This is a genomic window from Pedobacter sp. UBA4863 (genome assembly GCF_002399615.1).
Classification (GTDB): domain Bacteria; phylum Bacteroidota; class Bacteroidia; order Sphingobacteriales; family Sphingobacteriaceae; genus Pedobacter.
On record NZ_DHDZ01000040.1, the window covers coordinates 78,690 to 176,348 of the forward strand.

The following is a 97,659-nucleotide window of genomic DNA, read 5'->3' on the forward strand; positions in this document are numbered from 1 at the left end:
TTATTGGAGTTCTGTATCCGTGAAGATTTGAACAAAAAAGCAACTAGAGCAATGGCGGTGCTAGATCCAATTAAATTGGTAATTACCAATTACCAAGGCGATGGCGAGATTTTAATTGGAGAAAATAATCCAGAAGCAGCAGATAAAGGCGGCACAAGAGAAATTCCTTTTAGTAAAGAACTTTGGATAGAACGCGAAGACTTTATGGAGGAGCCTGCTAAAAAGTGGTTCCGTTTGGCACCAGGTGCAATGGTTCGTTTAAAGTTTGCTTACATTGTGAAGTGCGAAAGTTTTGTTAAAGATGCAGATGGAAATGTAACGGAGGTTCATTGTACTTATATTCCAGAATCTAAGAGCGGAAACGATACTAGCGGAATTCATGTAAAAGGAACCATTCATTGGGTAAGCACTAAACATGCTAAAACTGCAGAGGTAAGATTGTACGATCGTTTATTTAGCGTAGTTTCTCCTGATGCAGAAGAGGGCGACTTTAAGGAGTATTTAAACCCTAACAGTAAGGAAGTGTTGAGCAATGTTTATATCGAACCTGCTCTTGCCGAAGCTACTTTGGGCACAGGCTATCAGTTTATCCGTAAAGGATATTTCTGTTTAGATAAAGATTCTACAACAGATCATTTGGTGTTTAACCGAGTGGTTTCTTTAAAAGATGGCTGGAAAGGATAATAACCCCAGCCCCTAAAGGGGAGCAATATACTAAAGTCTCCCTTTAGGGAGATTTAGAGGGTTTTATAAAGACTTTTCTTATCCATAAAATCTATTACAGCATCCGGCACTAAAAACTGGATGCTTTTTTCTTGATTAATCGCATGGCGGATAAATGTAGAAGAAATATCCATTTGAGGGGTTTCGGTAATCACTACCGATGGATGGTTAGCCCATTCCCTTAAATCAACTCCCGGTCTTGGGTAAACGAAAAGCTGGTGGTTTTGCAGCAATACCTCATAGTTCTTCCACTTTTTAAAGGAAGCCAAATTGTCTGCCCCCATAATTAAGGCAAATTCTTTTTCAGGATATTTTTCTTTTAGATGGGTTAACGTATCAATGGTATAAGACGGTTGCGGCAACTTAAACTCAATGTCGCTCACTTTTAAATGAGGCGCATTCTCGGTAGCCAAACGAGCCATTTCTAGGCGGTCGTACATATCTGCCAAGCCAGCTTTTTGTTTTAAGGGGTTATGTGGCGAAACTACAAACCAAACTTCTTTTAAATTGGTATAATTGGCCATGTAGTTGGCAATTACCAAGTGCCCAATATGGATGGGGTTGAAAGAACCGAAAAATAAGCCAATCATTTTTTCTTTATTTATGCCGTCATTTCGATGAGGAAGTACGACGAAGAAAAATCAGTATTCGTTAGATTTCTCCTCATACTTCGTAGAACTGACGAATCATTAAAGTTACTGCTTCAAAAAATCACCTACCAGCTGTTCCGCTTCAGCGCAAGCTTTTTCCAATTCAAAATTCTTAAGAATTACGTCAAATTTATCAGCGTAAGCTAATTCTTTTTCGGCTTTGGCATAACGTTCTTGCAATTTTTCTTCGCTGTCGGTACCCCTGCCTGCCAAACGTTCTTTCAATACTTCCAAAGAAGGCGGTTGAACGAAAATAGCCAAGGCATCGTCTTCAAACTTACGCTTTAAGCGAAGGCCTCCTTCTACATCTATATCAAAAATTACATGTTTACCAGTGTTCCAAATTCGTTCAATTTCAGAGCGCAAAGTGCCATAAAATGTACCGCTATAAACCTCTTCAAACTCAACAAATTCTTGATGGGCAACCTTGTGAAGAAACTCTTCCTTACTAATAAAGTAGTAGTCTTTTTCGTTCGTTTCGTCGCCACGCAGTTCTCTTGTAGTTGCCGAAATAGAAAAACTAAGATTGTCGAATTTGCTCAACAAATGTTTTACGATAGTGGTTTTTCCTGCGCCAGATGGAGCCGAAAATATAATGAGTTTGCCTTGTTTCATTTTGTGAAGCTTAAAGCGAAAAGCTGAATGCTCAAAGCTTTAGGCTTTAAGCTTTGGGCTTTGGGCTTATAATACGTTTAGTAACTGTTCTTTAATTTTTTCTAATTCTTCTTTCATGCCCACCACCAATTGCTGTATCTGTGCATCGTTGGCCTTAGCGCCCATGGTATTAATCTCTCTGCCAATTTCTTGAGAAATAAAGCCTAGTTTTTTTCCGTTAGCGTCTTTATCTTTTAAAGTGGCCATAAAATAATCGCAATGGCTTTTTAAACGGGTTTGCTCTTCGGTGATGTCTAATTTATCAATGTAATAAATTAGCTCTTGCTCCAAACGGTTCTGGTCGTAGTTGGCTTTGCCAATAGTGTCTTCTAAAAACTGCGTTAGGCGGACTTTAATAGTTGGTGTTCTTAAAGGGGCCAGTACTTCTACTTCGGCAAAAAAGCCCAGTATGTTTTTTATACGAAGCTCTAAATCAGCCTTCAATACTTTGCCTTCATCTACCCTAAACTGATTAAAGTGCTTCAGCGCCTTTTCAAAAGTTGCTTCCAGCACTTTCCATTCACTTTCGCTTGCTTCTTCTTCGGTATAGGTAATCACCTCTGGTAAATTAAGTACCGCAGGCAATAAATTAGTAATATCAGCACCTAAGGCTTTGTTGGCTTCAACCAATTGGGTGTAGTATTTTTTTAATAAGGTTTCGTTAATAGCAGCTCCTTTTTGTACTTCTTCGCTACGTTCTAAGGTAACTGCAATACTAACCTTTCCCCGTTCAATTTCCTTGTTGCAAATGTTGCGCAGGTAAAGTTCTTTGTCAGAAAATGCTCTTGGAATTTTTAACCCTAATTCAAGAAACTTAGAGTTTAAAGATTTGATCTCCACAGAAAACTTAACGCTTTCGGAATTTGTTGAGGCCAAGCCGAACCCGGTCATTGATTTTATCATGTGCAAAGATAGTAAAAAGGATTTGAGGTGAAAGGAGTAAGGCTTAAGGTTTTAATGATGACGTATAATTATTTTTTGCAAAAACAATGCTGCTGGCTCTTCGGCAACCTCAGCCCTGCTGTCCATTATAGCCCTCATACTTCGGGGCTGTCATTTCCATCAGGTTTAATTAACATAGTACTGTGCTAAGGTTTTCAAGTTAAATTAACGGTCGGCTCATTGTATAAAATTGCCAATCATAATAAGCATGTCGGTCATAAATAAACAATTTACCCCGCATTTATAATTGCTTCCTCCATTACATCGTAAACTTTCTTTTTTAAGGCCGGTACATCTTCCATCGTTAATTCAATTACCGAAATTTCGGACAAAAAAACAGTAGTAATTAAGCCCGGTCTAGCTTTTAAAGGATTTTTTCTTGGCAGTAACTTTCGGTTGTTGAGCATTACAAATGGAATAATTGGCGTTTGCGTTTCAATGGCAATACGAAATGCGCCGTCATAAAAGTCGGCTAGCGGTTTTTCTGTTTGGTTCATCGTACCTTCCGCAAAAATCAAGATAGATTGTCCGTTGGAGATATCCTTTTTCAGTGTTTCTACAGATTGTTCCCGGCTTTCTTTGCTGTTGCGGTCTATCATTACTACAATTCGCTTGTAGATTAATCCAAATACGGGCACTTTGGTCATTTCTATTTTTCCCAAAGCACTAAAATATTGAGGAATACTTAAGCATACGGCTATGGCATCTAAATAAGAACCGTGGTTACCTACATAAATATGAGATTTAGATTGGTTAATTGATTTTTTGTGCTGTGTTTTTATCCAAAAGCAACTCAATACACTAAAGAGTGCCGCCCATGTTCGTAAGACCACCAAAATGGCCTTTTTCCCTGTATTAACAGGCAATATGGTCGAAAATATTAAAACAAAAGGTAAGGCTGCGAACATCAGTAGAATAAAGATGATGGCTGCGTATAGCAAAAAAACGGCAGATAGAACCTTTCGCATAAATTAACTTCTTTTAACTTAATCAAAGTATAAACATTTGTTAAGTTTACAAAATAATATTAAGGCTACAATGTGGTGTAAAGCAAAGCTGATATTTTCTCTTTTTTCTGCCATTATGTTCATTGGTAAAGCTTCTTTTGCTCAAAGAGAATTTAACATCAATGGTGTAATTTTCGAAAATCAGACAAAAATTAGGGTGGCATTGGTAGAGATCAAAAACAAACGATCTGGATTTTCTACAGGCAGCAATGATTTAGGCATTTTTTCTATCAAAGCAATTCTTGGCGATACCTTGCTCGTTACCAAAAGAAATTTCAACGATTTGGAAGTAATTGTTAAAAACGATCGCGATTTGGTGCTGTACATTAACAAGGGCGCAACACTAAACGAAGTTGTAATAACTGGAAAAACAAAGAAACAAGCTTTAGACGAGCTTAAAGAAGCTTATCGGAATAAAGGCTCTTACTATGGCGGAAAGCCTCCTTTGTCGCTCTTAAATCCTTTTGGAGGCAGTCCGTTAACTTTTTTATACGAGCTTTTTGGTAAAACGCCCAAGCAGGCTAAAAGGTTTAATCGTATGTATCAAAACGAAATGCAAGATGGCCAGGTTGACCAATTTTTTAATAAGGCGGTTATAAATAAACAGACAGGCCTAACGGGCGTGAAGCTCGAAGATTTTTTAGTGCAATATCGGCCTACTTATGAACAGGCGAAGAACTGGAATGTGTACGACGGCATTAAATGGATTAATGATTCGTACAAGAAATACAGTGATACTGCGGGCAAAATTAAAAGTAACTAGTTGTTTTGGGGTTTAGTTTTTTAGTTGTTTGGGCAATTAGCTCATCATCAAATTAACCAATTATCATATCGACAAAGCTTCGCAAGCTTTTTCTGCAGCTAGTTTTTCTGCATTTTTTTTGTTGTAGTCTCTGCCAATACCAAAGTTTTCATTATCAATCATCACTTTAACGGTAAATAGCTTAGCACTTTCGCCTTCGCCATTTTCTACCACATCAAAAGCAACTTCTTTACCTTGGCGTTGGCACCATTCAATTAAGCGGCTTTTAAAATTAGTTTCGGTAATTTCTAAATGATGTATATCTACGTAAGGCTTAATAATGCGCTTTAAAATCAGGTTTTTAGTGAAATCATAACCCTTATCCAAATAGATGGCACCAATTAAAGCTTCAAAAGCATCGCCATACATCGAGTGATGTTTCGACTGGAAGTTTACGGTCTTTTGGTCAAAGATAATGAGTTCGTCAAAACCCATTTTGCGGGAAAGCTGGTTAAGGTTTGCTCTATTTACAATCTTAGAACGCATTTCTGTTAAAAAACCTTCCTCTTTGTAAGGATAATTCTTAAAAAGCAATTCGGCAACTACTGCACCTAAAATGGCGTCGCCTAAAAATTCTAATCTTTCGTTACTGCTTCGGCTGCCATTTTTTAAAACTTTAGCTGCCGAACGATGCCTAAAAGCCATTTTGTACAGCGTAACATTACCTGGTACAAAACCAAGTACATTTTTTAGTTTTTTTACAAACTGCTTATTAGGCGAAAGATATAGTTTATAAATGCTGAACAATGACATCAACTAGCTTCACAAATTAATACACCAAAGCAGTTGCCTATAAAATACAGTTGCTGCTCATCCTAAAATTATAGGTTATTCTTCGTATTTCTTGAAAATAACAGAAGCATTATGCCCGCCAAAACCAAAAGTATTACTAATAGCTGCTCTTACTGTACGTTTTTGCGCTTTGTTAAAAGTAAAGTTCAGTTTCGGGTCAATTTCAGGATCGTCTGTAAAATGGTTAATTGTTGGCGGCACAGTATCATTGTTAATTGCAAGAATAGCTGCCAAGGCTTCTACCGCACCAGCGGCACCCAGTAAATGGCCTGTCATAGATTTGGTAGAGCTGATGTTTAGCTGATAAGCATGTTCTCCAAACAAATCTACAATGGCTTTTGCTTCTTGTATGTCTCCAAGCGGAGTAGAAGTACCGTGTACGTTGATGTAGTCGATGTCGTTGGTTGTTAAGCCTGCATCTTGTAAGGCTTTAGTCATTACCATTTTAGCGCCCAATCCTTCTGGGTGGGGAGCTGTAATGTGATGTGCATCTGCACTCATACCGCCACCTACAATTTCAGCATAGATTTTAGCGCCACGAGCTTTTGCGTGTTCTAATTCTTCTAGAATAATAGTGCCTGCACCCTCTCCGGCCACAAAACCATCACGATCTTTGTCAAACGGGCGAGAAGCCGTTGCAGGATCATCGTTACGAGTAGATAAAGCATGCATTGCGTTAAAACCACCCATGCCTGCTTCGTTTATAATCGCTTCAGAGCCACCGCTAATAATAATATCGGCAGTGCCTAAACGAATATAGTTAAAGGCATCAATCATCGCATTGGTTGACGATGCACAGGCAGAAACAGTAGCGAAGTTTGGTCCACGCAATCCATACTTCATTGAGATATGCCCTGGAGCAATATCAATAATCATTTTCGGGATAAAGAAAGGGTTGTATCTAGGTGTACCATCTCCTTTGGCGAAATTTGTAACTTCGTCTAAGAAAGTTTTTAAACCTCCAATTCCAGCGCCCCAAATTACACCAATTCGGTTGGTGTCAAGCTTAGAGAAATCATATCCTCCATCTTTAACGGCCTCTTCGGTAGCAACTAGTGCATATTGAACAAACGGATCTAGCTTACGGGCTTCTTTTCTATCCAAATAATCTTCTGGATTGAAATTCTTAACCTCGCAGGCGAACTTTGTTTTGAATTTTTCAGTATCGAAACTCTTGATAGGCGCAGCGCCGCTCACACCATTTGTCAATGCTTCCCAAAATTCGGGAACACTATTTCCAATTGGAGTGAGCGCACCCAACCCAGTAACTACTACTCTTTTTAATCCCATTTATAAGTATTGTACAGAAAAAGTATTTCTACTTAACGTTTTTTTCTAAATAAGCAATTGCTTGACCCACAGTTCCGATAGTCTCAGCTTGATCATCAGGAATAGCTACGTTAAATTCTTTTTCAAATTCCATGATTAGCTCTACAGTGTCTAATGAATCAGCACCTAAGTCGTTTGTGAAAGACGCTTCTGGCGTAACTTCACTTTCATCAACACCTAGTTTTTCTACGATAATAGCCTTTACTCTTGAAGCAATATCAGACATAATTTTATAATTTAATGGTTAAATAATTCAGTGCAAAGAAAAATAAATTCTAACACTTTTCAAATGTTTTTATTTATATGTCAATTTTGTGCGTTTAAAACCTAAAGTAAAATTAGTTTTATAATTTCGTAATCCTAATAAAAAAGTACATTTTGAACAAAACTTATTTAAAACTATCGCTAGATTTAGATTTTGTGCTAATTGCCATAACAGCATCGCTAAAAGATTATGTTTTGTGCCACAAGATAAACACTAATTTAAACTTTGAGTTTGCTAAAATAGATGATCATGAAGTTTATTTTAATACAGACGAAGAGCCTTTGGCATTTTCTAAGTATTATTTTTTTGTTGAAGAAGGTGAAGTAGAATACTATTTGGTAAGCAACAGAAACAGCGAAGGCTTCTTGGTGCCAGAAATGAACAAAGTAGATTTCTTTATGATAATACATCAGTTTATTGGCAAAGAAGATCTTAATTTAGTGTTAACTAGGCTTAATAAAATACCTGATATACAGGTTGCTGCGCAAATAGATGTGTATAAATTAAAGTCGAAAGAAAATTTGGTAATGTAAATTTTATATTGATAGTGTAGTAAATACACTATATTTGAATCTCAAATTAAATTGAAATAATATAATCGATACTTAAAACCTAAAGGCAATCAGTCTTTTTTTGTTTAAGTTTAACCATAAAATAATTTAATGAAACCTTTTCATTCCAGAACCAAAATAGTAGCCACTTTGGGGCCAGCATCTGCAAAAACAGATGTTTTATATAGCATGTTTAATGCCGGTTTAGATGTTTGTAGATTAAACTTTTCTCATGGCTCTCAGGCCGATCATCAGGCGGTAATAGATACCATTAGGGATATCAATAAAAAGCACAAATACAACGTAGGTATTTTGGCAGATTTACAAGGGCCCAAAATTAGGATTGGAATGGTTAAAGATGGTGGGATTAACCTAGTTAACGGTAGTAAAACCACCATTACCACGCAAGAATGTGTAGGTAACGAAGAGCGCATCTACATCACTTACGAAAGCTTTCCGAAAGATGTAAAAGCTGGCGAAATTATTTTGTTAGATGATGGAAAGCTGCAAATGCGTGTGCTGGAAACTAACTACAAAGACGAAGTAATTTGCGAGATCGTACATGGAGGTATTTTAACTTCTAGAAAAGGAGTTAACTTGCCAAACACCAAAGTTTCTATCCCTTCGTTAACTGTAGAGGATAGAAAAAACTTAGATTTTGTATTAGAAAGTGACGTAGAATGGATTGGTCTTTCTTTTGTTCGTAACGCAGCAGATATCGTTGAGCTAAAAGACATCATTAAAGAGCGTGGAAAAACAGCTAGGGTAATAGCTAAAATTGAAAAACCCGAAGCAATTGCAAATATAGACGAGATTATTGCCGTAACAGATGCGGTAATGGTAGCCCGTGGAGATTTAGGGGTAGAGATGCCAATGGAAGAAGTGCCTTTGTTGCAAAAAATGATTGTACAGAAATGTAGGGCGGCCTCTAAACCGGTAATTATTGCAACCCAGATGCTAGAAAGTATGATTACCACTCCTCGCCCAACACGTGCAGAGGTAAATGATGTAGCTAACTCAGTATTGGATGGTGCTGATGCGGTAATGCTAAGTGGTGAAACTTCGGTAGGTGAGTTCCCTTTAATTGTGATCGAAACTATGCAGAAAATTATCAGTAATATAGAAGAGAATAACTATCCGTACTATGCCGAAAAGTTTTTAAAGCCAAAATCAGATAGTTTCTTGGGCGATGCAGTTTGCGATTCGTCTTGTTTCTTGGCTAAGCAAACTGATGCTGTAGGTATTGTAACGATGACATCAAGTGGATATACTGCTTTTGAAATAGCAAGCCACCGTCCGCTGGCACCTATTTTTACTTTTACCAGTAACGAAAGTTTGTTAAATACATTAAGCTTGGTTTGGGGCGTAAGAGGATTTTTTTACGATAAGTTTGAAAGTACAGATAGGACCATTGAAGAAGTAAACGACGTGTTGAAGAAGAAAAAATTGGTGAAAAAAGGCGATGTAGTGATTAATACGGCTGCTGTTCCGTTAGAGAAAAGAAGTAGGACCAATATGGTTAAAGTTTCCATAATAGAGTAATCGCTATTAAAATGCAATACCATGCCCTTTTCATTTTGATAGGGGCATTTTTATTGAATAAAATTCTATTTTTGCGATAGCTAAAAAAGGAGAAGTGTCCGAGTGGTCGAAGGAGCACGCCTGGAAAGTGTGTATCCCGATTGCATCGGGATCGAGGGTTCGAATCCGTCCTTCTCCGCCAATAAGCCGTTTCAATACTTGAAGCGGCTTATTTAATTTTAACAGCTGTATTTGGTGAAATCCCAAACCTCATTCGCTATTACGGTGCTTTTTCAATTAAAATTTAGGCAGCTTAGTTATAATTTTACCTGTCTAATAATGTTTTTGAGGTTAAGTTCAATAATGTCCGTCATGTTTTGACATTGCGTATAGGAAGTATCGTTATAATAGGCAGCCATACTTTCTTTTAATTTGATAATGTTTTTGGGCGTAGTTAGTGCTTCCTTTCTCGAAACATCTCTTAAATCGGTTAAACGGTGGCGTTCACTCCGTACCCGATGCACAATAGAAGAAAGCTCTTCTTGTTTGTACTGTTGTACCGTCTTTTCGGTTAAATGCTCCATGCAAAGCTGTACCAAAGGGAAGTTTTCTTTAAAAAACTGGGGCATATAAACTTTAATGTTTCCTTCGTAAAACTGTTGGTCAAAGTCTATGGCCCTTATACGAAATTGGATATCATCAAAATCTGGGGTAATTTGTACTACAAAATTGTAAGAGCGCATATCGCCAAGTAAGGTAACCAAACAACGCTCATTAAACTTTACAAACTCTTTAGCTATACGTGTTGGGTTAAAATCATCTTGCTTAATTTTTCCTTTGTTAAACACATCTCCGGGCAAGCCTACAATATGTTCTTCAATCATGGTATCTTCATCTACCAAATAATTAACTTGGTTGGGCGATAAAATTTCTTCCAGTTCTAACCCGTAAATTCTAGAGGAATCAGCTTTTTTCACATAAAAGTAATCGTAAACATCATTTAATCGATTTACAATCCTGATACGAAACGGGTGGGTGTTGCCAAAAGTACAATAGTCAATCCTGTCAATGTACTTGTGCTCTACAATACGTAAATTGCCCGAGGCCTTTAGCTTGGCATATATAATTTTTAGCCCATTATGTAGCTCCTCAATTTGGCTTTGTGCATAAATGGGGCTTTCCCAAAGCGTATCTTTGCCATCTTTATCCATAATAGGATAACTTTCTGTAAAGTTTTTTAAGTCATCGTATTTAATGGGTAAACGAGCGTCGCGTTGGTAGGTGCGTAAATATTTATGTAAATTTTCGCTTACCGGAAATATGGGCTTTTTACGAGAAATCTTAACGTCTGTAGGTTCCATGAGGTGCTATTTGCTCTTGCAATTTACCCATTATTTTGGCATAAAACTTAAACTCGCACTCAAATTCGAACTCAAAAAACAAATCTTTAAAACAATCCACGCTCCTTGTCGTTTTTTATTAAAAGAGTTTCAATTATGACAAAGCAAACAAAAATATTAGGCGGTGTTTTAGCAGGGGTAGCTTTAGGTGCCGCGGTTGCAATGATTTTATCATCAGATAAAAATAGCGATATGAAAAACAAAATAAACGATTGGTTTTGCGACCTTTTCGATAAATCGAAAGATAAGTTAGCTAGCGTTGCGGATATGGTAAAAGAACGTTCCAGTCAAATGAAAGCGTAATAGCATTACGGTTTAAAATTTTTTGAAAAGGGCATTTCCGTATATTTGACACATGGATATATACGGAAATGCCCTTTTAGATTTTCATAGGTTTGGCAAGGCCGATGTTTTATGGCTACATAATACCTACGGCGATCCTGAAGAAATGCCTATTGATATTTTCTTTAGAGATGAGGAAGAGATGCCCGAAATAGAGCTTAAAGCGCTCAACCTGTGTAAAGGTAAAGTTTTAGATGTAGGTGCAGGCGTTGGTAGCCACGCACTATTGCTCGATAAAAAAGGGGTGGAGGTATCTGCCATTGATATATCTCCAGTTGCGGTGCAAATTATGCAAGAGCGTGGCGTAAAAAAGCCTCAATTGCAAGATTTTTTTACCCTTACTGAGAAATACGATACGCTATTGTTTATGATGAACGGCATTGGGCTTACGGGAACCTTACAAGGCTTCGAAAATTTCTTGGAAAGTGCAAAAAAAGTCTTAAATCCAAATGGACAATTACTGTTTGATAGCTCTGATATTTCTTATTTATACGAGGATATGCCCATGCCCACCGACCACTATTTTGGCGAAATTAGCTATTGCTATGAATACAAAAAGCAGAAGGGAAATTGGTTTAACTGGCTTTACCTAGATCCAGCCACGCTGCAACGTTTAAGTAAGCAACATGGCTGGAGTTGTAAGATTGTTGAGGTGGATGAACAAGACCAATATTTGGCACAGCTTACTGGCCCCTAAATCCCCTAAAGGGGAAGTGCCTAGTTAATGAACCATATTAAAGTCCCCTTTAGGGGATTTAAGGGGTTTCTTCCCAAACTTGCGCTAAGTGCACTATGGTTTCTACGGCTTTCACCATGTCTTGTACGGCTACCCATTCTTGTTTGCTATGAAAAGCATGCCCACCGGTAAATATATTAGGACAAGGCAAGCCCATAAAAGATAGGCGAGAACCATCGGTGCCGCCCCTAATGCTACGCGTTATTGCGTTAAGTCCTGCTCTTTTTAAAGCCTCGATACCATTAGCCATAATTTGAGGATATTTATCTAACACCTCTTTCATGTTACGGTATTGCTCTTTAATGGTTAACGTATAGCTCGATTTTGGATAAGCCTTCATTACTTCTTTCACTATTTTTTCTAGCGTTTTACCGTGGGCTTTTAACAGGCCATTATCAAAATCGCGAAGTATAAAACTAGCTTCGGCTTGCTCGGCAGTTCCACTCATGCCAACTGGGTGAATAAAACCTTCTTTTTGGGAAGTACTTTCTGCACTCAATTTATCTTTCGGTAGCGAACTGATAATATCTGCCAAAATCTTAATAGCACTTTCCATCTTTCCTTTGGCAAAACCCGGGTGCGCACTTACACCATTAATCACCAACTTAGCACCATCGGCAGAGAAAGTTTCATCCTCAATGGAACCTAAAGTTTCCCCATCAATGGTGTAAGCAAAATCCGCACCTAATTTCTTTAAATCAGCTTTATCTACTCCTCTTCCAATCTCTTCGTCTGGCGTAAACAAAATTTTAATTGTACCGTGCTTAATTTGAGGGTTTTGCATTAGGTATGTGGCAGCTTCCATAATTTCGGCTACACCTGCTTTATTATCTGCACCCAATAAAGTGGTTCCACTAGCAGTAATGATATCGTTGCCTAGTTGGTTTTTTAGGTCCCGATGTTCAGAAAGTCGTAAGATTACACTGTTGTCATCAGGTAAAACTAAATCTTCACCTTGGTAGTTTTTATGGATAATAGGTTTAACATTTTCTCCACTACTATCAGGCGAGGTATCCATGTGCGAGCAAAAGCAAATTACGGGTACGTTTTTAGTTGAAGTGGCCGGAACGGTGGCATATACGTAACCATGTTCGTCTATATGGGCATCAGTAACCCCGATGGCTAAAAGCTCTTCAACCAATACTTTTCCTAAGTTTTTTTGTTTGGCTGTAGAAGGAGTAGTTAGCGAAGATGCATCAGATTGGGTATCGATTTTTACGTATTTCATGAACCTTTCGGTTACAGAAACAGCATTTATTTTAATATCTTGCATAAATTCAAAGATATTATTTATTTTTCTGAATAAAGATTATACTTTTGTATAGCAAGCACTTAATTCATAACAATTTGAAAAAACATTACTTAGCTTTATTCCTAATAGTTATAACGGTAACGGCATTTGGTCAGTCAAATTTTTACAAGCTTAGTTTAGGTGGCGGCGTTGGCGGTACATATAGTTTTACCGATGTTCAGAAAGGTGGCTTTGCATTAGGGTATGTAGGCAATCTAGATTATCATTTTTCGCCGTTTATTACCGCAGGTATCGAATTACAAAAAGGAACGCTAAAAGGCGGTGGCAACGGTGGCAATACTCCAGACGAACATGGCAGAGTTTTTACCAACTCTTACATGGCTTACAATGTGAATTTTAAATTTAGAGCCGGCGAAATAACAGACTTTTATTATAGCGATTTTTTAAACTATACCAAAGGTTTTTACCTAGGAACAGGTGTAGGTATGATTAATAACTCGGTAAAAAACATAGCCAGCAAGGCTGCAATTGATGGAAATGGAAACCCCTATACCTACAATTTCCCATTGGCAGATAAAAAATCGAATATGGTGGTGCCTATAAACATAGGGATAGATTTCTATTTTCCAGATGGTTGGGGAGATGTTAGGTATGTTTTTAATGTTAACTACCAAGCAAATTGGACTTTTGGCGAAGGGCTTGATGGTTATGACGATACAAAAACCATCCGTAGAAATGTAGGCAGTGCTCCAGACATCTATAACTTTCTTTCGGTTGGCTTTAAATACACCTTTGGCCCTAAAGGCTTAACAGGGAAATCAATTCGATAATCGCTCATTATCCAAAATTTTGGATACAGTTATTTTCTTCTAAAAACAAAAGCTACATTTATATCCAAATCATTAAAAATGAGGATATACTTTTCTTTACTTTTTGTTTTTACAAGCATGACCACCTTTGCACAACTTACCCCCTACGAAAAGAGCAAAAATAAGTCAACAACGACTTACAACGAAGCCATTTCGTGTTACGAAGGGTTGGTTAAAGCCTATCCTAAACAAGCTAAACTGCTCAGTTATGGACAAACAGATTTTGGCAAACCACTACATTTGTTGGTGCTTAATAGGGATGGCGTGTTCGAGCCTTCAAAAATTAAAAAGGCCGATAAAAGAGTGTTGCTAATTAATAATGGCATTCATCCGGGCGAACCCGAAGGAATTGATGCCAGTATGATGTTGGCCAGAGATTTGCTCAAAAGCCAAAAGCTCCCTAAAAATATAGTGATCTGTATTATTCCGGTGTATAATATTGATGGTAGTTTTAATCGTACCGGTACCTCTAGGGCCAATCAAAATGGGCCATTAGCTTATGGTTTTAGGGGAAACAGCAAAAACTACGATCTTAACCGCGATTTTATTAAAACAGATTCTAAAAACTCGGAAAGTTTTCAGCAAATTTTTAATACTTGGCAGCCCGAAATTTTTGTAGATACGCATACCAGCAATGGAGCAGACTATCAATACACAATGACTTTAATTCCTACGCAAAAGGACAAGTTAAATCCATTGTTAGCCAATTATCTGAGCAAGCAAATGCTTCCATACCTCTATGCAGAAATGAAAGCCAAAGGTTTTGAACTTATTCCCTACGTAAACTCGGTTAAAGAAACACCAGACAGCGGTATTAGTGGTTTTATGGAAAGCCCTCGCTATAGCACGGGCTATGCAGCTTTGCACAATACCATTGGCTTTATGCCCGAAACGCACATGCTTAAACCTTACGATAAACGGGTAGAATCTACTTATAAACTGTTGCAAACTTATATTGCTATTGTAGAAAGAGATGCCAGAATTATTGGAGAAAATAAGGCAAAGGCCGATGAAATTATCGCTAACCAAAAAACGTTTACACTAGATTGGAAGTTAAATAGAGAAAAATTTGAGGAAATTGAGTTTAAAGGCTACGCTGCTAAATATAAAACTAGCGAAGTTAGTGGTTTGGATAGGCTCTACTACGATCGAAACGAACCTTATACCAAGACCATTAAACAGTGGAACAACTTTGAACCAGCGTTAACCGTTGAAAAACCTATTGCTTACCTTATTCCGAAGGCTTGGGATAAAGTGATTAAACTGTTGGTGCTTAACAATGTAAAGGTGCATCAATTAAAGAGCGATTTAAAGCTAGAAGTAGAAGCCTATTACATTGCTGATATGAAAACGGCTCAAAAACCTTTCGAAGGGCATTATTTACATTCGGCGGTTAAGGTAGAAACGAAGGCCCAAACCATTAATTATTACGAGGGAGATTACGTGGTTTACGTTAATCAAAAAGCCAACAGGTATATTGTAGAAACCTTAGAGCCACAAGCTCCGGATTCTTTCTTTAACTGGAATTTCTTTGATTCTATTTTAGGGCAGAAAGAGCATTTTTCTTCGTACATTTTTGAAGATACTGCTGCTGAATTAATTAGGAAAAATCCATCCTTAAAACAAAAACTAGAGCAGGAAAAAGCTAAAAATCCCGAGTTTGCAAAAAGTGCTTATGCACAATTGGAGTTCGTTTACAAAAATTCTGATTATTTTGAGCCAACTTTTATGCGCTATCCTATTGGTAGGCTAATAAAAAACACAAAACTAGATATTAAATAACTATGCTATTAGAATATTGGAACGCTGCGCCTGTAGCCTCAATCATTTTTGTTTTTACCTTAATTACCAGCATTTATGCTTTTAACAACACCGATTTGTTTGGCAAATTTATGTTACATCCTTATAGCGTTGCAAAAGGTAATAAGCTATATACTTTTATTACCAGTGGCCTAATTCATGCAGACTGGATGCACTTGTTCTTTAACATGTTTACGTTCTTCTTCTTCGCTTTTCAACTCGAAGTATTAATTGGGCATTGGCAGTTTGCGCTACTTTATATCGTGTCGTTAATTCTTAGTGATATTCCTACCGCAATTAGACATAAAAACGACTATAGATACAGCAGTTTGGGTGCGTCTGGAGCAATTAGTGCAGTACTCTTTAGCTATATTTTATTTAAGCCTTTAAGTATAATTGGTGTAATGTTTATCCCTATGCCGGCCATCGTTTTTGGAGTGCTTTACCTCATTTACTGTATGTACATGTCTAAAAACTCTAGAGATAGCATTAACCACGATGCCCACTTTTTTGGGGCATTAACAGGTTTGATATTGACAGTAATTCTTGTTCAGGGAGTAATTCCTCATTTTATTGCCGAACTATCCAGCATCTGGCAATAAAGGCTGCTCAAAGAAACTTAATGGAGCTTTAGGATCTTTAATGATTTCGAATAAGGTTAAGCCGTAAGGTTTCCAGAAATTTTCTAATACCTGTCCGTAGGTTTTGTGCTGCCACTCGTCAAAAATAGGCTTGTGCTGTATTCCTCGTAAAGGCATAGGGTCTATGTAAGCAACACCATTGGCCTCAATTACATTGTACTCTGGTAAGCGGTTAAACAGATAGGCAGAATAAAAGAAACGAGCGGCCAGTTCCTCAAATTGCTGGTCGGTTAGTGGTCTATCTTTAATAAAATCCAAGAGTTGTTGATGGTACCTTTTGTTGGTTCCGTTGTCTTGTAGGCAAGCTACAATGCCAAAATCTTTAAACTTTAGGGAAAAGATTAACGTATTGATCTCATCTCTAAAGCTAAATCCGGTTGTCGCATTTTCTAACGGTACTACTACAATAGACCATGGCGTAAAGCCTTCAAATTCCACTTTCGTAAAGATGCTTTGCAGCATTAGGTGTAAGTTGCCAAATTTGTGCATCAACCCTTGCGACATGTTCATGCCATCGCCACTGAGTTGTTTTAGGCGAATGGCGCCCTGCATCTCGATATACAAAAAGCTGTACATTAACTTTCCAATCCATTGAAAAAGCTCAATTTCTGGCACAGCCGATACCCCTTTATATCCTTGTTCAAATGCAGTTGCTATTTTTTGCTCTAATGGCAAAATGGCTTCGTTATAAACGGTAGCACTTACCGGCACTACCAAACTTTTATAGTTTCTAATACTTTCGTCTAATAGCTTAATTTGTTCATCGCCCGTAAGGTTGGCCATATTGAGCAACCAATCTGGCAGTACACGAACGGCCAAAGGCGATGTGTCATCTCCACTAAGAAAACATTTGTCGTTCCTGAAATCGAAACTTTTAAAAGGATTATAAAGACTATGGTTCATTGCTGCAATATTAGTAATTATTGCATTTAGGGAGGTGGTTTTATTGTCATTTGTTGGAGGGCGAAACATCTTTCGCCCTTATACAGCCTTGCCGATGAAAGTGATTTGATAGGTGTACAAGCTTTAGTTATTTAAACCTGATTGACGCGGATATACTTTTTGTTACGTAATTTCGACGAGGTACGAGGAGAAATCTGTTAGTTTGATGCGTCTCTTTTTAGATTTCTCACATACGTTAGAAATGACGACGAACGGTACGCAAAAAGATAGCAGCAAAAAGCAGGGCTACCGTTAATCGTAGCTACTAACCCTGCTTTTCAAAAAATCTCCTATAGTGGGCGAAAAATGTTTCGCCTTTACTAATACCTACTGTAAAACGAAGTGATATGATCTACCAATTGTGCATAAATTGGTTTGGTAAACTCTACGAACAGATTTGCAGGAGGCGGAGGCATAACTTCTCTTTTCCTGGTTACGGCCAGTTGTTGCCTGTCCAAAGCTCTTTCATCGCCTTTAAAAGAAGCCCAATTATCTACCCAAACGTAAGTGCCGGCCAGCTTTTTGTTGCGTAGTAGTTTGTTGGTGCTTAAATCTACTATTGCAAAATTTAATAAGCCCGATGAAGAAACCTGCTTTTCGAAAACGCTATACGTGGCACGCACAGTTCCATAAATCTTACCCTGTCTGTTTTCGCCTATTACCACACTATCTCTTTTCAGCTTTTCTACTCTTTCTTTCACATAGGTTTGTCCCACTACAAAATCGTCGAAATGAAGTTCTACCAATTGGTCGGCCCTTACCCTTTGTTTATTGGCCTCTGCTTCGGTGTAGAAACGAACAAAGGTATTTCCCTTATAAGTAGCCAAGTAATTGGTAATTTGTTGTTGAAAATAATCGTTACTTAACCTGTACATATTACTGTTGATGATAGCAGGCTGAACCACCACTTTTAATACCGCAGCCCAATAGGCATCTTCAATTTTATCTTTAACACCTTTTAAAGACGGATACAAACTTTCTGCTTTTAAAAAATGGTTGTAGGCCGTTTTTGCACTCTGACGATTGTTCTCTCTTAACAACCTTTCGCCCAAAAGGTAGCGTGCTTCTGCCGCTTGATATTTAGAGTGCTCATATTCTTTCACATATTTAGGCGGATTGGGCACTAAATTTAAACAGCTTGGACAGCTATTTATTTCATCGCTCAACTGGTTAATTTGTTGGTAGCGATATAAGATGCTTTCCCATTTCAACGCATCAGCCGAAACCTTTGCTTCATCAATCTTTCTCAGGTGTGTTTTCACAGCCAAGTCGAAAGCTACCGGCAAAACCTCTAAGGCTTCTTTATTTTGTGGCGAACTCTTTAAACGACCTACCGCTTTAGAAACCGCAGCATCATAATCGCCTTTTTGCAGTGCATTTTTCCCTGTGGTACATCCAACAAATAATACGCACAAATAAAGAAAATAACGTAATCTTAAACTAGTTTTCATTTGGCTTATTTATTTTCATTCATGGTAATGATACTATTTCGATTTAACTTTTTAATTCTATTTTTGATAAATCAAGATAGGTTCATGGCCACCTTTCTTTTAAAAAACTTCACAAATATACTATTGGCCATACTTGCTTTTACGATATAGACGATTAAAGATGAAAATTAGTTGCAAAGCTTTTGAATTGGAATTGAAACACCCTTTTTCTATTGCCAAATTTACCCGAACCAGCACACCTTTGTTTTTGTTGAAAATTGAACACGAGGGCATGGTGGGCTACGGTGAGGCGAGCATGGTGCCTTACATGGGCGAAAGCTACGAAACAGCAAATGCTTTTCTTAAAAAAGTAGATTGGAACCGCTTTCGGTTTCCTTTAGACTTTGCTACGGTGATGGCATATTTGGATGATTTAGCCCCAGGAAATCCAGCCATTAAGGCCGCCATTGATATTGCACTTAACGATTTAAACGGCAAACTGTTAAATAAGCCTTGCTACGAGGTATATGGCGCAGATCCCGCTAAGATGCCGGTAACATCGTTTACTGTTGGCATAGATACACCAGCAGTTTTGCGCAAAAAATTGGAAGATGCCAAAGGCTTTAAAGTGATAAAGGTAAAATTGGGAAGAGAGAATGATCAAGAAATTATAGAGACCATTCGAAGTGTTACTGATGTGCCTTTGTATGTAGATGCCAACCAAGGTTGGAGCGATAGGATAAAAGCCATTGACTTGATTTATTGGTTGCATAACCAGGGCGTGGTGTTAATTGAACAACCAATGGACAAAAATGATTTGGAAGGAAATGCTTGGTTAACCGAGCGAAGCCCTATTCCTTTACTGGCCGATGAAGCCATGCAACGGCTAAAGGATTTGGATGGGTTAAGAGGAGCTTATCACGGTATAAACATTAAGCTAATGAAAAGTACTGGAATGTACGAAGGGCATCAAACTATTCTAAGGGCACAAAAGTTGGGCATGAAGGTTTTAATTGGCTGCATGAGCGAAACGTCTATTGCTACTTTAGCTGGTGCACACTTGGCGCCATTGTGCAACTGGGCCGATTTAGATGGTCCTTTCTTAACGGTAAACAATCCGTTTGAGCAACCAGAATTTAAAGACGGAAAGTATATTTTAAACGACTTGCCGGGTTTGGGGCTTAAGGGTATGAAGGAAAATTTATTCGACTAAAACTATAAAGCCACCAAAGTTTTGGTGGCTTTATAGTTTATTTTTTTGGAGGTCCTTGTTTAAGTTCTTTGTTCAATTCTTTAATTAATTTTACTTTAAAGAACAGAAAAGCGGCCAAAACAGCAACTAAGAAAATAGAAATTAAGGGACTTTTATTCTCATACGCCCAAAATGCACCCATAATACAAAGTATCATGGCTAAATTATAAAAGGCGTTTAAAAAAATCTTTTTCTTCATACTATTTGAATAATTAAATGAGAAGAAAACTAAATGACCAAGTACATTATTTAATCATTTAGTATTTTTTCATTCAAAACTAATAAACTGGCATGTTAGGGTCAAAAGCTTCTTGCCAAGCTAAAATACCACCTTTTAGGTTGTGTAAATTATCAAAACCGTGTACTTGTTCTAATTGCATAATAGCAGCGGCACTACGTTTGCCGCTACGGCATTGTACAATTACGGGTTTATCCCTGTCAATTTTATCAGCTTCAATTAAAATGCCACCCAAAGGGATGTTTAAACCGTTAAGGTTAGACGTTTCATATTCGAAAGTCTCCCTAACATCAATTAATTGAAAAGGTTCATTATTATCTATTTTTTGTTTTAAGTCTTGAACTGTAACTTCTTTCATGATTTTGAATTTTTAGCAAAGATACGAATTACGGTATTAATTAGCGGAGCTCCAAGTATGCTATGGTATTTTTACTTTTCTTGTACTCGAATTGGATAGGCCGAAGTCATATAAACAAAATCGGCTGCAGGATTTTCCTACAGCCGATCGTGTTTAATGCCTTTCATGTTTATTAGTAAAGGTATTGCTTTTTGAAGCTACAATCGGTTAAAAAAAGTACTACTATGGTGGTCTAGCATTTTTTTACAGGCTTCGTAAGCACCTTTTGCATATTTTTTACCATCAACCTGTATTACTTTTGCTTCGTTAGACGCTACATTTTCCGGATTGTAGATGGTATAAAGCCCAGCACTTGTGCCAGTAAAATCGGTTCTGTTGTTGGCATAACTTTGCACTTTTGTAGCTTCCACAACATCGCCAATAGGTAAGGCATCTTTTAAAACACCTACATACATTGTTTCTGGCCCTAAGCCCATTTTACCTCTATAAAATGCAACTGTGCTTGTAATGCCCTCCACCGTATTTTGACCTTTAAGCTTAATTTTTGCAGTACTGGTACTTATGATGGCTTCGGTAGCTGCCAAGCGCATATTTGTTTTAATCTTAATGTTTGCTCCAGCACCTCCCCAAGCATTTTTATCTTCAACAAACATTACAAAAAGATCTACGTTTGCTATAATCGCATCGTTTAAATCTTTAGAAAGTTTGGCATATACAAAATGCGGCTGACCTAAAAAGCCTCCTTTTTTTACTTTTCCATCTTCGGTAACCTTTTTAGCATAATAGCTATAATTGCTTGGGGTTGCAGTCATTAACCCTGCGTACTGAGATACGCTTACCTTTCCGCCCTCCAATTTTACATAGTCGGCATAGGTTTCTGCTTTACCAGCTTCGTCGGCCGTAATTATATTCATGCCTTTTGCCTTAACCTGGTCTAAGAAATCTTGATAAAGCTTGTCGGTAGCTTCCTGTACGTCTTTCTCTGAAACTCCGGTTAGCCCTACTGATAAAGAAGCTTTGGCATCGCCTTTATATGCGCCCCCACCAAATGCCCTGCCGCCCTGTTTAAAATCTTCTTTTTCATTATAAACTTGAAAGTTTACGTTAAAGTTGGCAATATAGAGGTTCTTTTCGCCTTTTATTTTACCCAATGCCTGCGAGAAATTAGTTTTTGGATCAAACTCGCCTAGTGTTTGGGCCTGCACGTATAGACCTATGGCGATACAGCAGGATGTTATTGCTAAAAATTTTTTCATTGTTTAGGTTGTTTATTTTGAAGATGAAATTATAATTCTCGTTACAGAAGTTTATGCGTGCTAATACGGATTTAGCCTAAGCAAAAACACGTATTTTAAGATGTTTTAGGCTGTCTGTAACATTCTTTACGCTGAAGTATCTAACAGCTACTTAATATTTTGGAAATGAACCGTATTTCTCGCTTCCTTTGGTTTTGCTCTGGTGCTCACATCGCTACCTTAGAAAAACATCCTACAGACCACAATAAATACCTAGGCATTGGTGCCACCATTTTCTTTACTGGGCTTTTTGCTGCGCTTTCGGGCGGTTACGCCATGTATTTTGTGTTTAAGGGGGCAGATTTTGCCTGGCTATTCGCTATATTCTTTGGGCTAATTTGGGGCTTGGCCATATTCAATATGGATCGCTACATTGTGAGTAGCTTAGATAAAAACACAAGTGCTAAGAAACAGCTTTTGCAGGCAACTCCTCGTATTATATTGGCCATTATGATTGGTATAGTAATTTCTCGCCCTTTAGAATTAAAGATTTTCGACAAAGAAATTAAGGAAAAGCTGAAGGTGAGCTATCTCAACGGACAACGTTCTAAAATTGACACGCTAAACAAGGCTTTTGATAAAAAATATACCATTGAAATAGGTAAATTAAATGAATTAAAAGCGCAAAGAGATTCGTTGGCGGCCACAATAAAATCTGATAGACAAAAATTGAATTACGAAATTTTTGGCAATAAAACTACCGAAACATCTGGCGTGATGGGCTATGGCCCTTATGCTAAACGCAAAGAAGCAGAACTGAAACAGCGAGGACAAAATTTGGATACCTTAACTGCCGATATTAGGCAGATGGAGAAGTTTGTAGATGGCAGAAAACAGTTTGATGGTTTGATGAACGAAAAACTGCTTACCTCAAAACAGTTAGATAGCTTAGCCAGCATTGCTGGCTTTGCCGATAGAAATTGGGCTTTGGGACAATTGAGCTTTACGCCAGATGGTAAAAGAGATGTAACCACGGCAATAGCGGTAACTTTTATTGGGCTATTGTTTATCTTTTTTGAGTGTTTGCCTGTCTTTGTAAAACTGATGAGTAGCAGGGGTTCATACGACCACGCTATTGAGAACGAGGAGAAAGTGCAAATACACTTATCTGATAAAGACCGTGATGCAGAAATTACCGTTGCAGACCAAATACAGGATACTAAAATTGGCATTAGGGCACAGCAGAGGATTGACGAGTTGAGGAACAAATAGGTTTTTGAGCTCGCAAATTGTGACCTCAAAGATTGGTAGAGGAGGAAGAACCTACTTGCCCAATGTGTTTAAAGAACCGGCGTCTTAATGTTATCTATTGTTTTAAACAGCACACCGGCGGTACAGGTAAACATACAAATTGTAAGAATTTTTACAAGACTAAGAAAACTACTTAGCGAACACACCGAACTGAAACTGGAAATTGCCGACATTAAAAAGCACTTGCAAAACCACGACAAAAACATTGAGCTTGTTTTTACCTATTTGGACGAACTTATCGAAAAACAGACACAGTCCAGAAAACGGATTGGGTTTAAGTCTGATGAGTTGTAAAGTTTGTTTTAATCTTAAAAACTATTAGAAAAATGGGAGTATTCGATAAAATTAAAGGGACACGCATAACGGATACAAACCTTATAAACGAAATTATGGGGACAAACCCAACAAGCCCACATTCATTAAAGGATAAAAAATATTATCATTTCTACGGAGAACTAATAGAGGGCGTACACCCACAAAAAGGAACAGTTTAATTATAGGTCAAAAGCATGTACTATAACGCTTAAGAACGAAATTCCTATTAGAGGCAATATTGATATATTATATAACATTAGCTCCTTACTTTCCGGTTATTCTTTCTTTGGAACGAAAAATGCCAAAGAAAATTTTGAAGTTGATGATGAAAATAAAAAAGATAAAATTAAGGTATTGTTAATGAATAAACCGATTGAGGTTTATGAAGAAATGGCTCCAAACAAAGTTCGTTGGAAGTATCTTGAGACAGATAATTTTATCAATGCAGTAAAAGCACTTGATGAGAAAGACTGCTCGGAAGAATTTTTAGAATATAGAAAACATGCACTTTATAATAACTTATCTTAATAAATAGGTGCTTCAGTCTTCCAAGTAGGTATTTAATCTATGCTTTTACGTTCAATAACAAACCCGATAGAAGTGGAAATACTTTTTGTTGCGTCATTTCGAACGTAGAGAGAAATCTCAGAGTTAAGTGCCGCTATCAAACAGATTTCTCACAATCGTTCGAAATGACGGTAAGCGGAACACAAAAAAGATTGCAACGAAAAGCGGGGCATTAGGTACTGAAGAACTACTGCATTTGCTTTTCAAAAACCTTAAGCCTTATACCTTGCGCCTCTACAAAACTTTTTACTTCAACTATTTGGTAATTAAACAAATCTCCGTATCTTTGCAGTCCCTAAAAAACTGGGGGATAATAAATTTTTTAACAAATTAAATAAAAGCAAGTGAATACGTTAAGTTACAAAACTGTCTCTGCGAATGCTAAAACCGTTAATAAGCAATGGGTTGTAGTAGATGCTGAAGGAGAGATTTTGGGGCGCTTGTCTTCTAAAATCGCTATGATTATTAGAGGAAAAAACAAGCCTGAGTACACCCCACACGTAGACTGCGGTGATAACGTAATTGTTATTAATGCAGACAAAATTAAGTTGACAGGTAGCAAAATGGTTGATAAAACCTATGTACGCTATACTGGTTACCCAGGTGGTCAGCGTTTTATTTCTCCGAAAGAGTTATTGGAAAAACACCCACAACGTGTTGTAGAAAAAGCAGTACGTGGTATGTTGCCAAAAACTAAGTTAGGCAAAAAATTATACACTAATTTATTTGTGTATGCTGGTGCAGAGCATCCTCATGCGGCACAATCGCCTAAAACCATTAAACTTTAATTAAAAGAGAAAAGAAATGTCAACAACAAATACTTCTGGTAGAAGAAAAACTGCAGTTGCTCGTATCTATTTAACAGATGGTAGCGGCGCAATTACCGTAAACGGTAAAGATTATAAAGAATATTTCCCAACCTTGCCTTTACAATATATTGTTAACCAAGCTTTTGAAGTTACAGAGCTTTTGGGTAAACATGATGTAAAAGTAAACGTAGCAGGTGGTGGTGTTAAAGGACAAGCTGAGGCTGTTCGTTTAGCAATTGCTAAAGCTATTGTTGAATTAGATGCTGAGAAAAAACCAGCTTTACGTGCAAAAGGGTTAATGACCCGTGATATGCGTATGGTTGAGCGTAAGAAACCAGGACGTGCGAAAGCTCGTAAGAGATTCCAATTCAGTAAACGTTAATCTTAAGGAGACAATACAATGGCAAGAACAACATATCAAGACTTATTGGATGCAGGTGTACACTTTGGTCACCTTACCCGCAAATGGAATCCAAAAATGGCTCCTTACATTTTCATGGAGCGTAATGGTATTCACATTATAGATTTAAATAAAACTTTAGCTAAAACTGAAGAGGCTGCTTCGGCGATTAAACAAATCGTTAAATCTGGTCGTAAGATCTTATTTGTAGCTACTAAAAAACAAGCTAAAGAAATTGTAGCAGAGCAAGCTAAAAAAGTAAACATGCCTTTCGTAACCGAGCGTTGGTTAGGTGGTATGCTAACTAACTTTGCTACTGTGCGCAAGTCAATCAAGAAGATGGCTAACATCGACAAGATGACTAAAGACGGTACTTACGCTATTCTTTCTAAGAAAGAGCGTTTAATGATCCAACGTGAGCGTATTAAATTAGAGGCCCTTTTAGGTGGTATCGCTGATTTAAACCGTTTACCTGCGGCTATTTTCTTAATCGACGTGAAGAAAGAGCACATCGCAGTTGCTGAAGCTTTGAAATTAAACATTCCAACTTTTGCAATGGTTGATACAAACTCTGATCCTTCTAACATCGATTTCCCAATTCCGGCTAACGATGATGCTACAAAATCAATTTCATTGATTACCGACATCGTTGTGAAAGCAATTGAAGAAGGATTAGATGAGCGTAAGCGTGAGAAAGACGAAGAAGCGGAAAAAGAAGCTGTAGCTGTAAAAGCTGCTGCCGATGCTCCAGAAGCTCCTGCTAAAAAAGCAAAAAAAGAAGCTGTTGAAGCAGAAACTTCATCAGAAGATAATACAGAAGCTTAAACCCCTAGCCTCTAAAGGGGAATTAAAGAATAAGATTTATAACTTACCTGCAAGTCCCGACCAAACATCGGGATTTGGGGGTTAAAAACTTACTTAAGAATGTCTACAGTACAAATTTCTGCGGCAGATGTAAATAAATTACGTCAACAAACTGGTGCCGGCATGATGGATTGCAAAAAAGCATTGACAGAATCAAATGGTGATTTCGATGCAGCAGTTGATTATTTACGTAAAAAAGGTGCTAAAGTTGCCGCTTCTCGTCAAGATAGAGATAGCAACGAAGGTGTAGTAATTGCTAAAGCAACAGCTGATGGTAAACGTGGTGTTATCATTGAGTTAAACTGCGAAACAGATTTCGTAGCTAAAAATGCTGATTTTGTGGCTCTAGGCCAAAAATTTGCTGATTTAGCTGTAGAGAACAACCCTGCTTCTTTAGCTGATTTATTAGCCTTAGAATTAGATGGTCAGAAAGTAGAAGAGGTTATTGTTGATAACACTGGTAAAATTGGTGAGAAAATAGGCATCTCTAAATATGAAGTAGTAACTGGTGAAAAAGTTGTTGCATACATTCACGGTAACTACCGTTTAGGTGTATTGGTAGCTTTAAACCAAGATACTGCTGGTGTTGAAGAAGCGGGTAAAGACGTAGCGATGCAAATTGCTGCAATGAGCCCAGTTGCTTTAGATAAAGGTGACGTTGATGCAACTACCATTGAGCGTGAGTTAGAAATTGCTAAAGAGCAAATCAGAGCAGAAGGTAAACCAGAAGAAATGGTGGAGAAAATTGCTGCTGGTAAATTGAACAAGTTCTACAAAGACAATACTTTATTAAACCAAGAGTTTGTTAAAGATGGTTCGGTAGATGTTCGTAAATTCTTAGACAACACTGCTAAAGGATTAACAGTAACAGCTTTCAAGCGTGTACAATTAGGTGCTTAATTTTTAAGCTCATCTATATAGAAAAGTCTCGGCAGTTTGTCGAGACTTTTTTGTTTTTACTACTTCTATTAATTTTGGTAAACTTGTAGATGCAATTGCTACAAAACCAAAATATTTTTCTCCCAACAGGATTACAAACTCAAAAAGATATTTCATTCGAAAATGGCTTGATAAAGGAAATCAAACCAAATGTCAATCATTCGGAAACACAAAATACTTACGTACTTCCTGGCTTTATAGATTTGCAGATTTACGGAGCAGCAGGCAAATTGTTCTCTGCCGAGCCAAGTACAGAAAGTATCAGAATTATTGAAGATCAGCTTTTACAGGAAGGAACTACCAGCTTTCTAATCTGTTTAGCGACCAACACTCCACAAGTATTCAATCAGTGTATCTCCGTAATTAAGGAATATCGCAATAATGCTAGAAATTGCTTAGGCCTACATTTAGAAGGCCCTTTTATCAATCCCGAAAAAAGAGGAGCACATGTAAAAGGGTACATTCGCAAAGCAAGCTTAGATGAAATTAAAGCCTTGCTAGATTTTGCCGATGGTACCATAAAAATGATGACAATTGCCCCAGAACTGCAAGACGACCATGTAATTCAGTATTTGCTAGATAGCGGGGTGGTAGTTTCTTTAGGGCACAGTAGTGCAACTTTTGAGCAGGCTACTAAAGCCTATAATAAGGGCATGCAAACCACTACACATTTGTTTAATGCGATGTCGGCTTTACAGCATCGTGCACCCGGTATTCCAACGGCGGTGTTTAATCATCAAACCGCCATGGCCAGTATCATTGCCGATGGCTTGCACGTGGACTTTGAAGTGGTAAAAATGGCTGCAAAAGTAATGAAAGAGCGGTTGTTTATCATTACAGATGCTGTAACCGAATGTAACTCCGGCCCCTATCAGCACCATGCGGTAGAGGGTAAGTTTGTAATGCCAGACGGCACCTTGTCAGGTTCTGCGATGACCATGTTGCAATCCATTAAAAACTGCGTAAATCATTGCAATATCTCATTATCAGATGCGATTAACATGGCTACTTATTATCCAGCAAAGCTGATTAAAAAAGAAAACGAAATAGGTAGTTTGGCTGTTAATGCTGAAGCAAATTTTGTGGTATTGAATGAAGAAATGGATATAGCACAGGTATTTTACAAAGGCAAGCAAATTAAACGAAATAAAGAAGCATCAATTTAAAAAAACTTGATAATTTTGTCTTTTATGAAACCATTATGATTATCCTATTTCATTATCATACAAATCATAATAGCTTCATCACCGGTTAAGACATAAACATATAGATGAAATACAAACGGATCCTCCTTAAACTGAGCGGCGAATCGCTGATGGGCGATAAGCAATATGGCATTGATAACGAAAGAGTTAAGCAGTATGCAGAAGACATTAAAGCCGTTCATGATGAAGGTTTAGAAATTGCAATTGTAATAGGTGGAGGAAACATCTTTAGAGGTTTAAGTGCCGAAAAATCTGGGATGGACAGGGCGCAAGCCGATTATATGGGCATGTTAGCTACCGTAATTAACAGCATGGCCCTACAAGATGCCTTAGAGAAAGTGGGTTTAAAAACACGTTTACTTTCTGCTATTAAAATGGAGCAAATTTGCGAACCCTTTGTGAGAAGAAGGGCCGTGCGTCACCTAGAAAAAGGACGTATCGTTATTTTTGGTGCCGGAACTGGAAATCCATATTTTACTACCGATTCTGCGGCAGCGCTAAGGGCTATCGAGATTAATGCAGATGTAGTGCTAAAAGGAACCCGTGTAGATGGTATTTACACTGCCGATCCAGAGAAAGACAAAAATGCTACAAAATATCAAACACTTTCTTTTAAGGAAGTTTATGATAAAGAGCTTAATGTAATGGATATGACAGCTTTTACCCTATGTGAAGAAAACAATTTACCTATTATTGTTTTTGACATGAATAAAGCTGGAAATTTCATGAAAATAGCAAAAGGAGAAGAAATTGGCACCTTGGTAAAAGGTTAATCTCCGAGCAATTATTTTATATTTTTTGACTAAAATCATACGTAAAGATGAATGACCTCATAAAAAAACAGTTAACAGATGCACAAGCAATGATGGACAAAGCCATTGCCCATTGCGAAGTTGAGCTGACTAAGATTAGAGCTGGAAAAGCATCAGCAGGAATGTTAGATGGCATTATGGTAGATTATTATGGCAGTGCAACGCCTTTATCGCAAGTGGCGGCTATTAATACGCCAGATGCCCGTACCTTAATTGTTCAGCCTTGGGAAAAAAGCATGCTAATTCCTATCGAAAGAGCCATTATGGAAGCTAATATAGGCATTAACCCTCAAAATGACGGCTCTATTATTCGTTTGGTAGTACCACCACTAACAGAAGAGCGTAGAAAAGAGTTGGTTAAAAAAGTGAAAGAAGAGGCCGAAAGAGGCCGTATCACTGTTCGCAACATCCGTAAAGATGCCAACGAAAAAATTAAGAAACTAAAAGCAGAGAGTGTATCGGATGATGAGATTAAAACAGGAGAAGCTGAGGTTCAAAAAATTACCGATGCGTATATTGTAAAAGTTGACAAACACGCCGAACTAAAAGAGAAAGATGTGATGACGGTTTAAACTATCGTTAAATTGTAATATAAAGGGGAACATAGCTCAGCTACATTCCCTTTTTTTATTTTTGCATCCCAACACAAAACAATAATGAAATTATTAATAGAGTATTTAAAAGCTCATAAATGGGTGGTAGCACTTGCCTTATTTTTGGCGGCGGTAAATATTGGTTTCTCTTTAATGGATCCATATTTTACCGGTCAAATTGTAGATCGCTTTATCGAAAGAAAAGACATTCTTGACCGCTCTGAATACATTTGGGGCGTGCTAGGCTTAGTAGGCTTGGCCATTGGAGCAGCTATGGTTTCGCGTATTGCTAAAAACTTTCAAGATTACTTTACCAATATTATTGTGCAAAAAGTTGGCGCAAAAATGTATGCCGATGGTTTAAGACATTCTTTAGAGCTGCCCTATCAAGTATTTGAAGACCAGCGCAGCGGAGAAACTTTGGGTGTTTTGCAAAAGGTTAGGGTAGATTGCGAGAAGTTCATCACTTCATTCATCAGCATTCTATTTGTAAGCCTAATTGGGATGATTTTCGTAATTGTTTATTCTCTTTCTGTAAGTTACAAAGTAACCTTGGTGTACCTTGCATCTATTCCGGTTATTGCATTCATCAGTTGGTTTTTAAGTAGAAAAATTAAAACGATACAAAAAAAGATTGTTGCAGAAACTACGGCTTTGGCAGGTTCTACCACCGAATCGTTAAGGAACATAGAGTTGGTAAAAAGCTTAGGCTTGGCCAATCAGGAAATAGAAAGATTAAACAAAACCACCTACAAAATATTAGGTTTAGAACTTCGGAAAGTAAAATATGTACGCAGTATGAGCTTTGTGCAAGGTACTACTGTAAACTTTGTAAGAAGTGTAATGATTGTGGTACTGTTAGTTTTAATTTTCGATAATACCATTTCGCCTGGACAGTACTTTTCTTTCTTGTTTTACTCTTTCTTTCTATTTGGGCCATTACAGGAGCTCGGTAATGTAATTTTAACGTGGCGAGAAGCAGAAGTGTCGTTGGGAAAATTTAAAGACATTTTAAGTACTCCTATTGATAAGAAACCAGATAATCCAAAACCACTAAGTAAAATAGAGCAATTAACGTTTAGTAACATTAGCTTTAAACACCTTACTGGCAAAACCAATGCCTTAAACCATATTAATTTTAGTATAAATAAGGGAGAAACCGTTGCCTTTGTTGGGCCGTCTGGCTCTGGCAAAACCACCTTAGTGAAACTATTGGTGGGCCTTTATCAACCGGTAGAGGGAAACGTGCTTTACAACAATATTTCGGGCAAGGAAATTAATCTTGATGAACTGAGAGAAAAAATTGGGTTTGTAACGCAAGACACGCAGCTATTTTCTGGCACTATTAGAGAAAACTTACTGTTTGTAAAACCGAACGCTACCGACGAAGAATGTTTGAAAGTCTTACGTCAGGCGGCGTGCCATACACTATTGGCAAGGGCAGAAAAAGGTTTAGATAGCGTAATTGGTGAAGGTGGCGTTAAGGTTTCTGGCGGAGAAAAACAGCGTTTGTCTATTGCTAGAGCGTTGTTACGTAATCCAGATATTTTGGTATTCGATGAAGCTACTTCTTCGTTAGATTCTATTACCGAAGAAGAAATTACGGCAACTATTAAAGACGTTTCTAAACTAAGCGAGCAGATTACGATTTTAATAGCACATCGTTTATCAACCATTCGCCATGCAGATAAAATTTATGTGTTAGAGAAAGGCCACATCATAGAACAAGGCAAGCACGAAGATTTAGTGGAAGAAAAAGGCTTGTACTACGCCATGTGGCGGCAGCAGGTTGGGGAGAGATAATGCAGAATTTTGGGTGTCAATTCATGCTTAGAAGATCTTGTAATAAATTCAGCGCCTGCTCCGAGTAGCAGAGGCGATGTTGTATAGGTGTTTCGTCATGCTAACCTCGAAATAGCTGCAAAGCAAATTTATTTTACTGCGTAGCTTTACGCTACCGATAAATGGGCACAGGTTTCGCTACAGGTCAGTATCAGCTTTTAAGCTAGTATTAATAGTTTCAAATTGATTTGTGTATGCAAAAATAACGTTTACTTTACAATCTTCAACAAATACTCGCCATAACCACTTTTTACTAAAGGCTTGGCTATTTCTCTCAATTGATCTGCGGTAATGTAACCCATTCTATAAGCGATTTCTTCTATACAACCAATCTTTAAGCCTTGTCTTTCTTCAATAATTTGAACAAATTGGCCCGCCTGCATTAACGAAGCAAAAGTGCCGGTGTCTAACCAAGCCGTACCACGGCTTAAAACTCCTACTTTCAATCTTCCGCTTTCTAGGTAAACCTTATTTATATCGGTAATTTCATACTCGCCGCGAGGAGAAGGCTTAATGCTTTTTGCTATCTCAACCACATCGTTATCGTAAAAATACAAACCCGGTACAGCATAGTCAGATTTAGGCTGGACTGGCTTCTCTTCAATAGAAATGACTTTATTGTTATTGTCGAACTCTACAACGCCATATCGCTCTGGATCTGATACTTGGTAGGCAAAAACTACTCCGCCCTCTGGATTGGCGCTATTTTGCAGTAATTTAGCCATGCCATCGCCATGAAAGATATTATCTCCAAGCACTAAGGCCACTTTATCTTTACCTATAAAATCTTCGCCTATTACGAAAGCTTGTGCTAAACCATTTGGCTCTGCCTGTACCGCATAACTAAACTTACAACCTAAGGTGCTTCCGTCACCCAATAACTTTTCGAAATTTGGCAAATCGTGTGGCGTAGAAATAATTAAGATTTCATTTATCCCGGCCAACATTAATGTTGATAAAGGGTAATAAATCATGGGTTTATCGTAAACCGGCATCATTTGTTTGCTGGTAGCCAAAGTTAATGGGTGCAACCTGGTTCCGCTTCCGCCTGCTAAAATTATTCCTTTCATATAGATTTGAGTTTTCGTGGTTTGGTTATTGGTTGTTTGGTCTAAGTTGTTCAATACATTTCTTTAGGCTGTATAACCAATAAGGTGCCTTAATGTTATAATCTGCTTTTATTTTGCTTTTATCCATCACTGAAAAGTGTGGCCGTTTAGCTTTTGTAGGATAAGCGCTGGTAGAAATTGGATTTACTTTCACTGCTGTTCCGCTATAATCGAAAATTGCTTTGGCAAAATCGTACCAAGAGGTTACGCCCTCGTTACTAAAATGGTAAATGCCGTATTTCTTTGTTGGGCTTTGGATAATATCAAAGATAGCGTTTGCTAAGTCGATAGCATAAGTTGGCGTACCTACTTGATCGGCAATGATATTTAACTCATCTTTATCAGCCCCTAATTTCAACATTGTTTTTACGAAGTTATTGGCAAACTCTGAGTACAGCCAACTGGTGCGAAGAATAATATGTTGCGCTAATACATCAACAATTGCTTTTTCTCCAGCCAACTTTGTAAGCCCATAGACGTTGATTGGCCTTGCTACATCATCTTCTTTTAACAGTTTTACCTCATTGCCTTCAAACACAAAATCGGTAGAGATATGAATTAAAGTTGCTTCATATGTTTTGCACAATTGTGCCAAGTTGCTAGCTCCTGTTTCATTAACAGCCTTTGCAATACCAACTTCGTCTTCGGCTTTATCTACGGCAGTATAAGCGGCACAGTTAATTACATAAATAGGCTTTTCTTGGTTAAATAGCGTTGAAAGATCTGCTAAGTTCAGAATGTTTGCAATACCTTCTTCCGGAAATACAACTTGTTCAATATTTCGTTGCGCAACTATTTTTTTAATACACTGACCCAATTGACCGCCAGCACCTATTACCAGTACTTTTGCCATTTATTTATGATTGTATTGCTTCTCGTAATACGATTGATAATTGCCCGAAGTTACATTGTTTAGCCATTCGTCATTTGCTAAATACCAATCAACCGTTTTTTCTAAGCCTTCTTCAAATTGTAGGCTTGGTACCCAATTTAATTTTTGCTGTAGCTTAGTCGAATCTATTGCATAGCGTAAATCGTGGCCGGCTCTATCGGTTACAAAGGTAATTAGCTTGGCAGATTCACCTGCTTCACGGCCTAGTTTTTTATCCATTATCTTACATAGCAAGTGAATTAAATCGATGTTTTTCCACTCATTATGTCCGCCAATGTTGTAAGTTTCGCCAGTTTTAGCCTGATGGAAAATTACATCGATAGCTCTTGCATGGTCTTCTACCCAAAGCCAATCTCTTACATTTTCTCCTTTCCCGTAAACGGGTACCGGTTTATTGTTTTTGATGTTATTAATGGCCAAAGGAATCAATTTCTCCGGAAAATGATGCGAGCCATAGTTGTTTGAACAATTAGAGATTACACAATCTAAACCGTAAGTATCATGGTAAGCTCTTACAAAATGGTCTGAACTTGCTTTTGAAGCAGAATATGGGCTATGTGGATCGTAAGCTGTAGTTTCGGTAAACATGCCTGTTTCGCCTAATGCACCATAAACCTCATCAGTGCTGATATGGTAAAATCTTTTCTTATCGTAATTGCCTTTCCAGAACTCTCTAGCTGCATTTAAAAGGTTTACCGTTCCAATTACGTTGGTAATTACAAAAGCGGTAGGGTCTGTAATAGAGCGATCTACGTGGCTTTCGGCAGCTAGGTGAATTACGGCATCGAAATTTTCTGCCTTAAATAACTCATTAATGGCTAAAGCATCGGTAATGTCTATTTTAACGAAACTGTAATTTGGTTTGTCTTCAATATCTTTCAAATTGGCCAAATTGCCAGCATAGGTTAATTTATCAAGGTTTACTATCTGATAATCTGGGTAGGTGTTTACAAACCTGCGCACAACGTGCGAACCAATAAAACCAGCTCCTCCAGTAATTAATATTTTCTTCAAAGCAATAAGTGATTAATAGATACAAATGTAAAATAAAGCCTTTATTAACAAAGGCTTTAATCGCAAATACAAACTATTTTGTTAAGAATTAGCTCGAACGCTTTCTTCGAGCTCGCTGTACCATGCCGCTCCGTACTTTCTAATTAGCGGATCTTTTAAAAATTGATAGACCGGAACTTTAAGCTCTCTTCCAAAAGAACAAGCGTCTTTGCAGATATGCCATCTATCATAGTTTAGCACGTCAAATTCTGGGTATTGGGTAATTCTAATTGGGTATAAATGGCAAGAGATGGGTTTCTTCCAATCTACAATCCCTTCTTCGTAAGCTTTTTCGATAGCACATTTGGTGATGCCATTTTCAAAAGTTACGTAAGCGCACTCTTTATTCCCATCTACACAAGGAGTGGTTAAGTCGCCATCTGCATCTACCACAGAAGTTCCGTACTCTTCAATTGCAGCAACGCCTTTAGGCGCTAACAAATGTTTTATTTTGGGATATATCTCTTCTAAAATTGCTTTTTCCGATTGTTCGAGAGGAGCACCTGCATCGCCCTCTATACAACAAATCCCCTTACACTTGCTTAAATTACATACAAAATCTTCGTTAATTAGATCTTCATGCAATAAGGTACTTTGAACTTCTATCATTTTTGGTTAATTGTTTAATCGGTTAACTGTTTAATTGCACAATTAACCATTTTACTTCCCAATAGGGTATTTTAGCCCTTGGGCAGATTTTATTTCTAATGTTACCGAACCTACCAATATTTCTACCTCCGCCTTTACCGGCACTCTATTGCCGTCGTCGGTAATCCAAAGGTACAACTTGCTGTCCTTTTTAAAAATACGTCCTGGTTTAATAGAAGGACTAAATTTAAGACAGTTGATGGTGCCTAGCTTTGTTTTGATAGTTTCTTTGCCTACATATTGAATTTCTAAGGCAGAGATTTCGTCTCCTAAGAAATAATTGAGCTTAAAAGTCTCGTTAATTTTAAGTTTGGTAATATCGAGGCTCCGTGCAAAATAATAGGCCGAAACCAAATCAAAAGTTTGTGTAGTTGGCGTGGTATAAGTTCCGTTGTTGGCAACAACTTTTTTATTATCCTGATAAAAACGAGCTTTATCTTTTCTGCGATATTTTGCTTCTCTAATATCTTCCTGGTAAAAATAAGGTGTTAGCTCTGTTTTGTCGATATAAGAATCATAATGATCCCTAACTTTATAAAAAACGTCGAAAGTGCCCGATGTACGAGCATCGACCACTAATTTATACGTTGGTTTGCCATCAAATTTCAAGTCAGAAGGCTCTACTTTTATAGTGGCTTCTGCTGCGGTAATAAAGCCATATTTAAGCTTATAGGTTAGGCTTTCGCCCTCTTTAAACGCATTTTCTTTTTTTAAGGGGAGCTCTTGCGCAACTACTAATTTGCTCGTTGCAATTAATGCAAACATTAACGCTAATTTTCTCATGTCTGCATTAAAACAAAAAGTAAACCAAAAATTTAGTATAGGGGCAACGCGCTACCATTCTTAATCTTTTCTTTTATAAATGGGAACTGTAGAGCAGGGTTCGCCATACATTATACTTTTTACTACAGGTGTAAGTAGCGCGGTAATAGTTACGTATGCAGAAACAGGAATTTGAGGGTTTGAACAGCCTTTAATTACCACCCTTTGGCCTGCATATTCTGCTAAGTTAATTTTAGCTAATGCTTTCGAAAATAGCATTGTATCTAACAAATCTAAATCTCCAAATACAATTTCGTTGGCATAAGGTTTCATTTTATTAGCTAACAGCATATAGGCCCAAGTAGGTACAATTGCATCTGCAGTACAGGTAATGGCAATGTTTTTTCCTTGATATTGTTGCCAGTCGTGCTCTTTTACAAATGCCCTAAAGTCTTGTTCCTTTAAAATTAATCCGTGAAAAAGATTGTCTTTTATATCGTACAAAACTCTTTCCCGCTTTTCTAGATGGTCTTCTAGATTAAAGGTGATTAGCCCACTAGCGGCAACCTTATTTACTATGTTTTCTTGAATATCCATGGCTCACTAATCAAACTGTAAAAATACATAAATAATACTTAATTTTTTTCGGTACTTTTTTACAACCGCATCGTATTAATATTGTTAAAGCAAAAAAATGGGCATCAACGAAGATCAACTACAACAAATAATTTTGTTAATTAACAAAAGCATAAATACTGAGCTAAGCGCTGAGGAACAACAAACGCTTAACCAATGGTTAAATATGCATAAGGACAACCAAACGTTGTTTGACGAATTGCATGACCCAAACTATCGGGTTGGTGAGCTACAAGAAATGGCTCAATTTACAACCGAAGAAACTGCGTTAAACAGTTTCTTACAAAAGCAACGTAAGCGTTCGTACTTAAAGTTTAAAAACAATTCATTTATTATTCGTATAACAGCCGCGGCTGTTGTTGCTATTGTTTTTAGTGTGGCCTTATACCTTTACAACGGCGAAAAAACAGCAAGCCATAGTCAAACAACAGCCCTACAAACAGATATTGCTCCTGGAAAAAATACGGCTATTTTAACCCTAAACAATGGCAAAACAATAAAATTAAGCGAATTAAAGAAAGGTGTAATAATTAATAATTCTGGTATGGTGTACGACGACGGAAGTCCGTTAAGTAAAGTAATGCCTGCGCCTACCAATATTAGTATGCTTACCGCAAGTACACCCAGAGGCGGCATGTATGCCTTTACCCTTCCCGATGGCACAAAGGCGTGGTTAAACTCTCAATCGTCACTTCAGTTTCCGTCTAACTTTGATAACGAGCCAACCCGAAAAGTAACGCTTAGTGGCGAGGCATATTTTGAAGTGGCCAAAGACGATAATCAGCCCTTTGTTGTAATTACCAAAATGCAGGAAGTTAAGGTGTTGGGAACTCACTTCAATATTAACGCCTACGCTGATGAAGATGTAAGCATTACGACCTTACTAGAGGGAAGAATTGATGTTTTAAATTTAAAATCAAGACAGAGAAAGCAACTTGCTCCTAACCAAGAAGCTATAGTAAGTAATGCCAGCTTACTAATTAAAAAGGCTCCGAGCGCTGAAAATGCAATAGATTGGAAAAATGGCGACTTCATTTTAAAAGAAGAAAAATTAGAAAACATTATGCGCAAGCTGTCGAGATGGTACGATGTAGAGATTGTTTACAGCAACAAACCACAGAAGCCAGTAATATTAGGAGGCCTACTATCCAGACAAAAAACGTTATTGGCAGCACTGCGCTTTATAGAAACAACAGAAAAAGTTCGCTTTGAAGTTGAAGACAGAAAAGTAATTGTAACCTACAAATAAACAACAATCAACCACTAAACCAAGCAACTCATGAAACAAATTTTACAAAAACCAAGCTAATATAAAACGAGGGGGTATTTCAACAAAAAGCCGGACAGTGTTGCAGCACTTTCCGGCAAAAGTTTGAGCCTCATTTTTCTGGCTGTTAGGCCAGAGATAAATAATTGTACGAACTATTTAGAACTTAACTCAAACTAATCAAAAGTATGAAATTAAACGGTTTTAACCAAGGTAAACCATCCAATTGGTTACCGCCAAAACTCTTCTTAATTATAAAGTTGGCACCTTCATTATTTAAAGGTCTCGATAAAAAAAAGATCCTTATGAGAGTTAACATGATCATAATTATTATGACTAGCTGCTTGGCAAACATATATGCATCGGGCTTTGCACAAACAGTTACATTAAAAGAAAAAAACCTCTCACTAGAGGATGCTTTCATGAAAATAAGACACCAAACTGGCTACGATTTTATATTTGATGCCGAACTATTAAAGCAAAGCCACCGAATAAACATCGAAATAAAAAATGCTACTATCGAAACATCATTGTTAGAATGTTTAGAGGGACAAAACTTAACTTTCGAAATTAAAGACAGATCTGTTACCATTAAAAAGAAAATTTCCGCAGAGAAGGCTCTCATTTACATTGCTAAAATCGACATTAAGGGTAAAGTTGTCGACGAAAAAGGCAATCCGTTAGAAGGGGCATCTATTAGATTACGCGGTACTACCACTGTACAAACGGTTACTAATGCAAAGGGCGAGTTTGCGCTAAACAATGTCGATGACAAATCAACTCTATTAATCTCGTACATAGGCTACAAAACTGTAGAAATTGACCTAAAAAACAACAAAGGCCCGTTTAACATTAGCCTAGAAATAGCCGAAAACAAAATAGAGGAAGTAGAAATTACAACCGGTATTTTTAAAAAAGTAGACAAAAGTTTTACGGGATCTTCGCTCACCGTTAGCGCCAAACAACTGCAAGAGTTTGGAAACAGAAATTTACTCATTTCTTTACGAAATATAGACCCTGCATTTAACATCATTGAAAGCAATAACATGGGATCTGATCCCAATCGTCTTCCTGACATCCAAATTAGAGGAAATTCTAGCTTACCAAACATTGATAACCTTGACAACTTGGTTGGCTTAAATACTCCCCTAGTTATTTTAGATGGTTTTCAGTCTACCTTACAACGTTTGTTAGACATTAACGTAAACGAAGTAGAATCTTTAACTATTCTTAAAGATGCCTCTGCTACGGCTATTTATGGCTCTAGAGGTGCAAATGGAGTAATTGTAATTACCACCAAATTACCTATGCAAGGTGCTCTGCGTATTGGCTACCGCAACGATACCAATTTTGAAATAGCCGACCTAAGTGATTACAACCTACTCAATGCTCGCGAAAAACTTGACCTAGAAAAAAGCGTTGGATTGTATAACAATTCGACAATTGAGCAAGACATCAACTTAAAAAAATACTACAACTATTTATTAAGCGAAATAAACGAGGGAGTTAATACAGACTGGTTAGCTGCCCCGCTACGCGTTGGGGTGGGTCAACGTCACAACCTAAGCTTTTCCGGAGGTGTGCCATCATTTAGATACAGTGCCTCTGCGCAAATTAACAATATCGCTGGTGTAATGAAGGGTTCTGGACGCAATACATTTAACGGCACAATTAATTTAGCTTACCAATTAAAAAACATTAGGCTTAACAATCAAACAATTTTTAGTGAAGGAAGATTTTCTGAATCGCAGTATGGCAGCTTTGGTGATTACGCTAAAATGAACCCTTACTGGCGAGCTTACGACACTGAAGGTAACGTACTAAAAGCTTTGGGAGACCCAGGAGAAAACTATTACACCGGCCGATGGTATCCATTACCTACTAATCCGTTGTATAATGCTACATTAAACGGCTTTAATAAAACTAAAAACTCTGAAGTAATTAACAACACTTCAGTAGAATGGACTATATTCCAAGGCTTTATTTTACGAGCTCAGCTAGGCCTTGGAAAAACAACGGTGCAACAAGATGCCTACCGCCCTGCAGACCATACAGCATTCGCCAACTATTCTACCAACGATATTTTCCGTAAAGGAGATTATCAATACAACATTACAAATGGGTTTAATTACGATGGAGCTTTAAACATCCAATATTCTAAACGCTTTAAAGATAAACACCTCCTTTATTCTGGAGTTGATTTTAACATTAGGCATAGAGAAAGCTCTATGTATGGGTTTTTGGCTGAAGGATTTAGCAACCCGAAGTTCGACTTTATTTCTATGGCACTTCAATATGCCCAAGGACAAAAGCCTACAGGATCTGAAAGCAGAATAAATGCATTAGGCTTAACAGCCAACGTGAATTATATTTACAACGACCGTTACTTTACTGACGTATCTATTCGTATGGATGGCTCGTCTCAATTTGGCACTAAAAAAAGAATAGCTCCATTTTGGTCTTGGGGTTTGGGCTGGAATTTACATAACGAAGACTTCCTGAAAAATAGCAAAGTTATAAATCGGTTAAAATTACGTGGCTCTACAGGGGTTACGGGTTCTCAAAATTTTTCTGCGTACCAGGCGCTCTCTACCTATCGTTATTACACAGATAAGCGCTACTTTAATCTTTTTGGAGCCTACTTGCTAGCCATGGGCAACGAAGATTTAAAATGGCAACAAACATTAAATTACGATGTTGGTATTGATGCTGAATTTTTTAATAATCGTTTAAAATTAACCGCAGATTATTATACTTCTACTACTCGTGACATTGTTTCCTCTATTTCCATCCCTGCCTCTACAGGTTTTACCAATTACGTAGAAAACATAGGCAGAATGAAAAACAAAGGGTTCGAAGTTCGCGCAACCGGAGTACTTATTGACCAAGGGCGCAGAAAATGGTATGCCAGCGTAACAGCTGGGGTTGCGCAAAACAAAAACACCATAATTTCTATTTCGCAGGCAATGAAAGACGCTCAGAAAAGCAGGCAAATGGCCCAACAAACAACCCCTTCATCTTTGTTTGTTGAAGGTTATTCTACCAACACCATTTGGGTTGTTCCATCGTTAGGTATAGATCCTAGTAATGGTAAAGAAGTATACCTAGACTTAAATGGGCAACCTACTTACGAGTGGAGCGGCAACAACTTAAGAGCTATGGGAAACACCGACCCCAATTACATTGGCAACTTTAGTTTTTTAGTAAGATACAAAGGTTTTACTTTAAACACCTCGTTTGGCTATCGCCTTGGTGGGCAAATTTATAATCAAACTTCAATTAACAAAGTAGAGAATGTTGATTACAAATACAATGTAGATAGACGTGTGTACGAAAACCGCTGGACAAAACCTGGCGACTTAGTACAGTTTAAAAGCAAAGACATTACGGCAACCACTTTCAAAACATCTCGTTTTGTAGAGGATGAAAACACCTTAATTTGCCAAAACATCTATTTACAATACGAAATACTTTCTGCGAGCTTTAAACAAAAACTGAAGATACAGCAAGTTCAGCTAACGGTAAATGCCGACCAACCCTTCCGAATTTCCTCGGTTAAACAAGAGCGAGGCATTATTTATCCGTTCTCTCGGCAGCTGTCTTTCGGTGTTAACGTTACTTTTTAGGTCGCACACAATGGAACAATCATGATTTTTCGAAACAAGAAAATAATAGCTAAAAATCATGATGGCTTATTTACTATAAAAATATAAACAGATGAAAAGTCTTAATAAAATAATCATCGGCATAATGTTACTCACGTTGAGTAGTTCTTGTAAAGATTTTCTAACCGTAAATCCTAAAACAGATGTTGCTCGCGACGAACTGTTTGCTACCGAAGAAGGCTTTAAGGACGCCTTAATAGGCATTTACATCCAAATAGGTGAAGACAGTTCTTATGGCAAAGAACTAACAATGACTAGCATTGAGCATCTTGTTTCTAGCTGGTCGGTTACGGTAAACTCGGCAGCTGCGCATCTTAATCGCTTTAACTATACCGATGCTGGGGCAGAAAATTCACTTCAAAATATCTTTAACAAACAGTATAAAACTATTGCTGGTATCAACACCATACTTGATCAAGTTGAAAACAAACGTCATGTTTTTAGCCCCGGCATGTACGAACTTATTAAGGGCGAATGTTTGGCTTTACGAGGTTTACTTCATTTTGATATGCTTCGCTTATTTGGACCAGTGCCAACATTAGCTGCCAGCGCCAATCGCTTGCCTCCTTACGTTAGTACATTTTCTAAAAAGCAAACAGCAGCGCCTAGTTTCATCGAATTTAAAACCTCACTATTTAAAGATTTAGAAGAAGCCCAACAACTGCTAGGCAAATCAGACCCTTTTTTAAACAACAGTATAACCGATTTTAAAAATGGAACTTACCGTGCAAATGATCAATTCGTGAACCATCGTTACTTGCGTATGAATTATTACGCCAATACCGCTTTAAAAGCAAGAGCCCATCTTTGGTTTAACGAGCCACAAAAAGCTTATGAACAAGCAATATTGGTAATAAATGCTAAAAATCCAGATGCCAGTGCAAAATTTAAACTAGGCACCTCGGCAGACTTTGCCGCAAATAACTTTGTGCTTACTTCTGAACAAATTTTTGGTTTGTACGATCATAATATCAACACCAAATTTAGCTCTCCAATGTTGTACAAAGGTACCGATGCTACAGTGGTTAAAAGCCAATTGTACGGAAATACAGGCACCGATATCAGAGAAAACAACCTATGGGTAGTGGATATTCAGTCATCAGTTTCCAGATATATTTTCAAAAAATACGACTTTACAAAAAGCGCCGCAGACTTACTGCAAGACACCAAGCAAATTCCTATGCTACGCCTCGCTGAAATGTACTTAATAGCCATCGAAACAGGACCTGATACAGATGCACAAAATTTGTGGACCGCCTATCAAACAGCAAGAAACTTGGTACAAACAAACCTACCAACTGATGCTACTCAAAAACGAGATTTAGTGATAAAAGAATATAGAAAAGAGTTTTTTGGCGAAGGACAAGCATTTTACGCGTACAAGCGAGTGAATGCTTCACCAGCGCAAGTTACTTTCCTTTCGGGTGGCATAGATGTAAACTATACACCGCCATTACCAAAATCAGAAACAACTATAAACTAACAAGATTACACTAAATAGCTAAAACAAAATGAAAAGACTGTATTACATTTTTCTTGCTTTAGGCTGTACCATTGCCGTAGCTTGTAAACAAAACGAGCCGTTGTTATACACCGATATAGCTAGAGCCCAGTTTGGTCCAGATCCAACTGTTTATTATTCATCATCCCAAATTTATGGTGATACATTAAAAAACCAATCGTTTGCTTACCTAGCTACTGATATTTTGGTAGATACAATTTACTTTGACTTGTACACAATGGGTGCACCGAGTAAAGTAAACAGAAGTTTTGTATTAAAACAAGAGCAAGTTTATGGGACAACTAACGCTTTACCTGGTGTGCACTACAAGGCGCTTGATAATCCCGAAATTTCTAAGCATTACGTAATAAAGGCTGGCGCCACTCACCATAAAGTACCAATTGTATTATTTAGAGATGTAAGTTTAAAAACAACCGCAGTAACATTAAAATTTAAACTTATTGACAATAAAGACCTTGCCCTTGGACAACCAGGACTTTTATGGAGAAAAGTGGTGTTTAGCGACAAACTGATTAAGCCCGCTGCTTGGTCTGGATCTAACCAATCGCAATTTTATGGAGCTTACAGCGAAGCAAAACATCGTTTCATGATCAGTGCTACTGGCCAAAAATGGGATCAAGAATTTATGAATTATCTTAATGGTGCTTTTACAGAGCCCGTTCAGTATTGGATGAGCGTAGTTAAAAGTAGCCTTGCTACTTACAATGCTGCAAACCCCACCAACCCCATCATAGATGAGGTAACCAATAAAGCTATCGTTTTCCCTTAAAAAACAAAGTCATGAAAATATTTAATATAAACAGACAAGTTGCAAATATATTTTTTGTGTTATTCCTTTTCATTTTTAGCGCTTGCGAAAAATACAAGCCAGTATATCAGTACAGCGAAAATGAAAAAATAACTGCTACTGGTCTAGAAGCACTATATCAGGTAACTTCTGGAAATGACGTGCTCACAATTGACCCTACCATATCTTCTAACAAAACTGGAGACCTAAAATGTGTTTGGGGCATTTATGAAACCAATACCCAAGGTACAAATCCAGTGATGGACACCCTTGCCAGAACCAAAAAACTAGAATATAAAGTAAATCGTTCGGCTAAAGATTGGTATTTAATGTTGCGAGTAACTAACTCAAGAACTGGCTATTCACAATACTTTAAATCAACGGTTAGGGTAGGCACCATTTATACTCGTGGTTGGTATATCCCTAAAGACGATGGATCGCAAACAGACATGGATTTTTTTGCCACTCCAGCAACCAGCTCAATGCCTAGCAACAATACCAAAATAGAAAATGTGTATAGCTTAATGCAAGGCAAAAAACTAGAAGGCAAAGCGATTATGCTTTCTTTTTTCGTGAATTTCAAATCGATGGTTAATGGCTCCTATGTTAGCACCAGATCGCTAAGTCTAGTTTCCGAAAAAGATGTTTCAATGATGGACTTGAGCAATTTACAAGTCTATCGAAACTTCGACAACATATTTCAAGCTGCACCAACCCCTCGTAAAATGGACGTAGTTACCACCGACTTTTTGAAGTATTTTTTGATTAACAATGGGCAATTGTACAGCATGGTAGGACAAGGCTACAGCGAAGGTATATTTGGAGGGAGGAAACTACTCACCAGCAACGACAATCCGTATCACTTATCTAAACATCAAATTATTCCTTCAGCAGGAACGGCATACTTTTTCGATGAAATGAGCAGCGCATTTTACGCAGGAACCGACCGCAGTTTATACCTAGGTGCCGTTACTATAAATACAGCCCGCCTCGACAATAACCCTGTAACTCCTGCCTCCGCTGCAGCTACAAATAAAAAACTAATATACATGGGAAATAAAGTTTACGGGTCGTCTGGCGGAGGTGCACCCGGTGGCTATGTTATTTTCCAAGACAAAACAAACCCTACTATTAAAACTATGTACCAAGTAGGCAGTGCCGGACCAAATGGACTTACACTTAATGCTGGCGTTACCATTAGTACCGCAAGCAAATTGTTTAATGCAACTCATTATGGCCTACTCTTTGGCGATGAAAATTTACTGTATTTTTCTTCAGGGAAAGAAATTTACTCCTACAACTTAAATAGCAATACCGAACAATTGCAGTATACTGTTCCTAACGACGAGGAAATCACATTTATTAGACATCGCAAACTTACAGGTGCCGACGCTTATAATTATGTGATGATTGGAACCCAATCTGGCCAAAACTACAAAGTACGATTGTTTAATAAAACTACTGGCAATTTAAATACCGAACCAAGTGTAACACTAACAGGAAAAGGACGGCCAGTAGATGCTTTATACGTAAGCCCAACCGTAACTACCGAACTCGTTTATAGCTATACCTTTTAAAAAATATAAAATGAGATTAAAAAATTATGCTTTCAAAAAACAAACCAATGCAGATCAAAAAACATCATAAAAAATTGGTTAATAATTAATTAGTTTCACCAGTAGCGCAAAAGCCGAAGCTTTTGCGCATTTTCCACCTTTAATTTAAAGGTGGGATTTTTTGTTTCTGAGCTATTGCTCCATTTTTTATTTTATAAACAGTTTACCACTAGTTTTTAGTACATTTAAGAGTAAAACGAAAAATCATGTTGTAATAAAAAAACGTTAACTAACAGATGACAATGGCAGTGTATGGAACACCTTCCGAGCAACAGTTTATTAGCCTATTAAAAGAAAATGACCAGCGGGCGTTTAGCCAAGTTTTTAAACAATATTACACTGCGCTATGCTATTTCGCTAACAAGTTTGTATTTAATAAACAAGAAGCCGAAGACATTGTTGCCGGAGTATTTGAGAAACTTTGGAAAGGAGAAATACAAATAACGAGCATTAACCACTTACGTTCGTTTTTATACATTACAACTAAACGAAGCTGCATAGACGCCTTGAGAAAAAATGGCCACGCCCAAGAAAGACAACTGAATTTCGCGAATCAAATTGGCGACCAAGAACCCGAATGTATACAGCAAATTATTAGAGCCGAAGTATTACAGCAGATTAATCAAGAAATTAAGGCACTTCCAGAACAATGCAGTAAAATAATAACCTTAAGTTACATAAACGGTTTAAAGAACGACGAAATTGCTTCAAAACTTGGCTTATCTGTACAAACGGTTAAAAACCAAAAGAGCCGTGGTCTTTCACTTCTCAGAGGAAAACTTTCACCCCAATTATTTCAAATATTTTTACTCGCCTTTTTGAAATAACTGTAATTTATATCTCTAGAAAAATTATTAAAAGCCCCAGCAGCTAACTTTTATAGCTCAAACACTTCTTACATCATCGCTTCTAGTTTCAAACTTTTAAATCTTAAACCCCACTTATTTTTTGCCCATTTTTTAACGATACTGAGGTACGTTTTCGATTCTGCATCGTAATAGTGTAAAAACCTGCAGTACAACTGCTGCTAAATAAATGCACAAAAGTTAATCAATAAAAAATGATCACCAAAAACCAAACACTACTAGCCGTATTTGCCTGTTGTAGCATAATGGCCAGCACCACCTATGCGCAAACTCCAAAAACTACGCCACCAACAACAACTGCAGCAACCAATGTTCCGCCAGCCCCTAAAAAGGAATCAATTAAATCTTTTTCAGAAATTGTTACTGCAAAAGCGCAAAGCAAAAAAGGCTTGTTCAATACCCACAAAGTTGATGACAAGTGGTTCTTCGAAATTCCCGATACAATTTTAAACCGAGAAATGCTGGTAGTTACCCGACTCGTAAAAGTTCCTGCAGGTTTAAAAGTTTCAAATCAACAATATGCTGGTGAGCTCCTTAACGAAATGGTTTGGACTTGGGAGCGCCGTGGAAAACAAATCTATATCCGTGTCCCTAGTTACGCAATCAGCGTCGACAAGAACTCGGACATGTACGAATCAGTAAAAAACAGCAACTTATCGGGCATTTTAGCCGCATTTGACATAAAAGCATACAACAAAGACAGTACCGGCGTACTCATTGATGTAAGTGATTTCTACAACGGAGATATTCCTGCGATAGGCCTTTCAGACAATCTAAAAAAAGCTTACAAGGCATCGGCAATAGACGCAACAAAGTCTTACCTAGATAGCATTAGAACTTACCCTCTAAACTTAGAAGTTGGCTCTGTAAAAACGTACCGAGCGGCCGAATCTCCCATAGATAATAGCATTGGTTCAATTACTGTGGCACTTAACACGTCAATGCTCTTACTGCCAAAAACACCCGTGAAACCACGATTAATGGATCCAAGAGTTGGCTACTTTGGCCAAAGCCAAACCGACTATAGTCTTAACGACCATAAAGTAGAGAGAACTAATTACATACGCAGATGGAACTTAATCCCTAAAGATACCGCAGCTTACATGCGTGGAGAGCTCGTAGCGCCTACTAAGCCCATTACAATTTACATTGACCCTGCAACGCCAAAAAAATGGGTTCCGTATTTAATTAAAGGCATTAACGACTGGCAAATGGCTTTTGAAGCGGCGGGCTTTAAAGAGGCCATTTTTGGAAAAGAAGCGCCAACACCAGCTCAAGACCCCGAATTTAGTTTAGAAGATTCGCGATATTCGGTAATTAGGTATTTCCCGTCTAACAAGGCAAATGCTTACGGACCCCATATAGCAGACCCAAGAACAGGCCAAATATTAGAAACGCACATTGGCTGGTATCACAATGTAATGAGCCTTTTAAAAAATTGGTTCTTAATACAAACGGGAGCTGTAAATACCGAAGCTCGCAAGCTAAAACTTAGCGAAGAACAAATGGGCGAATTAATTAGAATTATTTCTTCGCACGAAGTTGGCCACACTTTAGGCTTACCCCATAATTTTGGCTCCAGCGCCGCCTATCCAGTTGATTCGCTACGTTCGAAAACATTTACCGCTAAAAACGGCACAGCACCTTCTATTATGGACTACGCCCGCTTTAACTACATTGCGCAACCTGGCGACGGAGTAACTAACGTACTACCTTCTATTGGACCTTACGACAAATGGGCAATAAAATGGGGCTATACTTGGTTTCCAGGAGGATTAAACGCTCAGCAAGAAAAAGAAAAACTAGATGTATGGACAAGGGAAAGAAGTAAAAACCCTATTTATTTTTATGGTAGTCAAAGTAGCATTCACGACCCACGAAGCCAAGCCGAAGATTTGGGAGACGACCCTATAAAAGCCAGTATGTATGGTATTATGAATTTAAAACGCATTTTACCTAATTTGCAAAAATGGACTTTTGAAAACGGCAAAGATTTTAGCGGATTAAGAGAAACCTACTACGAACTAATTGCCCAATTTGCTCGATACATGGGGCACGTGGTTGCCAATATTGGCGGTGTAAACGAAACCTACAAAACTTATGGAGAAAACGGGACCGCCTTTAGCCATATTCAAAAACAAAAACAACAGGAAGCTGTGGCATTTTTAAACCAACAACTATTTAGTACTCCAAACTGGCTAATACGTAACGAACTGTTAGACAAGTTTGACAATGGACTATTAATCACTCGTATAAAATCTACACAAACAAACATCATTAACAGTATTATTTTACCTGCTAAGTTGGCCAAATTACTAGATAACGAAGCTAGAAACGGCGCAAAAGCATATACACTAACAGATTTGTATAACGATCTAAGAGCAGGGATATTTACCTTAGCAGCACCCGATGATGTTAAGCGCAACTTACAAAGAAGTTATGTAGAAAGATTGGGTGGTTTAATGCTCGAAGGATACAAATACACTCCTGGAGATGCTACATTATCAGATATGGTGCCGTTAACAAGGTTAGAATTAAAGAAGATTGCGGCTTTGGCCAAAACACGTAGCGCCATTGGCAACGAAACAACTAAAGCTCATTACCAAGAGTTAGAGGTTAAAATAAACAATCTTTTAAATCCGAAAAAATAACCATTTAACCTTACAAACATAAATTCTGTATGACTAGCAGCTTCTCTCGTCATACAGAATTTATTCTCTATCATCAAAATAAAAACTAAGAGTGTAAAACTATAAAGCTAAGTGCGATTACAATTTAACAGACTGATAATTTTACATTACGTGTTTAATCTAACCGAGCCTGAACCAAATTTACCGCGACGTGAAATTTGCCGTTCATCGTGCTGATCTGTAGTGAAACGGAAAGCTACCTGTAAATATATTTAAGCTTCTGCTTTAATGGCTATTTTAGCTCTTTCAACAACCTTACAGAACTCAGGTTATATAATTACCCAAATCGTTAACCGAACTCAAATTTACTAGTGCAAATAAAGCATCCAGGGTGTAAGAGCATGAATAGCACCTTGGTTTTGCTGTGCATCTGCGGAAAAAAATTAAACAAAAAAAATAGGGTACTCTAAACGAATACCCTATTTTCTTTTTGCAAATTTCTATTAATAGAACTTCACACGATTGTCTTTAATATCGCTCTTATCTTGTAACACTTGGAAAGCACTACCTAAAGAACGTTGGCTAATGCCCATTAACATCGATTCTTTTTGTTTAAATGTATTTGCTAAAGGAGCTGGATTAGTAAATCCTTGCACCACAAATGCGTAAACACCTCTGTCGCCGGTAATGGCTTTAGATAATTTACCTACTTGCGATCCAAAAACTGCACCTACCACTTTGTTTTCTTGCGATAAACCAGGGATAATGGGATTAGCAAATACCATGTTTTGAACTGGTGTAGCTGTTTTACCTAATTTTTGCGCTACTGCATCAATACTTGAAGCCCCCGCTAATGCCTTATCGAATTTTTCGGTTAGCATTTTAGCTTTTTTAGCGTTTAATACCTGCGGCTCAATTTGTTTCTTTACATCTTCTAAAGAAAGTTGTCCTTTTGGTTTAATGCCCGTTACTTGAGCAATTACGTAAGCATTGTCCATGGTGTAAACCTGTGCCAATACATCGCCTTTATCGGCTTCGTAAGCATCTCTAATTAACTGGCGAGGATTGTCTAAACCTGGGGCATAACCTTGTGTGGCTGTAATTCTATCGGCTAAACCAACCGTATAACCTTGTTTTTGAGCTAAGGCACTAAAATTATCGGCTTTTACTTCGGTTAAAAATGCGGTTGCTTTTTTGTAGGCTGCATCTCTAGTTTTTTGACTAGGCGATAGGTTTTTCTCTATATAAGCTAGCTTAACCACTTTAGAAGAACCTACTTGTTTTTCAATTTTGATAACGTGGATACCGAACTGAGATTTTACAATTTTGATGTCGCCAGTACGGCCATCAAAAGCAGCATTTTCAAACTCTGGAACCATGGCACCACGAGCAAATGTACCTAAGCTACCTCCTTGGTCTTTAGAACCATCAACACTATATTTTTTAGCTAGCTCGGCAAAACTGCTTCCGCCTTGTGCTAATTGTTTTAACGAATCGGCTAATTTAAGCGCCTTATCATCTCCGCTAGCTTGTGCTGGGTTAATTAAGATATGGCTAGCTTTTACCGAGTCTGGAGAGAAACGGCTATCTACCACTTTAATTAATTTATACGAACTGCCAGAAAATTTAGGTCCGTAGAAACTTCCTGCCGGATAGTTAAAAATTACAGAATCAACTGCCGGATCTAATTTTCCTTTAGAAATGTAAGAGTAAGGTATTTTTACATCAGAGTTGTTTGCCGAGAACAACGAGTCGTTTGGCGTAGTTCTAAAATCGGCAGCTAATTTTTCTACCTGAGTTTTTACCAAAGCACTATCGGCAGCAGTTGGTTCTATGCTGAAAGAAACGTATTGTATATCTCTTGTTTCTTGCGGATTATCGAAACGTTTTTTGTTCGCTTCGTAATATTCTTTATAATCGGCATCTGTTAGCTTAACATTTGCATCAAGAATAGAGCTATAATCAAGGGTTACATATTTAAAGTTTACCAATTTGTTACGGTTTACGTACTCGTCGTTAGCCTCTAAGCTGGACACGTAAACAGAGTTGCTAATTAGTTTGGTATATTTTTGTTGTAAAGCTTGTTTTTCAATTTCTCCTTCTAGCAACAACCATTGTTGTGCTAATTGAGGATTTTTGTCTCTAGATTTTAGAGAAGTTATTACAGCAGCTCTGTCAAACTCGCCAGTTTGTGGATTGCCAAAATATTGCGTAATTAAAGGGCTAGGGTTTTTACCTTGCACTAAATCAAAAAGTTCATCGGCCGAGATGGTTAAGCCTGCACGGTCAAATTCTTTGCCTAAAACAATGTTCGCAATTTCCGATTGCCAAGCCTGATCAACTGCCATTGACTGCATTTGAGCGTTCATTACACCGCCATATTGTTGTTTAAACTGTGCAGAGGTTTGCTCTACTTTAGCGTTAAACTGATCGTACTTGATGTCTTCGCCGTCAATAGTACCTACTACCGTTCTAGATGAATTAAGAAAAGATTGGCCAGTAGTGAAAACATCTCCAATTAAAAATGCAATTATTGCGAAACCTATTGCTCCTATCAGTATAGCACCTGCACGATTACGCAAAAAAGTCATTAAACCCATATTATTCTTTTATATTAATTTTAATTTAAGAGGGCGCAAGATACAAAATTGCACCAAATTAGAAAATATTAAATTTTAATTGTTTTTTTAGTGGAGAACTAGAAACATATCGGCTTCAAAACGAGCTCGATTAGGGTATTTTTCCGTTCTCTACATTTGCGGTTCCAGAGGGCATGGTAATGCTGTAGGTGCTAAAATCTTGCGGTGCCGAAAAACTGGTGCCATTTAAAACGTTGCCATCTTTGGTGGTTACTGTGCCAGCCGGCGAAGTGTATAAGCGTTTGTTCTCATCCCAAGTTAGCTCTTCGGTAGTAAAAGTCATGTTGTCGGTAACCACTACCACGTTTTTTCTAAAAATAGTAATTCGCTCGGTTTCTTTGTTAATGGCATAATCTGAAGTAATAGTGCCTTTGTTTTTTAACAAATCATCTAAGAAATAAATTTTTACACCTTTTGGCATCTCGCTGTAAGCGCCACCTGCCGATGGGGTAACTTTATCTAAAATAGGAGCGTAGCCTTTTGCCTTTACTTTGGCCGAATCGCTATAAATAACTTCTACGCCGTACGTACGGTCTTTAGTTAAGGTAACTTTGTTTGCAGCAATAGACGATACTTTTTTTAAATCATCGCCACCGCAAGAAGAAAACAAGAAGTGAAAAGTGAAGAGTAAAAAGTAAAAAGTGTTAGGCATTAAGCTCGAAACTCGATGGTAAGGGTTTGTTGCCCATCTACTATTGACCATTGACCACTGACTATTTGCCATTGTTTACAATTCAGCAATGCTGTCTAATCAAACCTAAACCTTTGGAACCATCTGTCGTTTAGCATAAAACTAAGGTGGAAGTTTACATAGCGTTCTTGGATTAAACCATTGTCTATTTTACCTCTTCTGCCTATTTCTGCAGCAACGTTCATTTTATAAAACGATGATCTGGCATAAGACGCTAAAGGCAAACCTAACCCAACAGTTACAGCCATTTGTTTTACATCTTCATTGTTCATGTTAACGTATGTTTTGTCGTAGCTGAAACCTAAACGGTAATCTACCCTTTTAAAATAACCGTTTATGGCCGATAGGTCTGGTGTAAATTGGCCACCAACCGAAAAGCCATAAGTATCTTGAAGGTTTTGTGCTGTGTTATCTATTGACATTTCGGACCATTTGCCCATGCGATAATCTGCACCAAGCAACCATTTGTTCTCTTTTTGTAAGGTAAAGCCAAAGTTGTGCACTAGGGGCAACTTTAATTTAGTTTTTGCATTTTCGGTAGCGCTAAGCGTATCTATTGCAGACTGTTCGTTACCTTGTTGGTCTTTATGGTAAATGGTAACGTATTGACTTTTTTCTACATTTAACTTAGCGTTAGATGAACCAGAATAACCCAATACCAACGATGTTTTATTGCCTAAATTAAAATCGTATTGTGCGCCATAGCTATAATTAAGACCGTATATGCTGTTTTTAAGTTGGTCGCGAGAATTAATTGCGCCAGCATCGGCATATTCGGTAGAGCGGCTTTGAATTAAATTGCCGAAAAGATATTCTACATTGGCGCCAAGCCTAAAATGATCGCCAAATTGCAAGCCATAGCCTAAATAGGCCTTAGATAGACCACCTTCGCCATTGTAAAGATAATCTACTGTTTTTAGGCTTGTACCAGTACCTACTGTTGCTGTATTTTTAAAATCGTAGCCCAATTCTGAATAGGGTAAGATACCAATGCTAAGTGCCGATTTTCTGGTTACAGGAAAGGCCATTGCCACGTGGTTTAAAGAAGAGTTAAAGCTGTTTTCGCTTAAACTGCTAGTTTTTAACTGGGTAATGCTACCCGAAACACCAATATCTAAAGTGGTTAGGTTAATGCCCGCATAAGATGCTGGGTTTTGCATATTGATGTTATTGATATAGCTAGACCTAAAAACACCTGCAGAAATGCCGCCCATAGCTCTTTGTTGCGGTAAAACGGCATCCCTAAGATTACCTAAACCAAATTTAGAGTAAGGAGATTGTACGGTTGTTTGTGCATGCGCTCCTAAAGAGAAAACCAGCATACACGCAACATATACATACTTAATTTTATTGTTCATTTTATAATGTAATAACTTCATTCAATCCTTTTAAAACCAGATAGGGTTCGTGAGTAATCTGGGCGGCAAATATGCTATTTTTTAATTGCTTGGTCAAAAAAAGCGAGTCGCCACCGGTTAATATTACTTTTAAATTTTTATTTCTTTTATGTTCTATGGCAATAAATCCTTCAATTTCATTAACGGCTCCTTGTAAAACACCGCGTTTAATGGCATTTTGGGTATTGGTGCCTTCTGCAATTTCGGTTTGCGCTTTATTCCAGTTAACCAAAGGCAGGCGTCCGGTATAATGGTTTAAAGCGTTAAAACGCATATTTAAACCTAAGCTTATACTTCCTCCAAAGTATTCGTCGGTTGCGGTAAGCACATCGTAAGTAATGCAGGTCCCGGCATCAATCATCAATGTATTACTGCCCCTATATAAACAATGCGCCGCTATTACTTTTGCCCACCTGTCTAAGCCTAAGGTGGTAGGGCTTTCATAGTGGCTTTTTACTTCTCCAGTTATTGCAGTGCCGAAACGGGTATAACGGGTATTTTTTTTCAGCAATGTTTCTAAATTTTCAATCTGGTTGCTCACGCTAGAAACTGTCGAATTTTCTATCCGATATTCGTTAATGAGGTTTAAGAGGCCGTTCTCTTCTACTTTTTCAAGCTGCTCGAAATGAATGAGTTCTTTTTGCTCAAAGACTGCTAGTTTGCTAAAAGTGTTGCCAATATCTATAACCAGATTACGCATCAATATTTACTTAACAAACCATAAATTACGAATAGGAAGAAACATCGTTATCAGTTTCATGCCACAAAGCTATTAATCTTTGACAAGTTTCGAGGTATCAATTTGTTAAAAAAGGTTAAAGAGCCACAAATAGTCCGAGGTCGGAAAGTCAGCTGTCCGAAGCCGTAATGCTTATGGGAGTATGGCGCATAGGGCTTGGGGATTTTATCTTCGGACATCGAACTTTTTAAACAAACAGAAAGTACTGAATACAGATAACTAAAACGACAAACAATGTTTCATATAGCCATCTTTTTTTAGCATTAGAGAAATAATAGGCCAACAACACAGCTCCAGGGGGTACGCAAAGTAGAAAATGAGCTAAAGTTACCCCCCGTTTTGTATAGAAGCTTAAAGCGCTTACTACAAACATAAAAAACAACATTTGAAACGCTTTACGGGTACTAATAAAACTCCTAAAAAAGTTTTCTCGTAGTTGAATAACGGCCATAATCATGATGATGCCTACTGGTATTAACACCAAATAATCGTTATAGTTAATTTGTAGATTGCTCGGGAACTTATTGGTTAGTGGTTGCCAAATAACCATAAAGTGCTTAATGTTGTCGTTTAAGTAATAAAAAACAGCCACTACTATAAAGATGGTTAAAAAGCCCATGATGCCGGAAATCCATTCACGCCAGTTGAAGGGACGATACATTAACAGGCTTAACCACAGCATTAACAACAATAAAATAAACGGAAAATAGATGAGCGTACCAATGGCAATCAGCATACCTACATCGAACATAATGCTCATGGCACTGGTAGCTTTTGATAATTTGAGAAACTTATCTATAATCACTATGATTAAAAAATTGCAGATTAAAGCAGGACTGAGTACAAAAAACTGAAGAAACAAACTAGTGCCCGTAACGTATAGCAAAGCTGGCAAGTAGCTGGGTTTGGCCAATAAGCCGTGGTTGTTTATAATTCTGTTAAAAATAAGTGCTTGTACCAAAGTAAAGCATGCGGCAAGAATCACATTTGCCTCCACAGAAAGCGGGTTTTTGGGAAGGTTGATGAATAGCTTGGTATAGGGTTCTAATATTTCAAAAGATAATTCGGGAGGTAGGTTAAAAAAAATGGCAATACGCATAAAAATGGCGTAAGCTACCAATAGCAACAAATTAAGTGGATGTAAATTTCTAAACTGATTAATCATGCCAAGTTGAAAGTAAAAAGTTGAAGGTAGAAAGAATGTGTGGCACCTTAATCCTTTAACTTAAACCTGCAACAAAGTAAAGCAATTTATCTGGCAAAAGTATTTACGGTATGTGCAATAATTGCAGCCGTTTCGTCAGGGAAATCGAACCGGTGCTCTTGTGGGTTGGCTACAAAGTTTTTTAAAATAGGCACCCAATTGTGGTTGCTGCCCCAAATTACTGGTAATCCGAATTGCTTTAAGGCATAAGCGTTGCATTGCTGTTCGTACTGAAAACGCATTGGTGCAACCAGTAATTTTTTGCCCAAATGTAAGGCTTCTGCCGGCCCCTCGAAACCGCCACCGGTAAAAACGCCTTCGCAGCTCGCCATGCTTTTATTAAACTTCTCGTTGTTAATAGGCTCAACAAATACGTTTCCATTTGCATAGGCTATTTTGGTATGTTTAGAAAAAACTTCCCAGCGTACCTGCGGAATTTGCTGCAATACATTTACCAAATCTTTGTCGTCAATTGCAGGCAGGTAAACGGTATAATGCCCTAAATTAGTTGGTCTTAATTGTCTAATCTCGCTTCTAATTACAGGTTTATAGATAAAATCGTCATACCTGTCGAAATGGAAACCGATATGATGGGTAGTTGGGGCATATCGGCTTAAAATTAGCTTCCCCCAGTCTGTCGTTTTTGGGCGGGGCACCTTTTTAGATTTAAAAGCCGCCTGATGGCTTAGCGAAATACTCTCTATGTTTTGCAGTTTACAAGCCCAAGCAGAAATAGGTTCAAAATCGTTTAAAATAAGGTTGTATTCGCGTAGCGGAATAACTTTCATGTCTTTTCTAAACTGGAAAAGATCCATGTTCTTCCAAGTTTTATAATGATCTACGCCACCTTTTTTCCCGAATATGAAACTGAAACCATGAAAGTTGTACTTAATTTCTTGGGCTAGCTTTACATCAACCTGTGTGCCCGAAATCAGTAAATCTACTTGGCCATGTTGTTGTAAAAGCGGAACTATTTCTCTCGCTCTGCTCACATGCCCATTGCCCGTTCCTTGTATGGCATAAAGTATCTTCATTTGGCTTCTAATATCTGTATTTTTCAGAAGTATTTATAGTTTTAATTGAATCTGTCTTAACTTTATTTTCCTTTGGTTTTATAGTCGATAAAATTATGATGATTTTAGGTGCTAGGCTATTTCTATTTTAATTTTCTGCAATAAAATATTTACATCTAGCTTGCTGGTTAAGTCTTCTCCGTCTTCTATCTCGTCTTTTGTAAAATTACGAGCGTCGTATTTAAAAACCGCCCAATTACCCTTGTTGTACTCTAAGGCGGTTAGGTTTTCTATCCAGTCGCCACTGTTTAAATACATAACTCCGCCATTTTCTGTTAAAATATTTATTTTTTCTGGGTGATGGATGTGCCCACAAACTACATACTGATAACCGTTTTCTATGGCAATTTCTGCAGCTGTTTCTTCAAAACTATTGATGAATTTAACAGCATCCTTAAACTTGGTTTTAATTTTTTTAGAGAAGCTCATTTTTTCCTTGCCCCAAAAAGTAAGCAATGAGTTTACAATACTATTCAATAAAATTAAGCTGTCGTAACCAATTGCGCCCAACTTTGCCAACCACTTGGAGTGTTGCATGGTTACATCGAAGATATCGCCATGAAAAAACCAGGCTTTTTTCCCGTCAAGCTCCATCACTAATTTATTTTGGAGGTAGAACGATCCCAGGTTCATATCTGCAAATTTGCGTAAGAGCTCATCGTGGTTGCCGGTAAGGTAATATACATTTACGCCCTCTACTACAAACTTCATGAGTTTTCGTACTATTTTCATGTGTGTTTCTGGCCAATAACGCTTACTAAACTGCCAAATATCAATAATATCGCCATTTAGAATAAGTGTTTTTGGCTTAATGCTTTTTAGGTATTTTAACAGTTCTTTGGCTTGGCAGCCATAGGTGCCCAAATGTACATCAGAAATTACGGCAATTTCTACATTCCTTTTTTCCATAAGCTAGTTTTAAAAGGCAAAAAAGACAGGGTTACTAACGGAAAGTTCAATTTATTGGTTCAAGTTTTATTCATCTTCTTCTTCGCTAACGATTAACTCGTACGGACTAAAGAAAAAGGCTACTACAGCAACTAAACCTACAAATAGCAACAGTTCAAGCATTTTTAACTATTATCTTCTGCAAAAATCTTTAGTGCCGATTAACTGAGTGTTAAGGCATCGTTATGTTTTTTTGAGAAGTAAATGTTGTGGTTCTTTTCTACCGATGAAACCTGTGCCACAAGCATACCATAAGAAGATAGAAATCAACGTTTAAATCCGGCTTCACCTCAATAGGATTTGGGTAACAGTGTAGGTGCATAAAACTTCTTGCGCAAACCAATCAAAATAGTTATCCTTGAAACTTTATCCAAAGTCAAATGAGTAACCTTTCTTCTTCCGTAGCACTGAACACAAAAAAGCATTTCGAAATTTTAGATGGCTTGCGTGGTATTGCCGCACTTGGTGTAGTAGTATTTCATTTTATTGAAATGTACACCCCACATCCTGATGATTTGATAGCTCATGCTTATTTAGCCGTAGATTTTTTCTTCTGCCTATCGGGTTTTGTGGTTGCCTATGCTTACGACGACAGGTTACCAAAAATGGGATTGAAGACATTTTTTAAACAGCGATTAATTAGGTTGCATCCCTTAGTAGTTTTAGGTACGATATTAGGTTTGTTAGGCTTTATCTTTGATCCGTTTGGTACCCAATGGGAAACTTACAGTGGTTGGACAATGGTGTTACTTTTTTTGGCCTCAATTTTAATGATCCCTTATCCAATAATTGCAGAAAGAGCTTTCAATAATTTTGGATTAAATGCACCAGCTTGGACACTTTTTTGGGAATATGTAGCCAATATGGTGTATGCATTGGTACTGCATAGACTAAAAAGAACTTGGTTATTACTATTAGCCTTGTTGGCTGCAATTGTGCTGTTTTACATTTCTAGGTCGGCAGGCAATATTAGTGGCGGTTGGGCAGGCAACAACTTTTGGCACGGAGGGGCTAGGGTAGCTTTTTCATTTTTAGCGGGCATGTGCGTATTCCGTTATCAAGCCATTATTAAAAACAAATTGGGTTTCCCTTCATTGGCATTATTACTTGCCTTGGCTTTCTTTGTACCTTATAACGATAACTGGAATTGGTTTGTAGAGCCTTTGATTATTGTTTTTTACTTTCCGTTTTTGGTGGCTTTGGGAGCGGGTGCTGTGCTAAACCCAGCGCACCAAGGTGTTTGCAGGTTATCGGGGCAGCTTTCTTACCCACTTTATATTACCCATTATTTTGTACTTTGGGCATTTGGTAATTATTACGCACAAGCGCAGCCTAGTCACCAGACCTTAGCTTGGGTAATACCATCATTAATTATAGGGCAAATAATTATTGCCTATTTGGCCATGAAGTTCTATGATTTGCCAATTAGAAAATGGCTTTCGAGATAACTATTTTACTTCTTCGTAATCTACAAATTCGCCTAATTTATCTGCGTTGCCTTTTCTTTTTTCTTTTTCGGGCATGTGGTCTATAGAAATAGTACCCTCTGGCCTAGCTGGGCGTTGTTGCTGGCCTGTGGCCTGTTGCTGCATTTTGCCAAAGGCATTTCTAATTACGGCAGGAAAAATCATCCTTACCAGTAATCTAATTACCCATAAAACAATAATTGCTATTAATAGAAAATTTAAAATATATCCCATTTTTTATAGTATTACTACAAATATAGACTTTGCGCTTTAGTTTTTGTTTCAAATAACGGTTTTCATTGCAATTTCATTACAATTGAGCTGCTGTTTAATTCATTTGTTACAAAAAGTCAATCTTCTTCCACTATTTCACAAACCCTACCTATCTGCCCATCTTCTAGCCGTACCTTTATTCCTCTAGAATGAAAAGCTGAGGAAGTCAATAATTTTTCTACCACACCGTAAGTTACGTTTCCGTTTCTTTGGTCTTTTTTAAGGATGATGCCCACTTCTAAACCTGGGTATATATCTTTTCTGTTTTGTCCTTGCATAAATTAGTTCTGGTTGATTAGCCATTGGCTCAATAGACATATTAAAACGTAGCATTTATGACGTAAAACTTATTACTTGCCTCCAAATCTCTCTTCAAATACTTTCTCCAAAGCAAACATTTCATCACGTAGGCGAGCTGCCAATAAGAAATCCATTTCTTTAGCTGCTTTTTGCATCTCCTTACGGGTTTTGTCGATAGATTTTTGCAATTCTGGCTTGGTCATGTATTGCACCACTGGATCTGCAGCAATGCTCACCTCATCTACTTCTACATAAGCTTTGGCCCTGTTTTTTTGTTTTTCAGAAACTTCTAACACCGAAGTTTGCTCCATAATTTCTTCTCTGGTTTTACCTACGGTTTTTGGTGTAATGCCATATGTTAAATTGTAGGCAATTTGTTTTTCTCTACGCCTATTGGTTTCGGTAATGGTACGCTCCATAGAGTCGGTCATATCATCAGCATACATAATTACACGGCCTCTATCGTTACGGGCAGCACGGCCAATGGTTTGTATCAAAGCCCTGTCCGAGCGCAAGAAACCTTCTTTATCTGCATCTAAAATCGCTACAAAACTTACTTCAGGCAAATCTAATCCTTCACGTAATAAGTTAATTCCAATCAGCACATCAAACTCGCCTAAACGCAGGCCACGTAATATTTCTACACGTTCTAAAGTTTTTACTTCAGAGTGTATGTAACGACATTTGATATTTAGCCTGTCCATGTATTTGGTTAATTCTTCGGCCATACGTTTGGTTAGGGTAGTTACCAAAACGCGGTCGCCCTGCTTAATGGTCTTATCAATCTCGTCTAACAAATCATCTACTTGGTTAATTGCTGGGCGTACTTCAATTAGCGGATCTAACAAGCCTGTTGGCCTAATTACCTGCTCTATTACCACACCTTCCGATTTTTGCAGCTCGTAATCTGCTGGAGTAGCACTTACATAAATGGTTTGAGGAGCCAAGTTTTCAAATTCTTCAAAGTTTAATGGGCGGTTGTCTAAAGCCGATGGCAAACGGAAACCATATTCTACCAGCGATAATTTACGAGACCTATCGCCACCATACATGGCTCTAATTTGCGGTACGGTTACGTGGCTTTCATCAATCACCATTAGGTAATCGTCTGGAAAATAATCTAACAAGCAGAAGGGGCGCATGCCGGGCGAACGACCATCGAAGAAGCGAGAATAGTTTTCAATTCCAGAACAGTAGCCCAGTTCTTTCATCATTTCAATATCGAAGTTTACACGTTCTTCTAATCGTTTGGCTTCGAGGTTTAGCCCATCTGCCAAAAGTTGGGTTTTACGTACTTCTAATTCCTCTTGTATGCCCCAAATAGATTGGTTAAATCTGTCTTTAGGTGTAACAAATAGATTGGCTGGATAGATGGCAATATCTTCTAATTTTTCTAGGGTTTTGCCAGTTATGGGGTCAATGGCCGAAAGTTCCTCAATATCATCTCCAAAGAAAGAAATACGATAGGCGTAGTCCATATAGGCTGGATAAATATCTACGGTATCGCCTTTTACCCGGAAAGTTCCACGCTTAAAATCGTTGATGGTACGAGCATATAAAATTTCTACCAGGTGGTGTAAAAAAGCATTCCTACTTACTCTTGTACCCACGCCAAAGCGATATACCGATTTTGAGAAATCTTCGGGATTGCCCATACCATAGATACACGATATAGAAGAAACGATAATGACATCTCTACGGCCAGAAATTAAGGCCGACGTAGAGCGTAAACGCAGTTTTTCTATCTCTTCATTGATTTGCAAATCTTTCTCTATGTAGGTATTGGTAGTGGGCATGTAAGCCTCTGGCTGATAATAATCGTAGTAGGAAACGAAGTAATTTACTGCATTTTCTGGGAAGAACTGTTTCATTTCTCCGTACAACTGCGCTGCCAAAGTTTTGTTATGACTAAGGATTAAAGTAGGCTTTTGTGTTTGCTCAATTACGTTGGCAATGGTAAAGGTTTTTCCAGAGCCAGTTACGCCCAATAAGGTTTGATAATGTTCGGCTGCATTTACACCTGCAACCAATTGCTTTATGGCACCTGGCTGGTCGCCAGTGGGTTTATAATCGGAGATGAGCTTGAACTTCATTATTACAAAGATACGGTTTAGGGGTTAAACAAAATTAGAGGAAAGAAGTTATTGCTTTTATCTTTTTCTATTAATAAAAACATCAAAAATTACCACGTCGTTCTTCCGGGAAATGACGACTAAAACCAACAAGAAAGCCCCGATAAATCGAGGCTTCAGGTATGATCCGAGAATTATTATTTTCTTTTTTTAACTTCAAATTGCATTGGGTTTACACCTTCTGACTGCCCTCGGCCAGTTGCAGCTTGTGCCGCCTTAAACAATTGGAATTTAGATGATGTAGCTTCTACGGCTCCCCAAGTATTGTTGTTTTCGTTAATGTCGGCAGTTTCGCGGAAAGGATCTACTTTAATTGCTGCAACTTCCTTATCTAATACATAAAATTTAGCTGTTTTAAGCTCATTCAGCCTCCAGATTTGTGCGGGTATTCTATCTACTATTTTAGAGCCATCTTTAAAAGTAAACTCTACAATAATTGGCATTACCAAACCACCTTTATTGCTAAAATTAAGTTCGTAGAAATGTTTGTTGCTATATTTTGCTTTTTCTTCGTTTGTAAATTGTTCAAAAGGCAACTTTATTTCTTTGGTTTTTACTTTGCTACTATCAACCTGTACCAAACCTCTGGCATATTTCCAGTAGAAATCACGAGCTTCTAAATCTTGATCTGTATAGAACTTAATTCGCTTGTCTTCTCTGTTTCTCTGCTTGCTAATATCATCATCAGTTAATAGGGGCTTATCCACTGTTGGTTTTTCTATCTTGGTTTTTGCTGGCTTAACAAAATCGGCTTTTGCATATTTTACTTCATCCAAAGAGATGTCACACGCATCGGTACTGTAAAACCAACCTCTCCAAAACCAATCTAAATCTTCGCCGCTGGCATCTTCCATGGTTCTAAAGAAATCTGCCGGCATTGGATGTTTAAACGCCCATCTTCTAGAATATTCTTTAAAGGCATAATCGAAAAGTTCGCGGCCCATAATGGTTTCACGAAGGATATTTAAACCTGTAGCGGGTTTAGCATAAGCATTAGGGCCGAACTGCACAATATTTTCCGAATTAGACATAATAGGTTCTAATTGGTCTTTTGGCAAGCTCATGTAAGGTACAATGGCATAAGCCGGCCCCCGTTTGCTCGGGAATTTATCATCCCAAGAAGATTCGGTTAAGAACTGTGTAAAGGTATTCAAGCCTTCGTCCATCCAGCTCCACTGGCGTTCGTCGCTATTAATGATCATTGGGAAGAAATTATGTCCCACTTCGTGAATAACTACGCCAATCATTCCATTTTTCACGGTTTCGCTATAGGTTCCATCTTCGTTGGTTCTTCCGTAATTAAAACAAATCATTGGATATTCCATACCATTAGCAGCTTCAATACTTTGTGCTACTGGATAGGGATAGGGAATGGTAAAATCTGAATAGGTTTTGATACTGTGCGCAACCACTCTGGTTGAGTATCTGCTGTAAAGATTGTAGGCTTCTTTTCCGTAGAAACTCATGCAAAGCACATCTTTGTTTGCTACTTTTTGGTTCATGGCATCCCAGATGTACTTACGTGATGACGTCCAAGCGAAATCTCTCACATCTTTAGCATGGAAAACCCAAGTTTTTTTAGCGGTCGATTTTTTGGCTTCGGCAGCTTTAGCTTCGGCCAAGGTTACAATCTCTACTGGTGCTTTTGCAGTTTTTGCCATGTTAAACCTAGATAGTTGTGTTGGTGTTAGCACTTGCGAATAGTTTTGGCACTCGCCTGTAGAGCCCACCAAGTGATCTGCTGGCACGGTCATTTGCACTTTAAAATCGCCAAAGGTTAAGGCAAATTCGCCCCTGCCGGTAAACTGATGATTTTGCCAGCCTTGAAAATCGCTGTAAACACAAAGACGTGGATACCATTGCGCCATGGTAAATAAGTAGTTGCCGTCATTTGGGAAATACTCATAGCCACCTCTGCCTCCTTTTGCAATTCTATCAACAATTTTATAATTCCAATCGATACTGAAAACGAATTTATCACCAGATTTTAGTACCGGTGTTTCAATTCGCATCATGGTTTTATTGATGGTGTATTTTAGGTTTTTACCTTGCGCATCAGTAATTTTTAGGATATTAAATCCAAATCCGTTATTTGCGGTTGTCAGTGCAAAATTTTCCAACTGCTTATCTGTGGCACCTTTGGGCATCTTTGTTGCACTCTGGTAACCGGCATTTTTAAGGTTGCTATGCTGGTTTTCGTCGAGTTGTATCCAAATATAAGTTAATGGGTCTGGCGAATTATTATAGTAAGTAATGGTTTCGCTTCCTTTTAAGGTCTGCGTATTTTCGTCCAATTCGCACTTAATATCGTAATCGGCACGTTGTTGCCAATACTTTACTCCTGGAGCGCCGCTCGCTGTACGTTGTTCGTTAGGGGTAGGTAAAATGGTGCCCAATTGTTCGAACTTGTTTCCATGGTTACTACCTGGATTGTTTTGGATGTTTTGTGCCATAACTGCCGAAGCAAATAGTGTAGCACTTAAACAAAAACCGTAAAATCTTTTCATCTGGTATTATTTTAAAAAGGTATTCGCTGCAAAGCCATTTGTAAAGCTAATGCAAAAATAGCGGATGATACAAATATGATCCAATCTCGTTGTCTTATTTTGAAGAAATATAGGAGAATGCCCGATATCAGCATAATTAAAGCTACAAAAATAATTTGCCCTACTTCTAGCCCTAAATTGAAGCCAAATAAACCCCAACCTATGTATTGGTCTTTTGCCAACATCATACGCACCGAATTTGCAAAGCCCATGCCGTGAATTAGCCCAAAAAATAGCGCCAAATAGTAGTTAATTTGTACTCCTTTTAGCTTTTTACCGTTTCTAAAAAGATTGGCTATTGCAGTGATGAATATGGTACATGGAATTAAAAACTCTACCCATTTACTGTCAAAACGAATGATATCTAAAGCACTGAGCGCTAAAGTAACCGAGTGGCCGAGGGTAAAGGCTGTAACCAATATTAAGATTTGTTTGATCTGTTTGGTGGTGTAAATAGCTACCAATGCCAAAATAAACAATTGGTGATCTAACGCATCTAAGCTTACAATATGCGACCAACCTAACTCAAAATAGAATAAGAAATCGGAAAACGACATATTAAAGTTAAATTTTTGCTGGTTAATTGTTGCCTAAGTTAGTTTCTTTCTATTACTTTTAAGGCTTAGTTAAAAAAATGAACCCAATATTTTCAAAATTGTTACTTATTTTACTAATTCCTTTTGGTTTTTTAGCAAAAGAAGAAGTAAAAAAACACCCATTTCATGTTAGCAATACCGAAGTATCTCATAATTCGAAAAACAAATCTTTAGAAATTACTTGTAGAATTTTTACTGATGATTTTGAAAATATATTGAGCAAGCAGTTTAAAAGTAAAGTTGACCTGTACTCGAAAAGCCAAAAAAAGGAGATGAGTGCTTTTGTGAAAAGTTATCTAGCAACCAACTTAAAATTAATGGTTGATGGCAAGGTGCTTAGGTATAATTATTTAGGTTTCGAAAACGACCATGAAGCAACCAATGTTTATCTTGAAATAGGAAATGTAACTACTTTTAAATCGCTCGGTGTAGCCAATAGTATCTTGTATGATTTGTTTGAAGATCAGATGAATATTCTCCATGTGGATAAGAATGGGGAGAGAAAAAGTACGAAAGCAAGTTTTCCGGAAAGAAAAATGATGGTTACTTTCTAAAAAACAAGGGTACAAGTTTATCGGTTAATCGTATAAATTTTAAGATCATCAAAGCATTGAGAATAAACTTTTTCCTATCTTAGAAGATGCAATTACTTGTTTATACTCCACAGGTTACGCCACGTGTTAAATACATTTTCAATTTTATCTTTAGAGAAGTATTGCGTTGCGATTTTGAATTTACCAGCGTGGCCAAACATTTTATGGCATACGAGGGGCCTAAATTTAGCTACGCTAGCGCTCCTTTAAATAAAGAACTCTTTTTCAAAGCCGATGGGCTGCTTTCTAAGAACAGTATAGAAACTTTAACAATTTCGACTACTGATTTTGGCGCTGAGCGGGTGCCTTTTGCCGTTGAAAATAGCGCATTGCCCTTTGATATTTTTGCCGCTTCATTTTACTTTGTAAGCAGGTATGAAGAGTATTTGCCCTACACGCCCGATGAGCATTTTAGGTATCCGGCAAAGCTGAGCTTACAGTTTGAATTGGGCTTGTTAAAAGTTCCTATAGTTGATCAATGGGGCGTTATCTTAAAAAATTTATTGCTCAATAAGCTAAGCAATCTTTATTTTGGGAGTAGAAAGTTCGAGTTTATACCAACTATTGATATTGATAGGGCTTATCATTTCAAGTCGAGCGGCGTAATTAAAAATACACTTCGTTTTATTAGGGCAATAGCCAAAGGCGATACAGAGCGGTTAAGCAATATTGTAAATACTGGCCTGGGGAAGCGAAAAGATCCTTTTGATACTTATCAATTTTTACGTCAAATACATGAAAAATACGGATTAACATCTATTTTCTTTTTCTTGCTTTCGCATAAAGGCGATAGAAACCACGATATAAATATCCATCCAAATGACGAATTGCTACAACAACTCATTAAGGATACCCAAAAGGTAGCCAAGATTGGTATTCATCCTTCTTACGCATCTAACAGCAACGTAGTGAAGCTAAAAGAAGAAAAAGCATTACTTGATGCTTTATTAGAAAAAAACATTGATCTCTCGAGACAGCACTACTTAAAGCTTCATTTACCGAAAACCTACCTGCAATTGATAAAAGCGGGCATAAACCACGATTACACTATGGGTTATGCATCTCAGGTTGGCTTTAGGGCTGGCACTTGCACACCTTTCTTTTGGTACGATTTACAGCTAGAAAAGCAGTCGCACTTAAAGGTCCATCCTTTTGCGGTGATGGATGCCACTTTAATTAGGTACTTAAAACTATGGCCGGCTCAGGCCAGCATGTTAATTAACGAACTTGTAGAAAGCGTAAAAATGGTAGATGGCACATTTTACAGCTTATGGCACAACGAAAGCCTCTCGGAAACGGGACATTGGAAAGGTTGGAAGGAAGTTTATGAAAAAATGATGGCACTATCGGTAGTCGGTTAGCCGTTTTTGGTGAGAGGCAATTAAGTGCAGTTTCTTTCAGCGATTATGCTTAGGGTTTCTAAAATATCATAAGTTCCGTACAGAAATGGTAATTCGTAAATCTAAAATTGTAAATTTAAAGCATGATATACGACCTTAGCAAAAACAGTTCTATTGCACGCACTTTTATTTCCGAGTTGAGAGACGAGCGCATTCAAAAAGACGCCATGCGTTTTCGCAAGAACATGGAACGTTTGGGCGCTTTCTTCGCTTACGAGATTAGCAAAACACTAAGCTATAAAGAGGTTGAAACCCAAACACCGTTGGGTATTGCCCTTAGTTCTGTTTTAGCGCAACAACCTGTTTTGGCTACTATTTTAAGAGCAGGTTTACCCATGCACCAAGGCTTGTTAAGCGTTTTTGATCAGGCCGAATCTGCTTTTATTACTGCTTATCGTAAAACTAAAAAGAATGGAGATTTTATTATACAAATGGAACATATTTCGGCTCCAGATTTAGAAGGGAAAACGGTAATATTGGCCGATCCCATGTTGGCTACAGGGCAAAGCATAGTGCTTTGTGCCAAAGAGCTGATTGATGCGTACAAAATTGAAAAACTACATATTGTTTCTGCCATTGCGAGTACCGAAGGAGTTGCCCACGTAAGAGCGCACCTGCCCAAAGCAAATTTATGGCTGGGCGCCATTGATGCCGAAATGACCAGTAAAAGCTATATCGTGCCGGGCTTAGGCGATGCCGGAGATTTGGCGTATGGCGAAAAACAATAATTGGCTTGGTTGTCAGTTTAAGGCAATAAAATTGAACTTGCCTTATCGCATCATTTAATTAGACCTACCTTTACAAGCTTATAAACGGAATATTTTGATTAAACACATTTTCTTCGACCTTGACCACACCATTTGGGACTTTGACCGCAACGCCTACGAAACCTTAATGGAACTTTATGCACACCATAGGCTAGCAGATTTAGGTTTAACTTCGGCCGAAGAATTTATTGCCACTTACACCGTTAACAATCACCAACTTTGGGCGCAATATCATTTAGGGAAGATAGATAAGCAAACACTTAGACAACAGCGTTTTAGAAAAACTTTTCTCGAATTAGGTTTAACGCCAGAATTAATTCCAACAAAGTTTGAAGAAGATTTTGTAAACATAGGGCCAACCAAAACCAACCTTTTCGAAAGTGCCGAGAAAGTGTTAAACTATCTTCAAAACAATTATCATTTACACATTATTTCTAACGGATTTAAGGAAGCTACCTTAACTAAAATGAAGGTTTCTAACCTTAATCCTTATTTTAAAAATGTAGTTATTTCTGAAGATGTTGGTGTAAACAAACCAGACAAGGCCATTTTTGAATACGCGTTAAACTTAGCACAGGCACAAAAAAAAGAAAGTATCATGATTGGCGACAGCTTAGAAGCAGATATTTACGGCGCCCAGAACTTTGGTATGAAAGCTATTTTCTTTAACCCGCTGAAAGCTCAAAAGCCTGATGACGTAGCACAACAAATTCATCATTTGGAAGAATTGTTAAATCAATTTTAATAAAAATACCTTGGGCTAAGCCCTTATACAACTTTAATAGATTAACATGAGAAAAATAGTTTTAGCATTAGTAGCAGCAGCAACCTTAGTAGCTTGTAGCAGTAAAAACACTAACGAAACGCAGGCGGCCAACCAAGATGGGTTACCTGCCCCTTCGGCAACTACAGCCAACCAAAGAGGCCTGTTAACCAATCCTGAACATGGCCAACCAGGACACGATTGCGCCTTGCCAGTAGGAGCGCCCTTAGCACAAAAAATAGCTACTACTCCGCAACCCGCACCTGATAATGCTACGCCAACAGCTCCGCAACCAGTTGCAGAAAAGCCATCGATTACCCAAAAATTAAACCCTGCACATGGCCAACCAGGACATGATTGTGCTAAACCTGTTGGTGCCCCGTTAAGTTAACATGCTATTTTATTCTGCATAAATGAAGCTGCCCCACATTAAAGGTTTCGACCAAGATGCATTAAATAAGTATTTTAAGAATACGGGCCTTTTAATGTTTGGTCGGGTGGGTAGTATGGCTATCAAAATGATTGTTAACATTATGATGGCCAATTATTTATTGGCCTCAAATTATGGCGTGTTAACCGCCTCTTTAGCCTATGTATTTCTTTTTGCATCGGTAGCGGGGCTAGGTCTTGATAGCTTTATTGTAAAAGAACTGCATAGGCAACCGTTAAAACGTAATCAGATTTTAGGCACTTCTGCTCTATTGAAAGCTGTTGCAGGCGTTTTATGCATACCTGTTATTTTTTTAGCTTGGCAATTTTTTCCGCAAGATAATATCCCTTATTATTTTATTTTTATCCTTTCGTTTACAGGTTTTTTTCAATCATTAACCGTTGTCGATTCCTATTTCCAATCCGAAGTTCAATCCAAATACATTATGTATGTTCAAATTGCTGGGAACTTAATTTCAGCAATGATTAAACTAGGGTTGATATATTTTTCCTCACCTCTTTTATACTTTGTTTATGCTACAATTTTTGATGTCATTTTATTATCTATAGGATATTTTTTGATGTATGAACGCAAGGGGAGAAGTGTTTTTCAGTGGACTTTCAATAACGAAATTGCTAAAAATCTCCTCAAGCAATCTTGGCCATTAATTATATCAGGTATCATGGTGTCAATTTATATGAAAATTGATGTTTTAATGTTAAACAAGATGCTCCCAAATGGAGCAGAAGAAGTTGGGGCTTATGCAACAGTAGTAATGTTTAGTGAAGCTTTAAACTTTGTGCCTGTAGCTATTGTTACCTCGCTTTTTCCTGCTATTTTAAATGCTAGAAGAGACGACCCTATTCGTTATCAAAAACGGTTACAGAACTTGTTTGATTTGATGGTTTGGCTAAGTTTAGTATTTGCAATATTCATCAGCTTTGCATCGCCAATTATTTATAGGTTATTTAAACCAGAATTTGCTACTGCCGCTCCTGTTCTAGCGGTACATGTTTGGGGCAGTCTTTTTGTTTTCTTAGGCGTAGCAAGTACACAGGTGCTTATAGCCGAAGGTTTAAACAGACTAACTTTCATACGGACAGGATTTGGAGCAATAGTTAATATCGTTCTAAATTTCTTACTGATACCTACCATGGGAATGATGGGGACTGCCATAGCCACACTAATAGCCTATGCTTCTACCAACTTTCTGTTATTGTTTGTGAAGAAAACTAGAAAACAGGGGGTAATGGTTGTAAAATCTCTCTTTCTTATCACGTTGTTTGAGAAAGTATCAAAAAAAAATTAGCTACTTTCTATAAATGCAAGTACGCAAAGTTTTTGCAAAAAACTTGTAACCTTTCTCTTTCAGAAATTGATATATGGGCGATTTGCTGATTTCATCAACATCTACATTCTCCTCAACCAAAATTACTTCTGGCTGGTATTTGTCCCAATTGTTAGATAGTAAAACTTGATAATCCAATCCTTCTACATCTATAGAAATAAAGTCTATTTTTTGCCCAATAGGCAGATATTTATCAAAGACTTCCGATAGTGGTAAAACATCTATATCCAATCTTTTGATAATTTTATATTTTTTAGATTCGCTATCTATTCGTTCGGAAACTTCTTTAGAAAAGCTATTTAAGGCTGGTTCGTTAAAACAATGGAAGGTTAAGCTACCTTTCTCAGGGCTTATGCCAATATTTAAATTGATATCCCTCTTTCTAAATAATTTGAACGCTTTTATTGCATCTGGGGTTGGTTCTATATTAATTCCTCTCCAACCTCTGTTATAAAAATATTTTGTGTTCGAAAACCTAACGGGATGGTGTGCGCCAACATCCACAAAAAAACCTCTATACCTTTTTTTTTGCTCAAATAGAGCTTTCAAAATCATGTCCTCGCCATCTTGAGAGAAAGATTTACTGAACTGGAAATAGTAGGTTGGCAAAAATTTCTTCAGCTTTTGTTTCACGAAATTAATCATGGCTAAAAATATAGATAATTCATAAACTTGAACTAAAATTTGTCAATTATTGTGATTAATAGTTACTTTTAAGGATAACTAGCTAAAGCCAAAAATGCTTTCTAAAATATCACGCTTTCTATTATCTGTTGTTCTTTTATTAATTCATATAGCTTGTTTCGCTCAAGAACAGCCTATCCCAGATTGGGTAAAAGATATTGGGGGCACTGGAGAAAGTAAATTATCTGGCATTGCTGTGGACAAAGATGACAATGTTTATGTAGCGGGCAATTTTCAAGGAACACTAACGGTAGATCATTCAGGTATATCAACCCCTGTAACATTATTTTCAAATGGACATTACGATATTTACGTTGCTAAATATACCCCTGATGGCAAATTGCTTTGGGCAAAAAGTATTGGCGGTAACAACTTAGATCAAGCGAATAACCTAGCCGTAGATAAAAGTGGCAATGTAATTATTGGCGCATCTTTTACTTCTTCAAGCATAGATTGCGATCCTGGTTCTGGTGTGTTTACTATAAATAGCAATGGCGGCGAAGATGCTTTGGTTGTGAAACTAGATACCGATGGCAATTTTGTTTGGGCAAGAAGCGTAGGTGGTGGCAGTACCGATAGAGGACACGTAATCACTACAGACAAAGACGCAAACGTAATCTTCGTGGGATCTTTTTCTTCTAACGGTGTTACCATAGCTGGCAATACAATTTCGAATAAAGGAAGTTATGACGGTTTTGTTATCAAATATGACCAGAATGGGAATGTATTGTGGTCTGCAGGTTTTGGCTCTTCTGCAATGGACGAAATAAAAAGTGTAAAGACGGATAGCGATGGTGCCATAGCCATAATGGGCTATTTTGGGGCTAATATTAATTTAAATCCCCGAGGGGCTGCTCAAAACTATACAGCAAGTGGAGAAACTTACTTTTTGGCTAAATATAGTCCAAGCGGGATTTTAAATTGGACAAATATAATTACTGGCACTGTAACAATAGCCTCCATAGCTATCGGCCCTTCCAATGATGTATTTATCACAGGTGTATTTTCTGGGCAAATTACAGTTCGTTATGGAAACCTAACATCAACTATTAACCAGCAAAACAACGCTAAACACTTATTGATAGCTAAGTATAAAGGTAATGATGGGAGTGGGGAATGGTTCGAAGCTGCTCCCTCTGGTTCGACTAATCCATATAGCTACTATATTACGGTAGATAATGAAAACAATGCCTATATCGGAGGATTTTTCGATCAAACTCTAACCTTTTATCCTAAAGGTATATCCAAGACACTTACCTATCATGGTGGCAGAGATACTTTCTTCGCAAAATATAACACAGATGGAGATTGCCAATGGGCCTTTAACTTCGGCAGCGCTTGTACTGGCAACTTTGGTCATAAAATAGATGTAGACTCCAAGAAAAATGTATTATTAGGTGGAGCTTTTTGTAAAACAGTAGATTTTAATCCAGGTAATTGCGACCTGAGTTTAACCGCTAAACACAGTGCTTCTGACGGTTACATCGCAAAGTTCAATCAAATTAAGCTTACGGGTGAACCCATAATTACTAAATTTGAACTTCAAGAACAGAACAGTCCTGCAGCTATTGATATTGCTAATAAAAAAATAACAATTACAGTTAAAGCAGGAACAGACATTACCAAATTAAAACCTAAAATAGAAACAGATATTGGAGTGTTAAGTCCCTTGTCTTATGTTGAAATAGATTTTACTACTTCCAAAACATACAAAATTACTTCAAATTGTATCGATTACCTGTGGGAAGTAACAGTAGTTATTGCAAATGTTGTGACTATTCCGGCTTGTTCTGGCGATTTGGTAATCATTAATGGTGAACCCAATGTGTCAGGTGTTTTTCAATGGCAGGTTTTACTTAATAATGGATGGATAAACGCTTCAGGAAACTCAACCCAAGCTAACTATCAGACCAATGAATTTACGAACACAACAGGAGCAACACTAGGAATCCAAGTTAGAAGACAAAGAAATAATGGTGGAATAATTACTTATGATTCTTATGCTTTGTTAGCGTTAAAAACGGCCATCCAAAATAATTCAATAACTAGCAGTCAGCTAAATTTTTGTTCAAAAGGATTTGCAAGTTTAACGGGTTCTACAGCTTCATCTGGCACAACAACCGTCGCATATTCTTGGCAGAAGAGTTTAGATAATAATATCTGGGTAGATATTTCTAGCTCCAACACAAAAGATTTTATTACGCCAGAGCTTACGGAAACAACATTTTTTAGAAGATTGGCAACGGCAAGTACATGTCTCCTTTATAGCAATACACTTAAGGTCGAAATTTATAATCCACCAATAATTACTGTAACGGGGAACACCTTTGGCTGTTCAGCTGCTTCCCTCACCGCTACAGGCGGCACTTCTTATCAATGGAGTGGCGGACTAACCCCCAGCCAAGCAAGCAATACCTTCACTTCAAGTGGTACTTACTCGGTTACGGTTACCGGCGCAAATGGTTGTACCACTACGTTATCCAAAACCATTACCATTGGTGCGGGGCAAACTGCTATTAGTGGAAATGATATAGGATGCAATAGTGTAACACTTACAGCCACAGGCGGTGTAACTTACCAATGGGATGGTGGCAATACACCAAACCAAGCCAATAATACATTTACAATGAGCGGCACCTATAACGTAACCATTACCGATGCCAATGGCTGTACCACCACACTGCAAAGAACGGTAACGGTAAACCCTAACAGTATTCCCTCTTTAAATATCACGGCATCAACTAACAATATTTGTGCTGGTGGCACCATTAGGTTTACACCAAACTACGGCAACGCTGGCGCCACACCGACCTTTAAATGGTTTAAGAACGGAGCGCAGGTAGCAAATACAGAAAATTACACTGCCAATGGGCTCCAAAATAATGACGAAATTTATTGTGAGATTACAGGCTCTACACCTTGCAGTGTTCCTTTGATCAGTAATAAAATTAAAGTAAATGTAAACCCTTTACCTACAGTAAGCTTTGATGGAGATGTTGTAATCGAAAATGATGGGCCAAAAATGCTAAACCCTGTGGTGGGCGATAACGCGATAAGTTACAGTTGGTCGCCAACAATAGGATTAGATAATCCAAGAATCAAAATCCCTAAAGCTAGCCCAGAATCTACAACAGAATATACTTTGACCATAGCCGGACCAGGTGGCTGCTCAGCCCAGGCAACAATTAAGGTGGTAGTTTTGAAAGATATCTTTATTCCAAATGTCTTTTCTCCTAACGGAGATGGGAAAAATGATCAGTGGACGATTAGAAATATTGCGGATTATGGAGGAACCAAAGTCCAGATATTTAATCGTTATGGGCAAAAAGTATTTCAAAGCGACAATTTTATTAAACCTTGGGATGGTATTTTTTCTGGTAAACCTTTGCCTTTGGGCAGCTATTATTATATTTTAGATTTAGCAAACAAATCTAAAACAAGATACACAGGCAGTGTTACTATTCTAAGATAGTTGCTATATTTATAGCTTATGTTGAACAACGATTTTCAAACTGCCTATCAAGATTTTTACACTAATAACGATGTAGCATGGCGTATGCTCGGAGCTAAATATAAAGCACAAAATATTGTAGAAGTCTGTAAAAGTATTCAGCCTAAAAAAGTGTTAGAAGTGGGTGCGGGCGATGGCAGTATCCTCCATTTTTTAAACGAGTGGAATTTCGCTCCAGAAATATATGCGCTAGAAATAGCTACTTCTGGGGTAGAAAAAATAAAAGCCCGCAACTTACCAAACCTTAAAGAGGTTCAAGTTTTCGACGGCTACAAAATTCCTTACGCAGATAATAGCTTTGATTTAATTGTGCTTGCCCATGTGCTAGAACATGTAGAGCACGAAAGAATTTTAATTAGGGAGCTAAAACGTGTAGCAAAACACATGGTAATAGAAGTGCCAAGAGATTATAAATTTGGCGTTGACCAACGATTGAACCACTTTTTGGCTTATGGGCACATTAACATGTACACCCCAACTTTATTGCGCTTTCTTTTGCGGAGCGAAGGGTTAGAAATCGTTGCTGATAAATCTTCAGTTATTACACCCGAAGTCACACTTTTTAACGATTATGTAAATCGTAAGGTGCAAAAATCTTTCCTTAAAAACCTAAAAGTGAAACTAGAATATCAGGTAAAAAATGCTTTAGGTAAATTATTAGGCAGACAAAAACAAGAAGAATTTGCGAATGCTTACACCGTTTTAGTTCAAAAATCAGAACAGGATATTAAAATATTTTAGCGAATTGATTTAACCAGGTAAAGCATAGATGAAAATGAGTTTTCTTATAAGTACGAATTTTTCTTAAACGGACTTATATGTCTTATATGCTTGAATAACCTTATTTTTGGCCATGCAAAACCTAGCTCCAATAGCTTTATTTGTTTATAACAGGCCGCAACACACCGAGCGCACCATTAAATTCTTGCAGCACAACCTACTGGCAGCAGATAGCCGTCTTTATATTTTCTCTGATGGACCAAAAACGCAAGGCGATGAAGAAAAAGTAAACGAAGTAAGAGCTTTTATCAAAACGGTAGATGGATTTAAGTCTGTAAAAATTATAGAGAGCAAAACGAATAAAGGTTTAGCAAATTCGGTTATTGAGGGTGTTACGCAACTTAACCAAAATTATGGGAAGGTTATTGTTTTTGAAGACGATTTAGTGTCATCTCCGCATACTTTAACCTATTTTAATGAAGCCCTAAACCGCTATCGCGATGAAGAAAAGGTGATGCACATTGGTGCCTATATGTATCATTTAAAAAATGAAAACTTGCCCGAAAGCTTTTTTTACAGAGCAGCTACCAGTTGGGGTTGGGCAACTTGGCAAAGTGCTTGGCAACATTTCGAGCCCAATATTAACACGTTGTTGGCGCAATTTGACAAGAAGAAAATTAAAGAGTTCTCTATTGAGGGTACAATGAATTTCTGGAAACAGATGCAGGATTTCAAGCACAAGAGGAACAACTCTTGGGCAATACGCTGGTATGCTTCTGTTTTTTTAAAAGGCGGATTAACGCTAAACCCATCGCAATCTTTGGTAAATAATATTGGACACGATGGCACCGGCGTACACTCTGGCATTAACGACATTTACAATGTCATCATCAATCCAAAACCAATTACGCAATTTCCCAATGAGATAAAGGAAAATGAAGCGGCTTACCAAGCTATTAAGGGGTTTTTAGCCAATAGAAAAGGTAGTCTTTGGGCTAGGGTTAAACGTTACATCAACGAAAAAATACTCCGCTAATCTAAAGCAAAAGAAGGACGCTTACTATGGGCTAAACTATCCCTAAACTTTACCTGCATTTGGATAATGTTATTTATTTTATCCGATACTTGTCTTTTATATTGGTGGTCAGATTTCACATCTTTCAAAAGCAATTCGGCAGCTTCGTAAGTTTCCTGTGCAAGCTTTGTTTTTAGATTTTTATCTAGGGTATATTTTTTATTTAATTTTAACCGAGCCATTTTTTTAGTGACCTCTAAATTTGCTTTGCTAGGTTTAATGCCGTGTTGGTACACGCGTTGTTCTTTTTCAATTTTGGAATAACTTGCTTTCATCCATAATACTTGGTCAAAAGCTCTCATATTCTTATCAAATTCTATTTTCAATTTCCAAAACTCATCGTGCTGGTATAATGGAGTAAGTGTAGTTACTCCATAAGTAAATGTCCCAAAAATAGCTGCAATACTTACGTATTTTATGGTGGGTGAAATTTTCTTAAACCTCCATTGATGGTCAAAAACCAACATGTAGGTAATTAAAAATCCAGAAGCTAAGCCGCCCAAATGGCATGCGTTATCTACAATAGGACTAATACTGCCATTGATTAACATAATAACCAACACCAGGACCGTGCTGATCAATAAAGCCTTATTGGCAGCTTTTTCAAAGAACTGATTAAGTAATAAGGCCATTGTTGCTCCAAAAAGACCCATTATAGCCCCAGAAGCACCTACGGTATAGATGTTTTCGTGATGCGCTATACTCGTTAATCCTCCGCAGACACCACTGATCAAGTAGATAAATAGAAATTTTTTCCATCCAATCTTATTTTCAATTATTAAACCCAAGTAAACAAAGGCATACATGTTAAAAAACAAATGTCTCAAAGAACCATGTAGAAACTGATAGCTAATTAAACGCCAATAATCACCTTCCAGAACAAGTTTTCTGTTAATATGGCCAATAAGCTTGGTGTCTAACACCTTTTGAGCCATTATTTCGGGAGTAGGCGACTGTGTGGCCACCAGGTAAAATGGCATCGCAATCAGCAATAGAATCCAAGCACCGAAACAAAAAATATTTAACAATAATAGAATTGGTGTAGCAGCATATCCCTTTCTCGGAATAAACAGATAAAAAATATTCTTTATTTTATTCTTTACTGCCAAAGGAGCCTTTTCAAAATAATTATCATCTTGCTGTGCTACATATTCATGAAAAGACTTTACCTGTTCGTCCCATTGGTCTTGCAAATGATATTGTACGTATTCGAATTCGTGAAAAAGCTTCTCTAAATTAGTTTCGTTCTTGCCATAATCATTAAACAGCAATTGAATACCCACGCATTCACTTTTTACCACAGCAAAATTGTTCTGTATCCTTACTGATATTTCTTCACTATACGATTGAAAAGAAAGAGGCGTGTAAGCAATAATTCCCGATTCGGAAACATGACTTAGCTGCCAACCTAAATTTTCAATGGCCTGCCTTACAATAATTAGATATTTATCTGCAGGAAAATCTGCCAGTGGAATAAATTTTTCTGTTTTGGGAGAATATCCCCATCTGATACTCATAAGCGTTAATTTAAGATGACTTAGCTTTTCGTTGCTTCTATTAAAATATAGGGCGACAATTGTTTGCTCTCGAAAGGAATAATCTTAGAGAATACCTTGCCTACAAACCAAGTTGCTTTTTTAAACAAACGTACTGCTGCAGATTTCTCTTTTTCGTTTTCTAGCCATAAGCTAAACCCACCGAAATAACGAGCCTGCAAAACATCTAATCCAGATTTTTCTACTATTGTTTTTAGTAAGGCGGGATCCATGCAGTTGATGTTATGTTTATCGTAATTTTCTTTATCGAAGGTTTTTTGAAACCAGCCGTTAAGTGCTTTGAAATTGGGCAAGGTAATGAATAACGTTCCGCCAGGTTTTAAAAATTGGATGTGTCTATTAATGATGTCTTCGGTGTCGTTAAAATGTTCTATCAAACCGCAACTTAGTACCAAATCATATTGCTTTTCTGGTTGATAATTGAACAAATCGGTTTCAATAATATGGATGTCGCCTTTGGCTAAACCATTGGTCTCTAAAAGCTGCTGTGTAATAGGCTCGTGAACAAAGTAATCTAACAAAGTAACCTCTAGTTTCAGGTATTTCTTTAAAAAAACGGCATAATAACCCGGAAAACCGCCCAACTCGATGGCAGTTTTTACATTTTCTCTTTTAACGATAGTTTCTAATTGCTGATGAAACAAATAATTTTGCGGAATTGCCACCGATAAATCGGTTTTACTTTCCCAATATTTTACCCAAAAATCTCGGTCGGTTAGTAAGTTTGCCATTTTGTATGGTAAACTTACGAAGTTTGTTAAACTTCGTAAGTTTCTTTTTAATTATTTTAAACATCAGATAGCCGGCTGTAAAACTGATGCTGAAATAAATCAAGTAGGACGAAACTGAAATACAGCGTCATCCTCAATTTATTTCAAGGTCGCCGAAAGGGGGCTAATATTATAATTTATCTAAACGAGTTGAACAATTTTTATTATTTCAACTCCTTCATAATTTCAGCTACGGCACGGGCTAACTGTGGGTCTTTGCCGTTCAATCTATCTTCAAATGTATTCTTTACAAAAATATCTGGCGATACACCTTCTTTCTCAATGTTCTTGCCATCCATGGTATAGCAGCCCCAAGAAGGCAAACGGTACGAAGAACCATCTACCAAGCCTTTTGCCGAAGTAAAGATAATCCAACGGTAAGTTTCAGTTCCAATAATTTTGCCCAGTTTTAGGTGCTTAAAACCGGCGGCGGTCATTTCGGCATCGCTTAAAGATTGTTCGTTAATTAACAATACAATTGGTTTTACTGCTGGGCCGAAATTACTTTGCGGTGTTAGCTTTCCACCACGATATTTCCACTGCAAATAAGGGCGTTGCGACAAAAATTTCAACACCTCGTCGTGCACATTTCCGCCGGTGTTGTAACGCAAATCTAAGATAATGGCATCTTTGTTATTTTCCTGCGCCACCATATCTAACAAGAAAGTTTGCAGTTCGCCAATACCCATGTTTTTCATATAAGAATAAGCAATGCGGTTTTTCCCCCAATCATCTACATTTTTACGGTTATTGGCAATCCACTCATCGTATAGGTTCATTTTTAGCATAGCCGATGTTTGAGGGTGGATATTTACATTTACCGATTTACCATTGCGTAAGAAAGTTAGGTTCATTTCCTTGTCTAAAGATGGCTTGCTGAAATAGTAATCCCTATCTATTGTTTGATCTACTTTTACGCCATTTACGTGGGTCAATACATCGCCAATGGCAATTTTATCTCCCAATAACACAGCACTACTTCTTGCCACAACTCTATCTACCTGATAAGGTTTTTCGTTGTTAAAGATGATGCCCGTTTCGTTGGTTACATAATTCATGCTTTTGCGCTCTTCGGCACCAGTACTGTTAAAGCCCATGTGCGATGAATTTAGTTCGCCCAGCATATCGTTCAACAACACACGCAGGTCGGTACGATTGTTTACATAAGGCAAATACGCCGCATAGCGTGTCTTCATTTTTGGCCAATCTACACCGTGAAAATCATCGTCGTAAAAATTCTCGTCTAAACCTACCCAGGTTTCGTAGAACATTTGGTTAAACTCTGCATTAAGGTTTTTACTGAATTTGTAGCTAAAATCTAAAGCATCTACCTTGTTCATGTCAATGTTGTACTTATTTACCGTACCTCTCGACAATAGAAAATGCTTGCCTGCAGCTTCTACAATACCAAAACCTCCCGGTGCTACTTTCTCCGTTTTATTGTTTTCTAATGGTTCTATAATGGTTCGGTAAGTGCTTGGCGGAACTCCTTCATGTGTGGAAAAATAAAACACGTAAGTTTTATCGCCTTTGGCCAAAACATCGGTTAAATACTGCGAGCCAAATACCGGGCTAACTAATTCTATCCTATCTAAAATACCTTGCGTATTAATGGTAATTAGTTTTGGTGCAGGCGTAGTTGCTGTTTTCTTTGCCGTGTCGGCAGGTTTTTTAGTGTTTTTTGTAGAAGCTATTGGTTTAGCTGCTGCGGGATTACTTTCCTTGAATAATTCGTCGAATTTATCGGCACGGTAAGGGGTGTCGTAATGATTTAGCGCCATGCGATAAACATGTGCGTCTTGCATGCCAAAAGGATAAGATGGCTTGGTGCGGGCGCTGGTAAAATAAATATACTTCCCATCTGGCGACCAAATTGGGTTAGCTTCCGTTACGCCTGTGTTGGTTAAGTTAATTGTTTGGTTAGCTTTAATGTCATGCACTAAAATATCTTGCTCAAAATTGCGGAAGGCAGTAAAAAGCCGGTATTGATCGTTGGGCGAAAAACTTGGCGCCAAACTTTGGGTGGCCCAAAACTCGTCTTTTACTACCGTTTTACTTTGGAAAGTTTTCAAATCCATTACCCGCAACTCGTTTCTGCCACTTAGATATACCGCTTGTGTTTTAGTCTTATTAAAAGCAATATCGCGGTTGTTTGCGTTGTCGTTCGTAAGCTGTTTTGGGGCAGATTTTCCATCGCCAACAATAGTAAACCAGTTTTGGTAGCCATTTGCCGTTTGACCAAAAAGAATAGTTTTATTATCGGCCAGCCATTTTAATTCTATTGCTCGTTCGCCAGTATGGGTAATTTGGCGGATAAATTTGCCATCGGTATCGCTTACAAATAATTCGCCCCTCGCAATAAAGGCCATTTTTTTGCCATCTGACGATACATCAAAATTGGAAATATTTGCTTTTACTTCATATTCTTGCTCTTTGGTTAATAATTGGTTTCTAAAAGAGCTGATGCTGATTTTCTCCGATTTTTTAGTCGCTACATCATAAACAAACAATTGATAATCTTTCTCAAAAACAATGGTACTGCCATTTGCAGCTACAAACGGACGTTTAATTGAAGTATCGAACTGGGTTAATGCTGTCTTTTTATTGTTGATGAAAGTGTACAGGTTATACTCTGTGTTACCTTCGTCAGAAACAAAATAGATATTTCCTTTTTGGTCAATGGTAGTCCAAAAATCTTTGCCTAAATATTCGGTGTAGCGTTTGTAAGTTTTGGTTTTTGGGTTATACGACTGAATATCTGGATTAAAAGCCCCCTTATAATGTTTACGATTGGCAAAATTTCTACTTTCCCAAGTATCGTTAAAAAACAAACTGCCATCTGGTGCTTCGGCAATGTTGTGCGTAGTGTTAAAGTAATTATCGAACAAGCGAACCGCAGTACCACCGTTAATGGCTACTTTGTAACTCGAATAGTTATTGTAACGGCTCGAAGTAAAATAAATCGTTTTCGAATCCCAGCTCCAATTATCTACTTCGTCGGTTCCGTCGTTAAAAGTTAACTGTTTAATTTCGCCTCCGGCCATGGGCATTAGGTACACGTCAAAATTGCCGTATTGGTTCGAAGAAAAGGCTAGCCATTTTCCATCTGGCGATATTTTTGGATTGATTTCTTCGCCCTGCATGCCTGTAATTCGCGATGCCAAGCCACCCTTAACGGGTACTTTCCAAATGTCGCCATCGTAGCTAAAAACTACAGTTTGTGCATCTGGAGATAAAGCAGGATAACTGGCAAAATAAGTTTGATTTTGAGCGTTTGTCCAAAAAGGGATCAACAAGAGTGCGAAAGCAAGCTTGCTGAACAAATTTTTATTCTTCATTTTTATAAGATAGTTAGTCGATTTTTAGTTCGATTTTACAAACCTAAACATAAAAATGTATTTTTGATTGATTTGAAAGTTGTACACCTAAATACTTACGATGGCAATGGCGGCGCTGGCAGGGCTTGCCTACGGTTAAGCGATGCGCTGAACAGTATCGGCATCGATTCTAAGGTGCTGGTGTATTATCAATTTGGCGATAACCCTAAAATTCATAACCTCAGCAAAAGCCCATTTGCCAAAGCAAAGGCCGTTTTTAACATTATGGCAGAGCGATATTTGGCCAAAGCTTTTTCAAAGAAAGAAGTGAAAACGCCATTTTCTTTACAGTGGTTTGGCAAAAGCATACTTAAAAATAAGCTGGTTCGCGAAGCAGATATAATTCATATCCATTGGGTTAACCACGGGTTTTTAAGCCCGAAGTTTTTAGCTCAACTAGATGAATTGGAAAAGCCAATTGTATGGACTTTTCACGATAGCAATGCCTTTACCGGAGGTTGCCATGTTCGCTACAGTTGCGAGAATTTTCATCGCCAATGCGGCAATTGCCCCTTGCTAAAAATGAGTGGGGCAAAAGATATTTCGCACCAAACTTGGAAACGTAAACAAAAAGCTTATTCCGAAGTAAACTTTCATGTAGTAGCACCAAGTAATTGGATGGCAAAATCGGTAAAAGAAAGTAGTTTATTGGGTTTGCGCCATACCTCGGTTATCCCAAATACTATAGAGGTAGATGTTTTTAAGCCCTATGTAAAAGCCGAAGCCAAAAAAATCCTTAAAATAGCACCAGAAAAGTTTGTGTTGATGAGTGGTTTTATGCCATCTAAAAACGATAAACATAAAGGCACACAATATCTAATTGATGCGCTTTTCGAACTTTCTCGCCGGCCAACAATTTTAAACGACCAAATAGAATTGGTAATTTTTGGCAACAAGGACGAAAAGAACATTCCTAAATTTCCATTTAAAACTACTTTTTTAGGGACCATTAATAAAGACGAGCACTTGGCTAAATGCTACGCCGCTGCCGATGCTTTTATCACACCCTCTTTAGAAGATAATTTACCCAATACGGTGATGGAAAGCTTAGCTTGTGCTACACCAGTAATTGCTTTTACCACGGGCGGTATTCCCGATATGGTGAAGCATTTGCAAAACGGTTATTTAGCCACATACCAAGATGCTTCGGACTTGGCCGATGGCATAGAATGGTTGTTTCTTCATGAACAGAAAGAAGAAGTGCAAAAAGAGGCTAGAAGAACTGTTTTAAGTACATTTTCGCCATCGGTAATTGCAGAACAACATGTCGCTTTGTATTTTAAATTGTTAGATGATATGCCGAAATAAGTTAAAAGTAGAAAGTCAAAAGTAAAAAAACCGCTTCCGTCATTTCGATGAGGAGGTACGACGAAGAGAAATCTAGCTCTTTTATATTTCAGATTTTTATATGTCGATTTCTAAATTTAAGCTACATAATTTTTAGATTTCTCCTCATTCTTCGTCGAAATGACGAGTAAATCTCTTAAACTTGCATTATGTTTCCCAAGCTGTCTGTCATCACTATCGTTTATAACAATGCAAAGGATATCGAACGTACCATGCTTTCGGTGCTTAACCAAAGCTATAAAAATATCGAATACATTATTATTGATGGTGCTTCTACAGATGGCACTTTAGACATTATAAAAAAACACGAAAATCGTTTAGCAAAGCTGATTTCTGAAAAAGATAAAGGCATTTACGATGCCATGAACAAAGGTTTGGCCCAAGCCACGGGCGATTATGTACTATTCATGAATTCTGGTGATGAAATTTACGAATCAACTACCGTAGAAAATATATTTGCTACTGCTCCAAATGCCGATATTTATTATGGCGAAACCGAAATGTACGATGAAAATTGGAACAGCTTAGGCCCACGCAGGCACCGAGCCCCAGAAATATTCACATGGCGTAGCTTTAAGTATGGCATGAACATTAGCCACCAAGCCATATACATTAAACGCAGCTTAACCGAACCTTACAACTTAAAGTACAAATACAGTGCAGATATTGATTGGGTCATCAAGATTGCCAAGAAAGCTTCTAGCATTGTGAATACACGTTTGTATGTCGCTAAATATTTAGTTGGCGGTATAAGCAAGCAAAAACATCGCGAAAGCCTAAAAGAACGCTTTAAAATTTTTAGCCATTACTACGGTTTTGTTACAAACGTGATTAATCATGTTATAATTGCATTTAACCTTGTTTTTTACTTTATAAAACATCGCAGAACTAACGATTAAGTGCCTACAGCAAAGGGCTCTCTTTTTCGCTATGGTTAATTATATTTAATTTGCACTAAAGAAGCCTATACTTTATTATTTCTTTATAAAAATGAAAAAACACATACTAACATTTGGGGTTATTTTAACTGCTTTTGCCGTAAATGCACAAAATAAGCCGCTAACTACCAACGATTACGCTAGGGCAGAACAATTTTTGGGTTACAATATTGAGCCCCTGGTAACTGGTGGAAGCGTTAGAGCTAATTGGGTAAGCCCTAGTAAATTTTGGTACACCACAAAAACCAAAAACGGAAACGAAACCTACGAAGTGGATGCTTTAAAGAAAACAAAAGTAATTACAACAGCTTACAAAGAAGAAGGAAGCGGTGGTTTTGGAAGACGTCAGGGAGGTTTAGAAGTAGTATCGCCAGATGGCAAAAAAGCAGTTTTTATTAAAGATTGGAACCTATGGTTAAAAGACGTTGCTTCTAAAAAAGAAACGCAATTAACCTTTGATGGGATAAAAGATTATGGTTACGCTACCGACAACGCCGGTTGGAAAACCAGCGACAGAGCTATTGTAAAATGGTCGCCAGATTCGAAAAAGTTAACCACCTACCAACAAGATCAACGTCATTTAAAAGACATGTATTTGGTAACTACCAACGTAGGTTCGCCAACATTAAAAGCATGGAAATACCCATTGCCAGGCGATAAGGAAATAGCCAAGTTACGTAGGGTAGTTATAGATGTAGAAAACGCCAAAGTAGTGAGCCTGCAAATACCATTAGACGAACACCGAAGCTCGTTAAGTGATGATATTGTAGATGGAGGACAACTGGCAGATATAGACTGGAATGCTGATGGTAGCGAATTTGCTTTTTTATCTACCTCTCGCGATCATAAGGTTGCTAAACTACAAATTGCAAATGCCACTACTGGGGCAGTTAGAGAAGTTTTTACTGAAACTGTAAAAACACATTTCGAATCGGGATTAAACGCTATTAACTGGCGTTATTTGCCAAAAACTAATGAAGTTTTATGGTACTCGGAACGCGATAATTGGGGACATCTTTACCTTTATGATTCAAAAACTGGAAAACTAAAAAATCAAATTACAAAAGGCAACTGGTTAGTTGGGCGTTTAATTAAGGTTGATGAAAAAGCCAGAGTGCTATATTTTACAGGGCAGGGCAAAGAAACGGGCAATCCTTATTTTTCTTACACTTACAAAACTAAATTTGATGGCAAAGGTTTAACACTATTAACACCAGGTTTAGGAAATCACCAAGTGTCTTTTTCGCCAGATTTTAACTACATTATAGATACATACTCGCAGCCAAACGTGCCAAGTGTAACGGTTTTAAGAGATATTAACGGTAAAAAGATACTTGATTTAGCCAGTACCGATGTTTCTGCATTAATTGCTAAAGGTTGGAAAGCTCCAGATGTGGTGCAAGTTACAGCAGCCGATGGCAAAACCGATATTTACGGCTTGGTATTTACGCCAACCAAAATGGAAACGGGCAAAAAATATCCTGTGGTTAATTATATTTATCCTGGTCCACAAGGCGGTAGTGTTGGTAACTGGTCGTTTGCTGCTACTAGAGGCGATCACCAAGCCTTAGCCGAGTTAGGTTTTATTGTAGTGCTCATCGAAGGAACAAGCAATCCGGGGCGTTCTAAAAGTTATCACGATATGAACTATGGTAACATGGGCGAAAATACCTTGCCAGACCAAATTACAGCAATAAAACAATTGGCCGCAAAATACCCTATGGATATTGATAAAGTTGGTATTTGGGGACACTCGGGTGGTGGTTTTGCTACGGCAGCAGCATTGTTTCGCTACCCAGATTTCTTTAAAGTTGGCGTGTCGCAAGCGGGTAACCACGATAACAGAAATTATGAGGACGATTGGGGCGAGCGTTACAATGGCTTGGCAGAAAACTCAGATTACGAGGCCCAAGCAAACCAAACCCATGCTAAAAACTTAAAAGGTAAACTTATGTTGGCGCACGGTATGATGGATAATAACGTACCTCCGTACAATGTATATTTAGTGATAGATGCTTTGAACAAAGCGAACAAAGATTACGACCTAGTATTGTTTCCGCATAGCGGACATGGTTTCGGTGCTTACAATTCTTATATGATGCGTCGCCGTTGGGACTATTTTGTAAAACATTTACAAGGTGTAGAAACTCCAAAAGAATATAATTTAAGAGGAGCAAACCAATTGCAGCGGTAATACGAGGATTATTAATTAACTTAACCATAAAAACGGCAATTTCATCACTAAAATTGCCGTTTTTTTATGGCTCATGGCTGCTAAATCAAGATTGGCTTAAACGCTAATTTTAAACAGAACAAATCGTTATATACCCTGGACTTGGTGTTGGTATTTGTTTGTAAAGCAATGTTTTAATGTGTTTTATTCGCTTTTTGCATCAATAAATTGTATCTTTGGGGCGAAAGAAAAACGTATCTATCAAATTATGCTAACGTTTAAAAAGAAATATTTCTTCTCAAACTTTAAAGACTTTAATGTCTAATTCCCGGAGATAGCATAACCGGGAAGCTCTCTTGTATTCCATATTATTTATTGAAACGTTGCAAGCCGCAGCGCTTCTTTTGTTGCATTTAAACGTAAAATATGTGCTTTTTCCATTTGCATTGGGTTTGCGCTACAGACTTTGATGTTTAAGCCTTGGCATTTACGCCAGGGCCAATTTAAGAAATGAACGAACAACATCCATTTATTAAATTATAAAATCAAATATCATGAATACTATCATAGCAAAAACCAACGAAACACCTATTGTAATTACCAGAGGAATTTATGATTTGCTTAAAATTTTTGTTAACAAGAAAAAACTGAGCAGACATAACGAAATTAAGCTTGACCAAGAACTTAAATATGCTGTTCAGGTGTTAAGAAAAGACGTACCCGAAAACATTGTTGATTTAGGTAAGACAGTAAAAGTAAAAGAAACTACTAGTGGCGCTGAGTATGAGTATAACTTGGTTTCGCCGCAAAAAGCCCGTAGAAAACATAATACAATTTCTATCTTGTCGCCAATTGGTATTGCTTTATTGGGCTATCCACAAGGAGCTGTACTTAGTTGGGAAATGCCTGATGGCGTTAAAGAATATCAAATTTTAGAAGTAAAATCTATTGCTTAATTAAGCGAAAAGGCGTCTCTATTTTACATCGGGACGCCTTTTTAACAATATACATTTTAGTAACGTTCTTATTTCTCTTTTACGGCAGCTACCATTTTTTCGGTTATCAGTTGTGGGTTTTTATTGCCAAAAGAATTTCTAATGTAGTTCATTACATCGGCAATTTCATCATCTGCAAAGCCCGAGGGAGGCATGGCATTGTTATACGCTACATTATTTACCTTTATGGCGCCTTTCATCCCAAACTTAATGGCATGAATAGATTTTTCGGGGTATTTTAACAGAAAGTCGGCTTTTGCCAATGGAGGAAACGTGTCTTTTATGCCCTCGCCATTAGCTAAATGACAAGTAATGCAGCTTTCTTTGTAAAGCTCTTTGCCTCTGGCTATACTTTTGCTGAGGTTGTCTTGTGCGTTAGATAAGAATGCAAAGACATATATAGCCCCGCAACCTAAAATGCTAATTAACTTCATGTTAAGATTTTGGGCTAATTTTAACGATAGCGCCGGTGCTTTCTACTACCACGTAGATATTGCCATCAGGCCCTTGTTTTACATCTCTCACTCTACCTATTTTATCAAATACAATTTCTTTTTTTACTACTTTATTGCCTTTGATGACTAGGTGCTCTAAGTTTTGGAATTTTAGCGAGCCAACCAACAAATCTCCGTTCCAATCTTTAAACTTCGGATTATTTACAAAAGTCATTCCGCAGGGTGCTATAGAAGGTTTCCAATAAATTACTGGCTGTTCCATACCGGGCGCTTCGGTTTTATCAGAGATGATAGAGTTGTCATAATCGATACCGTAGGTAATTAAGGGCCAACCGTAATTCTTGCCTTTCTCTACAATGTTTAGCTCGTCGCCACCTTGTGGGCCATGTTCGTGCGCCCAAATAGTTCCGGTAGTAGGGTGCATCACTAAACCTTGTGGGTTTCTGTGCCCATAACTCCAAATTTCGGGTAAAGCGTCTTTTGTTTTCACAAAAGGGTTGTCTGTAGGTATTTTTCCGTCTTCGTGTAAACGTACTATTTTACCTTGCGCTTTGTTTAAACGTTGTGCATTTTCCTTCTGCCCACGTTCGCCCAAAGAAAGAAAAACATAACCTTTCTTATCGAATAATATTTTACCGCCAAAGTGCACACCGCCCTTTACATTTGGGCTAGCTTTGTATAAATGCTCTATGTTGGTTAGCTCATGTCCGTTTAATTTTGCTCGCATAAGCGCCGTGTTTGCACCATTGTCATCTCCAACTTCGCCTTCCTTTTTAGGAGACGAATAACTGATGTAGATCCACCCGTTTTCTTTGTAGTTTGGATGAAGTGCCACATCTAAAAGCCCTCCTTGGCCGCGGTAGTAAACTTTTGGAATACCTGCTATTTCTTGCGGATCTAGCTGTCCATCTTTTACAATGCGTAATTTGCCAGTTCGTTCAGTTACCAAAAATCTCCCATCGGGTAAAAACGCCATTGACCAAGGCATGCTAAGCCCCGCTACAATCGTTTCTGATGTTAGGTTTTTATCGGTAGGGGCCGTACTTTGTGGCGCAATGTTGCAATGGCTCATTAACAAGCCAGAAACAGCTAAGATAGCTAGCATTAAAAGCCCCTTTATTGGTTTTTTAGAGAATTGAAGTTTCATAAATGACAATTTTCCTTAAATATATTAAAATAGTAGCGAGATGGACTGATGTAAAAGGAGCTTTACAAAAAAGCATGGTTTGTTTACCATGCCTTTAAAATTATTGACCACGCTTGCGTTCGTTGTCTTTATTGGAAGTTTGATCTGCACGTTGACCACCGGCATTGGTAATGCCATTCATTTTTTTGTCTTGCTTTACATCGGTATGTGTTCTATTGGCAATGGTGCTGTTATGAATCCGTCCATTGTTTTTTGGAAGATTGGTGTCTTTCATAATTTCTATATTTAGGTAATTGAAAATAGTTTAAAGCATAACCCCAAAACATCCTTTTTAGTTTTGATAAAAAAGAAAAACCCTCTAATAGTTGCTATTAAGAGGGTTTTAATTTATAATGAAATCGCTAGGCGATTAGAATTTTAAGCCTAAGCCAACTTGAAAAACCTGGTTTTTAAACTCAGGGGTAGTAGTAGTGCCATTCTCGTTGTTTTTTTGAAAATCTAACGCATAGCGGCCAAAAATTCCAACATTCTTGCTAAGATCTAAACGAGCACCAATTACACCGCCCAATAAGCTCTTTTTAAATTTGTCAGAATCTTCGTCAGTAGTTTGTTGCACCGTGCCCATACCATTTTCTACTTTGCTGTCTGTAGATAATAAGAATGACACCTGAGGCCCCAATACAAAGTTTAATCCTTCGGTTAATTTAATGCTGGCCAAGATTGGTACTTCTAAGAAATGGGTTCTCTGGGTTGTTGTAACTTCAGAACCTAAAATAGTATAGGTGTTTTTATAACCTTTGGTAGAATATACCAGTTCTGGTGTAAAAGCTAAATTTTCTAATAACTTAATGTCTAAGGTTAAACCTGCATTATAACCTACAAGATAATCGGTTTTAAAATTGTTGTTGCCATCGTCTTTAATAATGTTAGAGAAGTTGGCACCACCCTTAATACCCAATCTAATTAAATTATTTGTTGATTGAGCGTTTGCAGCAAGACCCGAAACAAACAGACCTAATGCTATGATAAGTATCTTTTTCATTTTTTTAAGATTTTATTTTTGTTAATGGAGTTTCCCGAAATTTAACCTACGAGTTCCGCCATTTTGGTTAACCTCTCTCAAATAAATGTGCCAAACAAAAAAACACACCGATGTCTGAAAGCTGTTCTCTCTCTATTATCAATATTTAAAATGCAGAATTTTAGCAAATTAATATTTTTTTTGGGGGCTTAGTTCGTTACACTATTCATGTCATCTAGTGTATCAAATTCAATACAGTTGTGTTTTAAAAACAGCTTTGGTGTACTTTTTACACACTTTTTAAAAATGTAAAAACAAATATTTGGCAAGAACGATTTGATTTCCGCATCTTTAAAGGATTTTCCGCAATAAACAGCAATCGCAGAGAAGAACAAATAAAATTTTAAACATAAAAATGAACAAGAAATTTCTTTATGCGTTCGGTATAATATCCCTATTAGCCATAGGAAAAACCAATGCGCAACAACCCTCTTATCTAGAATTGTTAAAACAGCAACCGCATTGGGTAGATTCGGTATTCAATAGGTTAAGTACAAAACAAAAAATTGCTCAATTGTTTTTTGTTAGGGCACACACCAATTTGAGTAAAGCTTACCAAGATTCTGTTGGCAAAGTAATTAGAAAAGAAAAGTTGGGCGGTGTGGTGTTTTTTCAAGGAGGGCCGGTAAGGCAAGCCGTGCTCACCAACAAATACCAAAAGAAATCAAAAGTACCCTTGTTAATTGCTTCTGATGGTGAGTGGGGCCTGGGAATGCGTTTAGACAGTACCATTTCTTATCCTTACCAAATGGCTTTGGGGGCAGTACAAAACAAAGAATTGCTTTTTAAAATGGGTTTAGAGGTGGCTAAAGATTTTAAGCGTATTGGTATGCACATGAATTTGGCCCCAGATGTAGATGTAAATAACAATGCTAAAAACCCGGTAATCAATTTTCGCTCTTTTGGAGAAAATAAATACAATGTAGCCGAAAAAAGTGCGGCTTATTTAGAAGGCATGCAAGAGGGTGGTTTATTGGTAAGCATTAAGCATTTCCCGGGCCATGGCGATACTGATGTAGACTCGCATTACGATTTGCCACAGCTAAAATTCACCAAAGAGCGTTTAGATACCTTAGAGCTTTATCCGTTTAAAGAACTGATTAAAAAAGGTGCTGCGGGTGTAATGATTGCCCATATGAACATTCCATCGTTAGATGCTACCCCAAATATGCCATCAACTTTATCTAAGCCAATTGTTACCGATTTGTTGAAAAATGAACTAGGTTTTAAAGGGCTAATTATTTCTGATGCAATGGACATGAAGGGCGTTACCAAGTTTTTTAAAGATGGCGAAGCCGAAGTAATGGGCTTAATTGCAGGAAACGATATTTTAGAATTGGCACATGATACAAAAACTGCCATTAAGAAGGTAAAACAAGCCATCAAAGACGAGCGCATTAGTATGGAACGTATTGATGAAAGTGTGAAAAAAGTACTCACTGCTAAATATTGGGCTGGTTTAAATGTAAAACCTCATACCGATGAAGAGAATATTTTTGAAGAGGTGAACCGCCCAGAAAGCCAGGCCTTGGTGCAACAATTGGCCGATGCAAGCATGACCCTGCTAAAAAGCCGCGATGGTTTGGCAAACTTAACGCCAAAGAAAAGAACGGTAATTATAAATGTTGGAACTGATAAAGCAACAACTTTCCAAAACGAAATTACAGCTATCTACAAAAATTCGCTTAGTTTTAATGTAGATAAAAATGCCAATGCTGAGGCTATTACTGCAATTATAAAACAAATTAAAGATGACGACCAAATTGTACTGGCCATTGTAGATACCAGAAGCCGTCCTGGCAATAACATTCCTTTGGGTAAAGACGCAAAAGACTTAATTACTACGTTGTCTGCCAGAAATGCGGTAGTTGCGTTTTTTGCAAACCCTTACAACTTGGCAAAATTGCCAGGTATCGAAATGGCAAGGTCAATTGTAGTAGCTTACCAGAAGGAAGACTTTATGCAAAAAGCAGCGGCAGCAGTGTTTGCCAAAAAATTAGTACCAACGGGCAAGTTGCCGGTTACGGTAAACGGTTTTTTTAAATACGGAGATGGGTTGTAAGCATTAAAAAGAACAAGGAACCTCGAATAATTACTATTCGAGGTTTTTTTATGATGTGGATGTTTTTTGGATGAAAGTTTAATTGCCAATTAAACGGCATTGCTAAAACCAAATTTGCAGGTTAGCATTTTGCAAGGAGCGGTTTGTGAACAGCACAGCCTTGTGTAAAATAAACCCGACTGTTTAGAAAAGCCCGCAGCCCGACCTTGCTGAGGGCGAGAACTTGTAAAAAAGGCGGGACTACCGAAGTTATTGCACAGTAGATGGCTTTTCAAAAAAATCCCACTCGATACCGAACGGGATAATATTGTTAGTTTGCAGTGCTCGGGTTTACAGCTTTGTAAGTCCAGTTTTTTAGAAATTCTGTAATCAGTTTTGGGCTGTGTCCTTTTCCCTCTTCTAAATAAGCCGAGTTTTGGATGTGGAGTACCTCGCCGTTGCCATCTAAAATTAGAAAAACGGGAAATCCAAAACGCCCAGGGTTTTTAAGTTTCTTCAAAACGGCTTCGTTCTTGTTTTCTGTGCTGTAATTAACCAGCACTGTTTCAAAGTTGGTATTTAAATAGTTTTTTAATTCAGGAGTTTCTTCCACCAAATTATGAAAACGGATACACCAAACACACCAATTTCCGCCCACTTGTACAAAAATATGTTTGTTTTCTTTTTTAGCTTTTGCTGCGGCCGCATCAATATCGGCTTGTGCATTGGCAGCAGGATTATAAATTTTAACACCTAAGCTTTGGGGCTGGGTTTGCGCAAAACTTGCAAATCCAATGCTGCTGGCCATCAAAAGAAAAAATAATTTCTTCATCATCTTTAAATTTAGGATAAATATTAAGTGCTGCAAATATAAGTCTTTGAAGAAGTGACTACTGTTTTTGTGGGGTAATTTTTTGTAATGCCTATTGTTATCTTTGCACTAAATGAGTTTGTTTTTAGATCTCCATACCCATAAAACTAAACAAGAACGGGACGTATTTGCTATACAAAGTATTTCGTTAACCGAAAGCACCTTTTTGGCCATGCCCAAAACCAAGCCTATTGCTATTGGTATTCATCCGTGGTATGCAAAATTAGAAGAGCTTACTAAAAACATGAAATACTTGCGTGTTTTGGCTCGACAAGAAAATGTGAAAATGATTGGCGAGTGCGGCTTGGATAGCTTAAGAGGAGAACCGATAGAAAACCAACTGCAAATATTGGAAGCTCAGTTAGTGTTAGCGGAAGAATTACAAAAGCCCCTAATTTTACATTGTGTAAAAACATTTGATGAACTTATTGCATTGAAAAAACGTTTGCAGCCTACTGTTCCTATGGTAATCCATGGGTTTAATAAAAAGCAAGAGATGGCTCAACAATTGGTAAATCAAGGGTTTTACCTGTCGTTTGGTGATGCGGTTTTAAAATCTGAGGAAGTGGCCTTAACCTTAGAAAAATTAGACCATCCTTTCTTTTTAGAAACCGATGACGCCACAATAAACATTAAAGAGGTTTATGCAAAAGTGGCTACAATAAAGAAAATAACTGTTGATGAACTGAAAGATGTTATTTTTGCCAATTGGAAGAAAATGGGGTTGTTATAAAAATTGTTGCGGGTTAAATTTACAGGTGATGAGACTAGATGTCTAAAACTTGCAACACGTAACAGGCCATTCGAAACTTTTAACTTTTTATTTTTGACTTTTAACTTTTGAGATGTCTGATTTAGCTTGGTTATCGCGTTCTGCGTTATTGGTGGGCGACGAAGGAATTGATTTATTGCAGCAAAAACACGTTTTAGTAATTGGTTTAGGTGGTGTAGGCTCATTTGCGGCAGAGTTTATTGCCCGCAGTGGCGTTGGCGAAATGACCATTGTTGACGGTGATGTGGTTGATCCAAGTAACAGAAACAGACAATTGCCCGCACTGGCTACCAATCATGGTGTAAGCAAAGCTGAAATTATGAAGGAGCGTTTGTTGGCGATTAACCCAGAACTGAAGTTACATGTGGTGCAAGATTTTTTAACGCCGCAAAGATGTAGAGAGATTTTGACGACTAAGTTCGATTACGTGATGGATTGTATCGATAGTATCACGCCAAAAGTGACTTTGCTTTCTACCGCTTTGCAGTTCAATTTGCCTATTGTGAGTTCTATGGGTGCCGGCGGAAAGCTAGACCCAACCAAACTTCGTACTACTTACCTTCCCGATACCTATCAATGTGTTTTTGCGCAATATGTTCGTAAACGCTTGAAAAAACTAGGCAATGCCAGTAAAATAAAAGCAGTTTTTTCTATCGAAGAGGTAATGAAAGATTCTTTGATTATGACTGACGGTTCTAATTTTAAGCGGTCGGCTTATGGTACCATTTCTTATTTGCCGGCAGCATTTGGCGGTGTTTGCGCATCGGTAGTAATTAGAGATTTGCTGGGTTATAAAGTAGATATCGAGAAACGTCCGGAGCGTATCAGCCAGAAATCAATTGCCAAATCGAAAAAGAAAGAGCCCAATAGGCTTTAAAAATGTTTGTTTTAGATAACTTTTATTTCTGATAAGGCTCATTTTTCTTCAGCTATGCTAGCACTAACTTGGTAACATGCAAAATGAGATAATACGAGTTACCAAAGAATTTACTTTCGATATGGCGCATGCCTTGTTAAATTACGATGGCCCTTGCAAAAACATCCACGGACATACTTATCGTTTACAGGTTACCGTGTCGGGCTATGCCAGCCAAGACCCACAAAATGTTAAATGTGGTATGCTCATAGATTTTGGGCAGCTCAAACAAATTGTTGCCACAAATATTATCGATAAGTTAGACCATACTTTGGTACTTAACGAAGCTGTTCCAGCATCTTTAAGGGCCAGTTGTTATGCCATTTCCGAAAAAGTGCATTTTGTGGCCTTTCAGCCAACCTGCGAAAACCTACTGCTTTACATAAAGCTTAAACTACAGGCAGCTCTTGACCAAGATGATTTTATTTTACACGCAATTAGATTGTACGAAACACCAACATCATGGGCAGAGTGGTATAAAGAAGACCAACCTAAATCTTTTCAATAAAACTTGAGCGATTAGCGGAGTTTGGCTAACTTCACCTAGCTAAACAAATTTTTATGCCAGTAAATCTAGATGCGCTCTTACGCTACCACACCATTAATCACTGTTTGCAGCAACGTGGCAAAAAATGGACTTGGGAGGAACTAGCCAACGCCTGCGCAGATTATGCCGACGAGGTTGCTTACAGGGATACCCGTAGTATTCCATCAAAACGCACTATACAAAACGATATTAAGATCATGCGCTCTGGCGATTTGGGCTATTTTGCGCCAATTAAAAACGAGGGAGGGTGTTATCACTACGAAGATCCGAGCTATTCCATTAAAAATGCAACATTAAACAATACCGATTTACAAAGCATAGCACTTGCTTGCAAGGTATTAGGGCAATATAAAGGCTTCGATTTTTTTACTGATTTGAACCAAATATTCGAGAAATTTGAAAGCCATATTCAAGTTAAACTCAAACAAAATATTCAGCAATATATTGATTTTGAAAAAGATGAACAGGCTGTTGGCGCTTATTATTTAAAGCCAGTTTTAGATGCCATCGGTAGTCAACAAACGCTTTGTATTCATTATCAAAAATTTCACGATAGCGAAACCAAAGCGCATATTTTACATCCATACTTGTTAAAAGAGTATGCAGGCCGATGGTATGTTTTGGGTTGGCATCAGCAGCGGCAAAGCATTGTAACCTTGGCTTTAGACAGGGTAAAAAATATCGCAGCTTCAAACCAAAACTACTATCAAAAAGAATTTGATGCAGAGAGCTATTTTGCGCATACCATTGGCATTACTTTTATGGGTGGCAAAGTAGAAGAAATTGTGTTAGAAGTTGAACAAGAGTTTGTGCCTTACTTGCTAACCAAACCTTTGCACGCTACACAGCAAATTGTAAATCAAGAGCGTAAAAGCACTACTTTTTCTTATCAATTGGTGGTTAACCAAGAACTAGAAAACATATTGATGAGCCACATCAACCATATCAAAGTTTTGTTGCCGCAAAGTTTAAAACAATCGCTTTTAGTAAAAATTAAAAAAAGTTTACAAAATTTTTCTTAGTGCAAATACACTGCGCTATTGCCATTTATTCTTGTACTTGAATTTAAAAAACCACGAACATGAAAAGAGAACATTTGGCAAACTTTAACATTGCAGGTTTTACCTATTACGAAGGCACTTTGTGTTTTCAAGAACTAAAAATTGGCACAGCTTTAAATTTAGTTTTAGAAGAAGATAATAAATACGACGCTAGAGCAGTGATTATTTATTTCGGAGGATACAAACTGGGCTATATACCAAGAAATGAAAATAGGATTTTTCATAAACTCTTAAAAATTGGCTTTACCAACTTTGATATTAGAATACAACGCATTGACCCAACAGAACAACCAGAAAATCAGATGCAGGTGGTGGTACATTTAGTTTCAACAAAAGATGACAAACAAGGAAATTTATCGTAAACATTTAGAAAATTCGCCGGTTGTTTTACGGGAAACCATAACGCAGCTTGAAACTATTATTCTAAATTTAGCGATGAGTGGCGAACTGGCAGAACTTAATGACCAATTTGAAGAAAATGATACCATGAAATTTATGCCAGAAGATTTTAGAAGTTTATCGGATTATAACGTTAAGTTGCTCTATGAAGTTTCTGATTTTTTGGAGGCTAAAAGGCGAGAAATTATTAACGTAAATGCGTTGGAAGACATTGATGATTTACCTTTTTAATAGAAAACTATGGGACCACAAAAATTTATAGTTTATAAGCTAAACCCTAACGAGCAAGAACTCAATGGAGAAGTTTCTTTCAATAGAAATGTTGACGGTAGAATTTTTAGTGACTGCATTTTGGAAATTCAAGACCATACCGCTATCTTGAAAGATGAAAATGGAGAGATAAAAGGCGTGTTTTCGTTACATCATTTTTATTTGATTAATTCTTAGAAATATGGAAGAGTTAGTAGAAAAAATTGAGCTATTGGCTATTGAATCTGTCGCGAATAGCAGATACTTATTATTCAGTAAAGATTTTCCTGATTATTGTTTACAAGTAATGTGCGGAGATGAAGAAGATTTTCCTCAAAATCAACTCATATTGATTGACCATGCGATTACCTTTAATTCTTTTAGAAATTTTACGGATCAAGAATTAAAAGAGGGTATTCGTGAGAAATTAATTAATCGGTTAAGTAAAGAAAATTTGAAAAAAATTGATGCTATTTTTAAGCCAGATAAACAATTTTATATTGACTATTACAAGGATTTATTCCGAAGATTAAACTCTTTTGAAAACACTCTTGAAATTTCTGAATGGAGCTCTTTTAATCTAGATTTTTCAAATTCAAATAAAAAATTAATTTACAGTAAAATAGACAATGAAATAGGCTATACTGATGGCTTTTATGCTATTTTTTACAACAAAAAATGTCTTTATATAGGAATTGGAAAAAATGTCGCAACAAGAATTAAAAGTCACTACAAAGGATCACTAGGTGAGGAAAAGGAAGAGAGATGGTCTGATTTTTTTCAAAGAATAAAAAAGGAAGTCACTGTTTATTATCTAGTTAAAGGTTA

The 97,659-nt window shown here is 37.6% G+C and carries 92 protein-coding genes, 1 tRNA gene and 1 pseudogene; 53 read left to right on the forward strand and 41 right to left on the reverse strand.

Annotated elements, in window-relative coordinates:
- Nucleotides 1-684: pseudogene (locus tag B3I52_RS10445) on the forward strand (glutamine--tRNA ligase); the annotation flags it as partial.
- Between the two features lie 53 nt (nt 685-737).
- Here the strand turns inward: B3I52_RS10445 and nadD are convergent.
- The 4 genes from nadD to B3I52_RS10465 all read right to left on the reverse strand — a co-directional run bounded on the left by nadD (nt 738) and on the right by B3I52_RS10465 (nt 3,937).
- Nucleotides 738-1,313, reverse strand: a complete 576-nt coding sequence (gene nadD, locus B3I52_RS10450) for a nicotinate (nicotinamide) nucleotide adenylyltransferase (protein WP_293301032.1) — start codon at nt 1,311-1,313, stop codon at nt 738-740.
- 105 nt (nt 1,314-1,418) lie between these two features.
- Entirely contained in the window at nt 1,419-1,988 is a 570-nt protein-coding gene (gene gmk, locus B3I52_RS10455; protein WP_293301034.1) for a guanylate kinase, read from the reverse strand.
- A gap of 66 nt (nt 1,989-2,054) precedes the next feature.
- Nucleotides 2,055-2,918 carry a YicC/YloC family endoribonuclease gene (locus B3I52_RS10460; RefSeq protein ID WP_293301036.1) on the reverse strand — a complete coding sequence of 288 codons (864 nt, stop codon included), beginning with the start codon at nt 2,916-2,918 and terminating at the stop codon, nt 2,055-2,057.
- 281 nt (nt 2,919-3,199) lie between these two features.
- Complete coding sequence (locus tag B3I52_RS10465; protein ID WP_293301038.1) at nt 3,200-3,937, reverse strand: lysophospholipid acyltransferase family protein; 738 nt, start codon at nt 3,935-3,937, stop codon at nt 3,200-3,202.
- Between the two features lie 115 nt (nt 3,938-4,052).
- On the opposite strand from B3I52_RS10465, the gene B3I52_RS10470 reads away from it, so the two are divergent.
- Complete coding sequence (locus B3I52_RS10470; RefSeq protein WP_293301040.1) at nt 4,053-4,739, forward strand: hypothetical protein; 687 nt, start codon at nt 4,053-4,055, stop codon at nt 4,737-4,739.
- 63 nt (nt 4,740-4,802) lie between these two features.
- On the opposite strand, the gene rnc is transcribed toward B3I52_RS10470, so the two are convergent.
- The 3 genes from rnc to B3I52_RS10485 all read right to left on the reverse strand — a co-directional run bounded on the left by rnc (nt 4,803) and on the right by B3I52_RS10485 (nt 7,125).
- Entirely contained in the window at nt 4,803-5,531 is a 729-nt protein-coding gene (gene rnc / locus B3I52_RS10475; protein WP_293301042.1) for a ribonuclease III, read from the reverse strand.
- Between the two features lie 75 nt (nt 5,532-5,606).
- Nucleotides 5,607-6,860, reverse strand: coding sequence for a beta-ketoacyl-ACP synthase II (gene fabF, locus B3I52_RS10480; RefSeq protein ID WP_293301044.1), 1,254 nt, complete (start codon nt 6,858-6,860; stop codon nt 5,607-5,609).
- 28 nt (nt 6,861-6,888) lie between these two features.
- Nucleotides 6,889-7,125: an acyl carrier protein gene (locus B3I52_RS10485; protein ID WP_008508386.1), complete on the reverse strand. Its 237-nt coding sequence runs from the start codon at nt 7,123-7,125 to the stop codon at nt 6,889-6,891.
- Nucleotides 7,126-7,277: 152 nt separating this feature from the next.
- Here B3I52_RS10485 and B3I52_RS10490 point away from each other — a divergent pair, with 152 nt between their 5' ends.
- The 3 genes from B3I52_RS10490 (at nt 7,278) to B3I52_RS10500 (ending at nt 9,438) form a co-directional block, all read left to right on the forward strand.
- Nucleotides 7,278-7,697, forward strand: coding sequence for an IPExxxVDY family protein (locus B3I52_RS10490; RefSeq protein ID WP_293301046.1), 420 nt, complete (start codon nt 7,278-7,280; stop codon nt 7,695-7,697).
- Between the two features lie 129 nt (nt 7,698-7,826).
- Nucleotides 7,827-9,257 carry a pyruvate kinase gene (gene pyk / locus B3I52_RS10495; protein ID WP_293301048.1) on the forward strand — a complete coding sequence of 477 codons (1,431 nt, stop codon included), beginning with the start codon at nt 7,827-7,829 and terminating at the stop codon, nt 9,255-9,257.
- Nucleotides 9,258-9,345: 88 nt separating this feature from the next.
- Nucleotides 9,346-9,438, forward strand: a tRNA-Ser gene (locus tag B3I52_RS10500).
- Between the two features lie 115 nt (nt 9,439-9,553).
- Here B3I52_RS10500 and B3I52_RS10505 read toward each other — a convergent pair.
- Nucleotides 9,554-10,597, reverse strand: coding sequence for a hypothetical protein (locus tag B3I52_RS10505; RefSeq protein WP_293301050.1), 1,044 nt, complete (start codon nt 10,595-10,597; stop codon nt 9,554-9,556).
- Nucleotides 10,598-10,732: 135 nt separating this feature from the next.
- Here B3I52_RS10505 and B3I52_RS10510 point away from each other — a divergent pair, with 135 nt between their 5' ends.
- Nucleotides 10,733-10,939 carry a YtxH domain-containing protein gene (locus tag B3I52_RS10510; protein ID WP_293301052.1) on the forward strand — a complete coding sequence of 69 codons (207 nt, stop codon included), beginning with the start codon at nt 10,733-10,735 and terminating at the stop codon, nt 10,937-10,939.
- Nucleotides 10,940-10,991: 52 nt separating this feature from the next.
- Nucleotides 10,992-11,675, forward strand: a complete 684-nt coding sequence (locus B3I52_RS10515; protein ID WP_293301054.1) for a class I SAM-dependent methyltransferase — start codon at nt 10,992-10,994, stop codon at nt 11,673-11,675.
- A 58-nt stretch (nt 11,676-11,733) separates the two neighbouring features.
- Here the strand turns inward: B3I52_RS10515 and pepT are convergent, their stop codons facing one another.
- Complete coding sequence (gene pepT / locus B3I52_RS10520) at nt 11,734-12,987, reverse strand: peptidase T (protein WP_293301056.1); 1,254 nt, start codon at nt 12,985-12,987, stop codon at nt 11,734-11,736.
- Nucleotides 12,988-13,061: 74 nt separating this feature from the next.
- Between pepT and B3I52_RS10525 the strand changes: the two genes are divergently transcribed.
- The 3 genes from B3I52_RS10525 (at nt 13,062) to B3I52_RS10535 (ending at nt 16,237) form a co-directional block, all read left to right on the forward strand.
- Nucleotides 13,062-13,796: a hypothetical protein gene (locus tag B3I52_RS10525; RefSeq protein WP_293301058.1), complete on the forward strand. Its 735-nt coding sequence runs from the start codon at nt 13,062-13,064 to the stop codon at nt 13,794-13,796.
- 78 nt (nt 13,797-13,874) lie between these two features.
- Nucleotides 13,875-15,617: a M14 family metallopeptidase gene (locus B3I52_RS10530; protein WP_293301060.1), complete on the forward strand. Its 1,743-nt coding sequence runs from the start codon at nt 13,875-13,877 to the stop codon at nt 15,615-15,617.
- Between the two features lie 2 nt (nt 15,618-15,619).
- Entirely contained in the window at nt 15,620-16,237 is a 618-nt protein-coding gene (locus B3I52_RS10535) for a rhomboid family intramembrane serine protease (RefSeq protein ID WP_293301061.1), read from the forward strand.
- Here the strand turns inward: B3I52_RS10535 and B3I52_RS10540 are convergent.
- Complete coding sequence (locus B3I52_RS10540) at nt 16,217-17,248, reverse strand: hypothetical protein (protein WP_349678679.1); 1,032 nt, start codon at nt 17,246-17,248, stop codon at nt 16,217-16,219. The two genes, B3I52_RS10535 and B3I52_RS10540, sit on opposite strands and share 21 nt — an antisense overlap.
- Nucleotides 17,249-17,538: 290 nt before the next feature.
- Entirely contained in the window at nt 17,539-18,669 is a 1,131-nt protein-coding gene (locus B3I52_RS10545; protein ID WP_293301062.1) for a hypothetical protein, read from the reverse strand.
- Nucleotides 18,670-18,829: 160 nt separating this feature from the next.
- Here B3I52_RS10545 and B3I52_RS10550 point away from each other — a divergent pair, with 160 nt between their 5' ends.
- Nucleotides 18,830-19,861 carry a dipeptide epimerase gene (locus B3I52_RS10550; protein ID WP_293301064.1) on the forward strand — a complete coding sequence of 344 codons (1,032 nt, stop codon included), beginning with the start codon at nt 18,830-18,832 and terminating at the stop codon, nt 19,859-19,861.
- A 37-nt stretch (nt 19,862-19,898) separates the two neighbouring features.
- Here the strand turns inward: B3I52_RS10550 and B3I52_RS10555 are convergent, their stop codons facing one another.
- The 3 genes from B3I52_RS10555 to B3I52_RS10565 all read right to left on the reverse strand — a co-directional run bounded on the left by B3I52_RS10555 (nt 19,899) and on the right by B3I52_RS10565 (nt 21,752).
- On the reverse strand, nt 19,899-20,099 hold the full coding sequence (locus B3I52_RS10555) for a DUF6358 family protein (protein WP_293301066.1): 201 nt from the start codon (nt 20,097-20,099) through the stop codon (nt 19,899-19,901).
- 79 nt (nt 20,100-20,178) lie between these two features.
- A complete protein-coding gene (locus tag B3I52_RS10560; RefSeq protein WP_293301068.1) occupies nt 20,179-20,496 on the reverse strand; it encodes a rhodanese-like domain-containing protein in 318 nt (105 codons plus the stop codon).
- 197 nt (nt 20,497-20,693) lie between these two features.
- Entirely contained in the window at nt 20,694-21,752 is a 1,059-nt protein-coding gene (locus B3I52_RS10565; RefSeq protein ID WP_293301070.1) for a hypothetical protein, read from the reverse strand.
- A gap of 165 nt (nt 21,753-21,917) precedes the next feature.
- Here B3I52_RS10565 and B3I52_RS10570 point away from each other — a divergent pair, with 165 nt between their 5' ends.
- The 12 genes from B3I52_RS10570 (at nt 21,918) to B3I52_RS10625 (ending at nt 31,349) form a co-directional block, all read left to right on the forward strand.
- On the forward strand, nt 21,918-23,003 hold the full coding sequence (locus B3I52_RS10570) for a DUF4407 domain-containing protein (protein WP_293301072.1): 1,086 nt from the start codon (nt 21,918-21,920) through the stop codon (nt 23,001-23,003).
- Between the two features lie 87 nt (nt 23,004-23,090).
- Complete coding sequence (locus tag B3I52_RS10575) at nt 23,091-23,336, forward strand: hypothetical protein (protein ID WP_293301074.1); 246 nt, start codon at nt 23,091-23,093, stop codon at nt 23,334-23,336.
- Nucleotides 23,337-23,368: 32 nt separating this feature from the next.
- Nucleotides 23,369-23,536: a hypothetical protein gene (locus B3I52_RS10580; RefSeq protein WP_293301076.1), complete on the forward strand. Its 168-nt coding sequence runs from the start codon at nt 23,369-23,371 to the stop codon at nt 23,534-23,536.
- 181 nt (nt 23,537-23,717) lie between these two features.
- Nucleotides 23,718-23,885: a hypothetical protein gene (locus tag B3I52_RS10585; RefSeq protein WP_293301077.1), complete on the forward strand. Its 168-nt coding sequence runs from the start codon at nt 23,718-23,720 to the stop codon at nt 23,883-23,885.
- Nucleotides 23,886-24,268: 383 nt separating this feature from the next.
- A complete protein-coding gene (gene rplM / locus B3I52_RS10590) occupies nt 24,269-24,712 on the forward strand; it encodes a 50S ribosomal protein L13 (protein WP_293301079.1) in 444 nt (147 codons plus the stop codon).
- 16 nt (nt 24,713-24,728) lie between these two features.
- Nucleotides 24,729-25,115 (forward strand): 30S ribosomal protein S9, encoded by a 387-nt coding sequence (gene rpsI, locus B3I52_RS10595; RefSeq protein WP_293301081.1) that lies wholly within the window; start codon nt 24,729-24,731, stop codon nt 25,113-25,115.
- Between the two features lie 18 nt (nt 25,116-25,133).
- Entirely contained in the window at nt 25,134-25,958 is an 825-nt protein-coding gene (rpsB, locus tag B3I52_RS10600; RefSeq protein WP_293301083.1) for a 30S ribosomal protein S2, read from the forward strand.
- A gap of 99 nt (nt 25,959-26,057) precedes the next feature.
- Nucleotides 26,058-26,897 carry a translation elongation factor Ts gene (gene tsf, locus B3I52_RS10605; protein ID WP_293301085.1) on the forward strand — a complete coding sequence of 280 codons (840 nt, stop codon included), beginning with the start codon at nt 26,058-26,060 and terminating at the stop codon, nt 26,895-26,897.
- A gap of 89 nt (nt 26,898-26,986) precedes the next feature.
- On the forward strand, nt 26,987-28,102 hold the full coding sequence (gene nagA / locus B3I52_RS10610; protein WP_293301087.1) for an N-acetylglucosamine-6-phosphate deacetylase: 1,116 nt from the start codon (nt 26,987-26,989) through the stop codon (nt 28,100-28,102).
- Between the two features lie 104 nt (nt 28,103-28,206).
- The gene (pyrH, locus tag B3I52_RS10615; RefSeq protein WP_293301088.1) at nt 28,207-28,914 is read left to right on the forward strand and encodes a UMP kinase; all 708 of its coding nucleotides are present in this window, start codon (nt 28,207-28,209) and stop codon (nt 28,912-28,914) included.
- A 47-nt stretch (nt 28,915-28,961) separates the two neighbouring features.
- Entirely contained in the window at nt 28,962-29,525 is a 564-nt protein-coding gene (frr, locus tag B3I52_RS10620) for a ribosome recycling factor (protein ID WP_293301090.1), read from the forward strand.
- An 84-nt stretch (nt 29,526-29,609) separates the two neighbouring features.
- Complete coding sequence (locus tag B3I52_RS10625; RefSeq protein WP_293301092.1) at nt 29,610-31,349, forward strand: ABC transporter ATP-binding protein; 1,740 nt, start codon at nt 29,610-29,612, stop codon at nt 31,347-31,349.
- 248 nt (nt 31,350-31,597) lie between these two features.
- On the opposite strand, the gene rfbA is transcribed toward B3I52_RS10625, so the two are convergent.
- The 6 genes from rfbA to B3I52_RS10655 form a co-directional block, all read right to left on the reverse strand.
- A complete protein-coding gene (gene rfbA / locus B3I52_RS10630) occupies nt 31,598-32,458 on the reverse strand; it encodes a glucose-1-phosphate thymidylyltransferase RfbA (RefSeq protein ID WP_293301093.1) in 861 nt (286 codons plus the stop codon).
- Nucleotides 32,459-32,483: 25 nt separating this feature from the next.
- Nucleotides 32,484-33,350 (reverse strand): dTDP-4-dehydrorhamnose reductase, encoded by an 867-nt coding sequence (rfbD, locus tag B3I52_RS10635; protein WP_293301094.1) that lies wholly within the window; start codon nt 33,348-33,350, stop codon nt 32,484-32,486.
- Entirely contained in the window at nt 33,351-34,403 is a 1,053-nt protein-coding gene (gene rfbB / locus B3I52_RS10640) for a dTDP-glucose 4,6-dehydratase (RefSeq protein ID WP_293301096.1), read from the reverse strand.
- An 81-nt stretch (nt 34,404-34,484) separates the two neighbouring features.
- A complete protein-coding gene (locus B3I52_RS10645; RefSeq protein WP_293301098.1) occupies nt 34,485-35,051 on the reverse strand; it encodes a DUF3109 family protein in 567 nt (188 codons plus the stop codon).
- 51 nt (nt 35,052-35,102) lie between these two features.
- A complete protein-coding gene (locus B3I52_RS10650; RefSeq protein WP_293301099.1) occupies nt 35,103-35,873 on the reverse strand; it encodes a DUF3108 domain-containing protein in 771 nt (256 codons plus the stop codon).
- A gap of 60 nt (nt 35,874-35,933) precedes the next feature.
- Nucleotides 35,934-36,449, reverse strand: coding sequence for a DUF2480 family protein (locus B3I52_RS10655; RefSeq protein WP_293301101.1), 516 nt, complete (start codon nt 36,447-36,449; stop codon nt 35,934-35,936).
- Nucleotides 36,450-36,546: 97 nt separating this feature from the next.
- Here B3I52_RS10655 and B3I52_RS10660 point away from each other — a divergent pair, with 97 nt between their 5' ends.
- The 7 genes from B3I52_RS10660 to B3I52_RS10690 all read left to right on the forward strand — a co-directional run bounded on the left by B3I52_RS10660 (nt 36,547) and on the right by B3I52_RS10690 (nt 48,862).
- Nucleotides 36,547-37,737, forward strand: coding sequence for a FecR family protein (locus B3I52_RS10660; protein WP_293301103.1), 1,191 nt, complete (start codon nt 36,547-36,549; stop codon nt 37,735-37,737).
- 335 nt (nt 37,738-38,072) lie between these two features.
- A complete protein-coding gene (locus tag B3I52_RS10665; protein WP_293301105.1) occupies nt 38,073-41,381 on the forward strand; it encodes a SusC/RagA family TonB-linked outer membrane protein in 3,309 nt (1,102 codons plus the stop codon).
- A 91-nt stretch (nt 41,382-41,472) separates the two neighbouring features.
- On the forward strand, nt 41,473-42,903 hold the full coding sequence (locus tag B3I52_RS10670) for a RagB/SusD family nutrient uptake outer membrane protein (RefSeq protein WP_293301106.1): 1,431 nt from the start codon (nt 41,473-41,475) through the stop codon (nt 42,901-42,903).
- 28 nt (nt 42,904-42,931) lie between these two features.
- A complete protein-coding gene (locus B3I52_RS10675) occupies nt 42,932-43,711 on the forward strand; it encodes a DUF4843 domain-containing protein (protein ID WP_293301107.1) in 780 nt (259 codons plus the stop codon).
- Between the two features lie 11 nt (nt 43,712-43,722).
- A complete protein-coding gene (locus B3I52_RS10680; RefSeq protein WP_293301109.1) occupies nt 43,723-45,306 on the forward strand; it encodes a PKD-like family lipoprotein in 1,584 nt (527 codons plus the stop codon).
- Nucleotides 45,307-45,581: 275 nt separating this feature from the next.
- Nucleotides 45,582-46,172 carry an RNA polymerase sigma factor gene (locus B3I52_RS10685; protein WP_293301111.1) on the forward strand — a complete coding sequence of 197 codons (591 nt, stop codon included), beginning with the start codon at nt 45,582-45,584 and terminating at the stop codon, nt 46,170-46,172.
- 233 nt (nt 46,173-46,405) lie between these two features.
- A complete protein-coding gene (locus B3I52_RS10690) occupies nt 46,406-48,862 on the forward strand; it encodes a zinc-dependent metalloprotease (RefSeq protein WP_293301112.1) in 2,457 nt (818 codons plus the stop codon).
- A 482-nt stretch (nt 48,863-49,344) separates the two neighbouring features.
- Here the strand turns inward: B3I52_RS10690 and B3I52_RS10695 are convergent, their stop codons facing one another.
- The 7 genes from B3I52_RS10695 to B3I52_RS10725 form a co-directional block, all read right to left on the reverse strand.
- On the reverse strand, nt 49,345-51,441 hold the full coding sequence (locus B3I52_RS10695) for a peptidylprolyl isomerase (protein ID WP_293301114.1): 2,097 nt from the start codon (nt 51,439-51,441) through the stop codon (nt 49,345-49,347).
- A gap of 130 nt (nt 51,442-51,571) precedes the next feature.
- Nucleotides 51,572-52,204, reverse strand: coding sequence for a hypothetical protein (locus B3I52_RS10700; protein ID WP_293301116.1), 633 nt, complete (start codon nt 52,202-52,204; stop codon nt 51,572-51,574).
- Nucleotides 52,205-52,227: 23 nt separating this feature from the next.
- The gene (locus B3I52_RS10705; RefSeq protein ID WP_293301118.1) at nt 52,228-53,550 is read right to left on the reverse strand and encodes a hypothetical protein; all 1,323 of its coding nucleotides are present in this window, start codon (nt 53,548-53,550) and stop codon (nt 52,228-52,230) included.
- Entirely contained in the window at nt 53,531-54,268 is a 738-nt protein-coding gene (locus B3I52_RS10710; RefSeq protein ID WP_293301120.1) for a type III pantothenate kinase, read from the reverse strand. Before B3I52_RS10710 ends, B3I52_RS10705 begins: the two co-directional genes overlap by 20 nt.
- A gap of 226 nt (nt 54,269-54,494) precedes the next feature.
- A complete protein-coding gene (locus B3I52_RS10715; RefSeq protein ID WP_293301122.1) occupies nt 54,495-55,472 on the reverse strand; it encodes a DUF6427 family protein in 978 nt (325 codons plus the stop codon).
- Between the two features lie 86 nt (nt 55,473-55,558).
- Complete coding sequence (locus B3I52_RS10720) at nt 55,559-56,545, reverse strand: glycosyltransferase family protein (protein WP_293301123.1); 987 nt, start codon at nt 56,543-56,545, stop codon at nt 55,559-55,561.
- Nucleotides 56,546-56,656: 111 nt separating this feature from the next.
- A complete protein-coding gene (locus B3I52_RS10725) occupies nt 56,657-57,493 on the reverse strand; it encodes a UDP-2,3-diacylglucosamine diphosphatase (RefSeq protein ID WP_293301124.1) in 837 nt (278 codons plus the stop codon).
- 419 nt (nt 57,494-57,912) lie between these two features.
- Here B3I52_RS10725 and B3I52_RS10730 point away from each other — a divergent pair, with 419 nt between their 5' ends.
- A complete protein-coding gene (locus B3I52_RS10730; protein ID WP_293301125.1) occupies nt 57,913-58,980 on the forward strand; it encodes an acyltransferase family protein in 1,068 nt (355 codons plus the stop codon).
- Here B3I52_RS10730 and B3I52_RS10735 read toward each other — a convergent pair whose 3' ends face one another.
- The 5 genes from B3I52_RS10735 to B3I52_RS10755 form a co-directional block, all read right to left on the reverse strand.
- Nucleotides 58,981-59,232 (reverse strand): DUF4834 family protein, encoded by a 252-nt coding sequence (locus B3I52_RS10735; protein WP_293301127.1) that lies wholly within the window; start codon nt 59,230-59,232, stop codon nt 58,981-58,983.
- A 116-nt stretch (nt 59,233-59,348) separates the two neighbouring features.
- A complete protein-coding gene (locus B3I52_RS10740; RefSeq protein ID WP_293301129.1) occupies nt 59,349-59,549 on the reverse strand; it encodes a YwbE family protein in 201 nt (66 codons plus the stop codon).
- A 72-nt stretch (nt 59,550-59,621) separates the two neighbouring features.
- Entirely contained in the window at nt 59,622-61,664 is a 2,043-nt protein-coding gene (uvrB, locus tag B3I52_RS10745; RefSeq protein ID WP_293301131.1) for an excinuclease ABC subunit UvrB, read from the reverse strand.
- Nucleotides 61,665-61,840: 176 nt separating this feature from the next.
- The gene (locus B3I52_RS10750) at nt 61,841-64,210 is read right to left on the reverse strand and encodes a M1 family metallopeptidase (RefSeq protein ID WP_293301132.1); all 2,370 of its coding nucleotides are present in this window, start codon (nt 64,208-64,210) and stop codon (nt 61,841-61,843) included.
- An 11-nt stretch (nt 64,211-64,221) separates the two neighbouring features.
- The gene (locus tag B3I52_RS10755; protein ID WP_293301134.1) at nt 64,222-64,806 is read right to left on the reverse strand and encodes a HupE/UreJ family protein; all 585 of its coding nucleotides are present in this window, start codon (nt 64,804-64,806) and stop codon (nt 64,222-64,224) included.
- 77 nt (nt 64,807-64,883) lie between these two features.
- On the opposite strand from B3I52_RS10755, the gene B3I52_RS10760 reads away from it, so the two are divergent.
- From B3I52_RS10760 to B3I52_RS10785, 6 genes are all read left to right on the forward strand, one after another.
- Nucleotides 64,884-65,399 (forward strand): DUF6702 family protein, encoded by a 516-nt coding sequence (locus B3I52_RS10760; protein WP_293301136.1) that lies wholly within the window; start codon nt 64,884-64,886, stop codon nt 65,397-65,399.
- An 86-nt stretch (nt 65,400-65,485) separates the two neighbouring features.
- Nucleotides 65,486-66,799, forward strand: coding sequence for a polysaccharide deacetylase family protein (locus B3I52_RS10765; protein WP_293301138.1), 1,314 nt, complete (start codon nt 65,486-65,488; stop codon nt 66,797-66,799).
- Nucleotides 66,800-66,921: 122 nt separating this feature from the next.
- Nucleotides 66,922-67,566, forward strand: a complete 645-nt coding sequence (gene upp / locus B3I52_RS10770; RefSeq protein ID WP_293301139.1) for a uracil phosphoribosyltransferase — start codon at nt 66,922-66,924, stop codon at nt 67,564-67,566.
- Nucleotides 67,567-67,660: 94 nt separating this feature from the next.
- Complete coding sequence (locus B3I52_RS10775) at nt 67,661-68,350, forward strand: YjjG family noncanonical pyrimidine nucleotidase (RefSeq protein WP_293301140.1); 690 nt, start codon at nt 67,661-67,663, stop codon at nt 68,348-68,350.
- A 46-nt stretch (nt 68,351-68,396) separates the two neighbouring features.
- Nucleotides 68,397-68,759, forward strand: a complete 363-nt coding sequence (locus B3I52_RS10780) for a hypothetical protein (protein ID WP_293301141.1) — start codon at nt 68,397-68,399, stop codon at nt 68,757-68,759.
- 22 nt (nt 68,760-68,781) lie between these two features.
- A complete protein-coding gene (locus B3I52_RS10785; RefSeq protein ID WP_293301143.1) occupies nt 68,782-70,107 on the forward strand; it encodes a flippase in 1,326 nt (441 codons plus the stop codon).
- Here the strand turns inward: B3I52_RS10785 and B3I52_RS10790 are convergent, their stop codons facing one another.
- Nucleotides 70,108-70,791 (reverse strand): FkbM family methyltransferase, encoded by a 684-nt coding sequence (locus tag B3I52_RS10790; RefSeq protein WP_293301145.1) that lies wholly within the window; start codon nt 70,789-70,791, stop codon nt 70,108-70,110.
- Nucleotides 70,792-70,885: 94 nt separating this feature from the next.
- Between B3I52_RS10790 and B3I52_RS10795 the strand changes: the two genes are divergently transcribed.
- The 3 genes from B3I52_RS10795 (at nt 70,886) to B3I52_RS10805 (ending at nt 76,097) form a co-directional block, all read left to right on the forward strand.
- A complete protein-coding gene (locus B3I52_RS10795; RefSeq protein WP_293301147.1) occupies nt 70,886-74,302 on the forward strand; it encodes a gliding motility-associated C-terminal domain-containing protein in 3,417 nt (1,138 codons plus the stop codon).
- 18 nt (nt 74,303-74,320) lie between these two features.
- The gene (locus B3I52_RS10800; RefSeq protein WP_293301148.1) at nt 74,321-75,082 is read left to right on the forward strand and encodes a class I SAM-dependent methyltransferase; all 762 of its coding nucleotides are present in this window, start codon (nt 74,321-74,323) and stop codon (nt 75,080-75,082) included.
- A 112-nt stretch (nt 75,083-75,194) separates the two neighbouring features.
- Nucleotides 75,195-76,097, forward strand: coding sequence for a glycosyltransferase (locus B3I52_RS10805; RefSeq protein WP_293301150.1), 903 nt, complete (start codon nt 75,195-75,197; stop codon nt 76,095-76,097).
- Here B3I52_RS10805 and B3I52_RS10810 read toward each other — a convergent pair.
- From B3I52_RS10810 to B3I52_RS10820, 3 genes are all read right to left on the reverse strand, one after another.
- The gene (locus B3I52_RS10810) at nt 76,094-77,653 is read right to left on the reverse strand and encodes a rhomboid family intramembrane serine protease (RefSeq protein WP_293301152.1); all 1,560 of its coding nucleotides are present in this window, start codon (nt 77,651-77,653) and stop codon (nt 76,094-76,096) included. The genes B3I52_RS10805 and B3I52_RS10810 overlap by 4 nt on opposite strands.
- Before the next feature lie 20 nt (nt 77,654-77,673).
- Complete coding sequence (locus tag B3I52_RS10815) at nt 77,674-78,423, reverse strand: class I SAM-dependent methyltransferase (protein WP_293301154.1); 750 nt, start codon at nt 78,421-78,423, stop codon at nt 77,674-77,676.
- A 203-nt stretch (nt 78,424-78,626) separates the two neighbouring features.
- On the reverse strand, nt 78,627-81,800 hold the full coding sequence (locus B3I52_RS10820) for a S41 family peptidase (RefSeq protein ID WP_293301156.1): 3,174 nt from the start codon (nt 81,798-81,800) through the stop codon (nt 78,627-78,629).
- 63 nt (nt 81,801-81,863) lie between these two features.
- Here B3I52_RS10820 and B3I52_RS10825 point away from each other — a divergent pair, with 63 nt between their 5' ends.
- From B3I52_RS10825 to B3I52_RS10840, 4 genes are all read left to right on the forward strand, one after another.
- Complete coding sequence (locus tag B3I52_RS10825) at nt 81,864-83,147, forward strand: glycosyltransferase (protein WP_293301158.1); 1,284 nt, start codon at nt 81,864-81,866, stop codon at nt 83,145-83,147.
- Nucleotides 83,148-83,335: 188 nt separating this feature from the next.
- Entirely contained in the window at nt 83,336-84,085 is a 750-nt protein-coding gene (locus tag B3I52_RS10830; protein WP_293301160.1) for a glycosyltransferase family 2 protein, read from the forward strand.
- Between the two features lie 91 nt (nt 84,086-84,176).
- Nucleotides 84,177-86,318: a S9 family peptidase gene (locus tag B3I52_RS10835; RefSeq protein ID WP_293301162.1), complete on the forward strand. Its 2,142-nt coding sequence runs from the start codon at nt 84,177-84,179 to the stop codon at nt 86,316-86,318.
- Between the two features lie 533 nt (nt 86,319-86,851).
- Entirely contained in the window at nt 86,852-87,253 is a 402-nt protein-coding gene (locus tag B3I52_RS10840) for a GreA/GreB family elongation factor (protein ID WP_293301164.1), read from the forward strand.
- Nucleotides 87,254-87,321: 68 nt separating this feature from the next.
- Here the strand turns inward: B3I52_RS10840 and B3I52_RS10845 are convergent, their stop codons facing one another.
- The 4 genes from B3I52_RS10845 to B3I52_RS10860 all read right to left on the reverse strand — a co-directional run bounded on the left by B3I52_RS10845 (nt 87,322) and on the right by B3I52_RS10860 (nt 89,936).
- A complete protein-coding gene (locus tag B3I52_RS10845; protein ID WP_293301166.1) occupies nt 87,322-87,726 on the reverse strand; it encodes a c-type cytochrome in 405 nt (134 codons plus the stop codon).
- Between the two features lies 1 nt (nt 87,727).
- Nucleotides 87,728-88,894 carry a PQQ-dependent sugar dehydrogenase gene (locus B3I52_RS10850; RefSeq protein WP_293301167.1) on the reverse strand — a complete coding sequence of 389 codons (1,167 nt, stop codon included), beginning with the start codon at nt 88,892-88,894 and terminating at the stop codon, nt 87,728-87,730.
- 100 nt (nt 88,895-88,994) lie between these two features.
- Nucleotides 88,995-89,168 carry a hypothetical protein gene (locus tag B3I52_RS10855; RefSeq protein ID WP_293301169.1) on the reverse strand — a complete coding sequence of 58 codons (174 nt, stop codon included), beginning with the start codon at nt 89,166-89,168 and terminating at the stop codon, nt 88,995-88,997.
- 135 nt (nt 89,169-89,303) lie between these two features.
- Nucleotides 89,304-89,936, reverse strand: coding sequence for a porin family protein (locus tag B3I52_RS10860; protein WP_293301171.1), 633 nt, complete (start codon nt 89,934-89,936; stop codon nt 89,304-89,306).
- Between the two features lie 394 nt (nt 89,937-90,330).
- Here B3I52_RS10860 and B3I52_RS10865 point away from each other — a divergent pair, with 394 nt between their 5' ends.
- The gene (locus B3I52_RS10865) at nt 90,331-92,037 is read left to right on the forward strand and encodes a glycoside hydrolase family 3 protein (RefSeq protein ID WP_293301173.1); all 1,707 of its coding nucleotides are present in this window, start codon (nt 90,331-90,333) and stop codon (nt 92,035-92,037) included.
- Between the two features lie 310 nt (nt 92,038-92,347).
- Here the strand turns inward: B3I52_RS10865 and B3I52_RS10870 are convergent, their stop codons facing one another.
- The gene (locus B3I52_RS10870) at nt 92,348-92,851 is read right to left on the reverse strand and encodes a thioredoxin family protein (RefSeq protein ID WP_293301174.1); all 504 of its coding nucleotides are present in this window, start codon (nt 92,849-92,851) and stop codon (nt 92,348-92,350) included.
- Nucleotides 92,852-92,960: 109 nt separating this feature from the next.
- Here B3I52_RS10870 and B3I52_RS10875 point away from each other — a divergent pair, with 109 nt between their 5' ends.
- The 8 genes from B3I52_RS10875 to B3I52_RS10910 all read left to right on the forward strand — a co-directional run.
- Nucleotides 92,961-93,620, forward strand: coding sequence for a TatD family hydrolase (locus tag B3I52_RS10875; RefSeq protein WP_293301176.1), 660 nt, complete (start codon nt 92,961-92,963; stop codon nt 93,618-93,620).
- A 112-nt stretch (nt 93,621-93,732) separates the two neighbouring features.
- Complete coding sequence (locus B3I52_RS10880) at nt 93,733-94,536, forward strand: tRNA threonylcarbamoyladenosine dehydratase (RefSeq protein ID WP_293301178.1); 804 nt, start codon at nt 93,733-93,735, stop codon at nt 94,534-94,536.
- A 76-nt stretch (nt 94,537-94,612) separates the two neighbouring features.
- Nucleotides 94,613-95,083 carry a 6-pyruvoyl trahydropterin synthase family protein gene (locus tag B3I52_RS10885; protein ID WP_293301180.1) on the forward strand — a complete coding sequence of 157 codons (471 nt, stop codon included), beginning with the start codon at nt 94,613-94,615 and terminating at the stop codon, nt 95,081-95,083.
- Nucleotides 95,084-95,136: 53 nt separating this feature from the next.
- Complete coding sequence (locus tag B3I52_RS10890) at nt 95,137-96,144, forward strand: helix-turn-helix transcriptional regulator (protein WP_293301182.1); 1,008 nt, start codon at nt 95,137-95,139, stop codon at nt 96,142-96,144.
- A gap of 59 nt (nt 96,145-96,203) precedes the next feature.
- On the forward strand, nt 96,204-96,545 hold the full coding sequence (locus tag B3I52_RS10895; RefSeq protein ID WP_293301184.1) for an HIRAN domain-containing protein: 342 nt from the start codon (nt 96,204-96,206) through the stop codon (nt 96,543-96,545).
- Nucleotides 96,520-96,813 (forward strand): hypothetical protein, encoded by a 294-nt coding sequence (locus B3I52_RS10900; RefSeq protein WP_293301185.1) that lies wholly within the window; start codon nt 96,520-96,522, stop codon nt 96,811-96,813. The genes B3I52_RS10895 and B3I52_RS10900 overlap by 26 nt, the downstream gene beginning before the upstream one ends.
- A gap of 9 nt (nt 96,814-96,822) precedes the next feature.
- A complete protein-coding gene (locus tag B3I52_RS10905; RefSeq protein ID WP_293301186.1) occupies nt 96,823-97,029 on the forward strand; it encodes a hypothetical protein in 207 nt (68 codons plus the stop codon).
- A gap of 4 nt (nt 97,030-97,033) precedes the next feature.
- Nucleotides 97,034-97,659 (forward strand): hypothetical protein (locus B3I52_RS10910; RefSeq protein ID WP_293301187.1); only part of this gene is annotated, 626 nt, incomplete at its 3' end.

Excerpts from the sequence above, each read along its gene's own strand:
- B3I52_RS10870 (WP_293301174.1), bottom strand. The coding sequence starts at position 92,851 with ATGATGAAGAAATTATTTTTTCTTTTGATGGCCAGCAGCATTGGATTT.
- B3I52_RS10780 (WP_293301141.1), top strand. The coding sequence starts at position 68,397 with ATGAGAAAAATAGTTTTAGCATTAGTAGCAGCAGCAACCTTAGTAGCT.
- B3I52_RS10580 (WP_293301076.1), top strand. The coding sequence starts at position 23,369 with ATGGGAGTATTCGATAAAATTAAAGGGACACGCATAACGGATACAAAC.
- B3I52_RS10650 (WP_293301099.1), bottom strand. The coding sequence starts at position 35,873 with ATGAGAAAATTAGCGTTAATGTTTGCATTAATTGCAACGAGCAAATTA.
- B3I52_RS10460 (WP_293301036.1), bottom strand. The coding sequence starts at position 2,918 with ATGACCGGGTTCGGCTTGGCCTCAACAAATTCCGAAAGCGTTAAGTTT.
- B3I52_RS10470 (WP_293301040.1), top strand. The coding sequence starts at position 4,053 with ATGTTCATTGGTAAAGCTTCTTTTGCTCAAAGAGAATTTAACATCAAT.
- B3I52_RS10685 (WP_293301111.1), top strand. The coding sequence starts at position 45,582 with ATGACAATGGCAGTGTATGGAACACCTTCCGAGCAACAGTTTATTAGC.
- B3I52_RS10895 (WP_293301184.1), top strand. The coding sequence starts at position 96,204 with ATGAAAAGAGAACATTTGGCAAACTTTAACATTGCAGGTTTTACCTAT.
- B3I52_RS10510 (WP_293301052.1), top strand. The coding sequence starts at position 10,733 with ATGACAAAGCAAACAAAAATATTAGGCGGTGTTTTAGCAGGGGTAGCT.
- B3I52_RS10905 (WP_293301186.1), top strand. The coding sequence starts at position 96,823 with ATGGGACCACAAAAATTTATAGTTTATAAGCTAAACCCTAACGAGCAA.
- B3I52_RS10765 (WP_293301138.1), top strand. The coding sequence starts at position 65,486 with ATGCAATTACTTGTTTATACTCCACAGGTTACGCCACGTGTTAAATAC.
- B3I52_RS10690 (WP_293301112.1), top strand. The coding sequence starts at position 46,406 with ATGATCACCAAAAACCAAACACTACTAGCCGTATTTGCCTGTTGTAGC.
- rpsI (WP_293301081.1), top strand. The coding sequence starts at position 24,729 with ATGTCAACAACAAATACTTCTGGTAGAAGAAAAACTGCAGTTGCTCGT.
- B3I52_RS10505 (WP_293301050.1), bottom strand. The coding sequence starts at position 10,597 with ATGGAACCTACAGACGTTAAGATTTCTCGTAAAAAGCCCATATTTCCG.
- pyrH (WP_293301088.1), top strand. The coding sequence starts at position 28,207 with ATGAAATACAAACGGATCCTCCTTAAACTGAGCGGCGAATCGCTGATG.
- rfbA (WP_293301093.1), bottom strand. The coding sequence starts at position 32,458 with ATGAAAGGAATAATTTTAGCAGGCGGAAGCGGAACCAGGTTGCACCCA.
- B3I52_RS10585 (WP_293301077.1), top strand. The coding sequence starts at position 23,718 with ATGAATAAACCGATTGAGGTTTATGAAGAAATGGCTCCAAACAAAGTT.
- gmk (WP_293301034.1), bottom strand. The coding sequence starts at position 1,988 with ATGAAACAAGGCAAACTCATTATATTTTCGGCTCCATCTGGCGCAGGA.
- B3I52_RS10555 (WP_293301066.1), bottom strand. The coding sequence starts at position 20,099 with ATGAAGAAAAAGATTTTTTTAAACGCCTTTTATAATTTAGCCATGATA.
- B3I52_RS10885 (WP_293301180.1), top strand. The coding sequence starts at position 94,613 with ATGCAAAATGAGATAATACGAGTTACCAAAGAATTTACTTTCGATATG.
- fabF (WP_293301044.1), bottom strand. The coding sequence starts at position 6,860 with ATGGGATTAAAAAGAGTAGTAGTTACTGGGTTGGGTGCGCTCACTCCA.
- B3I52_RS10485 (WP_008508386.1), bottom strand. The coding sequence starts at position 7,125 with ATGTCTGATATTGCTTCAAGAGTAAAGGCTATTATCGTAGAAAAACTA.
- uvrB (WP_293301131.1), bottom strand. The coding sequence starts at position 61,664 with ATGAAGTTCAAGCTCATCTCCGATTATAAACCCACTGGCGACCAGCCA.
- B3I52_RS10465 (WP_293301038.1), bottom strand. The coding sequence starts at position 3,937 with ATGCGAAAGGTTCTATCTGCCGTTTTTTTGCTATACGCAGCCATCATC.
- rfbD (WP_293301094.1), bottom strand. The coding sequence starts at position 33,350 with ATGGCAAAAGTACTGGTAATAGGTGCTGGCGGTCAATTGGGTCAGTGT.
- B3I52_RS10735 (WP_293301127.1), bottom strand. The coding sequence starts at position 59,232 with ATGGGATATATTTTAAATTTTCTATTAATAGCAATTATTGTTTTATGG.
- nadD (WP_293301032.1), bottom strand. The coding sequence starts at position 1,313 with ATGATTGGCTTATTTTTCGGTTCTTTCAACCCCATCCATATTGGGCAC.
- B3I52_RS10720 (WP_293301123.1), bottom strand. The coding sequence starts at position 56,545 with ATGAAGATACTTTATGCCATACAAGGAACGGGCAATGGGCATGTGAGC.
- B3I52_RS10575 (WP_293301074.1), top strand. The coding sequence starts at position 23,091 with ATGTTATCTATTGTTTTAAACAGCACACCGGCGGTACAGGTAAACATA.
- B3I52_RS10755 (WP_293301134.1), bottom strand. The coding sequence starts at position 64,806 with ATGTCGTTTTCCGATTTCTTATTCTATTTTGAGTTAGGTTGGTCGCAT.
- pyk (WP_293301048.1), top strand. The coding sequence starts at position 7,827 with ATGAAACCTTTTCATTCCAGAACCAAAATAGTAGCCACTTTGGGGCCA.
- B3I52_RS10835 (WP_293301162.1), top strand. The coding sequence starts at position 84,177 with ATGAAAAAACACATACTAACATTTGGGGTTATTTTAACTGCTTTTGCC.
- frr (WP_293301090.1), top strand. The coding sequence starts at position 28,962 with ATGAATGACCTCATAAAAAAACAGTTAACAGATGCACAAGCAATGATG.
- B3I52_RS10560 (WP_293301068.1), bottom strand. The coding sequence starts at position 20,496 with ATGAAAGAAGTTACAGTTCAAGACTTAAAACAAAAAATAGATAATAAT.
- B3I52_RS10805 (WP_293301150.1), top strand. The coding sequence starts at position 75,195 with ATGCAAAACCTAGCTCCAATAGCTTTATTTGTTTATAACAGGCCGCAA.
- B3I52_RS10675 (WP_293301107.1), top strand. The coding sequence starts at position 42,932 with ATGAAAAGACTGTATTACATTTTTCTTGCTTTAGGCTGTACCATTGCC.
- B3I52_RS10550 (WP_293301064.1), top strand. The coding sequence starts at position 18,830 with ATGAAAATTAGTTGCAAAGCTTTTGAATTGGAATTGAAACACCCTTTT.
- B3I52_RS10515 (WP_293301054.1), top strand. The coding sequence starts at position 10,992 with ATGGATATATACGGAAATGCCCTTTTAGATTTTCATAGGTTTGGCAAG.
- B3I52_RS10670 (WP_293301106.1), top strand. The coding sequence starts at position 41,473 with ATGAAAAGTCTTAATAAAATAATCATCGGCATAATGTTACTCACGTTG.
- nagA (WP_293301087.1), top strand. The coding sequence starts at position 26,987 with ATGCAATTGCTACAAAACCAAAATATTTTTCTCCCAACAGGATTACAA.
- B3I52_RS10840 (WP_293301164.1), top strand. The coding sequence starts at position 86,852 with ATGAATACTATCATAGCAAAAACCAACGAAACACCTATTGTAATTACC.
- B3I52_RS10760 (WP_293301136.1), top strand. The coding sequence starts at position 64,884 with ATGAACCCAATATTTTCAAAATTGTTACTTATTTTACTAATTCCTTTT.
- rpsB (WP_293301083.1), top strand. The coding sequence starts at position 25,134 with ATGGCAAGAACAACATATCAAGACTTATTGGATGCAGGTGTACACTTT.
- B3I52_RS10565 (WP_293301070.1), bottom strand. The coding sequence starts at position 21,752 with ATGAAAAAATTTTTAGCAATAACATCCTGCTGTATCGCCATAGGTCTA.
- B3I52_RS10725 (WP_293301124.1), bottom strand. The coding sequence starts at position 57,493 with ATGGAAAAAAGGAATGTAGAAATTGCCGTAATTTCTGATGTACATTTG.
- B3I52_RS10710 (WP_293301120.1), bottom strand. The coding sequence starts at position 54,268 with ATGCGTAATCTGGTTATAGATATTGGCAACACTTTTAGCAAACTAGCA.
- B3I52_RS10540 (WP_349678679.1), bottom strand. The coding sequence starts at position 17,248 with ATGTTTCGCCCTCCAACAAATGACAATAAAACCACCTCCCTAAATGCA.
- B3I52_RS10860 (WP_293301171.1), bottom strand. The coding sequence starts at position 89,936 with ATGAAAAAGATACTTATCATAGCATTAGGTCTGTTTGTTTCGGGTCTT.
- B3I52_RS10845 (WP_293301166.1), bottom strand. The coding sequence starts at position 87,726 with ATGAAGTTAATTAGCATTTTAGGTTGCGGGGCTATATATGTCTTTGCA.
- B3I52_RS10795 (WP_293301147.1), top strand. The coding sequence starts at position 70,886 with ATGCTTTCTAAAATATCACGCTTTCTATTATCTGTTGTTCTTTTATTA.
- B3I52_RS10740 (WP_293301129.1), bottom strand. The coding sequence starts at position 59,549 with ATGCAAGGACAAAACAGAAAAGATATATACCCAGGTTTAGAAGTGGGC.
- B3I52_RS10700 (WP_293301116.1), bottom strand. The coding sequence starts at position 52,204 with ATGGCAAATAGTCAGTGGTCAATGGTCAATAGTAGATGGGCAACAAAC.
- B3I52_RS10890 (WP_293301182.1), top strand. The coding sequence starts at position 95,137 with ATGCCAGTAAATCTAGATGCGCTCTTACGCTACCACACCATTAATCAC.
- B3I52_RS10800 (WP_293301148.1), top strand. The coding sequence starts at position 74,321 with ATGTTGAACAACGATTTTCAAACTGCCTATCAAGATTTTTACACTAAT.
- rnc (WP_293301042.1), bottom strand. The coding sequence starts at position 5,531 with ATGTCATTGTTCAGCATTTATAAACTATATCTTTCGCCTAATAAGCAG.
- B3I52_RS10865 (WP_293301173.1), top strand. The coding sequence starts at position 90,331 with ATGAACAAGAAATTTCTTTATGCGTTCGGTATAATATCCCTATTAGCC.
- B3I52_RS10880 (WP_293301178.1), top strand. The coding sequence starts at position 93,733 with ATGTCTGATTTAGCTTGGTTATCGCGTTCTGCGTTATTGGTGGGCGAC.
- B3I52_RS10645 (WP_293301098.1), bottom strand. The coding sequence starts at position 35,051 with ATGATAGAAGTTCAAAGTACCTTATTGCATGAAGATCTAATTAACGAA.
- B3I52_RS10680 (WP_293301109.1), top strand. The coding sequence starts at position 43,723 with ATGAAAATATTTAATATAAACAGACAAGTTGCAAATATATTTTTTGTG.
- B3I52_RS10900 (WP_293301185.1), top strand. The coding sequence starts at position 96,520 with ATGACAAACAAGGAAATTTATCGTAAACATTTAGAAAATTCGCCGGTT.
- B3I52_RS10660 (WP_293301103.1), top strand. The coding sequence starts at position 36,547 with ATGGGCATCAACGAAGATCAACTACAACAAATAATTTTGTTAATTAAC.
- B3I52_RS10570 (WP_293301072.1), top strand. The coding sequence starts at position 21,918 with ATGAACCGTATTTCTCGCTTCCTTTGGTTTTGCTCTGGTGCTCACATC.
- pepT (WP_293301056.1), bottom strand. The coding sequence starts at position 12,987 with ATGCAAGATATTAAAATAAATGCTGTTTCTGTAACCGAAAGGTTCATG.
- B3I52_RS10545 (WP_293301062.1), bottom strand. The coding sequence starts at position 18,669 with ATGAAAACTAGTTTAAGATTACGTTATTTTCTTTATTTGTGCGTATTA.
- B3I52_RS10665 (WP_293301105.1), top strand. The coding sequence starts at position 38,073 with ATGATCATAATTATTATGACTAGCTGCTTGGCAAACATATATGCATCG.
- B3I52_RS10535 (WP_293301061.1), top strand. The coding sequence starts at position 15,620 with ATGCTATTAGAATATTGGAACGCTGCGCCTGTAGCCTCAATCATTTTT.
- B3I52_RS10655 (WP_293301101.1), bottom strand. The coding sequence starts at position 36,449 with ATGGATATTCAAGAAAACATAGTAAATAAGGTTGCCGCTAGTGGGCTA.
- B3I52_RS10730 (WP_293301125.1), top strand. The coding sequence starts at position 57,913 with ATGAGTAACCTTTCTTCTTCCGTAGCACTGAACACAAAAAAGCATTTC.
- B3I52_RS10855 (WP_293301169.1), bottom strand. The coding sequence starts at position 89,168 with ATGAAAGACACCAATCTTCCAAAAAACAATGGACGGATTCATAACAGC.
- tsf (WP_293301085.1), top strand. The coding sequence starts at position 26,058 with ATGTCTACAGTACAAATTTCTGCGGCAGATGTAAATAAATTACGTCAA.
- B3I52_RS10875 (WP_293301176.1), top strand. The coding sequence starts at position 92,961 with ATGAGTTTGTTTTTAGATCTCCATACCCATAAAACTAAACAAGAACGG.
- B3I52_RS10850 (WP_293301167.1), bottom strand. The coding sequence starts at position 88,894 with ATGAAACTTCAATTCTCTAAAAAACCAATAAAGGGGCTTTTAATGCTA.
- B3I52_RS10785 (WP_293301143.1), top strand. The coding sequence starts at position 68,782 with ATGAAGCTGCCCCACATTAAAGGTTTCGACCAAGATGCATTAAATAAG.
- upp (WP_293301139.1), top strand. The coding sequence starts at position 66,922 with ATGATATACGACCTTAGCAAAAACAGTTCTATTGCACGCACTTTTATT.
- B3I52_RS10815 (WP_293301154.1), bottom strand. The coding sequence starts at position 78,423 with ATGGCAAACTTACTAACCGACCGAGATTTTTGGGTAAAATATTGGGAA.
- B3I52_RS10530 (WP_293301060.1), top strand. The coding sequence starts at position 13,875 with ATGAGGATATACTTTTCTTTACTTTTTGTTTTTACAAGCATGACCACC.
- B3I52_RS10790 (WP_293301145.1), bottom strand. The coding sequence starts at position 70,791 with ATGATTAATTTCGTGAAACAAAAGCTGAAGAAATTTTTGCCAACCTAC.
- B3I52_RS10830 (WP_293301160.1), top strand. The coding sequence starts at position 83,336 with ATGTTTCCCAAGCTGTCTGTCATCACTATCGTTTATAACAATGCAAAG.
- B3I52_RS10695 (WP_293301114.1), bottom strand. The coding sequence starts at position 51,441 with ATGGGTTTAATGACTTTTTTGCGTAATCGTGCAGGTGCTATACTGATA.
- B3I52_RS10820 (WP_293301156.1), bottom strand. The coding sequence starts at position 81,800 with ATGAAGAATAAAAATTTGTTCAGCAAGCTTGCTTTCGCACTCTTGTTG.
- B3I52_RS10705 (WP_293301118.1), bottom strand. The coding sequence starts at position 53,550 with ATGAAGTTATTACATTATAAAATGAACAATAAAATTAAGTATGTATAT.
- B3I52_RS10810 (WP_293301152.1), bottom strand. The coding sequence starts at position 77,653 with ATGAGTATCAGATGGGGATATTCTCCCAAAACAGAAAAATTTATTCCA.
- B3I52_RS10625 (WP_293301092.1), top strand. The coding sequence starts at position 29,610 with ATGAAATTATTAATAGAGTATTTAAAAGCTCATAAATGGGTGGTAGCA.
- B3I52_RS10715 (WP_293301122.1), bottom strand. The coding sequence starts at position 55,472 with ATGATTAATCAGTTTAGAAATTTACATCCACTTAATTTGTTGCTATTG.
- B3I52_RS10750 (WP_293301132.1), bottom strand. The coding sequence starts at position 64,210 with ATGAAAAGATTTTACGGTTTTTGTTTAAGTGCTACACTATTTGCTTCG.